The following is a 115343-nucleotide window of genomic DNA, read 5'->3' as shown; positions in this document are numbered from 1 at the left end:
GCGGCGCGAAGGTCTCCGTGGTGGTAGGGGCGGCGGCGAGTCTGCATGGGGCCATCGTACAAGCGTGTTGTCAGTGACTACATTGTAGACGTTGACGACAATGTAGATGACGTCTACTTTGGCAATCATGATTACTGCATCCAGCGCGTGGAGCATCACTGACATACCCGACCAAACTGGCCGCATCGTCGTCGTGACCGGTGCCAACAGCGGGATCGGCCTGGCCACCGTCGAAGCGTTGGCCGGCGCCGGCGCCCATGTGGTCCTCGCCGTCCGGGACTTGAAGCGCGGCGAGGCCGCAGCCGCCGGCGTGCGGGGGAGCGTGGAGGTGCGCCGACTCGATCTGGCCGACCTCGCCTCTGTACGCGAGTTCGCAGCCGGCTGGCACGGTGATGTGGACGTGCTGATCAACAACGCCGGCGTCATGAACGTCCCGGTGTCGTCCACGAAGGACGGCTTCGAGATGCAGTTCGGCACCAATCACCTGGGCCACTTCGCCTTGACGAACCTGTTGCTGCCCCACATCACCGACCGCGTGGTGACCGTGTCCTCCGGTGCCCACAAGGCGCCGGGCCGCCCGCGTATCCACTTCGACAACCTCAACCTGATCGGCGAGTACGTCCCTCAGAAGGCGTACGGCCAGTCCAAGCTGGCCAACCTGCTGTTCACCCTGGAACTCCAGCGCAGGCTCGCCGAAGCGGGCTCGGCGGTGCGTGCCCTGGCCGCGCATCCCGGCGCGGCCAAGAGCAACCTCAGCAAGCGAGACCGCCGCCTCATCATTCGCGTCCTCGAACCGCTGGTGGTCTTCCTGCTCGCACAGGAGACCGACGCCGGCGCGCTGCCCAGCCTGTATGCCGCCGTCCAGGACTTGCCCGGTGCAAGCTATGTCGGCCCCGACGGCTTCGGCGAGTTGAAAGGAGCTCCAACCCTTGTCGGTCGCTCGCCAGCAGCCAGCGACCCGGCCTCGGCCCGACGCCTGTGGACCATCTCCGAGGATCTGACTGGCACTGTCTTCCCCGAACAGGCCCTGACGCGGCCCTGAATTCCTGCACCGGGATCACTGCTCCGGTGTGGCGCATGCGGGGGTGTCCGGGCCCCAGGATCGCGATTCCCGCTCGGCCCTCTCCATGCGGGGAGAGGGATGACGTTCGACCGTGAGCTTCAGGAGTTTCGTGTGGTGCCCTGGCGGGTTGAGTGGCGGTACCGCCCCGGAGCCTGGCCGCGAGCACGCCGGAAGGCCCGGCTGAACGCGTAGACCGAGGTGTAGCCGACCGTGCGGGCGATGGTGTCCACCGTGTCCTCGGTGTCGCGGAGACGGATGGCGGCAAGGTCCATTCGCCACTGGGTGAGGTAGTCGCCGGGGGTTCGGCCGGTGCTCTCGCGGAAGCGTCGGGTGAGCGTACTGCGGGAGGTCGCCAACTCGCTCGCGAGCAGGTCGGTTGTCCACGGTCTCGCCGGGTCCTGGTGGAGTTTGGTGAGAGCCGCATTGACCAGCGGGTCGCCGAGGACGCCGAGCCAGGTTCCTCGTGCTTCGGCCGGTTTCTCGGTCAGCCACACGCGGAGCAGCTGGACGAGAAAGACGTCCACGAGTCGGTTGAGGACGAACGCGGAGGCGATCTGCGGGCGCGTCAGTTCCCTGGACACCGCCGGGTCGTAGTCGTAGGAGGCGCCCAGGATATTGGTGTGCATCTCTCCCGAGCCGACGCGGAACACGCCTCCGCAGGCCTGGGTTTTCTGTGCTTCTGTGCACTGCTGGAGGACGACCGCGGCGTCCGGGGCGCTGCGCAAGGTGTGCGCCGGGCCGTTCGGCATGAGGACGACATCGCCGGCCATGAGTTGTCGCGGTGAGCGGCCGGGCATCCTTAGGGTCGCTGCCATGGAAGACACGATTGACCTGAATCGGCCGGGGGCCTTCCTCCCGAGCGAGTGGAACCGCGCCGTGATCACCGAGTTCCGGGCGAGCGGCGGGAAGGTCGGCGGCGTGTACGAGGGCCTGTCGTTGGTCCTGGTGCACCACATCGGCGTGAGGTCCGGCACCGAACGTGTAACTCCGCTGGTACCGCTGCGCCTGGGCGACCGGCTCTTCGTCTTCGCCAGCAAACCCGGAGCCGACGAGCACCCGTCCTGGTACCGCAACCTGATGGCCCACCCGGAGACCACCGTCGAGTTCGGTACCGAGACCTACCCGGTGGTCGCGCGGGTGCTCACAGGTGCCGAGCGGGACGAGATCTACGCCAAGCAGTGCGCCCTGCAGCCGGCGTACGCCGAGTTCCAGCGCCAGACCAGCCGGGTCATCCCGGCGATCGAGCTGCAGCGCACCCGATCCGTAAAGTAACACTTGTATATTTAGTAACAGGCGCGCATCATCTGATCTGTGGAATTCGATCTGCCGAGCAGCCCAGAGGTACGGGATCGCCGGGTGCAGCGATCACGGTCGGCGTTGTTGTCGGCGGCGGTTCGCGTGGTCAGCGAGCGGGGCACCACCGCCGTCACGGCGACGGACTTGGCAGAGGCTGCGGACGTGAGCCGTCGAGTGCTGTACCTGCATTTCGGAGACCGTGACGGAGTGCTGCTGGCGGCTGCGGCCGACCTGGTGACACAGGAACTGCTGCCGCAGCTGCCGCAGGATCTCGACGACATGCCCACCTTGCTCACGCTGGCCCGTCATTTCGCCGAGTACAGCGAGTTCTATCGCCCACTGCTGACCGGCTCGTGCGCATACGACGCGATCAGAACAGTGAACAGCCTGTTCCACCCTTACAGCCTCGTCGGCGTCCGGCGGCATTTCGGTGACCTCAGCGAACAGATCGCAGGTGAGGTGGCGTATTTCCTCACCGGCGCCGCGGCGATGGCGCTGACCGAGTGGCTGGTCAACGGGCCCGTCCCGCTGGATCCGGACGACTTCGCCGAGCGCCTCCTGCGTATCCAGTCCGTCCTCACCGACGCGAACCGCGACCGGCCCGCTGCCCCACGCCCCACGGAGGAGCCCCGTGAGAAGACCACCTGTGACCAGCCTGCTCCTCGAGAGGACGATGGGTCTGCCGAAGCCGATGACCCGGGACCTCGTGATCCAGCGTGATCTCGAGGTCCCGGTGCGGGACGGCACCGTGCTGCTGGCCGACCGGTGGGCGCCACGCACCGGAGGCGAGGGCCTGCCCACTGTGCTGATGCGCACTCCCTACGGGCGTGGCGGGTTCGCTGCTCTGCAGCTGGCCCGGCCACTGGCCGAACGTGGGTTCCAGGTGGTACTGCAGAGCAGTCGCGGCACGGCCGGCTCCGGTGGGCACTTCGACCCGCTACGTGACGAACGGCTCGACGGAATCGACGCGGTCGACTGGGTGTGCAAGCAGCCATGGTTCGGCGGATCCATGGTGCTGTGCGGGCCCAGCTACCTCGGATACACCCAGTGGGCGATGGCCGACCAGCTGCCCGCCCAGGTCAAGGCGATGATCCCCGCAGTGGCCGAGTCGGAGTTGGGCCTGGCCTTCCTGCGAAGGGAAGCGTTCGGCCTGGAATCGCTGTTCGGTTGGGGCCTGCTCGTCGAAGGGCAGGAACGACGCTGGGCGATGCCCCGATTCCTGTTGGGTGCTCGCCGACGCCGCCGCGCCGAGGCCGTATTGCCGCTCTCCGGCGCCGATCAGGTCGCGCTCGGTCGCCGGTCCGACATCATCCAGGACTTCCTGGCCCATGAGGCCGACTCCCCGTTCTGGTCTTTCAACGACGCCAGCGACCGAGTTCCGGACGTGACCGTCCCCACCAGCCTGGTGGGCGGCTGGTTCGACGTGTTCCTGATCGGCCAACTCCGTGACTACACGCGTCTGCAGGCTGCCGGCCGTCGTCCCCGTCTCACCGTCGGCCCCTGGTCGCACACTTCGGTCCCCGTCTTGACCACCATGCTGGAGGAGACCCTTGAGTTCGGAATGGCGCACGCCCGAGGCATCGCGCCCGCCGAACGGGCACCGGTGCGCGTGTTCGTCATGGGTGCGGAGGAGTGGCGCGACCTGGCGGCCTGGCCACCGCCCGGATACGCGCCTCAGCGCTTCCACCTGCATCCCGCCGGCCGCCTGGCCCTAGACCCGCCGCCCGCCTCGACACCGGACTCCTACCGTTACGATCCGGCCGACCCCACCCCGGCCGTCGGCGGCGTACGCATGCTGCCCGGCGTCAAGGCCGGCCGCGTCGACAACACCGCACTGGAAGCCCGCCCCGATGTCCTCACTTACACCAGCGACGCCCTTACCGACGACATGGAGATGATCGGCGATGTCGGCGCCGACATCTGGTTCCGCTCCAACCTGCCGCATGCCGACGTGTTCGTCCGCGTCTGCGACGTCGACCCCGCGGGCCGTTCCACCAACGTCTGTGACGGCCTCACCGGCGTCACACAGGCCGACGAACTCTCATGCGTCACCGTCACCCTGTCGCCCACCGCCTATCTGTTCCGGGTCGGCCACCGTATCCGCATCCAGATATCCAGCGGCGCGTTTCCCCAGTACAACCGCAACCCCGGGACCGGCGAACCCCGGCACACGGCCGCCCACTTGAAAGCCGCCCTGCAGACGGTGGTTCACGACCCTGACCATCCCTCCGCCGTCAGCCTGCCGATGCGAGCCCGCTGAGAGATCGACTGCTGACTCGGCCGCGGCATCCGTGCTCGGCAGGCGTACACCAGCGGACGCTAGACCCACCCCCTACGGGACATCGTCGCTGACACGGTCGCCCTCACACGAGCCGCTACCGCGACCCACGCACGCGTGCGTGCAGCCCCGGTACGGGTTCACGGTCCATTCGCACGGCATCCGGGAGGCGCCCGGCACCCGGTTCACGATCGTCTTCGCCCGGACCGTGGCGGAGTTCTCGGTCTGGTTTTCTAACATCGTGTGGAGGTCTCGTCGGGAGGCTGTCGCGGGGCTCTCCTGAGGGCTGTCGCGGGGCTGCCGGGGGTCCTCCGGGCGGGCCGTCGCGGGCCTCAGGGGCACCCCGATTTGGGCCCTCCGGCCGGGGGGTGGTTGGCTTTCCGCACATCCCCGAGTTACCAAGTGCTGGAGGAAGTGCAATGGCGCAGGTCGAGGCCACGACCGAACGGGTCGTCGCGGCGGACGCGGAGACGGTGTTCGACACCCTCGCCGAGTACAACGGCGCGCGCGAGAAGCTGATGCCGCAGCACTTCAGCGAGTACGAGGTGCGCGAGGGCGGCGACGGCGAGGGCACCCTCGTCCACTGGAAGCTGCAGGCCACCAAGAAGCGCGTCCGTGACTGCCTCCTGGAGGTCACCGAGCCCTCCGACGGCGAGCTCGTCGAGAAGGACCGCAACTCCTCCATGGTCACCGTCTGGCGGGTCACCCCGGCCGGCGAGGGTGGCTCCCGTGTCGTCGTCACCAGCACCTGGCAGGGCGCCGGCGGCATCGGCGGCTTCTTCGAGAAGACCTTCGCCCCCAAGGGCCTCGCCCGGATCTACGACGCCCTGCTCGCCAACCTGGCCGCCGAACTGGAGAAGTAGCACCGGGAACACCGAGGATGCCCGGCCCAACCGGCCGTCATCCGGGGTTCGTTGCCCCCCTCACCGGTTCGAGTGGATCTCCGTGACGCTCCCCGGAATGCCGTAACTCGCCGCACTTACCGACAGTTGCCGCTTAACGCGGGAATTGTGCGGTAAGTGCGACGAGGGGAGCGGTACGCATGGGCGCGACCACACTGGTGAAGGACGAACCGGCCACCACACCCGCTCCACCGCCGGCGGCGGACGGACCTCCCGGACTCGGCCCGCACCGCGTCCGGTTGGTCTTCGCCGCCCTGCTGCTCGTCCTGCTCCTCGCCGCGCTGGAGCAGATGGTCGTCGCCACCGCCCTCCCCGAGATCGTCGGCGAGCTGCACGGCGTGGACCGGATGTCCTGGGCGATCACCGCCTATCTGCTCACCGCCACCGTCACCCTGCCCGTCTACGGCCGGCTCGCCGAACTCCGGGGCCGCAAGGGCGCCTTCCAGTGCGCGCTCGTGGTCTTCGTGGCCGGTTCCGCGCTCGCCGGCTTCTCCCGGAGCATGGACCAGCTCATCGCGTTCCGCGCGCTCCAGGGCGTCGGCGCGGGCGGCCTCATGATCGGTGTGCAGACGATCATGGCCGACATCCTGCCCACCCGGCACCGGGGCCGTTATCTGGGCCTGGTGGGCGCGGTGTTCGGCCTCGCCTCCGTCGCCGGACCGCTGCTCGGGGGATGGCTCACCGACCACCTGTCCTGGCGCTGGTGCTTCCACCTCAACGTGCCCCTCGGCCTCGTCGCCCTGGCCGTCGTCACCTTCGCGGCGCGCCTGCCGAGGTCCGCGGCCAAGGGCCGTCTCGACGTCCTGGGGACCCTGCTGCTCGCCGCCGCCTCGACCTGCGTGGTCCTGCTGGCCGGATGGGGCGGCACCACGTACGCCTGGACCTCGCGGCCCGTCCTCGGTCTCGCCGCCGGCGCGGTCGCCGCGACCGCCCTCTTCCTCGTCGCCGAGCGGTTCGCCGTCCACCCCCTGGTCCCGCTGCGGCTGTTCAGGGACCCGGCCTTCGTCGTGACCGGCCTCGTGGGGGCCGCCGTCGGCGTCGCCCTGTTCACCACCGCCGGGTATCTGCCGACCCAGCTGCGGATGGCCGGCGGGATCTCCGCCACCGAGGCCGGACTGCTCATGCTGCCGATGATGACCGGCATCGTCGGCGCGTCCGTCGTCTCCGGCCGGCTCATCGCCCGCACCGGGCACTACCGGACGTACCCCGTCCTCGGCACCGCCCTGACCGCGCTGGGCGTCTGGCTGCTGTCCCGGCTGGAGACGGACACGCCCCGGCTCCAGTTCGGCATCTGGACGGCCGTCCTCGGTGCCGGCATCGGCATGGTCATGCCGGTCCTGATCCTCGCCGTGCAGAACTCCGTACGCCCCGAGGACATCGGGCCCGCCACCGCCGCGGGGAACTACCTCCGGCAGATCGGCGGCAGCGTGGGCGTGGCCGCGTTCGGCGCGCTCCTGACGGCCCGGCTCGCCGACCGCCCCCCGGAGCGCACGGGCGCCGTCCTCCCCGACCCCGGCTCCCTCACCCCCGGCCTCGTCCACACCCTGCCCGCGCCGCTGCGCGGCACCTACGTCGCGGCCTACGCGGAGGCCATGCCGAGGATCTTCCTGTACCTCACACCGGTGCTCGTCCTCGGGCTCCTCATCGCCTGCTTCCTCAAGGAGAAAACACCGGTGGCCTTCGACGAGGTTTCCGCCGAGGCCGAGGCCGAGGTGGAGGTGGAGGTGGAGGCCGAGGCCGAGGCCGAGCCCGGGTTCAGGGCCGAGTTCACGTCCGAGTCCGAGTCCGACTTCGGGTACGGGGCCGGGGCCGGGCCCGCGTCCTCCGTGCAGATCCCGCAGATCCCGCACGCGCGTTCGCCGTACGTCCCCGGGGTGCCCGTCCGCGGGACCGTCCAGCATTCCGACGGCACCGTGGTGCCCCGGGCCGCGCTCACCCTCATCGACGGCACCGGCCGGCAGACCGGGCGGGGCGGCAGCGGCGAGGACGGGCGGTACGCGCTGTCCACCCCCGGGCCGGGCGCGTACGTGCTGATCGCCGCCGCCGGGGGCCATCAGCCGCAGGCCGTGAGCGTCACCGTCGGGGAGCGGCCCGTCGAGGTCGACATCGTGCTCGGCGGCGCCGGGCGCCTGGCCGGGACGGTGCGCACGGCGGACGGCCGGGCGGTCGGCGACGCGACCGTCACGCTCACCGATGTGCACGGCGAGGTCGTCGTCACCACCCGCAGCGGGGAGGAGGGCGAGTACCTCGTCACCGAGCTGGTCGCCGGGGAGTACACCCTCGCGGCGAGCGCCCACGCCTACCGTCCCGCCGCGCTCCCTGTCACCGTCCGGGCCGCCCGCGAGACCCGCCAGGACATCGAACTCGCCGGGGGCGCCGTCCTGCGGGGCACCGTCCGCGCCGGGGGCGGCCGACCGGTGGAGGACGCGCGCGTGACGCTGCTCGACGCCGCCGGGAACGTGGTCGACACCCTCACCACCGGTATCGACGGAACGTTCCGGTTCGTCGACCTCTCCTTCGGCGAGTACACGGTCATCGCCACCGGCTATCCGCCCGTCGCGACGGTCCTCCAGATCGCCGCCGGGGGCAGGGCGGAACGGGATCTCCAGCTGGGGTACGCGGACTGAGCGGACCCGGCGGACCGAGCGGACCGAGCGGACCGGGGGCGTCGGCGGCACCGCGTGCGCCGGTGGTGGGGCGGGGGCGTGCGAGTGGTCGTGCGCCGTCCGTACGACCTGCGCGTGCGCCGGAGCCTCCCGCGGAGCAATTCGCGTATTGCCACACATCGCGACGCTACGCGGTCGTACGGTAGTGAAGGCGGCGCAGATCTTGCGAACCGTGGGGAGAAAGGGCCTTGGCCATGGACCGTGGCACCGACACGGGTGCGACCACCAACCACGGAGCCGGTGCCGGCTCGGCGGAGCACACCGAGGTCGGCCGTATCCCCCTGGCCGTGGTCGTCGTCGACCGCGGCGGCCTCGTGTCGCACTGGAGCACCGGCGCACGCCGGCTCTTCGGCACCACCAAGGACGACGCGGTGGGCCGCCCGGCCCTCGACCTGCTGCCCGTCTCCGGCGCCCTCCCCGACGAGGACGAGACCCCTTTCCGCGGGGCGTACGGTGCGTACGACGCCCTCGGCCACGACCTGGAGACCTCTCTCGACGGCCAGCTGTCCTACCCGGCGGCAGGGCGCGCCCGGCTCACCGTGCCGGGCCGCGACCGGATCGACGTCCTGTGGTGGGCGTACCCCCTGGTCGGCCCCGGCCGGGAGCGGCTCCTCGTGCTGGCCGCCGACGCCGAGACCCTGCGCGGACGGGACGACGAGACGGCCGTGACCGCCGTGGCCGTCGAACGCATCGCGCCCGGCTTCGCCCTGCACACCGACTTCCCCGGCGCCGAGGAACTGGCCCGCAGGCTCCCCGAGATCCTGCCCAGCATGAGCGTCGGCGAGAGCGCCCGCATCGTCGCCCAGGTCCTCGAACTGGGCTATCCGGTCCTGGAGTTCAGCCAGAACGACCGGGTGCCCGTCACCCCCGACTGGGGCGTGCCCCGGCGCGCGGAGCGGCGGGCGCGCCGTGAAAGGGCCGCGCGCGCCGTCGCGGACGGGCTCCCGGTACCGGAGGACGCGCGGGACGAGGGCGAGGACCTCGAATACGCGGCCGTACGCGAACGCCTGGAGTTCCTCAACGAGGTCAGCGGACGTATCGGCACCTCCCTGGACCTGTCCCGGACCATCGTCGAGGTCAGCAGGGCGGTCGTGCCCCGCTTCACCGACGTCGCCGGTACCTATCTGCGTGAACAGGTCGTCGCCGGCGAGGGCTTTCCCGACGGTGTGCCGGACACCACCACCATGTGGCACCGGGTGGCCATCGAGCACACGGACGAGCCGGGCCGCTGGGACGACGTGGTGCCCGTCGGTGAGGCCATGCCCTTCCCGGCGCACACCCCGTTCTTCCAGTGCATGACCAGCGGTGAGCCCGTCCTCGTGCCGCGTATCAGCGAGCAGATGGGGCACGCGATCGCCGCGCAGTTCGAGAAGCGCGACATCCGGCCGCTGATCACGGGCCGCTCCATGCTGGTCGTCCCGCTGAAGGCCCGCAACGTCGTCCTCGGCTTCATGATCCTGCTGCGCCACCCGGAGCGCGAGGTCTTCGACGACATGGACCGCGTCACCGGCGCCGAACTCGCCGCCCGCGCGGGCCTCGTCCTCGACAACGCCCGCATGTACACCTACCAGGAGAACGTCGCCGAGACGCTCCAGGACAGCATGCTCCCGCAGATCGAGGCCCACATGGCGGGCTGCGACATCGCCACCCGCTATCTCCCGGGCACCCTGCTCGGGCGCGTCGGCGGCGACTGGTTCGACTCGGTGAAACTGCCCGGCGCCCGCACCGCCCTGGTCGTCGGCGACGTCATGGGGCACGGCCTCAACTCCGCCGCGATGATGGGCCAGTTGCGCACCGCCGTACAGACCATGGCCGCCCTGGACCTGCCGCCCGCGCAGCTGCTGCGCAACCTCGACGACCTCGCCCAGCGCCTCGGCGAGCACTATCTCGCCACCTGTCTCTACGCCGTCTACGACCCCATCGCGGGCGAACTGCACCTCGCCAACGCCGGGCACATCCCGCCCGTCCTGGTCCGCGCGGTGGACGGCCGCAGCGAACTCCTCGACCTGCCCACGGGCGCGCCCATCGGTGTCGGTGGGGTGCCGTTCGAGGCGGTACGCGTGCGCGTGGAGCCCGGTGACCGGCTGGTGATGTGCACCGACGGACTGGTCGAGGTACGCGGCGAGGACATCGGCGTGGGCCTCGCCACGCTCTGCGAGTCCGCCGCCCACCCGGCCGCCTCCATGGACGACGCCTGCGACACCATCATCCGGGCCCTCAACACACGCGGCGGCCGCAAGGACGACGTGGCCCTGCTGATGGCCCGGCTCAACGGCATCGAACCCGAGGACGTCGCCGAGTGGCGCCTCGCCCCCGACCCGGCCGAGGTCGCACGCGCGCGTGCCGTCGTCCGCGAACAGCTCCACGTCTGGGGCCTCGACACCCTCGTGGACACCACCGTCCTCCTCGTCGGCGAACTCGTCACCAACGCTGTACGGCACGCGCGCGGACGCCGTGTCGAACTCCGCCTGGTCCGCGGCGACACCCTGCAGTGCGAGGTCTACGACGACGACCCCACCCTGCCGACCCTGCTCAGCGCGGCGCCCACCGACGAGCACGGCCGCGGGCTGCGCGTCCTGACCACCCTGGCCCGCGAGTGGGGGACCAGCCGGACGGGCGCGGGCAAGACCGTGTGGTTCGAACTGACGCGGCCGAGGCGGCGCTGAACCCACGCGGTCGTGCACGGTGGGACCAGGGGGCGTGCGGGGCGTGCGGGGGCGCACGGGTTCTGGACGAGAGGTGAAGGTACGCGCACGGTGCTTGTCTGCGCTTTCCCGGCGCGGTACACCGATCTGGGCCGCCGGCGCGGCGGGCCGGCATCGCGATTCCGGGGGGTTGGGCATGAGCGTGACGAGTCGGTACCGGGAGGCCTGGGAGGCGTTCTGGCGGGAGGCCCCCGACGAACCGGGCGCGGTCTTCTGGGACGCCGGACCCGAACGGACCGCAGCCGTCCACCTCGCCCTGTTCGAGCCGTATCTGACCGCCTCCGACCTGCCCCTCGTCGACCTCGGCTGCGGCAACGGCACCCAGACCCGTTTCCTGGCCGACCGCTTCCGCCGGGTGATCGGCGCCGACCTCTCCGCCGCCGCCCTCGACCTGGCCCGCCGCGCCGACCCCGGCGGCCGGGCCGAGTACCGCCCGCTCGACGCGGCCGACAAGGCCGACGCCGAGACCCTCCACGCCGACCTCGGCGACGCCAACGTCTATGTGCGCGGCGTCCTCCACCAGTGCGAGCCCGACGACCGGCAGCGACTGATCGACACCGTCGCCACGCTGGTGGGCGAGCGCGGCCGGGCCTGTCTCGTCGAACTCTCCGAGGCCGCCAAACCCGTCCTCATGGGCCTCGCGGCCGGTCCGGGCGGGCCTCCCGCGAAGCTCGCCCCGATCTTCCGCCACGGCATCGCCCCCGGCGAGGTCTCCGACGCCGCGATCCCCCGCTACCTGAGCGCCTCCGGCCTCACCCTCGTAGCCGACGGCGAACTCCCCCTGATCACCACCGAACACACGACCGACGGCACCCGCATCGAACTGCCGTCGCGGTGGTACGTGGTGGGGCGTACGGCGTAGGGGGCCGCGTCGGTGGGCCGCGGTGGTGAGAGTTATCCACAGGCCTGCCACGGATCGGGCGGAAACGCGTACGGTTCGAGCCATGAAGATCCTCATCAGCGCCGACATGGAGGGCGCCACCGGTGTCACCTGGCCGGCCGACGTGCTGCCGGGGACACCGCAGTGGGAGCGGTGCCGCTCGATGTTCACCTCGGACGTGAACGCCGCCGTGCTCGGCTTCCTCGACGGTGGCGCCGACGAGGTGCTGATCAACGAGGCGCACTGGACGATGCGCAATCTGCTGCTGGAGGAGCTGGACGAGCGCGCCCAGATGCTCACCGGACGGCACAAGGCGCTCTCCATGGTGGAGGGCGTGCAGCACGGCGACGTGGACGGCATCGCGTTCGTCGGCTACCACGCGGGCGCCGGCATGGAGGGCGTCCTCGCCCACACCTACCTGGCGAACTCGATCACCGGGGTGTGGGTGAACGACGAGCGGGCCAGCGAGGGACTGCTCAACTCGCATGTGGTGGCCGAGTACGGGGTACCGGTGGTGCTGGTGACCGGTGACGACGTGGCGTGCGAGGACGCCCTCGGGTATGCGCCCGAGGCGCTCAAAGTGGCGGTCAAGGACCATGTCTCGCGGTACGCGGCGGTGTGCCGCACCCCGGCGAGAACGGCCGCCGACATCCGCGCGGCGGCGAAGGAGGCCGCCTCGCTCGCCGTCCGCCGTCAGCCGGTCAGGGGCGGTCCGTTCACCGTGGCGCTGGAGTTCGACGCCGAACACCTGGCGATGGCCGCGACCGTCGTCCCGGGCGTGATCCGTACCGGTGAACGCAAAGTGGCGTACACCAGCCCGACCATGTACGAGGGAATCCGCACCTTCAAGGCGGTCACCACGATCGTCTCGGCCGCGGTGGAGGAGACATATGGCTGAGCAGCCGGCCGGGGAGGCGGCACCCGTGGACCAGCGGGCGCTGGACGAGGTCGTCCGGTTCACCTCCGACCTCATCCGTATCGACACCACCAACCGCGGCGGCGGGGACTGCCGGGAGCGGCCCGCCGCCGAGTACGCCGCCGCGCTGCTGGCCGAGGCCGGCATCGAGCCCACCCTGCTGGAGCGCGTCGAGGGCCGGACGAACGTGGTCGCGCGGATCGAGGGCACCGACCCGTCCGCGGACGCGCTGCTCGTCCACGGTCATCTGGACGTCGTGCCCGCCCAGGCGGCCGACTGGACCGTGCACCCGTTCTCCGGGGAGATCCGCGACGGTGTGGTCTGGGGCCGGGGCGCGGTCGACATGAAGAACATGGACGCGATGATCCTGGCCGTCGTACGGCAGTGGGCGCGCACCGGTGTACGCCCCCGCCGGGACCTCGTGATCGCGTTCACCGCCGACGAGGAGGCGAGCGCCGAGGACGGCTCCGGGTTCCTCGCCGACCGGCACGCCGGGCTCTTCGAGGGCTGTACCGAGGGGATCAGCGAGTCGGGGGCGTTCACCTTCCACGACGGCTCCGGACGGCAGATCTACCCGATCGCGGCGGGGGAGCGCGGCACCGGCTGGCTGAAGCTCACCGCACGCGGCCGGGCCGGCCACGGCTCCAAGGTCAACCGGGCCAACGCGGTGACCCGGCTGGCCGGGGCGATCGCCCGGATCGGCGCGCACGAGTGGCCGCTGCGGCTCACCCCGACCGTCCGCGCGGCCCTGACCGAACTCGCCGCGCTGTACGGCGTCGAGGCCGATCTCGACCGCCCCGACGGCGTCGACCGGCTGCTCGACAAACTCGGCCCGGCCGCCGCCCTGGTCGAGGCGACCGTGCGCAACAGCGCCAACCCGACCATGCTGGACGCCGGTTACAAGATCAATGTCATCCCTGGGGAGGCCGTCGCCCGCGTGGACGGCCGGTATCTGCCCGGCGGCGAGGACGAGTTCCGGGAGACCCTCGACCTGCTCACCGGACCCGATGTGGACTGGGAGTTCGAGCACCGGGAGGTGGCCCTCCAGGCCCCCGTGGACTCGGTGACCTACGCGCGGATGCGGGCCGCCGTCGAGGAGTTCGCGCCCGAGGGCCATGTGGTGCCGTACTGCATGCCGGGCGGCACGGACGCCAAGCAGTTCTCGCGGCTCGGCATCACCGGCTACGGCTTCTCGCCGCTGAGGCTCCCCGAGGGCTTCGACTACGCGGCGATGTTCCACGGGGTCGACGAACGCGTCCCCGTGGAGGCGCTCCACTTCGGCGTCCACGTCCTCGACCGCTTCCTGCGGACGGCCTGAGTGACCGCATACGGGGGACCACACGGGGGACCAAGGAAAATGGGGGACAAGGTGCAGACCCTGGCGTACGGTTCGTGGCCCTCGCCGATCGACGCGGCGCTCGCCGCCGCGCACGACGGGCATCCCGAGTCCGTCGGCTTCGTCGGCGAGGAGGCGTGGTGGACCGAACCACGGCCCACCGAGGGCGGCCGGCGCACCCTGGTGCGGCGCACGGCCGACGGCACGGAGGAGTCGGTCCTGCCGGCCCCGTGGAACGTGCGCAGCCGGGTCATGGAGTACGGCGGCCAGGCCTGGGCCGGCCTCATGCGGGACACCGGCCCCCTCGTCGTCTTCGTGAACTTCGCCGACCAGCGCCTCTACCGGTACGAACCCGGCGGCGAGCCCCGCCCGCTCACCCCCGTGTCACCGGTGGGCGGCGGACTGCGCTGGGTGGACCCGAGGCCGCACCCGGAGCGGGACGAGGTGTGGTGCGTCCTGGAGGAGTTCACCGGGGAGGGACCCACCGACGTCCGCCGGGTCGTCGCCGCCGTGCCGCTGGACGGCTCGGCAGCCGAGGACCGGGGCGCCGTCCGGGAACTCACCGACGACGGCCGGCGCTTCGTCACCGGCCCCCGGCTCTCACCGGACGGCCGCCGCGCCGCCTGGCTGGCCTGGGACCATCCGCGGATGCCCTGGGACGGCACGGAGCTGCTGGTCGCCGAGGTGACCGGGGACGGTCTGCTGGGCGAGCCCCGGACCGTCGCGGGCGGCCCGGAGGAGTCCGTCGCCCAGGTCGAGTGGGCCGCCGACGGCACCCTCGTCCACTCCAGCGACACCACCGGCTACTGGAACCTCTACCGCCTCGATCCCGACAGCGGCGAGCGCACGGCGCTGTGCGCCCGGGAGGAGGAGTTCGGCGGGCCGCTGTGGAAGGTCGGCTCCCGCTGGTTCGCGCTGCTCGACGACGGGCTCGCCGCCGTGGTGCACGGGCGAGGCGCCACCGCGCTCGGCATCCTCGACCTGGACACCGGCCAGGTCGTCGACGCGGCCGGACCCTGGACCGAGTTCGCCCCCACGCTCGCCGCGCGGGGCAGCCGGGTCATCGGTATCGGGGCCAGCCCCCGCAGCGCGTACGAGGTGGTCGAGCTGGACGCCGCCACCGGCGAGGCCCGGGTGATCGGCGCCGCGCACGACGACCCGGTGGACCCCTCCTACTACCCCGAACCCCAGATCCGCAGCTTCCTCGGCCCCGCCGGACGCGAGATCCACGCCCACGTCTACCCGCCGCACCACCCCGGCTGCGTCGCCTTCAGCACCGAGCTGCCGCCGTACGTCGTCTGGGCGCACGGCGGACCCACCGGCCGCGCGCCCCTCGTCCTCGACCTGGCGATCGCCTACTTCACCTCCCGCGGCATCGGGGTCGCCGAGGTCAACTACGGGGGGTCCACCGGATACGGGCGGGAGTACCGCAACCGGCTGCGCGAGCAGTGGGGCGTGGTCGACGTCGAGGACTGCGCGGCGGTCGCGCACGCCCTCGCCGACGAGGGCACCGCCGACCGGACCAGGCTCGCCATCAGGGGCGGCAGCGCGGGCGGCTGGACCGCCGCCGTGTCCCTCACGACGACCGACGTCTACGCCTGCGGAACGATCCTGTACCCCATCCTCGACCTCACGAACTGGGGGTCGGGGGACACCCACGACTTCGAGTCCCAGTACCTGGAGAGCCTGGTCGGGCCTCTGGCCGAGGAACCGATGCGGTACGTGGAGCGGTCGCCCACCGAGCACGCCGACCGGATCACCGCGCCGTTCCTGCTGCTCCAGGGCCTCGACGACGTGATCTGCCCGCCCGCGCAGTGCGAGCGGTTCCTGGCCCGGCTGGAGGAGCGGCGGGTGCCGCACGCGTACATCGCCTTCGAGGGGGAGGGGCACGGCTTCCGGCGGGCGGAGACGATGGTGCGGGTCCTGGAGGCGGAGCTGTCGCTGTACGCGCAGGTCTTCGGGTTGAATCCTCCGGGAACCCCGACATTGGAGCTCGCCAAGTGACACCCGTGACACCCGTGCCATCAGTGCCGCATGTGCCGCCAACGCCGCCAGTGGCGTCGGTGACGCCGTTGACCAGACCGTCCCGGCTCGCTCCCGGTGACCGGGTGGCCGTCGTCGCGCCCAGCGGGCCCGTGGTCGAGGAGCGGCTCAGCGCCGGGCTGGACATCCTGCGCGGCTGGGACCTGGACCCCGTCGTCGCACCGCACACACTGGACCGGCACCCGGAGTTCCCCTACCTCGCGGGGACGGACGCCGACCGGGCCGCCGACTTCCAGGCCGCCTGGTGCGACCCGGCCGTGTCCGCCGTGCTGTGCGCCCGCGGCGGGTACGGCGTCCAGCGCATGGTCGACCTGCTCGACTGGGACGCCATCCGGGCGGCGGGCCCCAAGGCGCTCGTCGGGTTCAGCGACATCACGGCGCTGCACGAGGCGTTCGCCACCCGGGCCGGACTGGTCACGCTGCACGGCCCCATGGCCGCGGGCCTCGACTTCATCAAGAACGCCAGGGCCCAGGACCAGCTGCGGGCCACCCTGTTCGCGCCCGAGACGGTCCGTACGATCCGGGCCGTGGAGGGAAGCAGGACCCTGATACCCGGCCGCGCCCGGGGAGTCCTCCTCGGCGGCTGTCTCTGTCTGCTCGCCGCCGAGCTGGGCAACCCCCATGCCCGGCCTTCCGCCCGGGGCGCCCTGCTGTGCCTGGAGGACGTGGGCGAGGAGACGTACCGCCTCGACCGCTATCTGACCCAGTTGCTGCGCGCGGGCTGGTTCGACGGCGTCGCCGGTGTCGTCCTCGGCTCCTGGGCGGAGTGCGACCCGTACGAGAAGGTGCGGGCGCTGCTGGTGGACCGGATCGGCGGGGCCGGGGTGCCGGTGGTGGAGGAGTTCGGGTTCGGGCACGGGGAGGGGGCGCTGACGATCCCGTTCGGGGTGACGGCGGAGCTGGACACCGACGCGGGCACGCTGACGCTGGACGAACCGGCCCTGGTCTGACGGCTCCGCCGGGCGGGTCCGGGTGGCTCGCGTCATCCTGGAGGTATGAGCCCGAAGACACAGGAACGGGTGGGGACGCACGGACGGAAGCGATGGGGCGACCTGCTGACCCCCGGCAGGGTCGTCGTGGGGCTGCTCGCGATCCTCGCGCTCGTCTTCGTCTTCCAGAACACCCAGAGCACCGATATCCAGCTGCTGGTCTCCGAGGTCACCATGCCCCTGTGGCTGGCCCTGCTGGGGACGGGCCTGGTCGGAGCGGTGTGCGGGGCGTACGTGATGAGACGCCGCAGGTGACGTCCGCGCCGATGTGAGGTCCGCGCCGCAGGTGACGCCTGCCGCGAGGTGAACGTCCGCGCCGACCCGGGTCGGCGACGTACCGTGGCGGGGTGTCCGAGAACGTGCGTCATCTCGTCGAAGGCCCCCGCGTCGGTATCCGGCACTTCACCGCCGCCGACGCGGCCGAGTTCACCGCGCGGGCGCGGGAGAGCAAGGCCCTGCACCAGCCGTGGCTGTTTCCGCCGACCACCGCCACCGCGTACAGCGCCTACGCGGGGCGGCTGATCGAGGATCCGACGAAGGCCGGGTTCCTGGTGTGCGAGAGGGACGGCGGAGGGATCGCCGGGTTCATCAACATCAACAACATCGTGGAGGGCGGCTTCCAGAGCGCGGCCCTCGGCTACGGGGCCTTCGCGCACGCCGCCGGGCGCGGGCTGATGGCGGAGGGGCTCGGGCTGGTCGTCGAGTACGCGTTCACCTTCATGGGACTGCACCGGCTGGAGATCAACGTGCAGCCCGGGAACGCCGCGTCCATCGCCCTCGCCCAGCGCTGCGGGTTCCGGCTGGAGGGGTTCTCGCCGGACTTCCTGTTCATCGACGGGGCGTGGCGGGACCACCAGCGGTGGGCGATCACCACGGAGATGGAACGCCCCGACCCGGGCACGGGCCGCGACCCGGGCGCGGGCCGTGCCCCGGGGCCGGCCGCACGGCCGGAATGATCCGTTCCCGTCCCGGTGGCGGGCGGGGTCCCGCAGGATGGGGCCATGCGCAGCATCGTCGTCGTGGACGCCCCCTCCAACCTCGGCCTCCGGCCGCCCGCCCCCGGTACCGTGCCCGGCTGCCACAAGCTCGCCGGTGCCCTGCGGGAACAGGGCATCGTGCGGCGGCTTCGCGCGCTGGAGGGCGGGGTGGTGGTGCCGCCGCGCTACGACCGAGGGGACTGGCAGGAGGGCGACGGCGTCTTCAACGCCGCCGCGATCGCCTCGTACACGCGCCGGCTCGCCGACCGGATCGAGCGGCATGTCCGGGCCGGTGAGCTGCCCGTCGTCCTCGGCGGGGACTGCTCGATCCAGCTCGGCGCGTCGCTCGCGCTGCGGCGGACCGGGCGCTACGGGCTGGTCGCGATCGACGCCTCGGCCGACTTCCGGCACCCGGGGAACTCCGACGCGGTCGGCGCGGCCGGCGGCGAGGAACTGGCGCTCGCCACCGGACGCGGACAGCCGGACCTCACCGATCTGGAGGGCCTGCGCCCCTACCTGCGCGACGAGGACGTACGGCTCTTCGGCATCCGGGACGCGTTCGAGGAGGACCGCGGTGAGCTGGCCGCGCTGAAGATCCCGGTCGTGACGGTCGGCGACCTGCGCACCTGGGGCGCGGACGATCTCGCCCGGGTCACCGCGCAGAGCTTCGAGACGCCCGAACTCGGCGGTTTCTGGGTGCACCTGGACGCCGACGTCCTCGATCCGTCCGTCATGCCCGCCGTCGACAGCCCCGACCCGGACGGGCTCCTGCCCGACGAACTGGCCGCGCTGCTCGGCCCGTTGGTCCGCTCACCGCACTGCGTCGGACTCAACATCACGATCTACGACCCCGATCTGGACCCGGACGGCACGGCGGGCGCGCTGCTCACGGACCTCGTCGTGGCGGCCTTCGGCCGGTGACGCTCACCCCGCCGACCGGCGGTCCGCGTACTCGTAGACCGAGCCGTCGGGGTGCACCGCGATGAGATTGCGGCCCACGGGGGTGGGGATCGGACCGGCCAGGACCCGGGCGCCGGAGGCGGTGAGGACCTGGCCCGCCTCGTCGACGTCCTCGACCGCGAGGGTGGCGGCGACCTTCCGCAGGACCTCCAGCTCCGACTCCGGGCCGCTCATCAGCAGGAAACAGCCGACGGCGGCGACCTGGACGCCACCGCGTTCGAAACGCATCGCCGGTCCGCCCGAGAGTCTCTCGTAGAACGGGACCGCGGCTTCCAGGTCGTCGACGCAGATGCGGAGCGTGGTACCGAGAATCTCCATGGGGGAAAGCCTAGTTGGGACCGGCCGGTCAGGGAGATCGTTCCGCGGCGGTTTCCCGCACCTCTCGCGGCGAGCGAGCGGACGGGCGAGCGAGAGGGCAGGCGGGCGCCGCGTCACGCCGCGTTACGCGGAAACCGGCACGGGTACTCGGCCGCCATGGACCGCTTGGATCATCTGGAACATCTGGACAAGCACCTGGCCGACGAACTGGCGCAGGTGGCGCGCGAGACCATCCGCGACGAACTGCGGCAGCAGACCCGTAAGCAGCGCCGCAAGGCCGCGCTGTACGCCGCGTCCGGGGCGCTCGCCCTGTACGCGGGCGCCGCGCTGGCGCTCGCCCTCGGTCTGGCGCTCGCGTTGGGTCTGCCCGACTGGGCCGCAGCGCTGATCACGGCCGTCGTGCTCGGCGCGGCGGCGTACCTGCTGAGGGGCGCGGCGCGGCCCTCGGCGTCCCGGCCCACGGCCGAGCGCGCGGGAGATCACGCGGCGGCCGGTCACCGGGCCCCCGGCGGCACGGCACCGGGAACGCCCCCGGGCGGGACGGGACCGGCCGGCTATCCGCCGGTGCCGCCCGTGGCCCCCGGCGGCGCGGCCGGCGCGCCCCCGCCGGCCGGCGTCGACCCCCACCAGCCGCCCCCGGCCCGGTGAGCGGCGGGCGGCCGGTTTGGGCGCCCCGACCAGGGGGACGCGGAAGGCCCGTACGTCACAGGACTCCTATGCCTGAGGACGCTCAGGACCTCGCACCCGAGGACGCTGAGGTACCCCATGCGTGACCCCGCCGGAGGCGAACCGTGAGTCGACCCCGCATCGTGATCGTCGGTGCCGGCTTCGCCGGCTACCGGACGGCCCGCATCCTCGCGCGGCTGACCCGGAACAAGGCCGACATCACCCTGCTCAACCCGACCGACTACTTTCTGTATCTGCCCCTGCTGCCCCAGGTCGCCGCCGGCATCCTGGAGCCACGCCGGGTCACCGTCTCCCTCACCGGCACCCTGCGCCATGTACGGCTGGTGCTCGGCGAGGCCGACGACATCGACCTGGACGCGCGGACCGTGCGCTACGTCGACCCCGAGGGCGATGTCGGCACACTGACCTACGACCGGCTGGTGCTCGCCGCCGGGAGCGTCAACAAACTGCTGCCCATCCCGGGGGTCGCCGAGCACGCCCACGGCTTCCGGGGGCTGCCGGAGGCGCTGTACCTCAGGGACCATGTGACGCGGCAGGTGGAGCTGGCCGCCGCCGCCGACGATCCCAAGAGCGCAGACGCGCGCCGCACCTTCGTGGTGGTGGGCGCCGGGTACACCGGCACCGAGGTCGCCGCCCAGGGCCAGATGCTCACCGACGCGCTGGTCCGGAAGCAGCCGCTGCGGCAGGGGGTACGGCCCCGCTGGATGCTGCTCGACATCGCGGACCGGGTGCTGCCCGAGATGGACGAGAAACTGTCGCGGACCGCGGACAAGGTGCTGCGGCAGCGCGGCGTCGACGTACGGATGGGGACCTCCGTGAAGGAGGCGACCCCGGGCGGAGTGCTGCTGAGCGACGGGGAGTTCGTCGACACGCGCACGCTGGTGTGGTGCGTGGGCGTACGGCCCGATCCGCTCGCCGAGTCGCTGGGACTGCCCCTGGAACGCGGCCGGTTGCTCGTCGAGCCCACGCTGCAGGTGCCGGGGCGGCCCGAGGTGTTCGCCTGCGGGGACGCGGCGGCCGTACCCGATCTGACCAAGCCCGGCCAGTACACCCCGATGACCGCGCAGCACGCCTGGCGGCAGGGCAGGGTGGCCGCGCTCAACGTCGCCGCCTCCCTCGGCCGCGGTGAGGCCAGGCCCTACCGGCACAGCGACCTCGGTTTCGTCGTGGACCTCGGCGGGGTCAAGGCCGCCGCCAACCCCCTCGGCATCCCGCTGTCCGGCCTCGCCGCCGGCGCGGTCACCTGCGGCTACCACCTGGCCGCCATGCCGGGCAACCGCGTCCGCGTCGCCGCCGACTGGCTCCTCGACGCCGTACTGCCCCGCCAGGGCGTCCAGCTGGGCCTGGTCCGCTCCTGGGCCGTCCCCCTGGACACGGCCTCCCCCGAACTGGCCAAGCGGCCGGGCTCGCCGGAGACGGCGGGGAGGACGAAGTCGGCGGACGCCCACCCCCACAAGCCCGCCAAGGGTTCGGAAGGAGAGTCATGAACAGCCGTCAACTCACCGAGCTGGCACAGCAGTTGCGGGTGGACAGTGTGCGCGCGTCGGACGCCGCGGGTTCGGGGCATCCGACGTCGTCCATGTCGGCCGCCGAGCTGATGGCGGTCCTGCTCGCGGGACATCTGCGGTACGACTTCGAGCGCCCCCAGCACCCCGGCAACGACCGTTTCGTCCTGTCGAAGGGCCATGCCTCGCCCCTGCTGTACTCCGCGTACAAGGCGGCCGGCGCGATCAGCGAGACCGAGCTGATGACGTTCCGGAAGCTGGGCAGCAGGCTCGAAGGGCACCCCACGCCCCGCAGGCTGCCGTGGGTGGAGACGGCCACCGGCTCGCTCGGTCAGGGGCTGCCCGTCGGCGTCGGCATCGCGCTGGCCGGGAAGCGGCTGGACCGCACCGGCTACCGGGTGTGGGTGCTGTGCGGCGACAGCGAACTCGCCGAGGGCTCGGTGTGGGAGGCCGCCGAACACGCCGCGTACGAGCATCTGGACAATCTGACGGCGATCGTGGACGTCAACCGGCTCGGACAGCGCGGCCCCACCCGGCACGGGCACGACCTGGACGCCTACGCCCGCCGCTTCGCCGCCTTCGGCTGGCACACCATCGAGATCGACGGCCATGACGTGGACGCCGTCGACCGCGCGTACGGCGAGGCCGAGTCCACCAAGGGCCAGCCGACCGTGATCCTCGCCCGCACCCTCAAGGGCAAGGGCGTCGAGGCCGTCCAGGACCGCGAGGGGATGCACGGCAAGCCGCTCAAGGACGCCGACGAGGCGATCGCGGAACTCGGCGGCGTACGCGACCTCCGCATCGAGGTCCACGAGCCGCCCGCCGCCCGGATGCTGCACGCCGTACGCACCGGGCACCTGGAGCTGCCGCGCTACGAGACCGGTGACGAGGTCGCCACCCGGAACGCCTTCGGACAGGCCCTCGCCGCGCTCGGCACCGCGCGCGGCGACGTGGTCGCCCTGGACGGCGAGGTCGGCGACTCCACCCGCGCCGAGTTCTTCGCCAAGGAACACCCCGACCGGTACTTCGAGTGCTACATCGCCGAACAGCAGCTGGTGGCCGCCGCCGTGGGCCTCGCGGCGCGCGGTTGGGTGCCGTACCTCTCCACGTTCGCGGCGTTCCTCACCCGCGCCCACGACTTCATCCGCATGGCGTCGGTCAGCGGGGCCGGCATCAATCTCGTCGGCTCGCACGCGGGCTGCGCCATCGGCGAGGACGGGCCCTCGCAGATGGGGCTGGAGGACCTGGCGATGATGCGCTCGGTGCACGACTCGACCGTGCTGTACCCGTGCGACGCCAACCAGACCGCCAAGCTGGTCGCCGCGATGGCCGGCCTCGAAGGCGTCCGCTATCTGCGCACGTCCCGGGGCGAGTCGCCCGTCCTCTACAGCCCGACCGAGGAGTTCCCGGTCGGCGGCAGCAAGGTGCTGCGCGCCTCCGACACCGACCGGCTGACCGTCGTCGCGGCCGGGGTCACCGTGCACGAGGCCCTCAAGGCCGCCGAGGCACTGGACGCCGAGGGCATCCAGGTCCGGGTGATCGACCTCTACTCGGTCAAGCCCGTCGACCGCCGCACCCTGCGCGAGGCCGCCGAACGCACCGGCTGCATCCTCACCGTCGAGGACCACCACGAGGAGGGCGGACTCGGTGACGCGGTCCTCGACGCCTTCCTCGACGGCCGCCCGGTGCCCCGCCTGGTCCGCCTCGCCGTCCGGACGATGCCGGGCTCGGCCTCCCCCGAGGAGCAGCTGCGCGCGGCGGGCATCGACGCGGAGGCGATCGCGGTGGCCGGACGGCTGCTGGTGGAGCACGCGATCACACCCTGAACGGCCCGCGCACGGAAGGGAGTTCGGCCATGGGGAACGACACCGGGTCACTGCGGGTCGGCCGCCGCGCGATCGAGATCCACCGCCCGGACAAAGTGCTGTTCCCCAGCGGCGGCGGCAAGGAGTACACCAAGGGTGATCTCGTCGCCTACTACCGGGCCGTCGCCCCCTACATGCTGCCCCAGCTGCGCGGGCGCCCGCTGATGCTGGAGCGGCACCCCGACGGGCTCGACGGGCCCATGTTCATGCAGAAGAACACCCCCGAGCACTATCCGGAGTGGATCGAACGCGTCGAGGTGCCCAAGGAGGGCGGCACGGTCCTCCACCCGGTCTGTGCCGACACCGCCACCCTCGTCTACCTCGCCGACCAGGCCTGTCTCACCCTGCACCGCTGGCTCTCCCGGACCGGCGGCATCGACCGCCCCGACCGGCTGGTCATCGACCTCGACCCGGCGGTGGACGACTTCGACCGGGTCCGGGAAGCGGCCCGGGACGTACGGGAGTTGCTCGACGAGCTGCGGCTGCCGTCCGTCCCGATGACCACCGGATCCCGGGGCGTCCACGTCGTCGTACCGCTCGACGGGCGCGCCGACTTCGACGCGGTGCGCGACTTCGCCGGGCAGCTCGCCGGGGAACTCGTCCGCGCCCGCCCCGAGCGGCTCACCACCGAGCCCCGCAAGAAGGACCGGGGCGACCGGCTCTACCTCGACATCCAGCGCAACGCCTACGCCCAGACCGCCGTAGCCCCCTGGTCCGTGCGCGCCCGCCCCGGCGCGCCCGTCGCCACGCCCCTGACCTGGGAACAGCTCGACGACCCGGCCGTCGACGCCCGCCGCTGGACCCTGGCGGACGCCGTCGAACAGGCCCGTACCGACCCCTGGGGAGGGGCGCTGAGCAGGGGCCGGGCGCTGGGCCCGGCCCGGCGGCGGCTCGCGGCGCTGCGCGGCTGAGACGAAAAGGTTTGGCCAACGGACGCGGGGCCACTCGGTGTTCGAGGTGGCCATGTCGAACACATCCAACACATCAAAAGCCCAGAATTCACGTAAAGCACAAGAATCCGATGAAACGGACGAGGCCCGGGAGTCCACGGACGACCGGCCCAGCCCCATGGAGGTGCTGCGCCATGCGCGGGGACAGCTCGCGGAGCTGACCGGTATGGCGCCCGAGTCCGTGTCGTCGTTCGAACAGACCGAGAGCGGCTGGACGTTGGAGGTCGAGGTCCTGGAGATCGCCAGGGTCCCCGACACCATGAGCCTGCTCGCGAGCTATCGGGTGGAACTCGACTCCGCGGGCGAGCTGACCGGCTATCGGCGCGTCCGCCGCTACGAGCGCGGCAGGGCGGACCCGCATCGCCGTTAGACCGCCGTCCCGTTCCAGCATCCCCGGTCAACACCCGACAACAACAAGGAGGACCGGCCGGCATGACCGTAGTACCTGCACAGCAGTCCGGTGGCGGAGGCGGCAGCAGCGGCCTGTACGACGTCCTGGAACTCATTCTCGACAGGGGGCTCGTCATCGACGCCTTCGTACGGGTCTCCCTGGTCGGCATCGAGATCCTGAAGATCGACGTCCGCGTCGTCGTGGCCAGTGTCGACACCTATCTGCGCTTCGCCGAGGCGTGCAACCGCCTCGACCTGGAGGCCGGGCCGCGCAAGAGCCCCGGCCTGCCGGACCTCGTCGGTGAGATCACCGAGTCCGGCGCCCGCGGCAAGTCCAAGGGGGCGCTGTCCGGCGCCGCCGAGACGATCTCCGACGCCTTCAAGCAGGCCCGCGACGAGGAGCAGACCGAGTCGCGGCCCCGCGCCCGTAGGAGCACGAGCTCGCGCAAGAGGGAGGAACAGGAGTGAGCACGTACGTCTACGGCATCACCGCCGGCTCGCACCCCGCCCTCCCCGAGGGCATGGGCGGGGTGGGCGATCCCGCGCGCCCGGTGCGGATCCTCAGGGAGGGCGAGCTGGCGGCCCTCGTCAGTGAGGCCCCCGAGGGGCTGCGCCCGAAGCGCAAGGATCTGCTCGCCCACCAGAACGTGCTCAGCGAGGCGGGCGCGGGCGGTCCGCTGCTGCCCATGCGGTTCGGCAGCGTCGCCCCCGACGACGCCTCGGTCACCGGGGTGCTCGCCGAGCGCGCGGAGCACTACCGGGAGCGGCTCGGCGCCCTCGACGGCAAGGTCGAGTACAACGTCAAGGCCAGCCATGACGAAGAGGCCGTGCTGCATCGCGTGATGGGGGAGAACCCCGAGCTGCGCGCCATGACCGAGGCCAACCGGCAGGCGGGCGGCGGCACCTACGAGGACCGGCTGCGGCTCGGCGAGATGGTCGTCGCCGCGGTGCAGGCCCGTGAGGCCGACGACGCGACGGAGCTGCGGCGGGTCCTGGAGCCGGCCGCCGACGCGGTCAGCGCGGGCCCCGACTCCACCGGCTGGCTGGCCAATCTGTCGTTCCTCGTGGAGCGGGAGTCGGCCGCGGTGTTCCTCGACGCCGTGGAGGAGGTCCGCAAGAGCCATCCGCACATCGAGATACGGGTCAACGGACCGCTGCCGCCGTACAGCTTCGTCGAACCGGGGCCCGCGCAGCCCGCGGAGACGCCCCACTGACGACGCGCCGAGGCCGAGGAGGAGAGCACATGGGACTGATCACAGAGGTACTGCTGCTGCCGTTCGCACCGGTCCGCGGCAGCCTCTGGACGGTGAGACAGGTGCTCACCGAGGCCGAGCGCCAGTACTACGACCCGGCGGCCGTCCGCGCCGATCTCGCCCGCCTCGAGCAGCGGCTCGAAGCGGGCGAGATCGATGAGGAGGAGTTCGACCGCCTGGAGGACGAGCTTCTCGACCGGCTGGAGATCAGCGCGCGCAGGAGCACAGGAACCGGCAACGGGACGACACAATGAATCGAATCGGACTGGGCCTCGCCGTAGGGGCCGGATACGTCCTCGGACGTACCAAGAAGATGAAACTCGCGTTCGCCGTCGGCACCATGGTGGCCGGCAAGCGGATGCACCTCGGCCCCCGGGCCCTCGCGGAGCTGGTCTCCCAGCAGCTGCAGAACAACCCGCAGTTCAAGGAGCTGGGGGACCAGCTCCGCGGGGACCTGCGCGGTGTCGGCAAGGCGGCCACCGGCGCGCTGGTCGAGCGGCAGATCGAAGGGCTCGCCGACCGGCTGCACGGCCGTACCTCCCAGGTCCGCGACCAGCTCGACGGAGTGACGCCGGACCTGTCCGACGAGTCCGAGCGGGACGAGGAGGAGCCTGACGAGTCAGGCCCTCCGGCGAAGAAGGCCGCCGCGCGCAGGACCGGCCGGGACAAGCCGCCGGCGAAGAAGACGGCCGCGAACAAGCCCCCCGCGAAGAAGACGGCAGCCAAGAAGACCGCGGCCAAGAAGCCGGCCGCCAAGAAGACCGCCTCCGGCCGGGCACCGGCCAAGAAGGCGGCGCGCCCGGCCACCGGATCGCGGGCCACGAAGGGAGGCGGCGGCGATGACTGAGACCCTCGGCGCGGCGGCCGGCCGCGCGACCGGCGGAGCGTCCGGAGCGACGGACCGGGCGAAGGACGCGACAAAGGATGCGACGAAGAGCAATCCGCTCACCGACCTCGCCCACAGCGAGGCCGTCGACCATCTCAAGGAGGAGGCCCAGGCGTATCTGGCCGCCCAGGCCCAGCGGCTCCTGGTCGGCGCCGGCCGCAAGCTCGGCGAGACGACCGGAAAGCTCAACGACATCGCCGAGGGCAACAGCCCCGGCTTCGCCAAGCTCGCCCTCGACGGCGGCCGCAAGCTCGCCGAGGGCAAGGGCCCGCTGCGCACCGCGCTGGAGGTGGGCGCCGGCCGGGCCAAGGACAACGTGCTCGGCGCGCTCAAGAACCTCGGCGGCGGCAAGGGCAAACGCAAGGGCGGCTCGGGCAACAAGCCCACGGTGATCATCGAGTCCGTCGACGTCGGCGTGCCGGTGCGCACCGCGTACGACCAGTGGACCCAGTTCCAGACCTTCAGCACCTTCGCCAAGGGCGTGAAGAGCGCCAACCAGGCCGACGACACCCACTCGGACTGGCAGATGAAGGTCTTCTGGTCCAACCGCAGCTGGAAGGCGCACACCACCGAACAGGTGCCCGACCAGCGGATCACCTGGACGTCCGAGGGCGCCAAGGGCACCACGAAGGGCGCCGTCACCTTCCACTCCCTCGCGGACGACCTCACCCGGGTCCTGCTCGTCATCGAGTACTACCCGAAGGGCCTCTTCGAGAAGACCGGCAACCTCTGGCGCGCCCAGGGCCGCCGGGCCCGGCTCGACCTCAAGAACTTCGTCCGCTTCATCACCCTCAGGGGCGAGGCCGAGGACGGCTGGCGCGGCGAGATCCGCGACGGCGAGGTCGTCGTCAGCCACGAGGACGCCCTCGCCGAAGAGGAGCAGGAAGAGCAGCAGGAGCGGGACGACGAGGCCCCGGAGGACGAGGGGGCCGAGGAGGCCGAGGCCGGGTACGAGGACGAGCCGGAGCCCGACGACGAGGCCGAAGAGTACGCCGACGAGGACGAGGACGGCGAGCTGGAGGACCCGGAAGAGGTACCGGAGGACGAGTACGACGACGTTCCCGAGGCCGAGGACGACGCCGGGGAGGACATCGACGAGGAACCGTACGAGGATGAGGACGAGGAACGGGCGGCCGGCGTCGGCGGGAGCCGACGATGACCTTCCCGAGCCGAGTCCCCGAGCCGTACGGGCAGAACGGGAGTGCCAATCTGGCCGACATTCTGGAGCGGGTGCTCGACAAGGGGCTGGTGATCGCGGGCGACATCCGCATCAACCTGCTCGACATCGAACTGCTCACCATCAAGCTGCGCCTGATCGTCGCCTCCGTCGACAAGGCCAAGGAGATGGGGATCGACTGGTGGGAGACCGACCCGGCACTGTCCTCGCACGCCCGCCGCGACGAACTCTCCCGTGAGAACGCCGAGTTGCGCGCCCGGCTCGCGGAGCTGGACGACGGCGGGTACCGGCGCGAGCCGGAGCCGGCCATCGAGCGTGGCCGCGCCAGAGAGGAGCCCTCATGACCGGACTGCGTTACGTGTACGCCGTCTGCCGCCCCTTCGACGCGGCGCTCCAGTCCCAGCTGACCGGGGTCGCGGGCGCACCGCCCCGGCAGCTGCGCCACCACGACCTGATCGCCGTGGTCAGCGAGGTGCCGGAGCGCGACTTCGCGGAGGAGCCGCTGCGCGCCCATCTGGAGGACCTGGACTGGCTGACCGAGACCGCCCGCGCCCACCAGAGCGTGATCGACGCCCTCACCGTCGTCACCACGCCCCTGCCGCTCCGGCTCGCCACCGTCTTCCGCGACGACAGCGGTGTGCGGGTGATGCTGGAGGCCCGCGAGGAGGGCTTCCGGCGGACCCTGGAGCGGCTGTCGGGCCGGGTGGAGTGGGGCGTCAAGGTGTACGCCGAGCCCGCGGACTCCGCGGAGCAGGAGCAGCCCCAGGCGCCCGCGAAGGTCTCCAGCGGGCGCGACTATCTGCGCCAGCGGCGGCGGAGCCACCGGGCCCACGAGGAGATGTGGGAGAACGCGGACCGGTTCGCGCGCGAGCTGCACGACACCCTCACGGCGTTCGCCGAGGACACCCGGCTGCACGCCCCGCAGAACTCCGCGCTCTCCGGCGTTCCCGGCCGCAATGTGCTGAACGCGGCCTATCTGGTGCCGCGCGCCCATTCCGAGGAGTTCGTGGAACTGGTGGACCGCACGAAGGGCGATGAGCCGGGTTTGCGGGTGGAACTCACCGGGCCGTGGGCGGCCTATTCCTTCAGCGGCGAGTCCGGAGAGTCCGGAGAGACCGGGGAGGACGGCCTGTGACCGTGATCGAACGGCGGGAGGTGGCCCTCGTCGACCTGCTCGACCGGCTGCTCGCCGGCGGGGTCGTCATCACCGGTGACCTCACGCTGCGCATCGCGGACGTCGACCTCGTCCGCATCGACCTGAACGCGCTGATCAGCTCCGTGAACGAACAGGTCCCGTCACCCTGGGGAGGCATCGAGTGACCGGCCGCAACCGCGTCGAACTGGAGCCCGACACGGTGGAGAGGGACCTGGTCAAGCTGGTCCTCACCGTCGTCGAGCTGCTCCGTCAGCTCATGGAACGGCAGGCGCTGCGCCGCTTCGACACCGGGGAGCTCTCGGAGGACCAGGAGGAGCGCATCGGGCTCACCCTGATGCTGCTGGACGACCGGATGACCGAGCTGCGCGAGCGCTACGGACTGCGGCCCGAGGACCTGAACCTGGACCTCGGGCCGCTCGGACCGCTGCTGCCGCGGGAGTGAACGCGGGGACGGGTGGAGGGGTGGGCGGAGGGGTGGGCGGGGCTTTCAGGCCGCCTTGCGGCAGAGGATCTCGCCGTGCAGTACGGCGAACCAGCCGTCCTCCCGCCGCCCCCACTCCCGCCAGGCCGCCTCGATCGCCCGCAGCCGCTCGACCGTGGCGTGACCGCCCGCCGTCGCCCGTTCGGCGTACGCGGAGGCGACCGTCCGGTCCGCCCACAGCCCGCTCCACCAGGCCCGCTCCTCGGCCGTGGCGTAGGTCCAGGTGGCGGAGGTCGCCGTGATGTCGGTGAGCCCGGCGCGCAGGGCCCAGGACTTCAGCCGGCGCCCCGCGTCGGGCTCACCGCCGTTGGCGCGGGCCACCCGGCGGTACAGGTCCAGCCAGTCGTCCATGCCCTCGGACTCGGGGAACCAGGTCATCGCCGCGTAGTCGGAGTCCCGGACGGCGATGATCCCGCCCGGCCTCGTCACCCGGCGCATCTCGCGCAGCGCCTGCACCGGGTCGCCGACGTGCTGGAGCACCTGGTGCGCGTGGACCACGCAGAAGGTGTCGTCCGGGTACTCCAGCGCGTGGACGTCCGCGACGGCGAAGTCCACGTTCTCCAGGCCGCGTTCGGCGGCCGCGGCGCGGGCCTGGTCCAGGATGCCGGGCGCGTGGTCGACACCGGTGACGTGCCCGTCCGGGACCAGGGCGGCCAGGTCCGCGGTGATGGTCCCCGGACCGCAGCCGATGTCCAGGATCTTCATGTGGGGCTTCAGTGAACTGAGGAGGTAGGCCGCCGAGTTGGCGGCCGTCCGCCAGGTGTGCGAGCGCAGCACCGACTCATGGTGTCCGTGCGTGTAGACGGCGGTCTCCCGCGCCTTCGATGCCTTCGACATGGCCGTTCCCCTTCCACGAGGACCGCGAGGACCGCGAGTTCGTACTCGAACCGTAGGCGACCGCGCCGAATAATGAGACCGCCGTCTTGAATACTGGACCGCCGATGGGGTGCGGCGAGGGGTCGGTGGAAGGGCTCAGTGGAAGGGCACGGGCCGGTAGACCGTCAGCGCCTCCGGGATCTTCCGGAGCGTCAGATCGCCCTGCGCCTCGGTGACTTCACCGTCGTACGCGAGGAGGGTGCCCGGTGCGATCCCGTCCACTCGGAGCCGTCGTACGCGGACCGCGGCGTGGGCCGGGGTGCGGGTCAGCGGGCCGGCGGCGGCCGCGGCCAGCAGTCGCAGGGCCGGGCGGCGGCCGCCGTGCACGACGCGGACGTCCAGCAGTCCGTCGGCCAGGTCGTAGCGCCGGACCGGGGCGAGGCCCAGCCGGTGGTACGTGCCGTTGCCCGCGAAGAGCAGCCAGATCGGGCGCGGCCGGCCCTCGAAGGTGGCCTGCAGCGGATGCCGGTCGGAGCGCAGGACCCGCAGGGCCGCGAGCACGCCCGCCGGCCAGCCGCCGACCATCCGCTCCCAGCGCTCGCGCTCCCGCACCAGCTCGGGGTAGACGCCCAGGCTGAACGTGTTGACGAAATGGCCCTCGGTGTCGCCGGTCGTGAAGTGCCCCAGGTCCACCCGGACGGCCTCGCCCTGGCGCACGGCACGGGCCAGGTCGCGTACGTCCTCCACGCCGAGGTCGTACGCGAAGTGGTTGAGGGTGCCGCCGGGGAGGACGGCGAGGGGGAGGCCATGGCGCAGGGCGACCTCGGCGGCGGCGTTCACCGTGCCGTCGCCGCCGCACACGCCGAGCACCCGGGCGTGGGCGGCGGCCTTCTCCAACTCGGCCCGCACGTCCTCCGGTTCGCACTCCACGGTCTCGGCGGCGGGCAGCACGTCGCGCAGGGCGCGCACCCGGTCCGACGTCCCCGAGCCGCGGTTGGCGACCACCACCAGGCCGTGCCCGTCCGGCAGCGCGGGCGCGTCCACGTACGGGCGGCCGGGCGGCGGGAGCTGGTCCCGGGTCGGCACGATGCCCCGTACGGCGTAGGCGGCGCCGACGCCGAGGGCGGCGCCCACCAGGACGTCGCTCGGGAAGTGCACGCCCGTGTACACGCGGGACAGCGCGACGGCGGTGGCCAGCGGGGCGACCGCGGCGCCCCAGCCGCGTGACTCCAGGGCGACGCCGGCGGCGAAGGCGGCGGCCGAGGCGGAGTGGCCCGAGGGGAAGGAGGTGGTGATCGGCTGCCGCTTCAGCTGCCGGGTCAGCGGCACGTTGTCCAGGATCGGGCGGGGGCGGCGGATCGAGCGCTTGCCCAGGGTGTTGATCGTCGCCGAGGCGAGGGCGAGGGAGGCGACGCCCCGCACGGCCGCCCTGCGGGCCCTCGGGCTCCGGGTCGCGGCGATCGCCGCGGCTGTGGCGAACCACAGGACGCCGTGGTTCGCGGCGCGGCTCAGCTTGGGGAGGAAGGGGTGCGCGCCGGGCCAGTCTCGGGTCGCCACCGCGTTGAAGAGGCGGCTGTCCGCGGCGAGGAATCGGTCGCGGAGGATGTGGTGGCCCGGGGGGCGGACGGTGAGGTCGACGTCTGGGGTCATGAGACCACGGGTACCCCATGGCGAGGGAACCGTGTCGGGCGGGGTGGGGGTGGGTGGGGTTTCGTTGCCGGGTGCGGGTCCGGTGGGGCTTCTCGCGCCCACGCGGCGGAGCCGCATATCGATACAGCCCCGCGCCCCTGAAAAGCGGGCCCGCACCCGAAATGGATTTGCCCGGGTGACGGGGTGGCTCGGAGAATGCGCCGCATGGGACATCTCGAAGCCGCTCATCTGGAGTACTACCTGCCGGACGGGAGGGCGCTGCTCGGGGATGTGTCCTTTCGGGTGGGGGAAGGGGCCGTCGTCGCCCTGGTCGGGCCCAACGGGGCCGGGAAGACGACCTTGCTGCGGCTGATCTCCGGGGAGCTGAAGCCGCACGGCGGGTCCGTGACCGTCAGCGGCGGGCTCGGGGTGATGCGCCAGTTCGTGGGGTCCGTCCGGGACGAGACGACCGTGCGCGACCTGCTGGTGTCCGTGGCCCAGCCGAGGATCAGGGACGCCGCGAAGGCCGTCGACGCCGCCGAGCACGGGATCCTGACCGTGGACGACGAGGCGGCCCAGCTGACCTACGCGCAGGCCCTCTCCGACTGGGCCGAGGTGCGCGGCTACGAGGCCGAGACCCTCTGGGACATCTGCACCATGGCCGCGCTCGGCGTGCCGTACGAGAAGGCCCAGTGGCGGCAGGTGCGGACACTCTCCGGCGGTGAGCAGAAGCGGCTCGTGCTGGAGGCGCTGCTGCGCGGCACCGAGCAGGTCCTCCTCCTCGACGAGCCCGACAACTACCTCGACGTCCCCGGCAAGCGCTGGCTGGAGGAGCGGCTCAAGGAGACCCGCAAGACCGTGCTCTTCGTCTCCCACGACCGGGAACTGCTCTCCCGCGCCGCCGAGAAGATCGTGAGCGTGGAACCGGGCCCGGCGGGCGCGGACGCCTGGGTGCACGGCGGCGGGTTCGTCACCTACCACGAGGCACGGGCGCGACGCTTCGAGCGCTTCGAGGAACTGCGCCGGCGCTGGGACGAGAAGCACGAGCAGCTGAAGAAGCTCGTCCTGAACCTCCGGCAGGCGGCCGAGAACAGCGTCGCGATGGCCTCCCGCTACGCCGCCGCCCAGACCCGGCTGCGCAAGTTCGAGGAGGCCGGACCACCGCCCGAGCCGCCGCGCGAGCAGGACATCACCATGCGGCTCAAGGGCGGCCGTACGGGCGTCAGGGCCGTCACCTGCGAGGCACTTGAGCTGACCGGCCTGATGAAACCCTTCGACCTGGAGGTCTTCTACGGCGAACGGGTCGCCGTCCTCGGCTCCAACGGCTCGGGCAAGTCCCACTTCCTGCGGCTGCTCGCCGGCGACGAGGTGGCCCACACGGGCGAGTGGAAGCTCGGCGCCAGGGTCCTGCCGGGGCACTTCGCGCAGACGCACGCCCACCCGGAGCTGGAGGGGCGCCCGCTGCTCGACATCCTGTGGAAGGAGCACGCCCAGGACCGGGGCGCCGCCATGTCCCGGCTGCGCCGCTACGAGCTGACCAAGCAGGCCGAGCAGCCGTTCGACCGGCTCTCCGGTGGCCAGCAGGCCCGCTTCCAGATCCTGCTGCTGGAGTTGCAGGGCGTCACCGCCCTGCTCCTCGACGAGCCCACCGACAACCTCGACCTGGAGTCGGCGGAGGCCCTGCAGGAGGGCCTGGAGGCCTTCGACGGCACGGTCCTCGCCGTCACCCACGACCGCTGGTTCGCTCGTTCGTTCGATCGCTATCTGGTCTTCGGCTCCGACGGCCGGGTACGGGAGACCCCGGAACCGGTGTGGGACGAGCGCCGCGTGGAGCGTGCCCGCTAGCCCGCCCGCACAGGGGCCCGGGGCCCCGGATGTTCGTACAGTGGATGGAGGACCACGACGATCGGGGTACCACCATGACCGGAGTGCACCCGGACCAGCTGGACGACCAGCAGTTGATGAAGGAACTGGAGTCGATCCACCGCACACGGCACGACACCCTGCTGCACGGATCGACCGAGGCGCTGCGCACCCACAACGAACGGATGGCGCAGCTGGAGGGCGAGTATCTGCGCCGCCATCCGCGCCGGCCGGTCGTTTCCGGCCGGACACGGGAGGGCGCGCGGGAACGAGGGCCGGAATGACAGCCGGTATGACATCGGAGTCGCGGGCGAGCGCGCTGCTCACCCGGCATACCGAGGCCCAGGACGTCTTCGGCACACGGGTCCACGCCGTCCGCGACGACCAGTGGGGGGCGGGTACCCCGTGCGCCGAGTGGTCGGTACGTGACCTCGTCAACCATCTCGTCTCCGAGCAGCTGTGGGTGCCGTCGCTGGTACGGGACGGCTGCATGATCGAGGAGGTCGGCGACACGTTCGAGGGTGATCTGCTGGGGCCGGACCCCGCGGCGTCCTGGGACACCGCCGCGCACTCCGCGCGGGAGGCGTTCGGGGCGGCCGGTGCGCTCGAACGCACGGTTCATCTGTCCTACGGGGACACTCCGGCGACCGCGTACTGCGCGCAGATGGTCGCCGATCTCGTGGTGCACGCGTGGGATCTGTCGCGGGCGATCGGGTACGAGGAGCGGTTGCCGGGGGAGCTGGTGGCGTTCGCGGCGGAGGAGATCGCGCCGTACGCCGCGGAGCTGGAGAAGAGCGGGTTGTTCGGGGCGGCGGTGGAGCCGCCGGTGGGGGCCGACGCCCAGACCAGGTTGTTGTGTCTGCTCGGGCGTCGGCCCTAGACCCGGTGACCCGGTCTGATCTCGGGGCCTGGGGTGCGTTGCGGGGTGCGGGTGCGGGTGCGTCGTGGTCGCTCGCGCAGTTTCCCGCGCCCCTGAAGGGCTGGGCCGACCCCTTCGGGGTGGCCCAGCCCTTCTCCGTCGTCAGCAGCGTGTCGGTGGGCGGTTCCAGTGGCGGTGGGCGGCTATCGCCGCGACGAACTCCCTGGTGAAGTCCTCGCTCGCAGTGCCCTGGGCCGTGTCCGTGACCACGCCGCGGTCGGCGACCACGTGGTGGAACTCCGAGGAGAGGCGGACCCCCTCGGGCTGAAGCGCGGCGAGGATGCCGACGCCGGAGCCCAGGGCGCCGATCGGCTTGCCGTGGCGGTAGGCGTCGCGGACGAAGCGCATGGCGTCGGGGTCGGTCGACGGGGACGGCGTGGCGACGGGACCGCCGGGCAGCAGGACCGCGTCGTACAGGACGGACGCGACCGTCGGCAGGGCCCGGTCCACGGTGTACTCCGCGCCGTCCGCCCCGCGCACGGTGCCGTCCTGGGCCGCCAGCGCCTCCACGATCGCGCCCTCGGCCGCCAGCGCCTCCCGCACGCTCGTCACCTGCTCGGCGTCCACACCGTCGGCGACCAGCACCGCGATCTGCCGGGTGCGGATCGAACCGGGGCCGCGCTGCGACTCCAGACTGAGGGCGGGCGAGGTGAGCTTGTACGCCACCGGCTCGGCGTCCGACGGAACGGGTACGCCGATGCCCTTGGCCACCTCGGCCGCCAACTCCGGGTCCACCTTGGCCAGTTCCCCGACCGTACGGGCGCGGACGGTGAGCGCGCCGACCTTGCCGAGTTCGAAGCGGAAGGCGGCCACGATGTGCTCCCGCTCCCACGGGGCCATGCTGTTCCAGAACAGGGCGGGCTGGCTGTGGTGGTCCTTGAAACTCTCGCTGCGGCGGCGGATCTTGGCTCCGTCGACGCGCTCGGCGAGATGCGTGTAGGCGTGCGGGTCGACGCCCGCGTGGGCCGGGCAGCCGCCGCCGAGGGAGTTCGGGGAGTAGTTCGTGCCGCCGTGGATCGCCGACTGGTGGTAGCCGTCACGCTGGTTGGTGCGCACCGGGGCGACCGGGCGGTTCACCGGCAGTTGACTGAAGTTGGGGCCACCCAGGCGGATCAACTGGGTGTCCAGGTAAGAGAAGTTGCGGGCCTGGAGCAGCGGGTCGTTGGTGAAGTCGATGCCGGGGACGACGTTCGCGGTGTGGAAGGCGACCTGTTCCGTCTCGGCGAAGAAGTTCTCCGGGTTGCGGTCCAGCACCATACGGCCGATCGGCCGTACCGGCACCTGCTCCTCGGGGATGATCTTCGTGGCGTCGAGCAGATCGAAGTCGAAGGCGAACTCGTCCTCCTCCGGCACCAGTTGGACGCCCAGCTCCCATTCCGGGTACTCGCCGGCCTCGATCGCGTCCCACAGGTCCCGCCGGTTGAAGTCCGGGTCCCGGCCCTGGCACTCCTGCGCCTCGTCCCACACCAGCGAGTGCGTGCCCAGCTTCGGCTTCCGGTGGAACTTCACGAACGTGCCCCGCCCGTCGGCGGTCACGAACCGGAAGGTGTGCACGCCGAAGCCCTGCATCATGCGGTAGCTGCGCGGGATCGCCCGGTCCGACATCAGCCACATGATCGCGTGCAGGGTCTCCGGCTGGAGCGACACGAAGTCCCAGAGCGTGTCGTGCGCGGACGCGCCCGTCGGGATGTCGTTGTGCGGCTCCGGCTTCACCGCGTGCACGAAGTCGGGGAACTTGATGCCGTCCTGGATGAAGAAGACGGGGAAGTTGTTCCCGACCAGATCGTAATTGCCGTCCGACGTATAGAACTTGGTGGCGAAGCCGCGTACGTCCCGCACGGTGTCCGCCGAGCCGCGTGGCCCCTGCACGGTGGAGAACCGGACGAAGACCGGGGTGCGGACCGAGGGGTCCTGGAGGAACGCGGCACGGGTGAACTCCGCGCAGGACTCGTACGGTTCGAAGTAGCCGTAGGCGCCCGCGCCCCGCGCGTGGACCACCCGCTCCGGGATCCGCTCGTGGTCGAAGTGGGTGAGCTTCTCCCGGAAATGGAAGTCCTCCATCAGCGTCGGCCCGCGCTCGCCGACGGTCAGGGAGTCGTCGGTGTGGTCGACGGCCACGCCCTGGTCGGTGGTGAGGGGACCCGACGCCGGGTCGGCGGGACGGGCGGCCTCCCGCTGCTCCCGCTTGCGGTCCATGGGGTCCAGGGGGCCCATGGGGTTCGAGCTGTTCGAGGGGGAACTCATCGGACGGCCTCCCGCTCCTGGGCGACTTCGGCGAACACGTCGAGGAACGCCTCGCAGAACGCCTTGAGGTCGTCCGGTTTGCGGCTGGTGACCAGCTTGGCCGGGCCGTGGTCGCAGATCCGGACCTGCTCGTCGACCCAGGTGCCGCCCGCGTTGCGGATGTCCGTGCGCAGACTCGGCCACGAGGTCAGGACCCGGCCGCGGACCACGTCCGCCTCGACCAGCGTCCACGGCGCGTGACAGATCGCGGCGACCGGACGGCCCCGCTCGAAGAACTCCCGGACGAACGCCACGGCCCGCTCGTCCATGCGCAGGAAGTCCGGGTTGGCCACCCCGCCGGGCAGCACCAGCGCGTCGAACGACTCGGCCGGGGCCTCGCCCACCACGGCGTCCACGGGGAACGTGTCCGCCTTGTCGAGATGGTCGAAGGCCTGGATCCGGCCTGCTTCCGTCGACACCAGCACGGGTTCGTGGCCGGCGTTCTCCGCCGCCCGCCAGGGTTCGGTCAGCTCGATCTGTTCGACACCCTCGGGTGCGGTCAGGAATGCGATACGCATCGTGTTCGGTCCCTTCGTCGCTGATGTCAGGTGTCCGGAGCCGCCCGGCTGATGTGGGCGAGTGCCGAACCCGGGTCCTGCGAGACGGCCAGGTCGCCGAGGCTGACCACGCCCACCGGCCGCCCGTCCTCCAGGACGGGCAGCCGGCGTATCGCGTGGTCGCGCATCAGTCCGACCGCGGCGGACACCGCGTCGTCCGGGCCGACCACGACCGGGTTCGGGGTGCAGACGGCCTCGGCGCTCACGGTCAGCGGGTCCGCGCCCTGGGCGACCGCCCGCAACGTGATGTCACGGTCGGTCAGGACGCCGATGAGCCGCCCGTCCGTCGCGACGAGGACATCACCGATGTCCTGGGCCCGCATCAGCTGCGCCGCCTCGACGAGCGAGGCGTCCGGCCGGACCGTCACCACACCCGCCGTCATGACGTCCCTCACGAACTCGGCCATGGCTCTCCGGGTCCTTCCCTCGCTCCGCCCCGGCTGCGGGGTCACGCCCACCTCGGCGTGACCTTGCCCGCAGTACCCGGGAGGAGGCCTATGTGTCCCCGTCGCGTGTGGATTCCGTACCGTCCGCCGAGTGCCGCGCCGCATCGCCCCCACTGTCGTCCTGGGCGTCGACCACGGCCTCCGCGAGCAGGTGCACCGAGTCGTAGCGGGCCTTGCGCGGCAGCCGCTCCAGGGGCTCCACCAGCGCGTCCGGGGCGTGCCGCCCCCGCAGGACCCGGATCAGTTCCGCCGGGCCCGCGGGGAAGGACGTACGGCCCAGGACCCGGGCCAGCTCCAGCCGCAGGGCCTCCACCCGGGCGGGCGCCCGGCTGGGTGTCACCGGCCCGTACGCGACCTCCGGGTCGTCCTCGGCGTACGGCTCCGGGTCGTGCCACTCCTCCGTCCGGGTGGGATGCCCCGAACGGAGCAGTCCCTGCAGTTCGTGCTTCATCTCGTCGTCGCGGTGGGCGCTCAGCCGGTCACTGCCTCGCTGCATGACTCCCCTCCAGATGGGTTTTCGTGGCCCCCGCGTACCCGAACACCCGACGCCGACACGGAGCGGTTCCGCTTCGCTGCCCCCGGGTTTGCCCGTCCGCGCGGGGGAGACCCGGCGGGACACCCCCCACCGCGTATTCCCTGGGGAAGGACCGGGCTCATGGCGGCTGTCGCTGTGATCATTCCGCTGCTGATGCTCGGCGTCGTACTGGCGCTGGGCCGCTACGAGGAGATGGTGCTGCCACCCGTCGACCAGGCCGACCTGCAGGACCAGGCCGTGTCGATCCGCTGAACGGGTGACGACGAGAGCGACGGGAGCGGCGCCCGGTGTCCAGGGCCACCGAGCGCCGCTCCGTCTGCCGCGCGCCCCTACTTCCCGCCCTTCTCCTTCTCCCGGTTGCCCGGCAGGAACTCCTGCAGCTTCGCCTTGAACCCCTGCTTGACCATCGAGCCCCGGTCGGCGTCGCCCTTGAGGATCGAGGCGGCCGTGGACTCCATCTGCTCCCAGGTGGCGTGCGGCGGGATCGGCGGCACGGCCGGATCGGTGAGGAACTCCACGACCGCCGGACCGTCCGCCGCGAGGGCCGCCCGCCAGCCCGCCTCCACGTCCTCCGGCTTCTCCACCCGGATACCGGTCAGCCCCAGCGAGCGCGCGAAGGCGGCGTACTGCACGTCCGGCAGCTCCTGCGAGGGCAGGAAGGACGGCTCCCCGCCCATGGCCCGCAGCTCCCAGGTCACCTGGTTCAGGTCGTGGTTGTTCCACACGGCCACCACCAGCCGCGGATCCTCCCAGCGGTCCTGGTACTTGGCCGCCGTGATCAGCTCCGCCATGCCGTTCATCTGCATCGCCCCGTCCCCGACCAGGGCGATCGCCGGACGGTCCGGATGCGCGAACTTCGCGCCGATCGCGTACGGCACCCCGCAGCCCATCGTCGCCAGCGTGCCCGACAGCGAGCCGCGCATGGTGCCCCGCATGGTGAGGTGCCGGGCGTACCAGTTCGCCGCCGAACCGGAGTCCGAGGAGATGATCGCGTCGTCCGGGACCAGCCCGTCCAGGACGTGGGTCACGTACTCCGGATTGATCGGGTCGGCCGACAGCTCCGCCCGGCGCGCCGTCACCTCGCGCCAGCGCGCCACGCCCGCGCACACCTCGTCGAACCACTCACGGCCCCGCTCCGGATCGATCAGCGGGATCAGCCGCTCCAGCGTCGCCTTCGCGTCCCCGATCAGATTCACCTCGTACGGGTAGCGCATCCCGACCATGTGCGGGTCGATGTCGATTTGCACGGCCCGCGCCTTGCCGAAGTCCGGCAGGAACTGCGAGTACGGGAAGGACGAGCCGATGGTCAGCAGCGTGTCGCAGTCGCGCATCAGCTCGTACGAGGGGCGGGTGCCCAGCAGCCCGATCGAGCCGGTGACATACGGCAGTTCGTCGCTCAGCGCGTCCTTGCCGAGGAGCGCCTTGGCGACGCCCGCGCCCAGCAGTTCGGCGAGGTGGGCCACCTCGGTGCGGGCCCCGGCGGCGCCCTGTCCGACGAGGATCGCGACCTTGTCCCCGGCGTTCAGGATCTCGGCCGCCCGCTCGACCGACTCGGTGGAGGGGACGGTCGTCCAGTCACCGCGGTCGAGGCTGGAGGGGACCATCTTGAACTCGTGGGTCGGCGCCGCGTACTCCAGTTCCTGTACGTCACCGGGGATGATCACGGCGGTCGGCGCCCGGCGGGCGTAGGCGGTGCGGATCGCCCGGTCGAGGACGTTCGGCAGCTGCTCGGGCACGGTCACCGTCTCGACGAAGTCCGAGGCCACGTCCTTGAACAGGGTGTGCAGGTCGACCTCCTGCTGGTACGAGCCGCCCATCGCGCTGCGGTGCGTCTGGCCGACGATCGCGAGCACCGGCACATGGTCCAGCTTGGCGTCGTACAGGCCGTTGAGCAGATGGATCGCGCCGGGGCCCGAGGTCGCCGCGCACACGCCGAGCCGGCCGGAGAACTTGGCGTAGCCGACCGCCTGGAACGCGGACATCTCCTCGTGCCGCGACTGGATGAACCGCGGCCGGTCCTCGGCCCGGCCCCAGGCCGCGAGCAGCCCGTTGATGCCGTCCCCTGGGTAGCCGAATACCTGTTCGACTCCCCAGTCGCGCAGCCTCCGCAAGATGTGATCGGCGACGGTGGTGCTCATACTGGACCTCCCGGGGTGTGATCTCCCGAGCGAGTCACCCGCGGGCGGAACGAGAAACTTCGAATGTGTTTGCCGTGCATGATCCGGGGCAGGCGCATAACAGTGCTTCGGACAGGAGGCACGTCCGTGGAAGTGGCGATTTCTCCCTCACGGGTGTGTCCGTTCCTGTTCGCGCCCGCGCCCCCACGGTGACCGTCCATCCCAGAGGCACCATCCAGGGAGTTGCGACGCATCATGCGTACCCAGGCGAAGCACCACCCGCACGACGACGCCCCCGACACGGCGGAGGCCTTCCGCAAGCTGGCCGCGCTTCCCCCGGGCCAGCAGCGGGACACTCTGCGTGACCAGATCATCGAAGCGTGGCTCCCCATGGCCGAGCGGCTCGCGGGCCGGTTCCGCAACCGCGGCGAGAGCTACGACGACCTCCGTCAGGTGGCCTCGCTCGGCCTCGTCAAGGCCGTCGACCGCTACGACCCCGAGCTGGGCAACGCCTTCGAGAGCTATGCCGTGCCCACCGTCACCGGTGAGATCAAGCGGCACTTCCGGGACCACATGTGGACCCTGCACGTGCCCCGCCGGGTCCAGGACCTGCGCAATCGTGTGCGGTTCGCCAGTCAGGACCTGTCCCAGACGATCTCCGGGCGACGGCCGACCGTCGCGGAGATCGCCCAGCACGCGAACATGAGCGAGGAGGACGTCCAGGTCGGGCTGGAGGCCCTGGAGAGCTTCACGGCGCTGTCGCTGGACGCGGAGCTGCCGGGGAGCGAGGACGGGTACTCGCTGAGCGACGCGCTGGGGGCCGCGGATCCGGCGCTGGACACGGTGGTGGACCGGGAGGCCGTGAAGCCGCGGCTGGCGGCGTTGCCGGAGCGGGAGCGGGCGATCCTGTACATGCGGTTCTTCGGGGACATGACGCAGAGCCGGATCGCGGAGCAGCTGGGGATCTCGCAGATGCATGTGTCGCGGTTGATCAGCCGGTGCTGTGACCGGTTGCGGGATCAGGTCATGAAGGACGCGGTGTAGCTCCGCTGGTTGGCCTGGGGCGCCGTGGGTTGGCTGGTGCGTCGTCGGGTGCGGGTGCGTGGGGCTTCTCGCGCCCACGCGGCGGAGCCGCATATGGACACAGCCCCGCGCCCCTTACGGGGCCCGGGGACCGATTACGTGCGCCGGGATTCCATGGCCAGGGCGATGTGGCGGGACATGGTGTCCATCGCCTGGGCCTCGGCCATGGAGAAGGCCAGGCGGGGGCCCGCGCGGAAGAGGGTCAGGACGGCTGTGACGGGGCCGGTGGGGGAGGGGAGGGGGACGGTCAGCAGGGAGGTGACGTTCGCTCTGACCAGGACCGGGGCGCCGGTGCGGTCGTGGCCGAAGGCGGCGGGGTCGGGCGGGCGGATCTGGAGGGTGGGGGAGCCGGTGCGGGCGGCGGCCGTGACGAGGGGGCAGGTGGCGGGGTCCTGGGGCATCAGGAGCTTCGCCTCGGCCTCCGAAGGGGCCAGGACCGTGGTCCGGGTCAGACCGGGGCCCGCCGTGTCGGCGATCACCCAGTCCGCGAAACGGCCGTGCAGGACATGGGCCGCCCGGTCGAGGGCCGCGCCGGCCGGAGCCGCCAGCAGGGCCGTGGTCATGGCGTCGACGAGATCCATGAGCGCCGCGTGCCGGGTGGTCTCGGTGAGGTTGGGCAGCGGGCGGAGGGGTTCGACGGCGGGCATCCGGTCCCCCGCGGGCTGCAGGACGACCAGCACGGTGCTGCGCGGCTCCCCGCCGGGGCGCAGCGCGGTCAGCGTGGCGCGTACCGGGAGCGAGGGGCGCTGCTGCAGATGCACGGTGAGGCTGCGGTCGCCCTCGCCACGGGCCACGGCCGCCGCCTGGGAACGGAACGCCCCCCGGTCGGCATGGGCGAGGAACCCGCTCAGCGGACGCCCCGTCGCATAGCCGGACCGTACGCCGGTGAAAGCGGTCGCGGCCTGGTTGAGGCGCCGCACCACGGTCTCGCGGTCCACCAACAGCACGGGCAGCGGCAGGCTTTGGAAGACGGCCTTCAGCACCTGGTGTTCCTGCGCGGCCGACGGGGCACCGCCGACCGGGCCCGACGTGGTCAGCCGCTCGTACCCGGGCCACAACCGGTCGGCGACATGGTCGAGTTCGAAGATCGCCGCGTCCAGGACCGTCGGCAGATCACCGGTCGGCACCGAGCGGGCGGCCTTGAGCTCCGCGACCCGGCGCACGAAATCCGCGAGTTCCTCACCGAACTCGTCCGTCTGAGTCATGCGACGAACGTAATGCCTGAGCGGCGTCGACGGGCCCGGTGGGATCGAAAGCGGGAGATTCGTTTTCCCCGCAGGTGACCGGGAAGGCGACCCGGAGAGGAGGCGTGCATCATGCCGGAAAGCGAACAACTCGGCCGCGTGGGCCGGGAATCGGCGGAATCCGCACATCCGGGAAGAAGGCTCTCCGAACTCGTCGAACAGGCCGCCCGCTGCACCAGCGACTGCTGCGGCGCCAGCTCCATGGTGACCGACAGCGGCACCGAACGGCCCGCCGCCGTCACCCACCCCGACCTCGCCGGACTCGTCTCGGTCCAACTGCGTTCGGGCGACGGACCGATCCCGTCCGCGCTGGAACGCGGTGAGCCCGTCGACTCCGCCGATCTGCTGCGCGAGGAGCGCTGGCCGGCGTACCGGGCCGTGGCCCTCGACGCGGGCGTACGGTCCAGTGTCACGCTCCCCTTCCGGCGGGCCGGTCTCACCGTGACCCTCAGCCTCTACAGCTTCCGACCCCACACCCTGCAGGACGCCCCGCACGGTCCCGCGCGCGCTCTCGGCGACCTCGCCGCGACCTGTATCGTCCGCGACCGCTCCTATCGGGCCGCCCTCACCGAACTGGACCAGCTCGGCGCCGCCCTGCGCACCCGCCCGGTCGTCGACCAGGCCTGCGGCATGGTCATGCACGTCCTCGGCTGCGACGCCGACAGCGCGTTCGCCGTCCTCCGCCGCATCTCCCAGGGCACCAACCGCAAACTGTCGGACGTCGCGTCGGCGGTGGTGGAGAAGAGGGGGAGGGGCTTGGAACGGGAACTGGTGTCCCTTTCCGGCTGAGTCCCGCCTTGCAGGGGTGCGGGGCTGTACGCATGCGCGGCTCCGTCGCGTGGGCAGGGTCACCCACTCGGCGGCCCCGCGTCCCGCGAATGGTGTCCGGCCGCGCGCGTCCCGCCGGGCTCGGGGCTGTGATGGACGCGGGGCACGGCCGTCGTGCCCCGCCCGCCGGAGCCGCCCGAAGGAGCCCCGCCCATGCCCCCGCCCATGCCCCCGCCCACGCGCCCGACCGTGCGCCGCGTCCGTGTCCTGTCCGCAGCCGCCCTGATCGGCGCCGTCCTCGGTGCCGCCTCGCCCGCGTACGCGGACCCCGCGGCCGAGGTGAACCCGCACTCCGTCGCACCGGGCGGCACGCTCACCTTCTCCGTCTCCTGCGACCCGACCGGCGGCCCCGCCCCCGAGACCATCGACGCCAGCTCCCAGGCGTTCGAACAGGGCACCGTCACCCTGCAGCGGCTCCCCGGCAACGACGACTCCGCCGGCGGCCCCTCCTACCAGGGCACGGCGAAGATCGCGCCCGCCGCGGACTTCGAGACCGGCACCGCGGCGGCGGGCTCCCCCTCCGAGTGGGGTGTGGACGGCATCTGCCCGGCGGCACCCGGCGGCGAGGGCAAACAGTGGAGCGCCGCCTTCGACGTGGCCGTCGGCGGCGACGACCCGTACCACTCCACCCACCAGCCGACGCATCAACCGCCCCACCAGCCGACGCACGAGCCCACCCACGAGCCCACCCATCACGCCAGCCATCCCGTCGCCCCGGTCCAGCGCGGCGTCCACGCGGGCGGCGGCGGGGCCTTCACCGACTCCGTCCCGGCCATGGTCGCCGGTGGTCTCCTCATCGCGGGCGCACTCGGCGCGGCCGTCCACCGTCTGCGCCGCCGGGACCGGGGGACGCCGTGACGCCGCCCGCCGGGACCGGGGGCACCGTGCGGCGCCAACACCGTCGACTCCCCGCCGAACTCCCCCCGGACACGGGGGACATGAGGCCGCTGTGACCGGCGCGACTCGCACGGGGGCCCATGGGGCGCGTGAGCCTGGGTACTGACAGGCCGAGGGTGCGGACGACGCCTGTCACGGCGTGAGGCCGCCCCGGACGACGCACACGACAGCGTGCGCACTCGACGAGCGTGGAGGCACACATGGCGCGGACGGATCCGGAAGGGCACGGTCCGGTCCGTTACGGCCCGCCCCTCCCCGCCCAGGGACTGCCCGTCCTGCCCGAACTGGCCGCCGTGCTCTCCGCCGCCGCGGGCCGCCCCCACCCCGTACCGCCCGGTGGCGATCCCGCCCTCCTGGACGCCGCCAGCGGCTACTGGGACCGGCGTGGCCTCGCCACCACGCGGGACAGGGCCGTCGCCGCCCCCGGTGCCCCCGCCCTGCTCCTCGCGCTGACCGCCGCGATCGGCGGCGACGTCCTGCTGCCCCGGCCGTGCGCCGCCTGGTGGGAGCCGCAGGCGCGGGCGTTGGGGCGCTCGGTGTTCCATGTGGCCACGCCCGCCGAGTGCGGGGGAGTGCCGGACCCGTACGCGCTGCTGGAGACCGTGCGCAGGATCAGAGCCGAGGGCGGCGACCCCCGGCTGCTCGTGCTCTGCGTCGCCGACGACCCCACCGCCACCGTGGCCCCGCCCGAACTGGTGCACGAGGCCATGGAGGCGGCCCTGGGGGAGGGCCTGCACCTGGTCAGCGACGAGACCTGGCGCGACACCGTGCACGACCCGCACGACACCGTGCTGCTCAGCCCCGCCGAGATGTTGCCCGACCGGGTCACCGTCGTCACCGACCTGGCCGGCGCCTTCCTGCCGACGGGCTGGCCGGCCGCCGTGGCCCGCTTTCCGGCCGACGCGGACGGCTCGGGACTGCGCGACCGGGTCCTCGATGTGCTCACCGCGCTGGGCGCGCGCGTCGCCACCCCGGTCGCCGCGGCCGCCGCGTACGCCCTCGACGAGCCCGCCCCCGTCACCGAACGCCTCGCCGCCTCCGTACGGCTGCACGCGCGCCTCGCCGCCGCCGCGCACCGGGCCGTGGTGGCCGCCGGGGCGCTCGCCCTGCCCCCGGGCGCCGGACGGCATCTGTACGCCGACCTCGCCCCGCTGCGTTCGGCGCTCGCCGCGCACGGGGTCGGTGACGCGCAGGAGGCGGAGGACTTCCTCACCGGCCGGCTCGGCATGCCGGCGCCCGGCGGCCACCGGTTCGGGGACGACCTCGGCGCGCTGCGCGTCCGGCTGTCCACCGCGCCGTTTCTCGGCACCACCGACGCGGAGCGCGCCCAGGTCCTGGAGGCACCGGATCCGCTGGAACTCCCGCATGTGGAACGCGCGTTGACACTCTTCGGAGCGGCCTTCGAGGGCCTTCGATGACGGCCCCTCGGGAGCGACGCGAAGTGACCACCGACCCCCGGCACCCCGCCCCCCAAAGGGGCGCGGGGAACTGCGCGATCAGCCCCCACGCACCCCCACTCGGCCACGCACCTCACCCGCCAGACGCGAATCCGCCGACGACACCCACGACCACCGGCACCGCCACGACCACCGGCACCGCCACGACCGCCGGCACCGCCACGACCGCCGGCACCGCCACGACCCCCGGCACCGCTACAACCACCGCTGCCCCGGCGGCCACCGGCGCCCAGGCAGCCGGGGCGTTTCTGGTGCCGCCCCTCGCCGAGCCCCGCCCGCTCGGGGAGCGGCGGCGCTGGCCGCGCTCCTTCGCCGACCGGCTCACCACCCCCCTCCCCGGCCTGAAGGCCTTCGCCCGGTTCGCCCGCGAGGGCTCGGTCCGGCCGGGGGCCGAGGGGCTCGTCGACATCCCGCGACTGCCGTACGCGCCCGCCCCGTTGCCCCGCGTGGACACCCGTACCGTCGCCGTCTCCTGGGCGGGGCACGCCAGTTGGGTGGTGCGGATCGGCGGGCTCACCGTCCTCACCGACCCGGTCTGGTCGCGCCGGATCCTCGGCACGCCCGCCCGGATCACCCCCGTCGGCATCGGCTGGGACGCGCTGCCCCACGTGGACGCGGTGGTCATCTCCCACAACCACTACGACCACCTGGACGCCCCCACCCTGGCGAGACTCCCGCGCGACACCCCGGTGTTCGTGCCCGCCGGACTGGGCCGCTGGTTCCGCCGGCGCCGGTTCCACCGGGTCACCGAGCTGGACTGGTGGGAGGGGGCCGAACTCGGCGGTGTCCGCTTCGACTTCGTACCGGCCCACCACTGGTCCAAGCGCACCCTCACCGACACCTGCCGCTCCCTGTGGGGCGGCTGGGTCCTCACGGCACCCGACGGCAGGCGCCTCTACTTCGCCGGCGACACCGGCTACGGCCACTGGTTCTCCCTCATCGGCCGCCGCTACCCCGGCATCGACCTGGCCCTGCTCCCGATCGGCGCCTACGACCCCCGCTGGTGGCTCAGCGACGTCCACTGCGACCCGGAGGACGCGGTCCGCGCCTTCCAGGACCTCGGCGCCCACCGCATGGCCCCCATGCACTGGGCCACCTTCGTCCTCTCGGCGGAACCGGTCCTGGAACCCCTGACACGGGTGAGGACGGCGTGGCAGACGGCGGGCCTGCCACGAGAGCACCTGTGGGACCTGCCGGTGGGCGGCTCCCGGGTGCTGGACTGACGGACAGGGGCGTAGCCCTGTCCGTCAGGGGCGCGGGGAACTGCGCGACAAGCCCCCCGCGCACCCGCGGCCCGCAACGCACACCAGGTCCCGAGCTCTCAGCGGACCACCCGGCGCCAAACGCTCGGCACCACACTGATCAGCAACGTCAACACGACCGCCGCCAACACCCCTTCCCACGGCTCCTTGAACAGCGACCCGCCCAGAATCCCGATCAACTGATACGTCACGGCCCACGCGAGGCACGCCGGCAGATTCCCCCGCGCGAACCGCCGCAACGGCATCTTCGCCATCAGACAGGCCAGCATCACTGGAATCCGCCCGGCCGGCATCAGCCGGGACAGCACCAGCACGGCCACCCCGTGGTCCTCCAGCTTCGCCTGCGCCTGCTCCAGCCGGTCCTCCGGCGCCCGGCGGCGGATCGCCTCCAGCCACCGCGAACCGTTCTTGGAGCCCATCCCGCGACGCCCCAGCCAGTACAGCGCGATGTCCCCGAGGAACGCGGCGACCGACGCCACCACGAACACCAGCAACAGCGCGAGGGGCGCCGCCTGATGGAAGGCCACCACGGCCGCCGAACTGACCAGCGCCCCGGTCGGCACCACCGGCACCAGCGCCCCGACCAGCACCAGCAGGAACAGCGTCGGATAGCCGATCGCCTGCTGGGTGGACGCGTACGGCAGCGGAGCGCTCGCGGCGCTCAGGACGATCACCGGGCCGCCCCCGGCCGGACGCTCTCCCCGTGTCCCAGCCGGTGCACGGTCACCTCGGGGGCACGGGCGGCGGCGAGGCGCACGAACTCCTCACCGGGGGCGTGGAATTCATGGGGGCGCACAGCGTCCATCCCGATCGGCCAGTACGTGCCGTAGTGCACCGGAACCGCGCTCCGGGGCGCAAGCAGCGCAAGCGCCTCCGCCGCGCGCCCCGCGTCCAGATGACCCTCGCCGAGATACGGCCCCCAGCCGCCGACCGGCAGCAGCGCCACATCGACCGGCCCGACCTCCTTGGCCATCTCCGGGAACAGCCCGGTGTCCCCGGCGAAGTAGGTGCGCGCCTCACCCTCGACCACGAAGCCGAGCGCGGGCGAACGGTGCGGCCCGACCGGCAGCCGCCGTCCGTCGTGCCGGGCCGGAACGGCACGAACGGCCAGGTCACCGACGCTGAGTTCGTCCCCGGCCGCCATCTCGGAGAGCCGGAGATGTGCCAGTCTGCGCAGCCCCGGCACCTGGCGTGCCGCGCCCTTCGGCACCACCAGCCGCGTCCCCGGCGCGAGCCGGGCCAGCGAGGGGACGTGCAGATGGTCGGCGTGCAGATGCGACACCAGCGCGACGTCCGCGACCGCCGCCTCCGGCGGGGGAGGCGCACCCCGGCGCCTTCGCAGATGCGCGAGCCGGCGCGCGAACAGGGGGTCGGTGAGCACCCTCGTACCCGAATCCTCCACGGTGCAGGTCGCATGACCCCACCAGGTGATCTCCACCGGCACTCCGTTCGCCTCCTTCGCGCTACTCCCCCGAGCCTACGGGCTGGAGTAGGGTCTGCGGCCTGGGCCTGTCCGGCGGATCATGCCGTGGACAGGCGTGCCGGGCCCGGTGCCCGTGGCCTGCTCAACGGACGGGGCCCGGACCCGGAGGGGGAGGGGGACACCATGGGAGACAAGGGAGACGGGAGCGGCGCCTCCGGCGTGGCGTACCAGGACGCGGCGCGCGGGTGTGGTGGCGCGGCGGGGCGCGGGGCGGTGGTGCGGGTCGCGGCCATAGCGAGCCTGACCCCGCTGGAGGAACTGGAGGCGGACCCTTTCCTGGTCGACTCCCGCAGCCAGCACGCCATGTGCGCCGGCTGGGCCGCCGAGCGCGGCTATGTGATCACCCGCGAGCTGCTCGTACGCGGTCTGCGCTCCGACCACTGCGCGCTGTGGGCCGACGTCGACGCCGGCCTCGTCGACCTCTTCGTCGCCCCCAGCCACCGCGTCCTCGAACGCGCCCTCGCCTCCGTCGACGACTTCACCGCCGAGTGCGCCCGGCGCGGCATCCGCGTCGAGACCGTCGGCCACGCCGAACCCGCCTACGACGCCCAGATGAAGGCCCACGTCCACCGCCGCCTCTCCATGCCGACAGCGGGCTACGACGGCCGCTGAGCGGGGGACGGGGCGCTGAGCGGGGGACGGGCCGCTGAGCAGCTGACGAGGGCGCCCTTTCGAGCGCCGGGCACCTTGAAGGGGCGCGGGGAACTGCGCGAGAAGCCCCACGCACCCGCAGCCCGCGACGCACAGCAACCCCCACCCCCTCCCCGGACCGTGCCCCCATGCCACCCCGAAACGCCACCCCGGCGCCCCCACCCCGTATGACAGTCTGAGCCCAGGAAACGGGACGTAAGGATGGCCGAACGTGGGCGGTGGCCGCTGGCGGAGGGTACTGAGCGGGATCTGGCGGATGCTCGCCGTATGGGCGGTGTCCACCCTGACGATGCTCGTGCTCGCGGGCGCCCTGCCCGACTTCCGGCTGCAGTCCGAGTCCGGTGAGAGCGCCACCCAGATCGCCGTGACCGCGGCCTTCGGCGCCGGCGCCTTCGGTCTGCTCTCCTCACTGGTGTGGCCCCTGCTGGTGCGGGCCCTGCTGCTGGTCCCGGCGCTCGTCCTCGGCCTGCTCGTCTTCTTCCTCAACGGCTCCCTGCTCCTGCTCGCCCTGCGCCTGAACCCCTCCGGCCAGGGCGCGGTGGCGCCCGAGACCGCCGTGGTGGTCGCCGCCGTGATGTCCGCCGTCGCCTCCGCCACCGGCGGCGCCCTCGCCGTACGGGACGACGACGCCTACCGCCGCCGGCTGTACCGGCTGGCCGACCGCCGCCGCAGGCACGCCGAAGGCCGTCCGGGGCCCGCCGGACCCGGCACCGTCTTCCTCCAGCTCGACGGCGTGGGCCACGATGTCCTGGAGGCGGCGACGGAGAAGGGCCTGATGCCCACGGTGGCCGCCTGGCTCGGCCGGTCACCGGACGGCACCCCGCACCCCGGACCCGCCGCCGGACCCGCCCCCGGACCCACGCCCCGGCCCACCCACCGGCTCACCCCCTGGCGCACCGACTGGTCCAGCCAGACCGGCGCCAGCCAGCTCGGCATCCTGCACGGCACCAACCACGACGTGCCCGCCTTCCGCTGGTACGAGAAGGACACCCGGGAGGTGATGGTCTGCAACCGGCCCTCCAGCGCCGCCGAACTCCAGCGCCGGGCCATCGACCGCACCGGCGACGGCGGTCTGCTCACCGTCGACGGCGCCAGCCGCGGCAACCTGTTCAGCGGCGGCGCCGAGCAGCTCGCGCTCGTCCTGTCGATCGCGGCCCGCCGGGGCCGCCGGAACCGTTCCCGCGCCGGGTACTTCGCCTACTTCTCCGACCCGGCCAACGCCGTCCGTACCGCCATGTCCTTCGTCGCCGACGTCATCCGCGAGACCGGCCAGTCCACCCGCGCCCGGTTCGCCCAGCAGCGGCCCCGCGTCAAACGCGGCGGGCTCTACCCGTTCATCCGCGCCTTCGCGACCGTCGTCGAGCGCGATGTGGTGGTCTCCGCGGTGATCGGCGACATGTTCGCGGGCCGCGCGGCGATCTACGCGGACCTGGTGGCGTACGACGAGGTCGCCCACCACTCCGGCCCGCACAGCCGGGACGCCGCGAAGGTCCTCGAACGCCTCGACCGCTCCCTCGCACTGATCGCCCAGGTCGCCGAACACGCCCCGCGCGCCTACCGGATCGTGCTCCTCTCCGACCACGGCCAGAGTCCCGGCGAGACCTTCCTCGGCCGCTACGGCCTCACCCTCGGCAACCTGGTCCGGGCCGGTTGCGGGCTGCCCGTGCCGCGCCGGGCCCGGCGCACCCACAGCGGTGCCGAGGCCCGTGCATCGGTCCGGGCCGCGCTGCGGATCCCCGTCGAGGAGGGCGTCGAGGAGCACCGGCCGACCCGCCGCTCCGAGCCGATCGTCCTCGCCTCCGGCAACCTCGGCCTGGTCTCCTTCCCGGACGTCTCCCACCGGCTGAGCCGCGAGGAGATCGACGCCCGCCACCCGGCCCTGCTCTCCACCCTCGCCAACCACCCCGGCATCGGCTTCGTCCTGGTCCGCAGCGAGGAACACGGCGGCCTCGTCCTCGGCGCGCACGGCGCGGAGATCCCGGTCGACGAGCTGAGCGACGAACACCCAGGCCCCCTCGCCGACTTCGGCCCCGGCGCCGCCGACGCCGTACGCCGTACCCACGGCTTCCCGCACACCGCCGACATCATGGTCAACTCCTGGTACGACCCCACCGACGGCGAAGTCCTCGCCTTCGAGGAACAGATCGGCTCCCACGGCGGCCTCGGCGGCTGCCAGTCCCGCCCCTTCCTCATGTCCCCCCTGGCCCTCTCCGCCCCGGTGGAGCACGACGAGCCCTTGGTGGGCGCGGAACAGATCCACGGGGTCCTGCGGCGCTGGTTGAGAGAATCGAACGGTCCCCAAGTCCCCGTGGCCGAGCCGGAGCGCCCCGAAGGGGCGCGGGGAACTGCGCGACCAGCCACGAACCGACCCGCACCCGCCAAAGAACAGAACCCGGCAGACGCATAGGCACCCGATCCACAAATAATCGGCTGCGCTCCCGCGAACAGCTCGCCCACACTGTTCGCACCGTTCGAAGAACAAACCCCTGGAGCCCACGCCTTGCAGGCAGCCGTCACCGTCACGCCCTCTCGTCTCCCCGAGCTTCTGCTCAACCTCGCCACCGTCCGCCCCGTCTTCGTCTGGGGCGTCCCCGGCATCGGCAAGTCCTCCCTCGTACGGGACTTCGCCGAGTCCCTGGGCCTGGAATGCGTCAGCCTCCTCGGCACCCAGCTCGCGCCGGAGGACCTGATGGGCGTCCCGCAGATCCGTGACGGCCGCTCGGTGTTCTGCCCGCCGGAGGCGATCGCCCGCGACGAGCCGTACTGCCTGTTCCTGGACGAGCTGAACGCGGCCGGCCCGGATGTGCAGAAGGCCTTCTACTCGCTGATCCTGGACCGCCGTATCGGCAACTACGAGCTGCCGAAGGGGTCGATCGTCATAGGCGCCGGCAACCGCGCCACCGACAACGCCCTCGCCCGCCCGATGGCCTCCGCCCTGGTCAACCGGCTCACCCACGTCCATCTGGAGGCCTCGCCGAAGGACTGGCTGGTGTGGGCGCGGGGCGGCGGTATCCACCCCTGGGTCGTGGACCACCTCACCGACCGCCCGGACCATCTGTGGTCGAAGCCGCCGAAGAGCGAGGAGCCGTTCTCGACGCCCCGCTCCTGGCACATGCTCTCCGACGCGCTGCACTCCTTCGGCCGCGACCTCGACGAGGAGACCCTGGCGGTCCTGGCGCACGGGACGCTCACCCCGGCGCACGCGGTCGCGTTCCGCGGCTACGTCAAGATCGTGCGCAGCCGCTTCGGCATCGAGGCGATCCTCAAGGGCGAGGCCGGCTGGCCCCACCGCGTGGAGGACCGCGACCTGCTCTACTACCTCGCCGACTCCTTCCGTGGCCGACTGATCAAGGAACTGCCGGTCAGCAGGCAGCACATGTCGGCGAACGGGCGGCAGACCGCCTACCGCGCCAAGTCGCTGCTGGTGCGGCTCGCCGAGATCTCCGTCGAGGTCGCCCAGACCGTCATCGCCGACGACCCCGACGGCAACCCCGTCCTGCCCGCCTGGTTCCTCGTCGAGGCGGCCCGCGACATGCCCCGGCTGGTCGAGGCCCGCAGGTGAGCGGCGCGGGCGGCAAGGGGAAGGCCCAGCGGAAGACGAAGCGGGACCTCGCCGGTGAGGCGTTCGAGGCGGGACTGGCGACGGTGCGCTGCAACTCCGCGCTGCGCGCGGTCGGGTTCACCGTCTGCCGCAACGAGAAGTGTGCCGTCGCGCCCCGCCAGGGCCTGGTCCGCGTCGACTCCGAGGGGGTGCTGCATGCGGACCCCGACCGGCTCGCCACCCCCGACGCCTGGGCCTGGGCCATCGCCCACGCCGCCCTCCACCTCGGCTTCGGACACGTCCCGTCGGCCCCGGACGTGCGCGACCAGCCCGACCGGTTCGACCTCGCCGCCCGCTGTGTCGCCGTCAACCGGTTCCTGCTCACCTTCCCCGTCGGCCTGACCCCCGAGCATCTGCCCACCCGCTACCCGGACGGCGACGAGGAACGGCTCGCCGCCCACTGGCGCCGCGACGGCCTCCCGGCGGTGTTCGAGAACTGCGGCACGGCCGGCAGCGAGCCCGACCAGCTGCTGCTGCCCCGGCCCAAGTGGCGGGGACAGCCCACGGACTGGCAGCTGGCCTTCGCGCACGCCCTCACCCGCACGATGTCCGCCGCGATGGACATGGCGGGCGGCCGCCGCGCGACCCTGGACGACGAACCGGTCCGCAGACGGCCCTGGGAGAAGGCCCTGAGCTGGTTCATCTCCTCCTACCCGCTGCTCGGCGGGATCGCGGCCGGCATCCGGATCGTCGCCGACGTCGAACTCGCCCACGCCCACGGCATCTCCATCGCCGCCGTCGACGCGGAGGCCGGGGAGATCTACATCAACCCGCTGCGCCGGTTCGACGACGAGGAATGGCGGTTCATCCTCGCCCACGAGATGCTGCACGCCGCCCTGCGCCACGGCGACCGCCGCGGCACCCGCGACCCGTATCTCTTCAACGTCGCCGCCGACTACGTCATCAACGGCTGGCTGCGGGAGATGCGCGTCGGCACCATGCCCGACGGGCTGCTGTACGACGCCGGGCTGGCCGGGCTGTCGGCCGAGGAGGTCTACGACCGGATCGCCGGCGATCTGCGCCGGATGCGCCGGCTCGCCACCCTCCGCGGCAAGGGCGCCGGTGACATCCTCGGCGGCCCGCTCGGCTCACCCCGTGACTACGTGGACCTCGACGAGTTCTACCGCAGGGGCCTCGCCCGGGGCTTCGAGCTGCACGAGCGGCAGGAACGCGGGCTGCTGCCCGCGGGCCTGGTCGAGGAGATCCGCGCCCTCAGCCATCCGCCGCTGCCCTGGGACGCGCAACTCGCCCGCTGGTTCGACGAGTTCGTGCCCCGCCCGCAGCCCGTACGGACCTACGCGCGCCCCTCGCGCCGGCAGTCGGCGACCCCCGACATCCCGCGCGCGGGACGGTACTTCCCGCCCGAGGAGATCGCCCGCTGCACCTTCGGTGTCGTCCTCGACACCTCCGCCTCCATGGACCGCACGCTGCTCGGCAAGGCGCTGGGCGCGATCGCCTCGTACGCCGAGGCCCGTGACGTACCGGCCGCCCGTGTCGTCTTCTGCGACGCCGCCCCGCACGACGCGGGCTTCGTCCCGGTCACCGAGATCGCCGGGCGGGTCCGGGTCCGCGGGCGCGGCGGTACGGAACTGCAGCCGGGCGTCGATCTGCTGCTCCGGGCCGAGGACTTCCCGCGGGGCGCGCCGGTGCTCGTCATCACCGACGGGTGGTGCGATGTGCTGCGGGTGCGCCGTGAGCACGCCTATCTGATTCCACAGGGCGCTCGTCTGCCGTTCACCGCGCGGGGGCCGGTGTTCAGAGTGAGATGAGCGTCGCACGCGCCGGAGTGTGATCGGATGGGGCACGGAACCCGGCAACGGGACCCCGGCAAGGGGGTTCTGGCAGCCGGACCGGCATCGTGACCCACAGAAAGGACTCATCGTGGCCACCACGCGCACCGCACACACCGTCTGGGAAGGCGAGCTGCTCAAGGGCACCGGCACCGTCACCTTCGACTCCTCCGGCATCGGTTCGCAGCCGGTGTCGTGGCCGTCGCGCGCGGAGCAGGCGAACGGCAAGACCAGCCCCGAGGAGCTGATCGCGGCCGCCCACTCCAGCTGCTTCTCCATGGCGCTCTCGCACGGCCTCACCGGCGCGGGCACCCCGCCCACCCGTCTGGAGACCAAGGCCGACGTGACCTTCCAGCCCGGCGAGGGCATCACCGGTATCCACCTCACCGTCCGCGGCGAGGTCCCCGGTCTGGACGCGGCCGGCTTCCAGGAGGCGGCCGAGGGCGCAAAGAAGAACTGCCCGGTCAGCCAGGCCCTGACCGGCACGACGATCACGCTGACCGCCGAACTCGCCTGACGGTCTGCTTCGCGCGCCCCGTCGCCGCCCCGTTGACAAGTGCCCACTCAAGTTTTGTGCTGGTGGTGGGGACACTTGGCGGAACCTCGCGGATCCTTGCGGATCTCCGCTGGAAGGGGACGGCGATGGGGCGTGCGGTCGGGGTCGATCTCGGTACGACGAACTCGGTGGTGGCTGTGCTGGAGGGCGGCGAGCCGACGGTCGTCGTCAACGCGGAGGGGCAGCGGACCACACCCTCGGTGGTGGCGTTCGCCAAGAACGGCGAGGTGCTGGTCGGCGAGGTCGCCAAGCGGCAGGCCGTGACGAACGTGGAGCGCACCGCGCGCTCTGTCAAACGCCATATGGGCGACGGGGGTTGGCGGTTCCCCGAGCAGGGTGCGATGCAGGGTTCGGCGCAGGGCACCGTGGACGGCACCCGCTACCGGGCCCAGGAACTCTCCGCGCGCGTCCTGCAGAAGCTGAAGCGGGACGCCGAGTCGTATCTCGGGGAGGACGTCACCGACGCCGTCATCACCGTGCCCGCGTACTTCGACGACGCGCAGCGGCAGGCGACCAAGGAGGCCGGCGAGATCGCGGGCCTGAACGTCCTGCGGATCATCAACGAGCCGACGGCCGCGGCCCTCGCGTACGGGCTGGACCGGGGCGAGGAGCAGACCGTCCTCGTCTTCGACCTCGGCGGCGGCACCTTCGACGTCTCCCTGCTGGAGATCGGTGACGGGGTCATCGAGGTGAAGGCCACCAACGGGGACACGCGGCTCGGGGGCGACGACTGGGACCAGCGGGTCGTGGAGTACCTGGTCAAGAGCTTCCGGGGGAAGTACGGCGTCGACCTCGGCACCGACAAGATGGCGCTGCAACGGCTGCGTGAGGGCGCGGAGAAGGCCAAGATCGAGCTGTCCAGTTCCTCCGAGACCTCCATCAACCTCCCCTACATCACGGCCTCCTCCGAGGGTCCGCTCCATCTGGAGGAGAAACTGACGCGGGCTCAGTTCCAGGAGCTGACCGCCGACCTGCTCGACCGCTGCCGGGCGCCGTTCCAGCAGGCCGTGAAGGACGCGAAGGTGAAGGTGGCCGCGATCGACCGGGTCGTCCTCGTCGGCGGGTCGACGCGGATGCCCGCCGTCACCGATCTCGTGCGGGAACTCACCGGCAAGGACCCGCACAAGGGGGTGAACCCCGACGAGGTGGTGGCCGTGGGCGCCGCGCTCCAGGCGGGCGTCATCCGCGGCGACGTCAAGGACGTCCTCCTGCTGGACGTCACCCCGCTGTCCCTGGGCATCGAGACCAAGGGCGGCATCATGACCAAGCTCATCGAGCGCAACACCACGATTCCCACCCGCCGTTCGGAGATCTTCACGACGGCAGCCGACAACCAGCCCTCGGTCGGCATCCAGGTCTACCAGGGGGAGCGGGAGATCGCCGCGTACAACAAGAAGCTCGGCGTCTTCGACCTCACGGGTCTGCCGCCGGCCCCGCGCGGGGTGCCGCAGATCGAGGTGGCCTTCGACATCGACGCCAACGGCATCATGCACGTCTCGGCGAAGGACCTCGCCACCGGCCGCGAACAGAAGATGACCGTGACGGGCGGCTCCGCGCTCCCCAAGGACGACATCGACCGGATGATGCGGGAGGCCGAGCAGTACGCCGACGACGACCGCCGGCGCCGGGAGGCCGCCGAGACCCGCAACCACGCCGAGCAACTCGTGTACCAGACGGAGAAGTTCCTCCGCGAGAACGAGGAACGGGTCCCGGCCGACAGCCGCGCCGAGGTCGAGACCGCGGTGGCCGAGGTCAAACGCCTCCTGGACCACCCCGAGGACACGGCCCCCCTCCGCACCGCCACCGACCACCTCTCCACCACCAGCCAACGCATGGGCCAGGCCATGTACGCCGCCGCGGCCACGCCCACCGCCCCACCACCACCGGGCCCGTCCGAGGACGACACAGTGGTGGACGCGGAGATCGTGGACGAGGAGAAGGGGCCGAAGGGGGGAGCGGCGTAGACCGTCGGACACGGTGACGGCGGGTTCGGCACCACCGGGCCGCTCATGGGCGGGTACTGGTCGCCGTCGCGGCGGAGGGAGCGTGGCGTGCGGCGCCGGAGGAAGGCGTGCGGCCCTGGCCCCGCAGTTGTACCGGCCGCGAAGCTTCCCGGATCGTTCATGCTTCTATGCGCAGCCAGGTATCACCCGCGCGGAGCCAAAGGGAACCGTCGCGGCCTTGGCCGCAGCGCATGACGACTCGACCGGGCACCCGTAGCCGGCGGCGGCTGGTCACTGTCCAGGTGGTGCCGTCGAGCTGAGCACGTATGAGGTCAACGGACCGCTTGTTGTGGTGACGGCGGGTAAGTACTGCCCTGTTGTCGCGGACGGCGAATCCGTCCGGGTGGGGAACGGGGCTGGGGTAGCTGACGACATCGCCGGTCGACGGAGTGATCCGTGTCAGGAAGGTGTCGCCACTGCTGCTGCCGGAGTACCAGACGAGCCATACCTGTTCGTTCTCGGTCGCGGCGGTGCAGCCCCCCAGCGGGTGGTCGGGCAGTCGGTCCTGGGGAGTCCAGGAGGTCCGGCCCTGGGTGTCCCAGCCTGCGAGGCCCGCTCCTGACTCGGGGTGACCGCCGTAGATGCCCTCGTCCCCATGAGCCGTCCAGATGCCTCCCTGGGCGTCGGTGACCAAGGCCGGAATGTCGTCACCGACGCAGAACTCGACCTCAGGTGTTCCGGACGGGGAGAACACCACCGCGTTGGAAGCCCAGGACCCCTCGGGCTCGTTGCGGAACGTACGCCCGCTCACCAGCAGGAATCGGCAATCCGGGAGCAGGGCCAAGTGACTGGGCCGTATCCGAATGTCCTTCACCGGGACGCGCCGCTCCTCCTGTCCCGTGACGGTGACCAGCTCGCCCGTGAACGGGAGTTCCGGCCCCCATCCGATCCACCCCTTGATGTGGCGGGTGTGACGCAGATGTCGCCGATGGACCAGGAAGACCGCAAGCTCACCGACGGGTCCAACGCTCCACCAAAGGGCTCGGTAGCCCCGCATCGCGTCAAGAGCGGGAAGCCGCCACACGCCGTGTATCGCGTCCTCGGAACCAGCAGTCAGGGGGCGGAGATTCATCTCATCCCGCTCAGTACCTGTCGCGGTACCGCAGCAGGATGTCCCGGGTCTCCTCGGCGGAGGCCCCGTGTGCGGCCATGTGGTCGAGGACTTCGAGGTGGAGGGCGACCTCGGTGCGGGAGTCGAGGTAGAGGGCGCCGGTGAGGTACTCCGTGTAGACCATGTCGGGGAGTTCGGGTTCGGCGAAGCGGAAGAGGGAGAAGGGGGCGTAGGTGCCGGGGTGGGGGCCGCTGGCGAACTCGCAGACCTGGAGGATCACATGGTCCTTCTCGGTGATCTCCAGGAGTCGGTCGATCTGGTCGCGCATGACCTGGGAGTGCATGCTCACCGGCCGCATGAGGGCCGTCTCGTCCATGATCACCCAGAGGTGCGGTGGTCTCTCCTGGGTGAGGAGCTTCTGTCTGGCCATCCGCAGCGAGACATGGCGTTCGATGGTCTCGGGCCCGGTCCGGCCGACCGTCCCGGCCTCCATCACGGCCCGCGCGTACTCCTCGGTCTGCAGCATCCCCGGTACGAAGTGCGGCTCGTACTGCCGGATCAGATGCGCCGCGCCCTCCAGGCTGACGTACACGCTGAACCAGTCGGGCAGCACATCGTGGAACCGCTGCCACCACCCCGGCTTGTTCGCCTCCTCCGCCAGTTTCACGAAGGCGACGACCTCGGGTTCGGTGACGCCGTACGTCGTCAGCAGGACCTGTACGTACGGGATCTTCAGCGCGACGTCGGCGGTCTCCATGCGCCGTACGGTCGCCGGGGCGACCCGGAGGACGCGTGCCGCCTCCTCGCGTCTGAGCCCGGCGGCCTCCCGCAGTTCCTGGAGCCGTCTTCCGAGCACCACCTGACCCACGGTGGGCGCGGCCCGCCGCTCACTCACGCCACGCCTCCCCACGCGCCGAGATACACCAACAGTCTGTCATGCCCCGGTGGACATCTCACAGGGCCGACCGGAACGCGACGCTCCCGGCGAGCCCCCGGTCACAACGACCCCACAGGGTACGGGGCGTCATGACCTCGGAGGTAATCGACCGCCGTACGCCCCGCGAGGCAGGGTGAGGTCACCGATTCCGACAGTCACCTCGACGGAGGGTGAGATTCGCCATGTCCATGAACACCGTGCCCGCTGCCCGGCTCGCCGTACTCGCCCGCACCACCGACCCCCGGACCATGCTGCGCCGCTTCCTGGCCGCCGACGCCGCCGTGACCGGCGCGAACGGGCTCGCCTACCTCCTCGCGGCGGGCCCCCTCGGCCGCCTCCTCGGGGTCGCCTCCGGACTGCTCCTCGCACTCGGCGCGTTCCTCACCGTGTACGCGGCGGCCGTCGCCCTGCTGGCCTCGCGCGAGCGCCCGCCGGTGCCGCCCGTCCGGGCCGTGATCGAGGCCAACCTGGCCTGGTCCGTCCTCAGCCTCCTCGCCCTGGTGCTGTGGCTCACGCCGAGCACGGCGGGCGCGGTGTGGACGCTGCTGCAGGCGGTCACCGTGGCCGGTTTCGCGGCGGCCCAGTACGTCGCCCTCGGTGCGGCCGGTGACCGACAGAAGAGCTGACTCGACGTCAGGACAGCATGCCGTGCAGGTACTTGACCGTCGCCGGGTCGGCCGGGAGGAACGTCTCGATGGCCAGCTCGGCCACGGTCACGTCCATCGGGGTGTTGAACGTGGAGACCGAGGAGATGAAGGACAGCACCCGGCCCTCGTGCTCGATCCGCATCGGCAGCGCGAAGTAGGCGGCCGCCTCCGCCCCCGCCCCCTCATTGCCGTCCTCGGGCGTGCCCGGCGGCAGCGGATACGCCGCCACCTCCTCGTACAGCGCGCGCAACGGCTCCGAGCGGCGCAGCGCGACCTGGCGTTCCATCTGCTCCAGGAGATGCCCACGCCAGGCGCGCAGGTTCCGGATGCGCGGTGCCATGCCCTCGGGGTGCAGGGTCAGCCGCATCGCGTTGAGCGGCGGCGCGAGCAGCGACTCGGGGACACCGCCGAGCAGCATGAGGATGCCCCGGTTGGCGGCCATGACGTCGTACGTCGCGTTCATCACCAGCGCCGGATACGGCTCGTAGCCCTGGATCAGCCGCTCCATGCCCTCCCGCAGCGCGGCCATCGACGGATCGTCGAGCGGGGTCTCCGGGTAGTGCGGGGCGTAACCGGCCGCGAGAAGCAGCGCGTTGCGCTCCCGCACGGGGACGTCCAGGTGCTCGGCGAGCCGGAGCACCATCTCCTCGCTGGGGCGGGAGCGGCCCGTCTCGACGAAGCTGATGTGCCGCGCCGAGGAACCGGCCCGCAGCGCCAACTCCAGCTGGCTGACCCGCCGTTGCTCCCGCCAGGCCCGCAGCAGCGGGCCCACGCCCTGGTCGGCAGGGGCGGTGGGGCGGCCCGGGGAACCGGTCGGGACAATGGTCATGCGGAAAACGTAACCGAGGCGATCGAGGAGTGGCGCGTGTACAACCCGTGGAACCCGTCCTGGGAGGCGACGGCCGTCTACCGGGCACGGGTACGAGGGTGCCTGCTGGGCGGCGCGGTCGGGGACGCCCTCGGCTACCCGGTCGAGTTCGCCTCGCTGGCGCACATCCGCGCCACGTACGGCGACCGGGGTGTCACCGGGCTCGTACCGGACGGCGACGGCGTCGTGGGCCGGGTCAGCGACGACACCCAGATGACCCTCTTCACCGTCGAGGGACTCCACCAGGCCCATGAGCACGAGCGGCTCAAGGGCGCCGACGCCGTCTGGGCCGAGCTGCTCCGGAGCGCCTACGGCCGCTGGCTCGACACCCAGCGGCAGCCCGGCCCCGACCCGCGCGCCGTCTCCGGCCTCGCCTCCCGCCCCTGGCTGTACGCCCGCCGCGCCCCCGGCAACGCCTGCCTCTCCGGCCTCGCCCAGCCGTTCCGGCCCGAACCGGCCGTCCCGCCGGGGCGCCCCGGACCGGTCAACCCGGACTCCAAGGGCTGCGGCACGGTCATGCGCTCGGCCCCCTTCGGACTGGCCCGCGTTCCGGCCGAGACCGCGTTCGAGCGGGCCGTCCAGGGCGCCCGGATGACCCATGGCCACCCCACCGGCTACTACGCCGCCGGTGCCCTCGCCGCGATCGTCGCCCACCTCGTCGCCGACGAGTCCCTGGAGGGCGCCGTGCTGCGCACCCTGCGGCTGCTGGCCCGGCACCCCGGCCACGAGGAGACCACCACGGCCCTGACCCGCGCCCTCGACCTGGCCGCCGAGGGCGCCCCGACCGCCGAGAAGGTCGAGTCCCTCGGCGCCGGCTGGGTCGCCGAGGAGGCCCTCGCCATGGGCCTGTACTGCGCGCTGGCCACCCACAGCGTCACAGAAGCGCTGCTCCTCGCCGTCAACCACTCCGGCGACAGCGACTCCACCGGTTCGATCTGCGGCAACCTCCTCGGCGCCCACTACGGCGACCACGGGCTGCCCCAGGAGTGGGTGGCGGCGACGGAGGGCCGCGCCGAGATCACCGTCCTCGCGGACGACTTCGCGACGGAGTGCGTACGGATCTGACGGATCCGACGCGGATCCGATGGCGGAGAGGTGCCGGAAGTGTCTGACCAGGGACTCGGCGGCCCCGCTGTGGCACGCTGAAAGGGACCGCACGTCACGGAGGGGACGTCTCGGAAGGAGTGGGCCATGCCCGTCGCACCCTTGTCGCAGAAGGAGATCGAGGACCGGCTGACGGAGCTGCCCGGCTGGTCGCTGGACGGGGGCAGGATCGCCCGCTCCTACCGGCTGGGCTCACACTTCGCGGCCACCGCGCTGGTCGTGCACATCGCCCAGACCCAGGAGGAGCTGGGCCACCACTCCGACCTCACCCTCGGCTACGACACGGTGTCGCTCACCATCAGCACGCACAGCGCGGGCGGCGCCGTCACCGAGAAGGACTTCGAGCTGGCCCGCAGGGTGGAGGCGCTCGCGCCCGGCCACGGGGCGAGCTGAGGCGGGTGCTGGACTACGACAAGGAGGCCGGCGACTACGACGCCCTGCGCGGCGGCGAGCCCCGCGCCGAGGCCGCTGCCCGCGCCGTCCTGGGCCTGCTCCCCGAGGGCCCCCGCCGGCTGCTCGACATCGCCTGCGGCACCGGCATCGTGACCCGGCGGCTCGCGGCCGCGCTGCCCGGGACATGGGTCACGGGGGTCGATCTCACGTACGCGATGGCGAGCCGGGCCGCCACCCGGCTGCCCGGCTCCGTCGTGATCGGCGACGGCCGTCGACTCCCGTTCCGGGACGGGGAGTTCGACGCCGTCGCCAGTGTGTGGCTGCTGCATCTGCTGGACGGCCCCGAGGACGTACGGGCCGTGGTCGGCGAGTGCGCCCGGGTGCTCCGGCCCGGCGGTGTCTATGTCACGACCGTCGACAAGGGCGCCTCCCACAACGTGGGCAGCGACATCGACGCCGTGCTCGCCGCCCGCCCCCGCCGCCCGGCGACCGACACGCCGGCCGACATCGAGTCGTACGCCGCCGGACAGGGTCTCGAACCGGCCGGCCGGGCGACGTTCGCGGGCCGGGGGCAGGGCCGCAGCCCCCGGCGCGCGCTCACCGATCTGCGGCGCGGCTGGTTCGTCACGCTCCCGCCGGGCGATCCGCTGGCCGAGCGGTTCGCCGTCCGTCTGGCGGCCCTGCCCGACCAGGACCGGGACCGCCCGGAGCCGACGTTCAGCCTGCGGGCGTTCCGGAAGCCGCCGGGGCCTGCGGCCGGGTGAACTCCATGACCCAGTTGGTCAGCCAGCCCGCCCCGTCGTCCGTCGAGAACGCCTGCTCCCAGCGGGCCGATGTCGCGGTGATGTCCGACCACACGAACTGCACCCTTACGTCCTTGCCGTCGTAGGTGTCGTCACCGTGGAACTCGCCCCGGCCGCCGGTGAATCGGCCCACGACGGGCGGGAACAACGTGCCGCTGCGGCTGGAGGACCAGTTCAGCGACCAGGTCCGGGTCTCCGTGTCGAACAGCCGCAGGGTGAGCCCCTTCGAGCCGAGGTGCGGCATGTCGATCTCGTCGATGTTCGCGGCGCCGTCGAACAGGGACCAGCACCGGCTGGTGGACGGGAACTCCTCCCAGCCGCTGTCCGGGTCGAGGAAGTCGGTGCGGCGGCGGTGGTGGACCTCCCACTCGCCGTGGAAGAAGTCGAAGTCGTGCGGGCTGCTCATCAACGGTCTCCGGTCGTTCCGGCGGGCAGGGAGTCGGCCAAGTAGGCGTCGAGGTCGGGGAGTTCGGGCGCGAGGATGTGCCGTATCCAGGCGTCGCGCTCGTGCTGGATCGGCGGGAGTTCCCACACGCAGCCGATCCACGGCCGGTCGGTGGGGACGAAGTGCGTGGGGTCGGTGTCCGGGCAGCCGAGCACCGGCTGTCCCGCCGCAGCGCCGGCGAAGTGGAGGACGTTGTCCCACACCCAGCTGTAGACGTTGAGGTAGGCGCCGGTGTCGCCGCCCCGGTGCAGGACGACGAAGGTCGCGGGCGGGGTCGTCGCGTCCGGCTCCGGCAGCAGTTTCGGCAGCAGCGCGTAAGCCGCCTCCGCGACCTCGGGCGCGATACCGGCCGGGTCGGCGGTGACGTGATAGCGCTTGACGCGCCGACCGGCCGCCTCGACGGGCGGCGGCACGGTCAGCAGCTTCTCGGTGAAGGGCATGGCGGCACGTTAGAGCCGCTTCACTGACACCATATGTCAGTGAAGTCCAGCCGACTCGTCTCGATCCTCCTGCTACTCCAGACCCGGGGACGGATGACCGCCGCCCAGCTCGCCGAGGAGCTGGAGGTCTCCGTCCGCACGGTCTACCGGGACGTGGAGGCGCTGGGCGCGGCCGGGGTCCCGCTGTACGGCGACGCGGGCCATGCCGGGGGCTACCGCCTCCTCGACGGCTACCGCACCCGCCTCACCGGGCTGACCAGGGACGAGGCCGAGGCCCTGTTCCTCGCGGGCGTCCCCGGCCCGGCCGCCGAGCTGGGCCTCGGCGCGGTCCTGGCCGCCGCCCAGCTGAAGGTCCGCGCGGCCCTCCCCGTCGAGCTGCGGGCGCACGCCGACCGGGTCGCCGGCCGCTTCCACCTGGACGCGCCCGGCTGGTACGCGGAGGCCGACGACACCCCGTTCCTGCCCGCCGTGGCCGACGCGGTCTGGAGCGGCCGGGTTCTGCACGTGCTCTACCGCCGCTGGGCCGAGCCGACGGATGTGCGGCGCCGCCTGGAACCGTACGGGCTGGTCCTGAAGGCCGGCCGCTGGTACGTCGTCGCGGGCCCGGGGCCCCGTACCTTCCGGGTGGACCAGATCCTCGACCTGCTGGAACCGGACGCCCCCGCCGAGGAGTTCACCCGCCCCGACGACTTCGACCTGGCCGCGTACTGGACGGCGTACCAGCGCGACTTCCACGCCCGGCTGCACCGGGACGAGGCACTGGTCCGGCTGGCGCCGGGCACGACCCTGCCCAAGGCGGTGCCGGTCGAGGGGAGCGGCACGGGTGACGACGGCTGGACCACGGTACGGGTGCCCATCGAGTCGGTCGAGCACGCGCACGGGGAGTTCCTGCGGCTGGGCGCGGACATCGAGGTGCTGCAACCGGCCGAGCTGCGGGGCCGGATCGCCCGGACCGTGGCCGAACTGGCCGAAAGATACGGGAACGTGGCCGGGAACAGCGGCAACCGATAGGCGGAAGGCGGCAACCGTCAGTGCGGAACCCGTCCGTCCTTTCTGGAGGTTCGTCCCGTGCAGCACCCGCCCAGGCACCCCAGGCATCACAGACGCCGAGCCCTGCGCTCGGTCGTGACAGCGGCCCTCGTCGCCGCCGGACTCACCACGTTCACCGGCACGCCCGCCGAGGCAGCCACCGCCCGCCAGGTCGAGCGCCTCGATCGGGGCGTGGTCAGCGTGCACGTCGACAGCGGCAATCTGGTCAGCTGGCGCTGGCTGGGCACCGACCCCAACGATGTGTCGTTCAACGTCTACCGGGCCGGTACGAAGGTCAACTCGGCCCCGATCACCGGCTCCACGAACTACTTCCACTCCGGCGCGCCCGCCCAGGCCGACTACACCGTCCGCGCGATCGTGGGCGGCGTGGAGCAGGGCGACTCGGTGCACGCGGTCCAGCTCCGCACCGGCTACAAGGACGTACCGATCAGCGCGCCCGCCGGCGGCACCACCCCGGACGGCGTGGCGTACACCTACGAGGCCAACGACGCCTCCGTGGGCGACCTGGACGGCGACGGCGCCCTGGAGTTCGTCCTGAAGTGGCAGCCGACCAACGCCAAGGACAACTCCCAGTCCGGCTACACCGGCAACACCATCGTCGACGGCATCAAGCTCGACGGCACCCGGCTGTGGCGCATCGACCTGGGCCGCAACATCCGCTCCGGCGCGCACTACACGCAGTTCCAGGTGTACGACTACGACGGCGACGGCAAGGCGGAGATCGCCGCGAAGACGGCGGACGGCACGGTCGACGGGGCGGGGACGGTCATCGGCAGTTCGTCGGCCGACCATCGCAACTCCTCCGGCTACATCCTGTCCGGGCCCGAGTACCTGACCATGTTCAACGGCCAGACCGGGCGCGCGATGCAGACCGTCGACTACGTCCCGGCCCGGGGCACGGTCTCGTCCTGGGGCGACTCGTACGGCAACCGCGTCGACCGCTTCCTCGCCGGGACGGCCTATCTGGACGGCGCCCGGCCCTCGCTGATCATGGCCCGCGGCTACTACACCCGTTCGGTGATCGCCGCCTGGGACTGGCGGAACGGCTCCTTCACCCGCCGCTGGACCTTCGACACCAACTCCTCCACCAACTCCGGCCGGGGCTACGACGGGCAGGGCTCGCACAGTCTCTCCGTCGGGGACGTCGACAACGACGGCCGGGACGAGATCGTGTACGGCGCGATGGCCGTGGACGACAACGGGAACGCCCTCTGGACGACCAGGACGGGCCACGGCGACGCCCAGCACCTGGGCGACCTCGACGCGTCCACCTCGGGCCTGGAGTACTTCAAGGTCTCGGAGTCGACCTCCCAGCCCGCCGAGCTGTACATCAACCCGGCCAACGGGGCGGTCCGCTGGCAGCTCGCCGCCTGCTGCGACAACGGCCGGGGCGTGGCCGGTGACATCTACGCGGGCAACGACGGGCCCGAGATGTGGTCGGCGTCCGACTCCTCCGTCCGGGACGAGGGCGGCGCGACGAAGGGCCGTGAGCCCTCCTCCGTCAACTTCCTCTCCTGGTGGGACGGCGACCCGGTCCGCGAACTCCTCGACGGCACCCGGATCGACAAGTACGGCACCTCCGCCGAGACCCGGCTGCTGACCGGCTCCGGGGTGTCGTCCAACAACGGCACCAAGGCGACGCCCGCCCTGTCCGGCGACATCCTCGGCGACTGGCGCGAGGAGGTCGTCTGGCGCACCAGCGGCAACACGGCCCTGCGGATCTACTCGACGCCGATCGAGACCAGCACGAGAATCACGACCCTGCTGCACGACCCGATGTACCGCACGGGTCTGGCCTGGCAGAACACCGCCTACAACCAGCCCCCGCACACCAGCTTCTTCATCGGGAACAACATGCCGACGGCGCCCCGGCCGACGGTGTACACCCCGTAGCACCGGCCCGTGGGCGGGCCCGGCCCGCCCACGGACTCCGGTTCGAGGTCGTCAGCCCAGCGTCAGCGACGCCTGCACGGGCAGATGGTCGCTGGGGAACTGGCCGTTGGACGCGAAGGTGTTGATGGCCGCCCGGTGCGCGGTGACGCCCGGCGTGGTCAGGATCCAGTCGATGCGGTCGCCGCCCGGGGTCAGCGGGCGGTAGCCGTGGAACGTCGCGTACAGGGCGGTGCGCTCGGCCGCCGTGTCCCAGGTGTCGACGAGCCCGGCGCCCAGCATGGTGTCGTAGACCGTGTTCCGGTGGGCGGCCACGTTGAAGTCGCCGGTGACGACGAGGGGGAGCGACCGGTCGAACCCGGCGATGCGCTGGGCGATCAGGGCGGCGGCGCGGTCGCGGGCGTACTGGCTGAGGTTGTCGAGGTGGGTGTTGAGGAAGTAGAACTCCCGGTCGCCGTCCTGCAGATCGCGGAACCGCACCCAGGTGACCATCCGGATGGAGCCGCCGCCCCAGGTGTTCGAGCCGGGCACCTCCGGGGTGTCGGAGAGCCAGAAGTGCCGGTACTCGACGGGCGCGAGCCGCCGGGTGTCGTAGAAGACCGCCATGAACTCGTCGCGGTTGCCGCCCGCGCGTCCGGTGCCGATCCAGCGGTAGTTCCCGCCGAGGTCGGTCTCGATATCGAGCAGCTGCTGGTAGAGGCCCTCCTGGGTGCCGATGACCTGGGGTGCCTCCTGCCGCAGCAGGGCCCGCATCACGGGTCTGCGTACGGCCCAGCTGTTGGGCTGGACGGTGCTCGCGTAGCGCAGGTTGAAGGACATGGTGGAGAGCGGGGGCACGGCGGCCTCCTCTTCCGCCGTCGCGGCGGCCGGTGCACTGGTCAGTCCGGTGGTGCGGGACAACGGCAACAGTACCGCCGCCGCGAGGGCGGTCTTCAGGCCCAGTCGGCGCGTGACGCGGCTGTGGTTCGGCACAGGGGCTCCTTCTGTGAAGGTCTCCGGGCGAGCCGTGCGTACACACTCTGGGATGCCCCTCTGGGCCCGTCATGAACATGTCGTTAGGGCGGGGTGCACAGGGATCGAAGAGGGCGCGCGCCCGACCCAGACGCGCGCCCTCACCTGGCCCTGCAAGGGTGTCAGGTCACCGTGCAGGACTGGTCACCGAGCTTGAACGCGGTCGGTTTCCCATTGGTCCCCGACCGGCTTCCGGTGAACCCGAAGGCCACCGACGCGCCCGCCGCCACATTGCCGTTCCAGCCGACGTTCTTGGCCGTGACCGCCGCCCCGGACTGGGTGTGGGCCGCGTTCCAGACCTGGGAGACGGTCTGCCCGTTGGGGAAGGTCCAGCCGAGCGACCAGCCGGTCCACGCGCCGGTGCCCGTGTTGGACAGCTGTACGTCCGCCTGGAAGCCGCCCGACCACTCGTTGGTGACCTTGTACGTCACCGCGCAGGGCCCCGCCGGCTCCGGCTCGGGGTCCGGATCCGTACCGCCGCCCCCGCCCCCGCCACCGGAGTCGGAGGAGTCGCCGTAGACGACCCCGCGCCCGTTCGTCGCGATGTAGACCCGCCCGTACACCCTCGGGTCACCCGTGATCGCGGCGCCCGTCCAGCCCCATTGGTGGGCGTCGTCGTTGATCCGGGTCCAGGTCGCGCCCTTGTCCGTCGAGCGGAAGATGCCGCGTACGCCGCCGATCTTGGCGCTGGTGTAGAGGGTCTGGTACGAGGCGCCGGCCGCGGCCTTGCCGAAGCCGATGGTGTCGGCCTGCTCGACACCGGACAGCTTGGTCCAGGTGGCTCCACTGTCCGTCGAGTGCCACAGACCGTACGCCCCGTCCGTCGCACCGCCCGCCAGCCACACATCGCCCTTCACTCCGGGCAGCGCCTTGAAGCGGACGCTGTCGCCGCTCGGCAGCCCGGTCGCGCTCGACGCGGTGAAGGTCGCGCCGCCGTCCGAACTGACATAGAACTTCCCGGACTTGAAGCCGTAGAAGGTGCGCGGGTCCACCCGGTCGGACTCCACGATCGCGCCGGCCGGGATGCCGCTGGACGCCGACCAGGAGTTACCGAAGCCGGTCGCGTACTGCACCCCGGCGCCCGCCGGGCTCCACACGAACCGGTTGCCGTCCGAGGCCGCCGCGACCGTACCGCCGCCGCTCACCCCCGAAGGGTCGGTGCCCGCGAACCAGTTGGCGCCGTTGTCCGTGGAGAACGCGATGTGCGGACCGGAGTCCAGATTGCCCACGCGCACCACGGTGTTGGGGTTGGACTCGGCGTAGTCCAGGCTGGTCGTCGTCGTGAAGTTCGGCTGGGTGAACATCATCGACGGGACCTTCGTCAGATCCGTGTGGCGGAAGCCGCCGATGTCACCGAGGGCGCTGAGCAGCGGGGCACCGGACGGGGGAGAGGCCAGGTCGTTGACGGCCGTCTCCTCCAGCCCCTGCACCATCGGCTTGATGGCGAACTGGTCGCCGCTGTCCCAGTTGCCGAGGTTCTCCGTGCCGTAGATCGTTGCGCCCGTCCCGTACATCATCCGGTTGGAGTTGAACGGGTCGATCTCCAACGCCTCGGTCATCCAGCCGAGTTTGGGTGTCTGCTCCGGCGGCGACGGATTCGCGCCCCAGGTCAGCCAGGGGGAGGACGACACATCCATGGTGAAGCGGTTCGAGCGGTTCGGGTACGACGTGTAGTCCCATGCCTTGGTCCAGGTCGCCCCGCTGTCCGTCGAGCGGAAGATCTGGGTGTCCGGCCACCAGGAGCTGTACGCCGTCGCCATGACCGTCCCCGGGTCCTGCCGGTCGACCGTCAGCCCGCTGAACCCGTAGTAGGTGTCGGCCTCCGCCACCGGGCTGACGTTCGTCCAGGTGCCCGTCCCGGTCGCGTACCGCCACACCTGGCCCTTGCCGCCGTCGTACGGCCCGCCCTTGTCGCTGTACGACAGATACAGATGGCCGTTCGCCGAGTCGAGCACGCCCTTGTGGGCCAGATATCCGGTCGGCTGCCCGGCCACCCGCGACCAGGTCGCCCCGGCGTCGGTCGACCGGTAGACCGCGTTGTCCTTGTCGGCGACCCCGACGTAGATCGTCCGCGTCGTGTTCCCCGCCGTCCCCGTGGTCTCGTCGAAGGTGACCCAGACGATGCCCTGGTTGTCGCTGGAGTAGCCGCTCGTGTCGGACGGATCGGCCACGTAGTTGCCGACGTTCGGGAAGTTCGTCACCTGCGACCAGGTGACCCCCGAGTCGGTCGACCGCCACAGCCCCTTGCCGCTCGGTGCCCCCAGATACAGCACGCTGTTCCTGTTCGGGTCCACGGCCAGCCGCTCGCCCATGCCCCGCCCCGGCATGTTCCCGCCCAGCTTGAACGGCAGGTTGGCCTTCTGCCAGCTCGCGCCCCGGTCCGACGACCGCAGGATCGCCCCGTTCCCCGGGTCCCAGCTGTTGGTGTACGTCCCGGCCGCCACGTACACCTTGTTCGGATCGACGGAGTCGGAGGCGAGGCTCACGACCCCGGTGTGCCCCCAGTTGTCCCACCCGACGGAGTCGAGCAGCGGGGTCCACGTCTTCGACGACTCCACCCAGCGATAGGCCCCGCCGATGTCGGTACGGGCGTACGCGAGGTTCCTCTCCTTGCGGTTGAACACGATGCCCGGGACGAAGCCACCGCCGTCGATCCGGGCGTTCTTCCACGTATAGGTGTCGGCGGCGATGGACACCGGCTTCTCGGTCTTGTCGGCGGCCAGCGCGGGTGGGGATCCGGCGAGAAGGCCGGCCGCGAGGGCCAGGACGGTGGTGAGGATGCGCGTTCTTCGCACAGTGGGGGTCCTCTCCGGACAGGTGGGGGGAAAGATCCCCGCGCCCCGAAGGGGGCGCGGGGAACTGCGCGACCAGCCACGGACCACCCGCGGCCGACAGACGACCCGGAGCTACTCCAACAGCTCCGCGTACGAACCCATGGCCAGGGCGATGTCCGCCTGGGCCCAGAACCGGTGGTACGTGAACGAGGGCGCGGCCCCACCGGCCAGATACGCCTCGATCTTCGACCACGCGGGATCGTCCTCGTAGAAGGACCGAATCGAGTCGAACGTCGACGACGAGTTGATCGCGTCCCCGTTCGGCATCGTCCCGGTCCAGCCGCTCGGCACATACACCCGGTCGTCGAACCGGTTGTAGTCGGCCCGCGTCTCGGGAACGGCGATCCCGAGCCCGTCCTGGTGGTGGTCCCACATCCCGTCGAGCAGCGCCTTGGCCACCCGCGCCGCGTCCGCGTCACCGGAGCGGTCCGCGTAGTACGTCAGCGTCTTGGCGTACGCGGCGGCCACTCCCACGTCGTCGGTGTAGTCGGCGACGGTGACGTGAAGTCCCGCGTTGGCGCCGGGACTCGACGCGTTCCAGGTGTCGGGCGCACCCGACCACTGGAGGGTCGACGGAATCCGGTACGTGCCGTCCGGGTTGATCGTGGTCTTGGACAGCGCCCAGTCGACCCACTTGTCCAGCACGGTCTTCGCCGCGGCGTTGCCCGTCTGCTGGTAGTACTCGGCGACCCGCTCCATGGACCAGGCCTGGAAGCCGAACCACTGGTTGGACGGCGGGTCGTGGTACACCGGCTTCTCGTCGTAGAACATGCCGTAGAAGGTCGGCGTCCCGGACGGCGGCGTCGCGTACCGCCCCGCCCAGCTGTTGGTGGCGCCGCCCGCGATACCGCCCTCGTCGGCCTGGAGCCAGCGGTAGAACTCGATCTGCCGGTCCAGGGACTTGGCCCAGTCCGCCTGCCCGGTCGCCGACTTCGGCTTCAGCGGGGCGTAGTTGGCGAGCGCGTACGCGGCCAGCGGGTTCTGGTAGCCGCCGTGCGTGTGGCTGGAGCCGATGCGCCAGGCCCAGCCGGCGGCCGTGTCGGTGGCGCCGCCCCACGCGTAGTACCAGGACATCAGATAGTGCGAGGCGTCCTTGCCGGTACCGGCCGGGCAGGACGTGGCCCCCACACAGTTCCCGATCTTCTTGAAGTACTTGTCGTACATCGCGTAGCGCAGATAGTCGCCCATCTTCGCGGCCTTGCCGATGGTCGCGGAGACATCGGCGCCCTTGCCCTGCTCCTTGGCCCAGATGTCCGCCCAGTACGCGGCCTGCACGGCCCGCGCGTCGGCGTCCGGGGCGTTGGTGAACTTCCACTGCTTTGCGTAGGAGGCGTCACCGGTGAACAGGTCCAGATAGCCGTTCCTGCCGCCGTACTTGAACTGGTCGCAGGTGGGCTGCGGAACCGTCTCCCACACCGACTCCTGCGGCCCGCGCTGGAAGGTGTTGATGTACGACGGGCCGGTGTCCGTCGGCCCCGCCTCGCACTTGCCGGGCGAGTTGCCGTAGCCGTAGACGTTGTCGACGTCCTGCAGCCAGTGCATGCCGTACACGTCGTCCGTGCCGTACGCGCTCTTCAGCTCGGCGGCGATGGGATCCGGGCCGACCGAGACACCGGTGTTGAGCTGCGCCGGATACTCGTTGGGGGTGTCGTGCTCCGGGGCGTACGTCGCCGGCTTGCTCGCCGTGTAGAAGGAGTTGGTCGGCTGGTCGGCGTGGGTCGGGATCATGAACTTCTCCATGATGTCCCAGGCCCCGTTGAACTTGGACCAGTCGCCCGTCACCTTGCCGTACATGGCCTGGAGCCACAGGAGGTAGCTGTACGCCTCCGAGGTGGTCTCATGGCCGTGGTCCGGCGCCTCGACGATCAGTGTCTCCACCGAGTGGTACGGAATGCCCTCGGGGGAGAAGTAGCCGTTCGCCGGGTTGGTGATCTTGCCGTACAGCTCCAGGAACCGTTCGTCGTACGTGCTCGACGCGGCCAGCTGGGTCACGGTCACCGAGGCTTTGGCGTGGCCGGTGGCCGTCGAGTCGAAGACCGCCGAACCGGTACCGGAGGCGTTCGCGCCGATGGTCACCTTCTGCGCGGTGTTCCAGTTCGACGACGTGAAGGTCAGCGACCCGCCGCCCGTCACGGAGAGCCCGGTGTTCCCGGACGCCCGCGCGGTCGTCACCGTCACACTGCCCGACGGCTGGGTCGAAAGTTTCACGTCGTAGGTGCCCGACTGGCCCTGGCGGACGCCCAGTTGGGTCGGCGAGACCACCACGGCGGGACCCGAGGCGACCGTGATGCCGACCGGCGTGGAGTTCGCCGACGCGCCCAGGCTGTCGTACGCCTTGGCCACCAGCGAATGACTGCCCACGGACAGACCGGTGGCCGAGAACGTGTACGGCGACGTGGTGTCCGTGCCCAGCAGCGTGGTGTCGTCGTAGAACTCGACCTTGGTGACCGTCGCGTTGTCCGCCGCGGCGGCGGTGGCCGCCATCGGCACCGCGGTGCCCTGTGAGTACACCGCGCCCGGTGCCGGGCTGGTCAGCACCGTGATCGGCGGCTGATGCGCGCCCACGCACGGGGTGCCGTTGATCGCGAAGGCGGTCGGCGCGGTGTTCGTGCCGCTGTACGTGAACTGGGCGCCGGTGGTCACCGCGGCCCCGACGGCGATCGCGCCGTTCCAGGACGCGTTGCGTGCCGTGACCGTCTTCCCGGACTGCGACCAGGTGCCGCTCCAGCCGTTGCTGAGCGTCTGGTTGCCCGCGTAGTCGTACGTCAGGGTCCAGCCGCTGATGGCCTCGGTACCGCGGTTGCTGATGGTCAGCTCGGCGGTGAAACCGGAGCCCCAGTCATTGGTCTTGTAGTCGACGTTGCACGCGACCGCCGCCGCGCTGGCGGGAGTCGAGCCCGTGCCGAGCATCGTCAGGGGGAGGGTGAGGGCCGCGACCACGGCGGTCCACAGACGCCGCGAGGCATGACGTCTCCGTCTGGGGTGCATGCTCTGGTTCCTTCCGTGCGGCTCTTGCGAAGGTGGGGGCGGAGCAGCAACAACAAGCCTTGAACCAGTGGGAGCGCTCCCATATTGAGGAGGGGGGCGCAAGCGGTCAAGCCATTTGAAGAGTCGAAAAGATTCGATCAGGGGAAAAGATTCGTGAAGCGCAATAACGCAACACCTCTGTCTTTTACCGTCACTTGGCGCTACCTTCACCAGCACCAGTGGGAGCGGTTCCATCAGTCGACGCGTTCGTCCCGGGCGTGTCCGAGCTGCGAGGGCCGCTCAGCGAACACCCCAGTGTTCAGGTCTTTTACTCGCCTCGGCGACAGCGCGACGACTCCTCCTCGTACACCCCACTACGGAAGAGGAACCCGCACTCATGAGCCGTACCAGAACAGCACTTCTGGCCGCGTTGGCGCTGGTCGCCGGCGCCGCCGGGACCGCGCTGGCCGCCGTCCCGGACGACGTCGGCGTCCAGGCGATCCCCTGCACGGTCGACTACAAGGTGCAGAACCAGTGGTCCACCGGCTTCACCACCGCCGTCACGATCACCAACAACAGCGCCGCGAAGTCCTCCTGGGCCGTGAAGTGGTCGTACGCGGGCAACCAGCAGGTCACCAACGGCTGGAACTCCCGCATCACCCAGAGCGGCAGCACGGTCACCGCCGCCAACGAGACGTACAACGGCACACTGGCGACTGGCGGTTCGGTCAGCTTCGGCTTCCAGGCCTCCTACAGCGGCACCAACGCGCTGCCGACGACCTTCACCCTCGACGGCGTGACCTGCAACGTCGACGACGGCGGCGGTGGCCCCACCGACCCGCCCGGCCCGGGTACACCGGGCACGAAGGTCGACAACCCGTACGCCGGCGCCAAGGTGTACGTGAACCCCGAGTGGTCCGCGAAGGCCGCCGCCGAACCGGGCGGCAGCCGGATCTCCAACCAGCCCACGGGTGTCTGGCTGGACCGGATCGCCGCCATCGAGGGCGTGGGCAGCGGCATGGGCCTGCGCGACCACCTCGACGCGGCGCTGACCCAGAAGGGCTCCGGCGAACTCGCCATCCAGCTGGTGATCTACAACCTGCCCGGCCGTGACTGCGCGGCCCTCGCCTCCAACGGCGAACTGGGCCCGACGGAGCTGGGCCGCTACAAGACCGAGTACATCGACCCGATCGCGGCCATCCTCGCCGACCCGAAGTACGCGGCGCTGCGGATCGTCACCACGGTCGAGATCGACTCGCTGCCGAACCTGGTCACCAACACCGGCAGCCGCCCGACGGCCACCCCCCAGTGCGATGTCATGAAGGCCAACGGCAACTACGTCAAGGGCGTCGGCTACGCGCTCAACAAGCTCGGTGACGTGGGCAACGTCTACAACTACGTCGACGCCGGCCACCACGGCTGGATCGGCTGGGACGACAACTTCGGTGCCTCCGCCACCACCTTCAAGGAGGCGGCGACCGCCGAGGGCGCCACGGTCAACGACGTCCACGGCTTCATCACCAACACGGCGAACTACAGCGCCCTGAAGGAGAACAACTTCACCATCAACTCGACGGTCGGCGGCACCTCCGTCCGTGAGTCCAAGTGGGTCGACTGGAACCGCTATGTCGACGAGCTGTCCTTCGCCCAGGCCTTCCGCAACCAGCTGGTCTCGGTGGGCTTCAACTCCAGCATCGGCATGCTGATCGACACCTCCAGGAACGGCTGGGGCGGCAGCGCCCGTCCCACCGGTCCGGGTGCCACGACCAGTGTGGACACCTATGTCAACGGTGGCCGTTACGACCGCCGGATCCACATCGGCAACTGGTGCAACCAGTCCGGGGCCGGGCTCGGTGAGCGTCCGAAGGCCGCCCCCGAGGCCGGGATCGACGCCTATGTGTGGATGAAGCCGCCGGGTGAGTCCGACGGGTCCAGCTCCGCCATCCCGAACGACGAGGGCAAGGGCTTCGACCGCATGTGCGACCCGACGTACACGGGCAACCCGCGCAACGGCAACAACATGTCCGGCGCCCTGCCGAACTCGCCGCTCTCCGGGCACTGGTTCTCCGCCCAGTTCCAGCAGCTGATGCAGAACGCGTACCCCGCGCTCTGAGTCCGCTCCCATGAACGGTCCGCCAGGGGTCGGTCACCCGTCCCCCACCCCCTGGCGGACCGGTGGCAGTTCCGTGTGAGCCACGTCACGATGGCGGGAGGTGGGTGGGTGCGATGAGTTCCGGGCGGCTCGGCGGTCTTCATCGCCGTAAGCCCGTGCCGGGACGAGGAACAGAACGAGGAAAGAGAACCCCATGCGCATCGTGATCTGCGAGTTCATGAGCCTGGACGGTGTCGTGCAGGCGCCCGGCGGTGCCGACGAGGACACCGACGGCGGGTTCTCCCACGGCGGCTGGACCCACCCGTTCTTCGACCCGGAGGTCGTGGGCGGTGCCTGGGACGCCGCGCTGGCCAAGGCGGACGCGCTGCTGTACGGCCGCCGCACCTGGAAGGGCATGGCGGGCGCGTGGCCGGACCGGGAGGGCGATCCCTTCGCCGACCGGATGAACTCCATCCGTAAGTACGTCGTCTCCGCGACCCTCTCCGACTCCGAGCTGACCTGGGAGAACAGCACGCGCATCCCGGGTGAGGAGGCCGTCGCCGAGATCCGCAAGCTCCGCGAGAGCGAGGGCGGCGACCTGCTGGTCATGGGCAGCACGACCCTCGCCCGCACGCTGATAGGTGAGGGCCTCGCCGACGAGCTGATCCTCATCGTCATGCCGGTCCTCCTCGGCGGCGGAAAGACGATCTTCCCCGGCGACGGTGCGAAGCACACCCTGGAGCTGGTCTCCACGGCCACCAGCGGCACGGGTGTGAACGTGTGCGTCTACCGCCGGGCGGCCGAGAAGGAGTGAGGGGGCGGGGGAGGGGGCTGAATCGGCACAGTGGATTTGCCGATGCGGCAAGAAGGGTGGCCGTTCTCCGGTGGGTCGGAGCAAGCTGACGGCACCCGGAAGAGAGGCTCACCGTCATGGGACAGCACCACCACGGCCAGTGTCGGCACGCGCAAGGCCACGATCACGGTCATGGGCACGACCACGGCCCGCACGACCACACCGACCTCGACTGGGCCGGGCAGGCCGAGCATCTGGAGGGGCAGGCGGAGCTGTTCACGCCGCTGAACCGGCGGGCCGCGGCCTGGGTCGCCGCACGACAGCCCGAACCGGGGCTGGTCGTCGACGTCGGCAGCGGCCCCGGGGTCGTGAGCTGTCTGCTGGCCGATCAGTTCCCCGGCGCCCGGGTCGTCGCCCTGGACGGTTCCGGACCCCTGCTGGAACGGGCCCGCGCCCGTGCCGAACGCCAGGGCCTCGCCGACCGGTTCGACACCCTGGAGGCCGAACTCCCGGACGGCCTGGGTGACTTGGACTACCCGGCCGATCTGCTGTGGGCCAGCCGCACCCTGCACCACCTAGGCGACCAGCGCGCCGCCCTCGCCGCCTTCGCCGAACGCCTCGCCCCCGGCGGCATCCTGGCCCTCGTCGAAGGCGGGCTGCCCAGCCGCTTCCTGCCGCGAGACATCGGCATCGGGCGCCCCGGGCTCCAGTCCCGGCTCGACGCGGCGGAGGACCGGTGGTTCTCCGAGATGCGGGCCGCGCAGCCCGGCAGTGTCCCCGAGGCCGAGGACTGGCCGGGGCTGCTCACCGCCGTGGGCCTGCGCGACGCCACCTCCCGCACGTTTCTGCTGGACCTCCCGGCCCCGGTCCCGGAGGCCGCCCGCGCCTACGCCATCGACCAGTTCCGGCGCGGCCGAGGCATGCTCGCGGACTTCCTCGACCCCGCCGACCTCGCCACCGTCGACCGGCTCCTCGACCCCGACGACAAGGCGAGCCTGCACCACCGCACCGACCTCTTCGTCCTCGCGGCCCACACGGTGACTGTGGCGCGGCGGTGATCCCGGCCCGGCCGGCCCGGACGCACGAGACCGCCCACCGGAACTCGTCCGGCGGGCGGTCTCGCCACGCTCCGCGCGCGGCCGTCGGTCGTCGACGGGCGTCGGCCGTGGAGCTGCGCTCAGGCCTGGTTGAACGTCGCCGGGTCCGGACCGATGCGGCGGTCCTCGTTCAGCGCGCTGATCGCGGCGATGTCCTCGGTGTCCAGGGAGAAGTCGAAGACCTCGATGTTCTCCTTGATGCGGGACGGGGTCACGGACTTGGGGATGACCACGTTGCCCAGCTGGAGGTGCCAGCGCAGGACCACCTGGGCCGGAGTGCGGCCGTGCTTCTGCGCGATCGCGATGATCGCCGGGACCTCCAGGAGCCCCTTGCCCTGGCCGAGCGGCGACCAGGCCTCGGTGGCGATGCCCTGCTCCGCGTGGTACTCACGGGCCGCGAGCTGCTGGAGGTGCGGGTGCAGCTCGATCTGGTTGACGGCCGGGATGACGTTCGTGGCCTCGACCAGCGTCTCCAGGTGCTCCGGAAGGAAGTTGGAGACACCGATCGCCTTGGCGCGGCCGTCGGCGTAGAGCTTCTCGAACGCCTTGAAGGTGTCGACGAACGTGCCCCGCGCGGGCATCGGCCAGTGGATCAGATACAGGTCCACGTACTCCAGGCCGAGCTTGTCCAGGGACTCGTCGAAGGCGCGGAGGGTGGAGTCGTAGCCCTGGTCGCTGTTCCAGAGCTTGGTGGTGACGAAGAGGTCCTTGCGGGCGACGCCCGCCTTGGCGAGGGCCTTGCCGGTGCCCTCCTCGTTGCCGTAGATCGCGGCCGTGTCGATGCTGCGGTAGCCGGCCTCCAGCGCGGTGGTGACCGCCTGCTCGGCCTCGTCGTCCGGCACCTGCCACACGCCGAAGCCCAGCTGGGGCATCTCGACGCCGTTGTTCAGGATGATCGGGGGGACCTTGCTGCTCACGAGCTCTCGATCCTTAAGTCGTCGGTTGGTGCTTTGTTGGTGCTTCCCATCGTCAACGATCACGGCCCGTGATGCATTCCTGAGCGGGCCGCCCGCGACCCGAATCACAGCCCGGACCGCAGATTGGCCGGAATTGGATCCGGTCGCTCAAGAGTATCGGTCTGGACCATTGACCGAACACGGTCACGCGGGGAGTCTGTCCTCTGCCATACCGCACATCGGTGAATTCTGGTCACATACGTGAATGGATGGCTGATGACCCCCACACGAAGGAACGTCCTCGGCGCCGCGCTCGGCGGCGCCGCAGCGGCCGCCGTCGGGCTGCCGACCCCCGCCGCGCACGCCGCCTCCTGGCAGTTGAAGTGGTCCCCGACGCCGGGCGCCGACGGGCTGCGCGCCTTCGAGACCCTGGAGGACGACCGCGCCGACTCGCACACCTCCGCCGCGCCGCACATCAAGGCCACCGGCGACACCTGGCGGTTCGACATGCACACCGTCGACCGCGACACCTCCACCGACCGCCAGCGCCACGAGGTCACCGGCCTGCGCACGAGCGCCGGGTTCCTGCGCTGGACCGCGGGCCAGACTTGGCGCGTCACCTACCAGATGTACATCCCGACCTCGCTCAAGGCGACCACCAGCTTCACGCACATCATGCAGATGAAGCAGCCCGGTGCCGGTACCTCGCCCCTGGTCGTGCAGTCCCTGCGCCGGGTGAACGGCGCGCAGACCATCGAACTGAAGCTGCCGATCGACAACATCCTGATCGGCCGCACGGATCTCGCTCCGCTGCACAACTCCTGGGTCGACGTCGACTTCCAGATCAAGGTCGGCAACGGCTCGGCCGGTTCGGTGCGCTGGATCCTCAAGAAGGGCTCGACCACCCTGATCGACGTCTCCCGCACCGGCGTCGACACCTTCCTCGCCGACCGGCTGCGCCCCAAGTGGGGCATCTACCGCTCGCTGGGCGACACTTCGGGCTCCCTGCAGAACTGCCATCTGCTGCTGCGGAACATGAAGGGCTATCAACTGGTGTGAGGGGGACAGGGGGTTCGGCCTGCCCGAGCGGCTCACGCCCGGTACAGCGCGTCCACCTCGGTTTCGTACGCCTTCTCGATCGCCTTGCGCTTCAGCTTCAGCGAGGGCGTCAGCAGACCGTGCTCCTCGGTGAACTGGTGCGCGAGGATCCGGAACGTACGGATCGACTCGGCCTGTGAGACCAGGGTGTTGGCGGCGACCACCGCCCGCCGCACCTCGGTCTCCAGCTCCGGATCGCGCACCAGCTCCGCCGGGGACAGCTTCGCCTTGTGGTGCATCTGGAGCCAGTGCTCGACGGCCTCCCCGTCCAGGGTGACCAGGGCGGCGATGTACGGGCGGTCGTTGCCGACGACGATGCACTGGGCGACCAGCGGATGGTCGCGCACCCGCTCCTCCAGGATCGCGGGCGAGACGCTCTTGCCGCCCGAGGTCACCAGGATCTCCTTCTTGCGCCCGGTGATGGTGAGATAGCCGTCCTCGTCGAGGGCGCCCAGGTCACCGGTGGCGAGCCAGCCGTCGTGCAGGGTCTCGTCGGTGGCCTTGGGGTTGTTCAGATACCCCTGGAAGACATTGGGGCCGCGCAGCCAGATCTCCCCGTCGTCCGCGATGTGCACGGTCATGCCCGGGATGGCCTGGCCGACCGTGCCGTACCGGGTGCGCTCCGGCGGGTTGGCGGTCGCGGCGGCCGTGCACTCCGTCAGGCCGTACCCCTCGAAGATATGGACGCCCGCGCCCGCGAAGAACAGCCCGAGCCGCCGGTCCATCGCCGAGCCACCGGACATCGCGTACTTGATCCGGCCGCCCATCGCCTCCCGGATCTTGCCGTAGACGACCTTGTCGAAGAACTGGTGCTGCATCCGCAGCGCCGCCGACGGGCCGGGCCCGGTGCCCCAGGCCCGTGCCTCCATCGCGTCCGCGTACTTCACGGCGACCTCGACGGCCTTCTCGAACGGCCCGGACTTGCCCTCGCGCTCGGCCTTGCGCCGGCTCGCGTTGAAGACCTTCTCGAAGATGTAGGGCACCGCGAGGAAGAACGTCGGCTTGAAGGCGGCCAGGTCGGGCAGCAGCACGGCCGCGTTGAGCTGCGGCTGATGACCGAACTTCACCTTCCCCCGGATACCCGCGACCTGCACCATCCGCCCGAAGACATGGGCGAGCGGCAGGAACAGCAGCGTCGCCGCCTCGTCGCCCCGGCGGGACCTGAACAGCGGCGCCCAGCGCTCGATGACCGTGTCCGCCTCGACCATGAAGTTGGCGTGCGAGATCACACAACCCTTGGGGCGGCCCGTGGTGCCGGAGGTGTAGATGATCGTCGCGATCGACTCGGGGGTCACCGCGCGGCGGTGCCGGTGCACCACCTCGTCGTCGAGATGCGCCCCCGACTCGTACAGCTCCTGCACCGCGCCCACGTCCAGCTGCCAGAGCCGGCGCAGCTGCGGCAGCCGGTCGATCACCGTGGCCACGGTCATCGCGTGGTCCTCGTGTTCGACCATGGCGGCCGTGCACTGGGAGTCGTACAGCATCCAGAAGACCTGCTCGGCGGAGGAGGTCGGATAGACGGGGACGACCTGGGCGCCGACGGTCCACAGTGCGTAGTCGAACAGGGTCCACTCGTAGCGCGTACGGCACATGATGGCGACCCGGTCGCCGAACCGGATGCCCTGTGCGAGCAGCCCCTTCGCCAGCGCGAGGACCTCGTCACGGAACTCGGCGGAGGTCACATCACGCCATGCGCCCTGCTCGTCCTTGCGGCCGAGGGCGATATGGGCCGGGTCCTCCTGGGCGTACTCGAAGACGACGTCGGCCAGGCCGCCCACCGGCGGCGCCGACGCCGACGGAGGGTTGGTGAACTCGCGCAATCCCGCTCCTCGTGGCGCTCCCCACAGCGCGTGAAAGCTACCTCACCGCGAGAACGGGCGGGAGGGTTGTGGAGGGGGCGCATTGGGAGGGGTGGCGCGGGTGAGCGCCGGAAAACACCCGCAGATGGGGAGGTCTCCGGCATGATTCCTGACGCCTCAGTGAGTTCCGGCAGGGCAATCTCCACCGAACCCGCACGCCGCGGTCACCGTGCGCGCCCCCGCGGACACGCTCTGGCCTGGGGAAACGCGAGGACCGCTCACGTCTGACGCGGCGGTGCTCCGGGGCGCGCGGTCTCTCATATGCCGGGCGCGCGGTCCGTCCCACGCCGGGCGCGCGGTCCGTCATGCGCGGGGCGCGCGGTCCGTCATGCGCGGGGCGCGCGGTCCGTCATGCGCGGGGCGCGTTGTTCGTCAGACGCCCGGCGCCCGGCCGTGGAGCCGGTCGCCGCCGGAGAGGATGGCCGCCGCGAGGGCGTCCGCCGCGCCCGCCGCGGCTCCCGGGCGGCGGCCGTGGACGAGGACGAAGTCGACCTCGCCGAGTTCCGGCAGCCCCGCCCGCTCCGGGATCCGGACCAGACCGGGGGGCACCAGGCGACGGGAATGCGCCATCACGCCGAGGCCCGCGCGGGCGGCGGCGATCAGACCGTTGAGGCTGCCGCTGGTGCAGGCGATCCGCCAGGAGCGGCCCTCGCGTTCCAGCGCCTCCAGGGCCAGTGCGCGGGTGATGCCCGGCGGCGGATAGACGATCAGCGGCACCGGGCGGTCGGGGTCGAGGCGCAGCCGCTCCCCGCCGATCCAGACGAGTCGGTCCGTCCAGACCGGTTCGCCGCGCGGGTCCTCCGGGCGACGCTTGGCCAGCACCAGGTCGAGCTTGCCCGCCGTGAGCTGCTCGTGCAGCGTGCCCGAGAGCTCCACGGTCAGCTCCAGATCCACCTCGGGATGGTCGTACCGGAACGCCTCCAGGATCTCCGGGAGCCGGGTCAGCACGAAGTCCTCCGACGCGCCGAACCGCAGCCGCCCGCGCAGCCGGGTCCCGGTGAAGAACGCCGTCGCCTGCTCATGCACCTCCAGCAGCCGCCGGGCGAAGCCGAGCATCGCCTCGCCGTCCTCCGTCAGCTCCACCGAGTGCGTGTCCCGGGAGAACAGCTGCCGCCCGGCCGCGTCCTCCAGCCGGCGCACATGCTGGCTGACGGTGGACTGCCGCAGCCCCAGCCGCCGGGCGGCCTGCGTGAAGCTCAGGGTCTGGGCCACGGCGAGGAAGGTACGCAAGTGGGAGGGGTCGTACACGATCGCCACCCTATCCGCTTATCGCGGAACGCGATGACAGTCAGAGCGGTATGACGGATTCCCGATCAAGGGTCCGAGGAGGACGATGGAGCGGGGCCTTCCGGCCTGAAACACACACCCTCATAGCCTTCGTCGAAAGCACGTGGAGCACAGTGAAACGCCTGAAGTGGCCGACTTGGATGCCGATCGACCCGTACATCCTGCTGTTGCTCGGGACGGTGGGCGTCGCGGCGCTCCTCCCGGCGCGGGGTACGGCCGCCGAGGTCGCGTCGGGCGCGTCCACGGCCGCGATCGCCTTCCTCTTCTTCCTCTACGGCGCCCGGCTCTCCACCCGCGAGGCCCTCGACGGCCTCAAACACTGGCGACTCCACGTCACCGTCCTGGCCTGCACGTTCGTCGTCTTCCCGCTGCTGGGCCTCGCGGCCCGCGGCCTCGAACCGGTGTTCCTCAACCACTCCCTCTACACCGGGCTGCTCTTCCTCACCCTCGTCCCGTCGACCATCCAGTCGTCCATCGCCTTCACCTCGATGGCCCGGGGCAACGTCCCCGCCGCGATCTGCGCGGGCTCCTTCTCCTCCCTCGCCGGCATCGTCCTCACCCCGCTGCTCGCCGCCGCCCTGCTCGGCGGCAGCGCCGGCGGGTTCTCGGCCGACTCGCTGCTGAAGATCGTGCTCCAGCTGCTGGTGCCGTTCGTCGCCGGGCAGCTCGCCCGCCGCTGGATCGGCGCCTTCATCACCCGGCACAAGCGGATCCTCGGCCTCGTCGACCGGAGCTCGATCCTCCTCGTCGTCTATGTCGCGTTCAGCGAGGGCATGGTGCGCGGGATCTGGAGCCAGGTCAGCCCGCTCAGGCTCGCCGGACTCCTCGCCGTCGAGGCGGTGCTGCTCGCGGTGATGCTGCTGCTCACCTGGTACGGCGCCAAGGCCCTGCGCTTCGGCCGGGCGGACCGCATCGCCATCCAGTTCGCCGGCTCCAAGAAGTCCCTCGCCTCCGGACTGCCCATGGCGAGCGTCCTCTTCGGCCCCGAGGCCTCCCTCGCCGTCCTGCCGCTGATGCTGTTCCACCAGATGCAGCTGATGGTCTGCGCGGTCATCGCCAAACGCCGCGCCAAGGACCCGGTGGAGGACTCCGCGGACCAGCCGGCGGACCAGGACCAGTCTGCGGATGAATCGGCGGTCACGGAGCAGCGAGACGAAGCGATACGAACCGCGGTCGGTACAGGGACACGTTCCGCGTGATGTTCAGCTGCGCCGCCGCCGCGTCGGCGTCCAGCCAGTTGACGTCGTAGCTGAGGACCAGCCGCCCGTCGTCGTCGACCGCACGGTGCGCCTGCGGGTTGTACGCCGCGACCCCGCTGTGCGGCAGCGGCGGACTGAACCCCTGGGTGGGCCCGTGCCAGGGGCCGGTGGGGGAGCAGGCCCAGTACGCGGTCACGGTCGTCAGCCCGGCCGTCCCGGCGGCCATCGTCAGCAGCACATACGTACGACCTTCGCGTACGACGGTGAAGGCGCTCCCCACCCCCTTCTCCTCCCCGTTCCCGAGCACAGCCGCCGGCCGTCCCCGGACCGCCCAGCGCCCGCCGTCCCAGTACTCCCACGCCCCCGGCTCCCCGAGCCTGCCGCGCGGCACCCGGGCGACATAAGCGTGCGAGGTGGGCCGGGAGGCGGCCTGGGCGTCGGTGCCGCCGAAGACGTACGTCCACTCGCCCGCGTCCACGGCGGTCGTCCCGAACAGCACCCGCCGGGCCGGATCGGCGACCGACGCCTGGTCCAGCACCGTCGTGACCCCCTCCGGCCGCAGATCGGGCAGCGACAGGGTGGCCACCTCGGTCGCGGTCGGCACCCCGTAGATCCACGGCGACCGCCCCGCCGTACGCGTCCACAGCAGCACCCGTACGACCTTTTCGGCCGAGCCGGGGGAGCGGGGCTCGACCCGGGCGGCCACCGGCCAGCGCCATTGCTGCGGGCCCGGATCGGGGAAGACCGGCGCGGGGAGGGTGGCTTCGAGACGGCCCGAGGAGGACATCACCACGGCCGAGTTGCGCACCAGGGGAGTGGAGACGTCCCGCCAGGTGACGGACTCACCGGCCGGGTTGGGCGGGGGGAACACCTGGCCCAGATAGGTGTCCGAGAACAGCCACAGGACGCGGCCGTCCGGGAGCCGCACCGAGTGGGTGCCGTCGCCGCCGGTCCAGTCGTCGGTGCGGGTCGCGTCGTCGCCGTAGCGGGTGAACTCGCCGGTCAGGGAGGCGTCCGGGTCCCAGTCCCGGACGGTACGGGCCGTGCAGGCGGTACCGCCCTCCCGGTCGTCGTCCGGGAGGGCGGTGAGCAGCACGGCCGCCAGGGCCAGGACCAGGGCCAGGATCAGGACCGGTCCGGCCCCCGTCCGCTGTCGTGCTCCCGCGTCGTCGGACACGGAAGGGACGTTAGTTGCCTCCGTCCACCCGGTCCATGGGCAGGCGCAGGATCTCGCCCCGCGTCGTGGCGTCCTGCGTGGCGAGCCCGGACACCTCCGCGTCGCTCAACGCCCGGTCGTACAGCCGTACTTCGTCGATCGAGCCGGTGAAGTGGGCCCGGCTGTCGACCCGTTGCCCGATGTGCACCCCGAACGGCGAGTTCCGGCTGACCGATCCGGGAAGGTCGGGGGTGCCGAACGCCGAGCCGTCGACGAAGAGCGTCAGCGCCCCGCCACCGCGCCGCAGCACCAGCCGGTGCCACTCCCCGTCGTTGAACGCGCCCGAGGACCGCACCGATGCCGTCCGGGGCGGTGAGGCCCCGTCCCGCACGGTGATCAGCCCGGTCAGCCGCCCGGACGCCGGCTCCCCGCGCACCCACACCTGCGGCTGGGTCGTCCCGACCCCGCCCATCCACAGCATCGGCTGCTCCCCGGTCGTCGCCGAGTACCTGAACCAGAGCGAGGCGGTGAAGTCCTTGGTGCCGAGCGGGAGTTGGGACCGGTACGGCAGTCGTACGGCGTCGTCGGCGCCGTCGAAGGCGACCGCGCCGCCGAACACCCCGTCCGTGGGCCGGGCACCGCCGAGCACGGCCGCGGGTCTGCCGCCGGGGGCCCGGTCGGGTGTCGTCGGGTCCGGGCCCCGGCGCGGCGTCAGCCAGTCCTCCGTGAACCGGGCGAAGCGGATCTCGTCCCGGGCGTCGACCGCGCCGCCCTCGTACAGCAGGCCGACGACATCGTTGCCGCCCTCGCCCGTGTCGATCCGGACCAGGTCCGAGTAGCCGGACCAGTCCGTGGTGACGACCGTGCCCCGGTCCACGCTCTCCCAGGTGCGTCCGCCGTCGTACGAGGAGCGGACCGCCATCGTCCGGCGGCGGTCGGGATCGGCCGGGGCGGCCAGCAGCATCCGGTTGCCCAGCCGCAGCAGGGACCCCTGGACCTGGGGCGTGTAGAGGTCGGGGATCGCCCGGAAGGGCTCGGCGAAGGTGGTGCCGCCGTCCCGGCTGATCGTCTGGCTGCGATGCCCCAGGTCGGTGCCGTCCTGCTCACGGCCGCTGACGAGCACCGTGCCGTGTGCGCGTTCGGTGAGGGTCAGCTCCGAGGGCTTCTGGCGGAAGGTGCCGTCGGCCGCGACCGGCCAGCTGTCCGTGGCGCCGACCTTCCAGGTGTCCCCGCCGTCGTCGCTGGTCACGAGCGCCGCGTGGTTGGCGGTGACCCGGCCGTCCGCCCAGCTCTCGGCGTTCACCCCGAGGACGAGCCGGCCCGCGTGCCGGCCCTGGGTGAGCTGGATGCCGTGCACGGGGCCGGTGGCGTACCAGGAGTTCCACCCGGCCGGGCGGATCTGGTCGCTCAGGCTGCGCGGCTCGGACCAGGTCAGCCCGTCGTCGTCGCTGTACTGCAGATGGGGGGCACGGTCACAGGGGACGTCGCAGCTCGCGCTGTCCAGGCGGCCCGTGTTGTACGTCTCCGCCAGCACGATGCGGCCGGTCTCGCGGTCGACGACCGGGGCGGGGTTCCCGTGGGTGTCGCCGCCGCCCTCGTTGACCACCTGCAGCGGGCCCCAGGTGCGGCCGCCGTCCGTGGACCGCTTGACCACGAGGTCTATGTCCGCCGCGTCCCCGCAGTTCAGCACGCGGCCCTCGGCGAAGGCGAGGAGTGTGCCGGTGGTGCTCCGCACGATCGCCGGGATGCGGAAGCAGGCGTAGCCGGGGTCCTGCGAGGCCTTGAAGAGGACCTGCTGCTCGAACTCGGCCGTGGCGGAGGCCTTTCGGGGCTCGGCTTCTGCCGGGTGGGCGAGGGTGAGGAGGGCGGTGGTGGTGAGTACCGCGGTGAGGGGGGCGAGGGGAGTGGTGAGGCGGGATCTGAGACGTGCGCGAAGACTCGACGGCACGGTGCGGCCAGCCCTTCATCCGTCCGGGTGATGGGACATCGGACGTCCCACGTCCGATGTGCGGCCACAGACGGTACGCGGGGGTTCAGGGGCCCCACAAGAACCGTGCGTCGGTCGTGACTGGGCGTGTCGTACGACAAGGTGACGATCGGTCAGTGGGGCGCCTAGTGGGATGGGGGTGCGGGTCCGTCTGGCGAGTGCGCCTCCGGTGGGGCTGCTCGCGCAGTTCCCCGCGCCCCTAAAAGACCAGGCCCCTGCGGGCCTGAAAGACCAGCCCTCCGCGGCCTGAAAGGCGCGCCCTCCGCGGCCTGAAAGGCCAGCCCTCCGCGGCCTGAAAGGTGTCCGGCGGCGGGGCTGAAAAGCACGGGGCGCAGCCCCTGCTTTTCAGGGGCGCGGGGAACTGCGCGAGAAGCCCCACCGGGCCCGCACCCGGCGACACACCGGTGGGCCAACGGCGCGTACCCGGCGGTGCGAAGAGGCGGGGCCCCCAGGGCGCAGGGGGCGCTCCCCGCCACCAGGGGCCCCGCCGCCGTGTCGCGGGCTCAGCCCTGGTCGACCCCGGCCGCGGCCCGCAGGGCCAGTCGGTGCTCGCCCGCGTACACGTTCATGGACGCCCCCCGCAGAAACCCCACCAGCGTCAACCCGCTCTCCGCCGCCAGATCCACCGCCAGCGACGACGGCGCCGACACGGCCGCCAGCACCGGTATCCCCGCCATCACCGCCTTCTGCGCCAGCTCGAACGACGCCCGCCCCGACACCAACAGCACCGCCCTCGACAGCGGCAGCGCACCACTCTGCAGCGCCCGCCCCACCAGCTTGTCGACCGCGTTGTGCCGGCCCACGTCCTCCCGTACGTCGAGCAGCTCGCCGTCCTCGCTGAACAGGGCCGCCGCGTGCAGCCCCCCGGTCCGGTCGAAGACCCGCTGGGCCGCGCGGAGCCGGTCGGGGAGGCCCGCGAGGAGGTCGGGGTCGAGCCGGACCGGGGGAGTCTCGCCGCCCCGTGTGTCGTCGACGGGCCAGCGCGCGGTCGTCCGGACGGCGTCCAGCGACGCCTTCCCGCACAGCCCGCAGGACGAGGTCGTGTAGACGTTGCGTTCGAGGGTGATGTCAGGGACGACGACGCCGGGCGCGGTCCGCACGTCCACCACGTTGTACGTGTTCGAGCCGTCCGCCGTCGCGCCCGCGCAGTAGACGATGTTCTGCAGATCCGACCGCTCGGCGAGCACCCCCTCGCTGACCAGGAACCCCGCCGCCAGCGCGAAGTCGTCGCCCGGGGTGCGCATGGTGATCGCGAGCGGCTTGCCGTTCAGCCGGATCTCCATCGGTTCCTCGGCGACGAGCGTGTCCGGGCGGGTGGAGACCGCGCCGTCCCGGATGCGGATCACCTTGCGTCGTTCCGTGACTCGTCCCATGTCGTGCCTCAGTCCCGGTTCTGTACGTGCTGGTAGCCGAAGCGGCCCTTGATGCAGAGGTTTCCGTGGGTCACCGGGTTGTCGTGCGGCGAGGTGACCTTCACGATCTCATTGTCCTGCACATGGAGGGTGAGGTTGCAGCCCACACCGCAGTACGCGCACACCGTGGTCGTCTCCGTCTGCGCCGACTCGTCCCAGGTGCCCGCCGCCCGCATGTCGAACTCCGACTTGAAGGACAGCGCGCCCGTCGGGCACACCTCGATGCAGTTCCCGCAGTACACACAGGCGGAGTCGGTCAGCGGGGCGCCCTGCTCCACGGAGATCCGGGCGTCGAAACCCCGGCCCGCGACGGAGATCGCGAACGTGTTCTGCCACTGCTCCCCACAGGCGTCCACGCACTTGTAACACAGGATGCACTTGTCGTAGTCCCGGACGTACAGCTCGTTGTCGACCTTGGGTTCCTCGTTCAGCCGGGCCGCGTCCGGGCCGAAGCGGTCCGGTTTCGCCTCGTACTCCTTGAGCCACCCCGCGACCTTCGGGGTGGTGGACAGGTCGACCGAGGAGGCGAGGAGTTCGAGGACGATCTTGCGGCTGTGCCGGGCGCGCTCGGTGTCCGTCCGTACCTCCATCCCGGGCTCGGCCTTGCGGGAGCAGGCCGGGACGAGGGTCCTGGCCCCCTCGACCTCGACGACACAGACCCGGCAGGCGTTCTTCGGGGCGAGCGTGTCGCCCTCGCACAGCGTGGGCACGTCCTTCCCGGCGGCCCGGCAGGCGTCCAGGATCGTCGAGCCCTCCGGCGCCCGCACCGGTTCCCCGTCAAGGGTGAACTCCAGCAGACGACGCGGCACTCCCAGCGGGATCACGGTCATACGGCGGCTCCGGCGGCTCCGGCGGGACGGGTGCGGAGGTTTCGGCGATGCGCGGTCATTCGTACGCCCCCAAGCGGTCGATCGCGGATTCCACGGCGTTCCACGCGGTCTGCCCCAGACCGCAGATCGAGGCGTCCCGCATGGCGCGGCCGACCTCCCTGAGCAGCGCGATGTCACCGGCCGCCGCCGCCCCGGTCCGCTCGGCGATCCGGTGCAGCGCCTCCTCCTGCCGTACGGTCCCGACCCGGCAGGGCACACACTGCCCGCAGGACTCGTCCCGGAAGAACTCCGCGATCCGCAGCAGCAGCCGGGGCAGCGGGACCGTGTCGTCGAAGGCCATCACGACCCCCGAGCCCAGCGTGGTGCCCGCCTCCCGCGTCCCCTCGAAGGTGAGCGGGATGTCCAGCTCGTCCGGGCGGACGAAACCCCCGGCCGCGCCGCCGAGCAGGACGGCGCGCAGACCGTCGCGAACGCCGGAGAGCGTGAGCAGCTCGCCCAGCGTTGCCCCGAAGGGCAGCTCGTAGATGCCGGGCCGGTCCACACTGCCCGACACACAGAACAGCTTGGGTCCGGTGGAGCGGGCGGTGCCGATCGCCGCGTACGCCGGGGCGCCCATGGTGAGGATCGGCAGGACGTTGACCAGCGTCTCGACGTTGTTCTCCACCGTCGGCTTGCCGAACAGGCCCTTCTCCACCGGGAACGGCGGCTTGGAGCGCGGCTCGCCCCGGTAGCCCTCGATGGAGTTGAAGAGGGCCGTCTCCTCGCCGCAGATATAGGCGCCGGCGCCCCGGCGGATCTCGATGTCGAAGGCGTACCCCTGCCCGAGCACGTCGTCGCCGAGCAGTCCCCGGGCCCGGCACTGCGCGATGGCGTGCTCCAGCCGGCGCAGGGCCCGGGGGTACTCGCCGCGCAGATACAGGTACCCCTGGTGCGCGCCGGTCGCATACGCCGCGATCGTCATCGCCTCGACCAGCGAGAAGGGGTCGCCCTCCATGAGCACGCGGTCCTTGAAGGTGCCCGGCTCGGATTCGTCCGCGTTGCAGACGAGGTAGTGGGGGTGGTCGGGCTGGGACGCCGTGGCCTGCCATTTCCGGCCGGTGGGGAAGGCGGCGCCGCCCCGCCCGACCAGGCCCGAGTCGGTGACCTCCCGGATCACTCCGGCGGGGCCGAGCGCGAAGGCCCGGCGCAGGGCCGTGTAGCCGCCGTGGGCGCGGTAGTCGTCGAGGGAGGACGGATCGACGACACCGACCCGGCCCAGCAGGGTCAGCGACGGGTCCCCGGCCTGGGGGACCGCCAGGGCTGCCGGGGGTTCCTCGTCCGCCGAGTCGGGGGCGCTCGCCGCGAGCACGGCCGCCTCGACGGTCGCGGGCGCCGCGACCGCCGTACGCACCGGGTCCCCGGCCTTGATCGCGAGGGCGGCCGGTGCCCGCTCGCACAGCCCGAGGCACGGGCTGCGCTCCACGCCCACCCCGCTGCCGAGGCCGAGGCGGGCCTCGACCCCGGCGCACAGCTCCGTCGCCCCGGCCGCCGCGCACGCCAGGTCCGTGCACACGTGCAGCACGGTCGCGGGACGCGGCTTCACCGAGAACATCGCGTAGAACGTGGCCACGCCGTACGCCTCCGCCGGCGGCACGGTCAGCCGTCGGCAGAGGTAGTCCAGCGCGCCCTCGCTGATCCAGCCGATCCGGTCGTTGACCGCGTGCAGCCCCGGCAACAGCAGGTCACGGCGTTCCCGGGCCTCCCGGCCGCCCCGCGCCCACCGCAGATCGGCGTCGGAGCGGTCCGCGCCCTCCCAGGAGGACTCCGGCGGCCCGAGGAGCGCGTCGACCGCCGCCCGCTCCTCGTCCGTCGGCTTGCTGTCACCGAAGTGCAGGTCCACTTGACGTCACCTCACGATGGTCGCGACGGGCAGCTTCTCGATCCGGATCGCCGACGCCTTGAACTCCGCCGTCCCCGCGATCGGGCAATTGGCCTCGATCGTCAGCTGGTTGGTGTCCACCTCGTCGGGAAAATGCATGGTCATGAAGGCCAGACCCGGCCGCAGCCCGAGGTCGATCCACACCGGCGCCGTCACCGACCCGCGCCGCGAGGACACCTGGACCTCCTCACCCACGGCGACCCCGTACCGCTCGGCGTCCTCCGGGCACAGCTCGATGTACTCCCCGCGCCGCAGCGGCGAGGCGTAACCCCCGCTCTGCACACCGGTGTTGTACGAGTCGAGCCGCCGCCCGGTGGTCAGCCGGATCGGGAACTCCTCGTCCGTCAGGTCGACGGGCGGATCGTGTCGCACGATCCCGAAGGGCGCGAGCCGGCCGCGCCGCGCCGGGTCCGGATCCCACAACCGGCTGTGCAGATAGGTCGGTTCGAGCCGGTCGGTGTCCGGACAGGGCCACTGGATGCCCTGCTCCCGCTCCAGGCGCTCGTACGTCATCCCGTAGTGGTCCGGCGACACCGCCCGCAGCTCGTTCCAGACGGCCTCGGCGTCGGCGTACTTCCACTCGTGCCCGAGCCGGGAGGCCAGGTCGCAGATGATGTCGATGTCCTCGCGGGCCTCCCCGGGCGGGGCGACGGCCTTGCGCACCCGCTGCACCCGGCGCTCGCTGTTGGTCGTCGTGCCGTCGGTCTCCGCCCACCCGGCGGTCGCGGGCAGCACGACATCGGCCAGCTCGGCCGTCTTGGTGAGGAAGATGTCCTGGACGACGAGGAAGTCCAGTTCCCGCAGCCGCCGTACGGCCTGCTCGCTGTCGGCCTCGGACTGCGCCGGGTTCTCCCCGATGCAGTACACGGCCTTCAGCGAGCCCTCCTCCATGGCCTCGAACATCTCCGTGAGGTTCAGCCCGTAGTGCGGCTGGATGACGGTGTCCCACGCCGACTCGAACTTCAGCCGGGAGTCGGGGTCGAGGATGTCCTGGAAGCCGGGCAGCCGGTTGGGGATGGCGCCCATGTCGCCGCCGCCCTGCACGTTGTTCTGGCCGCGCAGGGGCTGCAACCCCGAGGCGTAGCGCCCCACATGGCCGGTGAGCAGGGAGAGGTTGATCAGCGCGCGGACGTTGTCGGTGCCGTTGTGGTGCTCGGTGATGCCGAGGGTCCAGCACAGCTGGGCGCGCTCGGCACGGGCGTACGCGTGCGCCAACTCCCTGATGGCGGCGGCCGGTACGCCCGTCACCTTCTCGGCGAGGGACAGCGTCCAGGGCTCGACGAGGGCCTTGTACTCCTCGAAGCCGGTGGTGGCCCGCCGGATGAACGCCTCGTTGGCGAGGCCCGCGTGGATGATCTCGCGGCCGATCGCGTGCGCCATCGGGATGTCGGTGCCGACGTTCAGCCCCATCCAACTCTCCGCCCACTCGGCGGTGGAGGTGCGGCGCGGATCGACGGCGTACATCCGGGCGCCGTTCCGTATCCCCTTCAGCACGTGCTGGAAGAAGATCGGGTGCGCGAAGCGGGCGTTGGAGCCCCACATCACGATGACGTCGGTGTGCTCGATCTCCTCGTAGGAAGAGGTGCCGCCGCCGGAGCCGAAGGCGGCGGACAGTCCGGCGACGCTGGGCGCGTGGCAGGTCCGGTTGCAGGAGTCGACGTTGTTGGTGCCCATGACCACGCGGGCGAACTTCTGCGCCACGTAGTTCATCTCGTTGGTGGCGCGGGCGCAGGAGAACATGCCGAACGCGCCGCGGTTGCGGGCGATGCCGCGCGCGGCCCGGTCGAGCGCCTCCTCCCAACTCGCCCGCCGGAAGGGCTCGTCGCGGGAGTCGCGGACAAGGGGATGGGTGAGCCGCGTGTAGGTCTTCGGTTGCCGTGTCTGCCGTGTCTGCCGTGTCTGCCGTGTCTGTCGGTTCTTCACGCGGCGCTCCTCAGCGCGAGCAGGTCCGAGATGGCGTGGACGGTGCGGAGGGTGGGCACCTCGACGCCGGTGATGTCCGCCAGTTCGACGACGGCGGCGAGCAGGACGTCGAGTTCCAGCGGTCTGCCGCGCTCCAGGTCCTGGAGCGTGGAGGTGCGGTGGTCGCCGACGCGTTCGGCGCCGGCCATCCGACGTTCGACGGAGACGCCGACCTCGCAGCCCAGGGCCTCGGCGACGGCCAGCGTCTCGGTCATCATCGTCTCGATGACCTTGCGGGTGCCGCCGTGCAGGCACATCTGCCGCATGGTCGCGCGGGCCAGGGCGCTGATCGGGTTGAAGGAGATGTTGCCGAGCAGCTTGATCCAGATGTCGCCCCGGAGGTCGGGCTCCACCGGGCATTTCAGGCCACCGGCGACCATGGCCTCACTGAACGCCCGGCAGCGCGCCGAGACCGTACGGTCCGGTTCGCCGACAGAGAACCGGGTGCCTTCCAAGTGCCGTACGACACCCGGCCCTTCAAGTTCGGTGGCCGCGTACACGACGCATCCGATGGCCCGTTCGGGCGCGAGCACCGCACTGACCGCGCCGGCCGGGTCCACACTCTCCACCCGGTGGCCGTCGTGCGGGCCGCCGTGCCGGTGGAAGTACCACCAGGGGATGCCGTTCTGGGCGGCGATCACCGCCGTGTTGCCGTGCAGCAAGGGCTCGATCAGCGGCCCGCACGCCGCGTACGAGTGGGCCTTGAGGCCGAGGAAGACGAAGTCGACCGGGCCGATCTCGGCCGGGTCGTCGGTGGCGTGGGCGCGCGCGGTGAAGTCCCCGCGCGGGCTGAGCACCCGCACCCCGTCCCGCCTCATGGCCGCGAGATGCGGTCCACGGGCGACGAGATGCGTGTCCGCGCCGGCGCGGTGGAGCGCGGCGCCGACATAGGCGCCGATCGCACCGGCGCCGAGAACTGCGACTTTCATGGTCAGGGAGCTCCGTTCGGTCGAGGGATACCGCGGAGATGGCGCACTGCCGGGCTCGGGTGAACTCCGGCGAACTGTGTCGACGAAATATTGTCTACAGTATGGAAGTTGGGTCGACAAGGGTTCGCGCAACGGCCGGGCAGGGCGAGGTGACCCCGAGCGACAGCCGGTTCCTCAGCGGAACAGGTGGGCGTTCTCCTCGGCCCACTGCCGGAACGGTCGTCCGGGGGAGCCGGTGACCCGTGAGACCGTGTCGCGCACGGCCAGCAGCTCGTCGTTGACATCTCCGCCCGTGACGTCGAGCACCGCGTCGGCGGCCTCCTCCCCGAAGACCGCGGCCATCCGGGCACGGGTCTCCCGCCGGCTGATCTCGGTGAAGGGCACATCCCGTCCGAGCGCCGCCGCGATGGCCTCGGCCTGCTGCCGGGCCGTCACCGGTTCCGGGCCGGTCAGGGCGTACGTCCGGCCCCGGTGGCCGAACTCGGTGAGCGCGACCCTCGCCACGGACGCGATGTCCGCGGGGTGGATCGGCGTCACGGGTGAAACCTCTCAGCGGCCCCGCGCCGCAGAGGCGCAACTCCCTCACCAGTGCGCTGCCGATGTTTCCGGTGGCCCCGGTCACGAGGATCATGAGCGTGTGCTCCCGTCGTCGGATGATCAACTTGAGGACACGCCAGGAACTCAATCGCACTTCAGGTCAAGGCGACCGGCTTGACCCGGAGATGAAGGTGGCCGGTACCCGAACGCGAGGTTGGCCGGGGAACGACCGTTCGGCGCGCGGTGGATACCGCTCATCGCATACGGTCGACGCGCCGCCTTTTCAACTACCCCGCCACTCCCTACCGTCCGGGATCATGAGTCCCCCCGTCGCACCCCCGGGCTGGAGCCGCTGGCTCGTCCCCCCGGCCGCGCTCTCCGTTCATCTCTCCATCGGACAGGCCTACGCCTGGAGCGTCTTCAAGCCGCCGCTCGAATCCGCGCTCGGCCTCAGCGGCACCCAGAGCGCCCTGCCCTTCCAACTGGGCATCGTCATGCTGGGCCTGTCCGCCGCGTTCGGCGGCACCCTCGTCGAGCGCAACGGACCGCGCTGGGCGATGACCGTCGCGCTGATCTGCTTCTCCTCCGGCTTCCTGATCGCCTCGCTCGGCGCGGCCACCGAGCAGTACTGGCTGATCGTCTTCGGCTACGGCTTCGTCGGCGGCATAGGCCTCGGCATCGGCTACATCTCGCCCGTCTCCACCCTGATCAAGTGGTTCCCGGACCGGCCCGGCATGGCCACCGGCATCGCGATCATGGGCTTCGGCGGCGGCGCGCTCATCGCCTCGCCGTGGTCCGCCCAGATGCTGGAGTCCTTCGGCTCCGACTCCTCCGGCATCGCCCTCGCCTTCCTGGTGCACGGACTGTCGTACGCCGTCTTCATGCTGCTCGGCGTGCTGCTGGTCAGGGTGCCGCGCACCGAGAAGCCGGTCGACAGCGGGCCGAGCGTCCTGGAGGGCCCGCAGGTCTCGGCCCGCAACGCCATCCGCACCCCGCAGTTCTGGTGCCTGTGGGTCATCCTCTGTATGAACGTCTCCGCGGGCATCGGCATCCTGGAGAAGGCCGCCCCGATGATCACGGACTTCTTCGCCGACTCCTCCACCCCGGTCACCGTCACCGCCGCGGCGGGCTTCGTGGCGCTGCTCTCCGCGGCCAACATGACCGGCCGTATCGTCTGGTCGTCCACGTCCGACCTGATCGGACGCAAGAACATCTACCGCGTCTACCTCGGCGTCGGCGCGCTGATGTATCTGCTGATCGCGCAGTTCGGCGACTCCTCCAAGCCGCTGTTCATCGTCTGCGCCCTGGTGATCCTGTCCTTCTACGGCGGCGGGTTCGCCACGATCCCCGCCTACCTCAAGGACCTCTTCGGTACCTACCAGGTCGGCGCCATCCACGGCCGGCTGCTCACCGCCTGGTCCACCGCCGGTGTCCTCGGACCGCTGATCGTCAACTGGATCGCGGACCGGCAGGAGGAGGCGGGCAAGTCCGGCGCCGACCTCTACGGCACGTCCTTCTTCATCATGATCGGGCTGCTCGTCGTCGGCTTCGTCGCCAACGAGCTGGTCCGCCCCGTCCACCCCCGCTTCCACATCCCCGCCCCGAGGGAGGCCGCCGATGTCGTCCAGCGACAGCAGTCCGAATCCGCCTGACCGGCGCCCCTTGATCATCTTTGCCTGGATCTGGGTGGGCGTCCCGCTCGCCTACGGACTGTACGAACTCGTACGGAAGGCCACGCAACTCTTCACCGGGTGAGTGCCGGGACCGCGCTGTCCGATGCCGATGCCGATGCCGGGACCCCGGCTTCGGCATCGGCATCCTCGCATCGGCACCCTCACCTCGGGGACTGCTCCTCGGAGGCCGTCGGCCGATGCGCCGCCGTCACCGCGGTGGGGAGGGTGACGGCGGCGCTGTCGTGCCGGACGCCGGAGCCGGCCGTGGTCCGGTCGGGGGTGGCGCGGTCCAGCCAGAGCAGCAGGAGACCGAACGCGCAGGCGAGCGCCGGCCAGTAGACGTAGCGGTAGTTCGTCGCCGGCACGATGGGCAGATAGCCGAGCACATAGGCCAACGAGCTGATGCCCAGCGCCCGGATCGGCAGGGCGAACCTCCCCCTGCCCGGACGGACGGCCAGCACCAGCGCGACGGCGAGCCAGAACCAGCCACGGAAGAGCGGCCGCAGATCGGTGGCCACGCCGTTGACGTACGAGGCGAGGGTGGCCTCCAGCCGGGGGCGGGCCACTTCGACACCGAGGTCGTTGCCGAAGACTCCGTACTGGTACACGTAGCCCGTCTCGAAGAGCAGGGCGGTGAAGACCCGCAGCCGGTACTGGAGATAGCCGGAGACGTGCCCGCGCATCTCGCGCAGCCACAGGGAGGTGAGCTGGTCCGCGTCCCGGGCCAGTCCGTCCGGTGAGCGCTGGTAGCAGGCCCAGTAGGCGTCCGACAGGGCGTCGACACGGTCGCACTTCTCGGCGGCGGCCACCAGACGGTCCCGCAGCTCCGGCCGGACGTCGGCCGACCGCAGTTCCTCCACGGTCAGCACGTGGACGAGGTCGTCGAGCACGATCTGCGCGCCCTGGTCCGTCTGTACGGGCCGCGCGATCAAGGAGATCGCGGCGGCGGGCAGCACGACTCCGGCCACCAGCGCCGCCGTGCACGCGGCCCATGTACGGCGCCCGGGAGACCGCCACAGCGCGAGGACGAGCAGGACGAACATCGGAATCGCGGCGAGGAAGGCGTTCTTGCGCACGAGCACGGCGTAGGCGAGGAAGAGCACGCCCAGCCAGAGCAGAGCCCAGCGCATCCCGCGGGACAGACCGCGGTCCCGCAGCCGCAGCCCGACGAACGCCACCGCGCAGGCCGCCAACAGCGCGTAGGCCGCGTGCACGTCCTTCCACACCACGCCGACGAACGTCAGTACGGGGGGAGTCAGCCCGAGAGCGAGGACGGCGAGCGAACCGGCACGGCTCGCGGTCATCTCCCAGACGCACCGGGCGAGCACCCACAACGCGCCCCAGAGGACGACGGACTGGAGGACGGCCATGGACGCGGGCGTACCGGTGACGGCGATCAGCGCGCGCCACACCAAACTCAGCACGGGCGGATGCCAGTCGGTCAGCGGCGTCCTGCCCATGGCCTGCCGGAGCTGGTCGATGCTGTCGGGACTCATGAACCCGGGAATGAAGACGACGGTCGTGGCCAGGCAACACGCCACGGCGACAGCGGTCAGCCACCAGGTCCAGCGCTTTTCGCCCCGAATGCGCACCTTTTGTCCCATGCGGCGGATGCTAACAGCGTCGGCGGGGACGTCCGGGGCGGGCGCGAAGCGGATCGGGCATGCGGCGGATATGGCATGCGGCGGATCGGGGCGCGACGCGGTTCAGGGTGCGACACGGTTCAGGGTGCGACGAAGACGTAGCGCCGGTAGGTGAAGAAGCGGAACAGGGTGGCGAGGGCCCAGCCGAAGACGCGGGCGGCGTTGTCGCTGCCCATCGATTCCAGCCCGAGCAGATGCCGTGAGGCGAAGACCGTGCCCGCGGTGATGGCGACACCGACCACGTTCACGAACAGGAAGAGGGCCAGTTCCTGCGTCATGTTCTCGCGATGCCGGTGGCGGTAGGTCCAGTACCGGTTCCCCGCCCAGCTGAAGAGCGCCGCGGCGGCCGTCGCGACGACGGACGCCCGTACCGGGGCGGACCGCATCACCCCGCCCTCCGCGCCGCCGGGAAGACCGAACACCAGCAGGTTGTAGCCGCCGTTGTCCACCACGAAGGCCAGCGCCCCGACGGCCCCGAACTTGGCGGCCTCGCGCCAGACGCCCCGGACGGCATCACGCACACGCAGCGCCATGGATACGAGGACCAGCACACGGCGAGAGTAACGACCCGGCGCGTCCCGACCGTCCGGGCGCGCCCATAACGCATTATTTCTCATCATCATCCGAAATTGCGTCGTCATCCGTAGTGCTGTCGCCATCCGACGGCGGGTCAGGTAAGGAGCGGCTGTGCAACCGACGATCGCGTGTGTCGTGCCGTGCCACAACGAGGAGGCCGCCGTCGGCAAGGTGGTGCGCGACCTGAGGATGGCGCTCCCCGAGGCGGAGATCTACGTGTACGACAACGCCTCGACCGACCGCACGGTGGAGGTCGCCCGTGAGGCGGGAGCCATCGTCCGCGAGGAACCGCGCAAGGGGAAGGGCAACGTCATCCGCCGGGCCTTCGCCGATGTCGACGCCGACGCCCTGCTGCTCATCGACGGCGACGACACCTACGACGCGTCCCGGGCGCGCGACCTGGTCGACCTGCTCTTCGACGGGCCGTACGACCAGGTGGTCGGCGCCCGCCGGGAGACCGTCAGCGCCGCCTACCGGGCGGGGCACGCGACCGGCAACAGGCTGCTCACCGGTGCGGTGCGGTCCCTGTTCGGCAACGACGTGACCGACATGCTGAGCGGCTACCGCGTCTTCTCGCGCCGCTTCGTCAAGTCCTTCCCGGCGCTGGCCCGCCAGTTCGAGACCGAGACCGAGATGACCATCCACGCGCTCCACCTCCGGCTGCCCACGGCCGAGGTGGAGGTGGACTACCGGGTCAGGCCCGCGGGGAGCGAGAGCAAACTGCGCACCTTCCGGGACGGCTGGCGCATCCTGCGGGTCATCCTCGACCTCGCCCGGCGCGAGCGGCCTTCGCTCGTCCACACCGTGGTCGCGGGAGTCCTGGCCTTCGTCTCGGTCGTCCTCGGCATCCCCGTCATCGCCGATTTCGTCCGCACGGGCACCGTGCCGCGCATCCCCACGGCGATCCTCGCCGCCGCGATCATGACGATCGCGGTGCTCGTCCTGCTCGTCGGATACATCCTGGAGTCCCTGATGCACATGCGGCAGGAACACTCCCGCCTCGTACACCTCGCCTACGCGGCGCCCGGCCGCCGACCGCGCTACACCGGACACCGGCCCGGCACCGGCCCCGTGCCCGCCAGGAACATCTCGGGCCGTCGTTAGCGCCGGGGCGTGAGCGCGGTCACCGCAACACACGCGCCACGTGGCCGGAACTCGTCGCGGCTCTGACAGAAGCCCACAACTCGGGCCGCCCTTTACTGTCGCCTCACCCGCCCTCGTACCCGTGAGTCACTGATCAGACTGGTGGATCCCGCTGACCACAGGAACGAGGGGAACCACCCATGAACGGCTCGCGGATCGCCGCCGTCGGCCACTACCAGCCCGCCAAAATCCTCACCAACGAGGATCTGGCGAGCATGGTCGACACCAGTGACGAGTGGATCACGAGCCGTGTGGGCATTCACACCCGGCACATCGCGGGACCCGACGAGCCGGTCGACGAACTCGCCGGGCACGCCGCCGCCAAGGCGCTCGCCGCGGCCGGCCTCGGCCCGGAGGCCATCGACCTGGTCGTGGTCGCCACCTCCACCGCCGTCGACCGCTCCCCGAACATGGCGGCCCGGGTCGCCAACCGGCTCTCCATCCCGAACCCGGCCGCCATGGACGTCAACGTCGTCTGCGCCGGGTTCACCCACGCCCTCGCCACCGCCGACCACGCCGTGCGCGCGGGCGCCGCCACCCGGGCGCTCGTCGTCGGCGCCGACAAGATGTCCGAGGTCGCCGACTGGACCGACCGCACCACCTGCGTCCTCGTCGGGGACGGGGCGGGCGCGGCCGTCGTCGAGGCCGCCGAAGAGCCCGGCATCGGGCCCGTGCTGTGGGGATCGGTGCCCGAGATGGGCAACGCCGTACGGATCGAGGGCACCCCCGCGCGCTTCGCGCAGGAGGGGCAGAGCGTCTACCGCTGGGCCACCACCAAGCTGCCGCCCCTCGCCCGCGCGGCCTGCGAGAAGGCCGGGCTCACCCCCGCCGACCTCGCCGCGGTCGTCCTCCACCAGGCCAACCTGCGGATCATCGAGCCCCTCGCCGAGAAGATCGGCGCGGTGAACGCCGTCGTCGCCCGCGATGTCGTCGAGTCCGGCAACACCTCGGCCGCGAGCATCCCCCTCGCCTTCTCCAAGCTCGTCGAACGCGGCGAGATCACCAGCGGCGACCCCGTGCTGCTCTTCGGCTTCGGCGGCAACCTGTCGTACGCGGGTCAGGTCGTCCGCTGCCCGTGAGCAGGGCGTTCGGGGCGCGGTGACGGCGGTGTGACGAGGCATACGCGTCGGTTCCCTGGCCATGGCGGGTCGTAGACTGTAGACGAAAGACAATTCATACTGGCCTTTGCCTTTGACTGGCCTTTACCGACTTTCCGTTTGCAGTGCCCGGTGGCGCTCGAAGGGGGACCGCGATGTTGTCGGCAGGACTTCCGCAAGGAGCCGTGCCCAGGCTCGAACGCCCCGGCCCACTGCGCGACCGTGTCTACGAGGCCCTGCTCGAACTCATCACCACGCGCGCGCTGCGCCCCGGCCAGCACCTCGTCGAGAGCGAACTCGCCGGGCACCTCGGGGTCTCCCGGCAGCCCGTGCGCGAGGCCCTGCAGCGCCTCAACACCGAGGGGTGGGTCGACCTCCGGCCCGCCCAGGGCGCCTTCGTGCACGAGCCGACGGAGGCCGAGGCCGACCAACTCCTCACCGTCCGCACCTTGTTGGAGGCCGAGGCCGCCCGCCTCGCCGCGGCGAACGCCGGCACGGCGGGCATCACGGCCCTGGAGGAGCTCTGCGCGGAGGGCGAACGGGCCGTCGAGGCCGACGACGTCGACGCGGCCGTCGCCCTCAACGCCCGCTTCCACGCCAAGGTGATGGAACTGGCCGGCAACACGGTCCTCGCCGAACTCGCCGCCCAGGTCGACCGCCGTGTCCGCTGGTACTACACCCCCGTCGCCCGCCAACGCGGCCACCAGTCCTGGATCGAACACCGCGACCTGATCGCCGCCATCGCCGCCCGCGACGAGTCCCGCGCGACGGAGGTCATGCGCGCCCACACGGAACACACGCGGAAGACGTATCACGAGCGGGAGAAGTAGCCGGGCCGCACGCGTACGGCTCTCTTTGTCCTCTCAGTGGAGAAAGTCTGCGGTAATTCCTGCGAGACTTCTTCCCGGGTCGGGCATCCGCTGCTACGTTCCCCTCGAAAGGCACGCACGGCGGAGCCAAGAGGCGGGGAGGGGCTTGTGAGACGGATGACGGCTCGGCCCGCGAACGCGCATCAGGCACGGCTGTTGCGGCTGTTGCGGGACGGGGGGCCCAACTCGCGGGCGCAGCTGGGGGATCGGGTGGATCTCTCGCGGTCGAAGCTGGCCGTGGAGGTGGACCGGCTCCTGGAGACGGGACTGGTCGTGGCCGACGGGCTCGCCGCCTCGCGCGGTGGCCGCCGGTCGCACAACATCCGGCTCAACCCCCAACTCCGTTTTCTCGGCGTCGACATCGGCGCCACCTCGATCGATGTGGCCGTCACCAACGCCGAGTTGGAGATCCTCGGGCACATCAACCAGCCGATGGACGTACGGGACGGCCCCGTCGCCGTCTTCGAGCAAGTGCTGGCCATGGCGGCCAAGTTGAGGGCCTCGGGGCTCGCGGAGGGGTTCGACGGCGCCGGTATCGGCGTCCCCGGACCGGTCCGCTTTCCCGAGGGCGTCCCCGTCGCCCCGCCGATCATGCCGGGCTGGGACGGGTTCCCGGTGCGCGAGGCGCTCAGCCAGGAACTCGGCTGTCCCGTCATGGTCGACAACGACGTGAACCTGATGGCCATGGGGGAGCAGCACGCGGGCGTGGCCCGTTCCGTGGGCGACTTCCTCTGCGTCAAGATCGGCACCGGCATAGGCTGCGGCATCGTCGTCGGCGGCGAGGTCCACCGCGGTACGACGGGCAGCGCCGGCGACATCGGGCACATCCTCGCCGTACCGGACGGCCGCCCCTGCGCCTGCGGCAACCGGGGCTGCCTGGAGGCCCACTTCAGCGGGGCCGCGCTCGCCCGGGACGCCAAGGACGCCGCCCAGCAGGGACTTTCGGCGGAACTCGCCACCCGTCTGGAGACGGGCGGCACCCTCACCGCCGTCGACGTGGCCGCCGCGGCCGCCGCCGGTGACGCCACCGCCCTCGACCTGATACGCGAGGGCGGCAACCGCACCGGCCAGGTCATCGCCGGACTCGTCAGCTTCTTCAACCCCGGCCTGGTGGTCATCGGCGGCGGGGTGACCGGCCTCGGCCACACCCTGCTCGCCGCCATCCGCACCCAGGTCTACCGCCAGTCACTGCCCCTCGCGACCGGCAATCTGCCCATCGTGCTGGGGGAGTTGGGGCCCACCGCCGGAGTCATCGGCGCGGCCCGCCTCATCAGCGACCATCTGTTCTCACCCGCGTGAGCCCGTACCACTCCGTGTAGGTCCGCGTCAGCGACAGCATCGACAGCGATCACCAGCACCACACTGCACTCTGCCCTGCTCTGCTCTGCCCGAACACGCCTGCCCAGCAAGCGGATTCGCCCTGCAACCGGCCCGCACGCCCGCCAAGGGGAACTCATGGCACCAGAACCACCGCTGCTCACCATGTCCGGCATCACCAAGTCGTTCCCCGGAGTCCGGGCCCTGGACGGCGTCGACCTCGACGTCCAGGCCGGCGAGGTGCACTGTCTGCTCGGCCAGAACGGCGCCGGGAAGTCCACCCTGATCAAGATCCTGGCCGGCGCCCACCAGCCCGACGACGGCACCATCACCTGGCAGGGCGAACCCGTCACCCTGAAGTCCCCCATCGCCGCCATGCGCCTCGGCATCGCCACCATCTACCAGGAACTCGACCTGGTGGAGGGCCTGTCGGTGGCCGAGAACGTCCACCTCGGGCACGAGCCCACGGCCGCCGGATTCGTCGTACGGGGAAAGGCGGCCCGTACGTCGACCGCCGCGCTCCTCAAGCGACTTGGGCACCCGGAGGTCGATCCGGCGCGGCTGGTCGGGGAGTTGTCAGCCGCCCAGCAGCAGATCGTGTCCATGGCGCGGGCGCTCTCCCACGACGTACGGCTGATCGTGATGGACGAGCCGTCCGCCGCGCTCGACCCGGACGAGGTCGACAACCTGTTCAGGATCGTGGGGGACCTGACCGCGGCCGGGGTGGCCGTCGTCTACATCTCGCACCGCCTGGAGGAGATCCGGCGGATCGGCGACCGGGTGACCGTACTGAAGGACGGGCGGGCCGTGGCGGGCGGGCTGCCCGCGAAGTCCACCCCGACGCGCGAGGTCGTGGCACTGATGACCGGGCGAAACGTCGAATACGTCTTCCCCGACCGGCCACCCGCGCCGCCGGCCGACGCCACGCCCGTGCTGGAGGTACGGGGACTGGCACGCGCCGGTGAGTTCGAGCCGCTCGACCTGGACGTACGGCCCGGCGAGATCGTGGGCCTCGCCGGACTGGTCGGCTCGGGACGGTCGGAGATCCTGGAGACGATCTACGGGGCGCGTAGGCCTACCGCCGGTCAAGTGAGCGTCAACGGGCGGCAGTTGAGGCTGGGCAGCGTACGCGCCGCCGTACGGGCCGGGCTCGGGCTCGCCCCTGAGGAGCGCAAGGCACAGGGGCTGCTGATGCTGGAGTCAGTCACCAGAAACGTTTCCGTGTCCTCGGTGTCCCGCTTCGCCCGCGTCGGCTGGATCGACCGCGGCGCCGAACACCGCGCCGCACGGGCCGCGACCCGCGAGCTGTCGCTGCGCCCCGACAACCCGGACGTCCCCGTACGCACCCTCTCCGGAGGCAACCAGCAGAAGGCCGTGCTCGCCCGCTGGCTGCTGCGCGGCTGCCGGGTGCTGCTGCTCGACGAACCCACCCGGGGCGTCGACGTGGGCGCCCGCGCCGAGCTGTACGCGGTGGTGCGCCGGCTCGCCGACGAAGGGCTCGCCGTGCTGCTGGTCTCCAGCGAGGTGCCCGAAGTCCTCGGCCTCGCCGACCGGGTGCTCGTCCTGCGCGAGGGCCGGGTCGTCCACACCGCGCCCGCCCGTGAACTCGACGAACACCGTGTCCTCGACCTCGTGATGGAAGGAAGCCCGGTGGCCAGTGATGGAAGCCCGGTGGCCGGAGCGGGGAGCCCCGTGCCCGGTGCCGGGAGGCCCGTGACGGACGCGGGCAGCCCCGTGACCGGTGAAGGGAGCCCGGCGTCATGACCCAGCCCGTGTCCCCGCCCCGGGACAGCATCGACAAGGCCCCCGCGGCGAGCGGGCCCCCGGCCTGGCGGACCATGCTGTTCCGGGCCGACGTCCGCACCCTCTCCCTCCTCGGCGTCCTCGCCGCGCTGATCCTCATCGGCGGTATCACCAAGCCCGACGAGTTCCTCGACACCCGCAACCTCCAACTCGTCCTCACCCAGGCCTCGGTGATCGGTGTCGTCACCGTCGGCATGACCTTCGTCATCACCTCCGGCGGCATCGACCTGTCCGTGGGCGCGATCGTCGCCCTGGCCTCCGTATGGGCGACGACCGTGGCCACGCAGGAGTACGGCTTCGCCGGCATCCTCTTCACTGCGGTGATCGTCGGCGTCGGCTGCGGCCTGGTGAACGGGCTGCTCATCGCCTACGGCGGGATGGTCCCCTTCATCGCCACCCTCGCCATGCTCGCCTCGGCCCGCGGTCTCGCCCTGCAGATCACCGACGGCAGCACCCAGGTCGTCAGCGTCGACGCCATCCTGGACCTCGGCGAACGCGACGCGTACATCCTCGGCATCCCGCCGCTCGTCCTGGTCTTCGCGTTCGTGACGATCATCGGGTGGCTCGTGTTGAACCGCACCACCTTCGGCCGCCGCACGGTCGCCGTCGGCGGCAACGCGGAGGCGGCCCGGCTCGCGGGCATCGACGTCCGCCGCCAGCGGCTCTACCTCTATCTGCTCTCCGGACTGTGCTGTGGCATCGCCGCGTTCCTGCTGATCGTGCTCTCCGGCTCGGGCCAGAACACCAACGGCAACCTCTACGAACTCGACGCCATCGCCGCCGCGATCATCGGCGGCACCCTGCTCACCGGCGGCCGGGGCACCATCACCGGCTCCGTCCTCGGCGTCCTGATCTTCACCACGATCACCAACATCTTCGCGCTCAACAACCTGCAGAGCGACGTCCAGCAGATCGCCAAGGGCGCGATCATCGTCGCCGCGGTCCTGGTCCAGCGACGCACGGCCAGCACGACCTGACCCAGCAGATCCGCCACCCGGAAGATCCGCCACCCGAGCGATCCGTCACCCGGGCGATCCGCCACCCCGAAGACCTGCCACCCCGAAGAGCCGACGGGAAGAGCCGCAACCGGAAAGGTCCACCGCCATGTCACAGTTCACCAGCCGTAGAGGACTGCTCTTCGGGACCGCCGCCGTCTCGGCCGGCGCCCTCCTCACCGGTTGCACCAGCAATGAGACCAAGGGCGACCCGGCCGCGAACGAGCAGCCCGCCTCCGACGACAAGCCCGGCAAGGCGGTCACCATCGGCTTCGCCGGACCGCAGGCCGACCACGGCTGGCTCAACGCGATCAACCAGAACGCCAAGAGCCGCGCCGAGCGGTACGAGGACGTCACCCTGGAGATCACCGAGGGCTCCAACGACACCGCCCAGCAGATCGGCCAGATCGAGACCCTCATCAACAAGAAGGTCGACGTCCTGGTGGTGCTGCCGGCCGACGGCAAGGCGCTCACCCAGGTCGGCCTCAAGGCGATGCGGGCCGGCATTCCCGTCGTCAACCTCGACCGGATCTTCAACTCCCCGCAGGCGTACCGCTGCTGGATCGGCGGCGACAACTACGGCATGGGCCTCAACGCCGGGCACTACATCGGCGAACAGCTCAAGGACAAGAGCGACGCCCGGGTCATCGAACTGGCCGGACTCGACAACCTGGAGCTGACCAAGCAGCGCACCCAGGGCTTCGACGACGCGCTGAAGAACTACCCCAACATCAAGAAGGTGGCCCGGCAGGCCGCCGACTTCACGGTGGAGTCGGGGCAGGCCAAGATGGCCCAACTCCTCCAGGCGCAGTCGAACTTCGACGCGCTGTGGAACCACGACGACGACCAGGGCGTGGGCGCCCTGCGCGCCATCGAGCAGGCCGGGCGCGACGACTTCCTGATGGTCGGCGGCGCGGGCGCGCTCTCCGCGTTCCAGGCGATCAAGAAGGACGACGGGGTGCTGAAGGCCACCGTCCTCTACCCGCCGACCATGGCCGCCTCCGCGATCGACCTCGCCCGCGCCCTCGGCCAGGGCAAGGGCGTCGGCGGTCTCGCGGAGTTCGAGATCCCGGCCTCGCTCACGCTCTACTCGGCGGTCGTCGACAAGGACAACGTCGACCAGTACATGCCGACCGGCTTCAAGTGACGAGTCCCGCCGGACGGGCCCGACCGGGACCGGAACCCGGGCAGGACGCTGCCCCGGACCACCGGGCCGCGCCCCACCCCCCACCCCCCACCGCGCGACCACGAGGAGGACACACGCATGGGACAGCCGCAGCAGCCCGACCAGGCCGAGGCGGAAGGGTCGGGAGCCCCGGGGCCGGACGCCGGGGCGGACGGCAGCACCGGAGGCGGGAACACCGCGGGTGGCGGAGGAACGCCGACCGTGGCCGCGGCCCGGCCCGGGGCGGCGGCCGATACCGGCCACCAGGCCGGGACCGCGGCTGCTCCCGGCGCCCTCCGCGAGGCGGCACCTGGTATCGCTCCGGGCCCCGGGGCGGGCGCTGGTGTCGGTCCGGATTCCGGGGAGGCAGCCGGCCTCGGTCCGGGTTCGGGGGCGGCGGCCGGCCTCGGTTCGGGTTCGGGGGCGGTGGCTGGTGACGGTTCGGGTTCGGGGGCGGCGGCCGGCCTCGGTCCGGGTTCGGGGGCGGCGGCTGGCCTCGGTTCGGGTTCGGGGGAGGTACCTGGTATCGGTCCGGGTTCCGGGGCGGCAGTCGGCCTCGGTTCGGGTTCCGGGGCGGTGTCCGAGGTGGGCTCCCCTCCCGAGGCGGCGGTCACTGTCGTCTCCCGCGTCGGCGACGCGGCGGCCGGGTTCGGCCTCCCGAGGCGGCCTCCCGAGGCGGCGGCCACCGCCGGCCCGAGCGTCGGCACCTGGCCCGCCGGGATCGCCGGGGGGCCAGGGAAACCGGCGCTCCGGGTCGGGATGGTCGGCTACGCCTTCATGGGCGCCGCGCACTCCCAGGGGTGGCGCACGGCGGGGCGGGTCTTCGATCTCCCGTTCACCCCCGTGCTCGCCGCCGTGTGCGGCCGGGACGGCGACGCGGTCCGGGCCATGGCGGACCGGCACGGATGGGCGGACACGGAGACCGACTGGCGGGCGCTGGTCGCCCGGGACGACATCGACCTCGTGGACATCTGCACCCCCGGCGACAGCCACGCCGAGATCGCCCTCGCCGCGCTCGCCGCAGGCAAGCACGTGCTCTGCGAGAAGCCCCTCGCCAACACGGTCGCGGAGGCGGAGGCCATGGCGGCGGCTGCCGAAGAGGCGTACGCGCACGGCAAGTTGGCGATGGTCGGCTTCAACTACCGCCGGGTGCCCGCCACCGCACTCGCCCGCCGCATGATCGCCGAGGGGCGGCTGGGCGCCCTGCGGCATGTGCGGGTGACGTACCTCCAGGACTGGCTGGTGGACCCGGAGGCCCCCCTCACCTGGCGGCTGCGCAAGGAGTCGGCGGGGTCCGGTGCCCTCGGTGACCTGGGCGCCCACATCGTCGACCTCGCCCAGTACCTGGCGGGCGAGCCGGTGGTCGGGGTCTCCGCGCTGATGGAGACCTTCGTACGGGAACGGCCCCTGCCCGCCGGGGCGTCCAGCGGTCTCGCGTCCTCCGGCGGCACCGCCGGACGCGGCGCGGTCACCGTCGACGACACGGCCCTGTTCACCGGCCGCCTCGCCTCCGGCGCCGTCGCCTCCTTCGAGGCCACCCGCTTCGCCACCGGCCGCAAGAACGCCCTGCGCATCGAACTCAACGGTGAGCGCGGCTCGTTGGCCTTCGACCTGGAACGCCTCAACGAACTCGCCTACCACGACCACACCGAACCCGCCGCCCACGCCGGCTTCCGCCGCATCCTCGTCACCGAGCCCGACCACCCCTACCTGGACGCCTGGTGGCCGCCGGGCCACGGCCTCGGCTACGAGCACACCTTCGTCCACCAGGCCCGCGACCTGGTCCACGCCGTCGCGGAGGGCCGGCGGCCCGACCCGTCCTTCGCCGACGGGCTCCAGGTGCAGCGCGTACTCGCGGCGGTCGAGGAGAGCGCCGAGAAGAACTCCGTCTACACCCCGACCCACGCGCCCACCCACACCCCGTCCCCCACCCCCACAGCGGTCTGAGGAGGCACCAAGCCATGCCGCGCGACTTCACGCTCTTCACCGGCCAGTGGGCCGACCTCCCCCTCGAAGAGGTCTGCCGCCTCGCTCGCGACTTCGGCTACGACGGCCTCGAACTCGCCTGCTGGGGCGACCATTTCGAGGTCGACAAGGCCCTCGCCGACCCGTCGTACCTCGACTCCCGCCACCAACTCCTGGAGAAGTACGGCCTGAAGTGCTGGGCCGTCTCCAACCACCTGGTGGGCCAGGCCGTCTGCGACGCCATCATCGACGAGCGTCACCGGGCCATCCTGCCCGCCCGCATCTGGGGCGACGGCGAGGCGGAGGGCGTACGACAGCGGGCCGCCGCCGAGATGGCCGACACCGCGCGCGCCGCGGCCGCCTTCGGCGTGGACACCGTCATCGGCTTCACCGGCTCCGCCATCTGGCATCTGGTCGCCATGTTCCCGCCCGCCCCCGAGTCGATGATCGAGCGCGGCTACGACGACTTCGCGATGCGCTGGAACCCGATCCTCGACGTCTTCGACGCGCAGGGCGTGCGGTTCGCCCACGAGGTCCACCCGAGTGAGATCGCGTACGACTACTGGACGACCCAGCGCGCTCTGGAGGCCGTCGACCACCGTCCGGCGTTCGGCCTGAACTTCGACCCCTCGCACTTCGTGTGGCAGGACCTCGACCCGGTCGGCTTCCTCTGGGACTTCCGCGACCGGATCTACCACGTCGACTGCAAGGAGGCCCGCAAGCGCCTCGACGGCCGCAACGGCCGCCTCGGCTCGCATCTGCCGTGGGGGGACCCGCGCCGGGGCTGGGACTTCGTGTCGGCCGGTCACGGCGACGTGCCCTGGGAGGACGTCTTCCGGATGCTCCGCTCGATCGACTACAAGGGCCCGATCTCCGTCGAGTGGGAGGACGCCGGCATGGACCGGCTCCAGGGCGCCCCCGAGGCCCTGACCCACCTCAAGGCGTTCGACTTCGAACCGCCGACGGCCTCGTTCGACGCGGCGTTCGGCGGCAACGAGTAGCCGGCCACGAGTAGCACACGATGAGCCGACCACGAGTAGTCGGCCACGAGTGACGAACCTCTGTCTTCCGGGGTGACGGCGCACCCCGGCGTACCGCACACACCCGTACACCTCCGTACGACCAGCCCCTTACTGGAGGCATTTCGTGCACCCGTACGACGACACCAGACACCCCACCAGCGCCACCAGCCCCTTCAGACGCCGCCGCGTGCGCGGGCCGATCGCCCTGCTGAGCGGACTGCTGCTCGCGGGCGCCTCGCTGTCCCTCACCGCACCGGCGGCGGGCGCGGCCGACGCCGAACCGAAGGTCCCCGCCGCTGCCGCCGAGGACTTCCAGCAGGTCACGCTCGCCAAGGGCGAACCGGAGGTCGGCGAGCCCATGTCGCTCGCCGTCCTCCCCGACCGCTCGGTCCTGCACACCTCGCGCGACGGCGAACTCCGCCTGACCGACGCGGCGGGCAACACCCGGCTCGCGGGCAAGCTCGACGTGTACTCCCATGACGAGGAGGGCCTTCAGGGCATAGGCGTCGACCCGGCTTTCGCCGACAACCGCTTCATCTACCTGTACTACGCGCCCCCGTTGAACACCCCGGCCGGTGACGCCCCCGAGACCGGTACGGCAGCCGACTTCGCGCCCTTCGACGGTGTCAACCGGCTCTCCCGCTTCGTCCTGAAGACCGACGGCACCCTCGACGCCGCCAGCGAGACGAAGATCCTCGACGTCCCGGCCTCCCGGGGCATCTGCTGCCATGTCGGCGGCGACATCGACTTCGACGCGGCGGGCAACCTGTATCTGTCGACGGGCGACGACAGCAACCCGTTCCAGTCGGACGGCTTCACCCCCATCGACGAACGCGCGAACCGCAACCCGGCCTTCGACGCCCAGCGCACCTCCGGCAACACCAACGACCTGCGCGGCAAGATCCTGCGCGTCAAGGTCGCCGCCGACGGTTCGTACTCCGTCCCCGAAGGCAACCTCTTCGCGCCCGGCACGGACAAGACACGCCCCGAGATCTACGCGATGGGCTTCCGCAACCCGTTCCGCTTCAGCGTCGACAAGAAGACCGGCATCCTCTACGTCGGCGAGTACGGCCCCGACGCCGGCGCGGCCAACCCGTCGCGCGGCCCGGCCGGACAGGTCGAGTTCGCCCGGGTGACCAAGCCGGGCAACTTCGGCTGGCCGTACTGCACCGGCAAGAACGACGCCTACGTCGACTACGACTTCGCCACCGGCACCTCGGGCGCCGCCTTCGACTGCGCGGCCCCGAAGAACACCTCGCCCAACAACACCGGCCTCACCGACCTGCCGCCCGCCGAGCCCGCCTGGATCCCGTACAACGGGGCCTCCGTCCCGGAGTTCGGCGACGGCTCCGAGTCCCCCATGGGCGGCCCGGTCTACCACTACGACGCCGCGCTCGACTCCCTGGTGAAGTTCCCCGAGGCGTACGACGGCGACTTCTTCGCCGGTGAGTTCGGCCGCCGCTGGATCAAGCGGATCAGCAGCGACACCGACGGCACCGTCCAGTCGATCGACAACGTGCCCTGGACCGGCACCCAGATCATGGACATGGCCTTCGGCCCGGACGGCGCGCTGTACGTCCTCGACTACGGCATCTCCTGGTTCGGCGGCGACGAGCACTCCGCCCTCTACCGGATCGAGAACGCCACCGACGGCCACTCCCCGGTCGCCGCCGCCACGGCCGACCGCACCTCCGGCCAGGCGAAACTGAAGGTCCGCTTCTCCTCCGAGGGCACCAGCGACCAGGACGGCGACGCCCTCACCTACAGCTGGGACTTCGGCGACGGCTCCACGTCCACGGCCGCGAACCCGAGGCACACCTACAAGAAGAACGGCACCTACACGGCGACCGTGACCGCGAAGGACACCACGGGCCGCACCGGCAGCGCGAGCGTACGGATCGTCGTCGGCAACACCGCGCCCAAGGTAGAGCTGCAACTTCCCGCGGACGGACAGCTGTTCGCCTTCGGGGACGCCGTACCGTTCAAGGTGAAGGTCAGCGACCCGGAGGACGGCCGCCCGATCGACTGCGCCAAGGTCAAGGTCACCTTCATCCTCGGCCACGACAGCCACGGCCACCCGGTGACCTCCGCCAACGGCTGCACCGGCACCATCCAGACCAGCGCCGACGGCGGCCACGACGAGAACGCCAACATCTTCGGGGTCTTCGACGCCGAGTACACCGACGGCGGAGGCGGCGGCCAGGCCCCGCTCACCACCCACGACCAGAACGTGGTCCAGCCCACCCACCGCCAGGCCGAGCACTACGGCGACTCGTCCGGCATCGCGGTGCAGTCCAAGGACACGGCGCACGGCGGCAAGACGGTCGGGGACATCGACAACGGCGACTGGATCTCCTTCGAGCCGTACGTCCTCTCCAACGCCACGAAGGTCACCGCGCGTGTCTCCTCCGGGGGCGCCGGCGGCAAGCTGGAGATCAGGGCGGGCTCCCCGACCGGCCGGGTCCTCGGCAGCACGACCGTGCCGGTGACCGGCGGCTGGGACACCTTCCAGGACGTCACCGCCAACCTCTCCAAGGCCCCGCGCGGCACCACCACGCTCTACCTGGTGTTCAAGGGGACCGGCTCCGGCGGCCTGTTCGACGTGGACGACTTCACCTTCACGAAGCGGTGAGGGGGCGTCATGCCGACGAACCGACGACTGCTGACCGCGCTGGCCGGCGCCGCCCTGCTGATCGGCTGTGTGTCCGGGCCCGCCGTGTCGAATGAGGCGGCCGGCTCCGGGGGCCACGGCGGCCCCGGAGGTCCGGGAGGCTCCGGAGGCCATGAGGACGAACGCCGGGTGCTGGTGTTCTCCAAGACCGCCGGGTTCCGGCACGACTCCATCCCCGAGGGCGTCACGGCCGTGCGCGAACTGGGCGCCGCCCACGGCTTCGCGGTCGACGCCACGGAGGACGGGGGTTCCTTCACCGCCCGCAATCTGCGGCGTTACGACGCGGTCGTGTTTCTCTCGACCACCGGTGACGTCCTGAACGAGGCCCAACAGGGTGCGTTCGAGTGGTACATCAGACGCGGCGGCGCGTACGTCGGCATCCACGCCGCCGCCGACACCGAGTACGACTGGGCCTTCTACGGCGGGCTCGCGGGCGCGTACTTCCAGTCGCACCCCGCGATCCAGCCCGCGACGGTCGACATCGAGGACCACGCCCACCCGGCCACCGCCGGTCTGGGCGCGACCTGGAACCGTACGGACGAGTGGTACAACTACCGCTCCAACCCCCGTGAGCGGGCCCATGTCCTCGCCTCGCTCGACGAGTCGTCGTACAGCGGCGGCACCATGAACGGCGACCATCCGATCGCCTGGTGCCAGAACTACCAGGGCGGCCGCGCCTTCTACACCGGCGGCGGCCACACCAAGGAGTCCTTCGCCGAACCCGCCTTCCGGCAGCATCTGCTGGGCGGCATCCGGTGGGCGATCGGCGAGTCCCAGGCCGACTGCCGGCCGGAGAACGGCTACCGGCCGCTCTTCGACGGCACCGCCGACTCGCTCTCGGCGTGGCGGCAGGCAGGTCCGGGCTCCTTCACCCTGTCCGACGACGGCACGATCACGTCGTCCGGCGGGATGGGCATGCTCTGGTACGCCGGCCGGAGCTTCGGTTCGTACTCGCTGAAGCTCGACTGGCGGATGTCCGGTGCCGCCGGTGACGACAACTCCGGTGTGTTCGTGGGCTTCCCGCCCTCGGACGACCCCTGGTCGGCCGTGAACAACGGCTACGAGGTCCAGATCGACGCCACCGACGTGCCCGAGCGCACCACCGGGTCCGTCTACGGCTTCCGCTCCGCCGATCTCAGAAAGCGCGACCGCGCGCTGAACCCGCCGGGGGAGTGGAACACCTACGAGATCCGGGTGGAGGGCGAGCGTCTCCGCGTCTGGCTCAACGGCGTGAAGATCAACGACTTCACCAACACCGATCCGGTACGGAGCCTGCGCGACGGTCACTTCGGCATCCAGAACCACGGGGCCGACGACCAGGTGTCCTTCCGTGACATCCGGATCAGGGAACTGCCCGCGCGGGCCGCCGACCGGGCGGACTCGCCCCCGGGCGACTGAGCGACGGCGGGCGGGGGACGCCGGACCTCCGCCCGCCGTCTTGTCCCTTTCACCCCATCACTGGCTCGATTCACTGGCTCGGCTCACCGGCTTATCGGCTCACCGGCTCGACGAGGAGGCTGCCCATGTCCGTGTCCATGTCCGTGTCCATGTCCGCGTCCGTGCCCGTGCCCGATTCTCCGCCGGGCGTCGGCGTCTGGCTGATCGGAGCGCGCGGTTCCGTGGCCACCACCGTCGTCGCGGGCTGCGCGGCCGTCGCGGCGGGCCTGCACACCCCGACGGGCATGGTCACCGAGACCCCCCTCTTCACCGGCACCGGCCTCCCGCCGCTGGCCTCCCTCGTCTTCGGCGGCCACGACACGGTCGACTGCCCCCTGCCAAAACGCGCCGAGGCCCTGACCGCCGGGGGCGTCCTGCCGCACGGTCTCCCCGCCGCGATCGCCGCCGAACTGGCCGCCGCCGACCGGGAGATCAGGCCCGGCGGCCCCCTCCCGGGCGACACCCGCACCCCCGACGAACTGATCGCCGCCTTCGCCGCCGACATCGACGACTTCGTACGACGCCGGGGGCTGACCCGAGCCGTGGTGGTGAACGTGGCCTCCACGGAACCCGCCGCCACCGGCGCCGCCCTGCCGCCCAGCTCCCTCTACGCGGCGGCGGCTCTCCGCGCGGGCTGCCCCTACGTGAACTTCACCCCCTCGGCCGGTCTCCACCACCCGGCCCTCGCCTCCCTCGCCGCCGCCTCCGGGCTCCCTCACGCGGGCCGTGACGGCAAGACCGGGCAGACCCTGCTCCGGTCGGTCCTGGGCCCGATG

General features: G+C 71.6%; 102 protein-coding genes and 1 pseudogene (2 of these 103 running past the window's edge). 69 read left to right on the top strand and 34 right to left on the bottom strand.

Features of this window, described 5'->3' with window-relative positions:
• On the bottom strand, positions 1-47 hold the start of the coding sequence (locus ACZ7MG_RS24140; protein ID WP_471383303.1) for a TetR/AcrR family transcriptional regulator. 553 nt of this gene lie to the left of the window's left edge; 47 of the gene's 600 nt are visible here — the first part of the coding sequence; its start codon is at positions 45-47; its stop codon lies off the left edge, out of view.
• A gap of 80 nt (positions 48-127) precedes the next feature.
• Between ACZ7MG_RS24140 and ACZ7MG_RS24135 the strand changes: the two genes are divergently transcribed.
• Positions 128-1042 (top strand): oxidoreductase, encoded by a 915-nt coding sequence (locus ACZ7MG_RS24135; RefSeq protein WP_471383301.1) that lies wholly within the window; start codon positions 128-130, stop codon positions 1040-1042.
• Between the two features lie 119 nt (positions 1043-1161).
• Here ACZ7MG_RS24135 and ACZ7MG_RS24130 read toward each other — a convergent pair whose 3' ends face one another.
• Positions 1162-1878 (bottom strand): AraC family transcriptional regulator, encoded by a 717-nt coding sequence (locus ACZ7MG_RS24130; RefSeq protein ID WP_471383299.1) that lies wholly within the window; start codon positions 1876-1878, stop codon positions 1162-1164.
• Here ACZ7MG_RS24130 and ACZ7MG_RS24125 point away from each other — a divergent pair.
• The 14 genes from ACZ7MG_RS24125 to ACZ7MG_RS24060 all read left to right on the top strand — a co-directional run bounded on the left by ACZ7MG_RS24125 (position 1877) and on the right by ACZ7MG_RS24060 (position 18972).
• Positions 1877-2335, top strand: a complete 459-nt coding sequence (locus tag ACZ7MG_RS24125; RefSeq protein ID WP_471383298.1) for a nitroreductase/quinone reductase family protein — start codon at positions 1877-1879, stop codon at positions 2333-2335. The two genes, ACZ7MG_RS24130 and ACZ7MG_RS24125, sit on opposite strands and share 2 nt — an antisense overlap.
• A 39-nt stretch (positions 2336-2374) precedes the next feature.
• A complete protein-coding gene (locus tag ACZ7MG_RS24120; RefSeq protein WP_471383297.1) occupies positions 2375-3079 on the top strand; it encodes a TetR/AcrR family transcriptional regulator in 705 nt (234 codons plus the stop codon).
• The gene (locus tag ACZ7MG_RS24115) at positions 3006-4619 is read left to right on the top strand and encodes a CocE/NonD family hydrolase (protein WP_471383296.1); all 1614 of its coding nucleotides are present in this window, start codon (positions 3006-3008) and stop codon (positions 4617-4619) included. Before ACZ7MG_RS24120 ends, ACZ7MG_RS24115 begins: the two co-directional genes overlap by 74 nt.
• A 437-nt stretch (positions 4620-5056) precedes the next feature.
• Positions 5057-5500 (top strand): SRPBCC family protein, encoded by a 444-nt coding sequence (locus ACZ7MG_RS24110; RefSeq protein ID WP_471383294.1) that lies wholly within the window; start codon positions 5057-5059, stop codon positions 5498-5500.
• A 179-nt stretch (positions 5501-5679) separates the two neighbouring features.
• Positions 5680-8166, top strand: coding sequence for an MFS transporter (locus ACZ7MG_RS24105; protein WP_471383292.1), 2487 nt, complete (start codon positions 5680-5682; stop codon positions 8164-8166).
• A 233-nt stretch (positions 8167-8399) separates the two neighbouring features.
• The gene (locus ACZ7MG_RS24100) at positions 8400-10871 is read left to right on the top strand and encodes an ATP-binding SpoIIE family protein phosphatase (RefSeq protein ID WP_471383290.1); all 2472 of its coding nucleotides are present in this window, start codon (positions 8400-8402) and stop codon (positions 10869-10871) included.
• Between the two features lie 175 nt (positions 10872-11046).
• Positions 11047-11772 carry a class I SAM-dependent methyltransferase gene (locus ACZ7MG_RS24095; protein WP_471383288.1) on the top strand — a complete coding sequence of 242 codons (726 nt, stop codon included), beginning with the start codon at positions 11047-11049 and terminating at the stop codon, positions 11770-11772.
• 82 nt (positions 11773-11854) lie between these two features.
• A complete protein-coding gene (locus tag ACZ7MG_RS24090) occupies positions 11855-12688 on the top strand; it encodes a M55 family metallopeptidase (RefSeq protein WP_471383287.1) in 834 nt (277 codons plus the stop codon).
• On the top strand, positions 12681-14024 hold the full coding sequence (locus ACZ7MG_RS24085) for a M20/M25/M40 family metallo-hydrolase (RefSeq protein WP_471383286.1): 1344 nt from the start codon (positions 12681-12683) through the stop codon (positions 14022-14024). The genes ACZ7MG_RS24090 and ACZ7MG_RS24085 overlap by 8 nt, the downstream gene beginning before the upstream one ends.
• Positions 14025-14063: 39 nt before the next feature.
• Positions 14064-16046, top strand: a complete 1983-nt coding sequence (locus ACZ7MG_RS24080) for a dipeptidyl-peptidase 5 (protein WP_471383284.1) — start codon at positions 14064-14066, stop codon at positions 16044-16046.
• 59 nt (positions 16047-16105) lie between these two features.
• Positions 16106-17035 (top strand): S66 peptidase family protein, encoded by a 930-nt coding sequence (locus ACZ7MG_RS24075; RefSeq protein WP_471383283.1) that lies wholly within the window; start codon positions 16106-16108, stop codon positions 17033-17035.
• 45 nt (positions 17036-17080) lie between these two features.
• Complete coding sequence (locus ACZ7MG_RS24070) at positions 17081-17329, top strand: lipopolysaccharide assembly protein LapA domain-containing protein (RefSeq protein WP_086757744.1); 249 nt, start codon at positions 17081-17083, stop codon at positions 17327-17329.
• Between the two features lie 92 nt (positions 17330-17421).
• Positions 17422-18030: a GNAT family N-acetyltransferase gene (locus ACZ7MG_RS24065; RefSeq protein WP_471383282.1), complete on the top strand. Its 609-nt coding sequence runs from the start codon at positions 17422-17424 to the stop codon at positions 18028-18030.
• A gap of 45 nt (positions 18031-18075) precedes the next feature.
• On the top strand, positions 18076-18972 hold the full coding sequence (locus ACZ7MG_RS24060) for an arginase family protein (RefSeq protein ID WP_471383281.1): 897 nt from the start codon (positions 18076-18078) through the stop codon (positions 18970-18972).
• Positions 18973-18975: 3 nt separating this feature from the next.
• Here the strand turns inward: ACZ7MG_RS24060 and ACZ7MG_RS24055 are convergent, their stop codons facing one another.
• Positions 18976-19329: a VOC family protein gene (locus tag ACZ7MG_RS24055; RefSeq protein WP_471383279.1), complete on the bottom strand. Its 354-nt coding sequence runs from the start codon at positions 19327-19329 to the stop codon at positions 18976-18978.
• Positions 19330-19485: 156 nt separating this feature from the next.
• Here ACZ7MG_RS24055 and ACZ7MG_RS24050 point away from each other — a divergent pair, with 156 nt between their 5' ends.
• The 14 genes from ACZ7MG_RS24050 to ACZ7MG_RS23985 all read left to right on the top strand — a co-directional run bounded on the left by ACZ7MG_RS24050 (position 19486) and on the right by ACZ7MG_RS23985 (position 29640).
• The gene (locus tag ACZ7MG_RS24050; protein WP_471383278.1) at positions 19486-19977 is read left to right on the top strand and encodes a phage holin family protein; all 492 of its coding nucleotides are present in this window, start codon (positions 19486-19488) and stop codon (positions 19975-19977) included.
• Positions 19978-20120: 143 nt separating this feature from the next.
• Entirely contained in the window at positions 20121-21503 is a 1383-nt protein-coding gene (locus tag ACZ7MG_RS24045) for an NAD(P)/FAD-dependent oxidoreductase (protein WP_471383277.1), read from the top strand.
• On the top strand, positions 21500-23347 hold the full coding sequence (locus tag ACZ7MG_RS24040; RefSeq protein ID WP_471383276.1) for a transketolase: 1848 nt from the start codon (positions 21500-21502) through the stop codon (positions 23345-23347). Before ACZ7MG_RS24045 ends, ACZ7MG_RS24040 begins: the two co-directional genes overlap by 4 nt.
• A 29-nt stretch (positions 23348-23376) precedes the next feature.
• The gene (gene ligD / locus ACZ7MG_RS24035; RefSeq protein ID WP_471383275.1) at positions 23377-24297 is read left to right on the top strand and encodes a non-homologous end-joining DNA ligase; all 921 of its coding nucleotides are present in this window, start codon (positions 23377-23379) and stop codon (positions 24295-24297) included.
• 52 nt (positions 24298-24349) lie between these two features.
• On the top strand, positions 24350-24706 hold the full coding sequence (locus ACZ7MG_RS24030) for a gas vesicle protein GvpO (protein ID WP_471383274.1): 357 nt from the start codon (positions 24350-24352) through the stop codon (positions 24704-24706).
• 62 nt (positions 24707-24768) lie between these two features.
• Positions 24769-25194, top strand: coding sequence for a gas vesicle structural protein GvpA (locus ACZ7MG_RS24025; RefSeq protein ID WP_471383273.1), 426 nt, complete (start codon positions 24769-24771; stop codon positions 25192-25194).
• A complete protein-coding gene (locus tag ACZ7MG_RS24020; RefSeq protein WP_471383272.1) occupies positions 25191-25940 on the top strand; it encodes a GvpL/GvpF family gas vesicle protein in 750 nt (249 codons plus the stop codon). The genes ACZ7MG_RS24025 and ACZ7MG_RS24020 overlap by 4 nt, the downstream gene beginning before the upstream one ends.
• Positions 25941-25969: 29 nt before the next feature.
• Complete coding sequence (locus tag ACZ7MG_RS24015; protein ID WP_471383270.1) at positions 25970-26233, top strand: gas vesicle protein GvpG; 264 nt, start codon at positions 25970-25972, stop codon at positions 26231-26233.
• Positions 26230-26826, top strand: coding sequence for a DNA primase (locus ACZ7MG_RS24010; RefSeq protein WP_471383269.1), 597 nt, complete (start codon positions 26230-26232; stop codon positions 26824-26826). The genes ACZ7MG_RS24015 and ACZ7MG_RS24010 overlap by 4 nt, the downstream gene beginning before the upstream one ends.
• A complete protein-coding gene (locus tag ACZ7MG_RS24005) occupies positions 26819-28024 on the top strand; it encodes an SRPBCC family protein (RefSeq protein WP_471383268.1) in 1206 nt (401 codons plus the stop codon). Before ACZ7MG_RS24010 ends, ACZ7MG_RS24005 begins: the two co-directional genes overlap by 8 nt.
• Positions 28021-28386 carry a gas vesicle protein gene (locus tag ACZ7MG_RS24000; protein WP_326574836.1) on the top strand — a complete coding sequence of 122 codons (366 nt, stop codon included), beginning with the start codon at positions 28021-28023 and terminating at the stop codon, positions 28384-28386. Before ACZ7MG_RS24005 ends, ACZ7MG_RS24000 begins: the two co-directional genes overlap by 4 nt.
• Positions 28383-29177 carry a GvpL/GvpF family gas vesicle protein gene (locus ACZ7MG_RS23995; RefSeq protein ID WP_471383265.1) on the top strand — a complete coding sequence of 265 codons (795 nt, stop codon included), beginning with the start codon at positions 28383-28385 and terminating at the stop codon, positions 29175-29177. Before ACZ7MG_RS24000 ends, ACZ7MG_RS23995 begins: the two co-directional genes overlap by 4 nt.
• A complete protein-coding gene (locus tag ACZ7MG_RS23990) occupies positions 29174-29362 on the top strand; it encodes a gas vesicle protein (protein WP_005482370.1) in 189 nt (62 codons plus the stop codon). The genes ACZ7MG_RS23995 and ACZ7MG_RS23990 overlap by 4 nt, the downstream gene beginning before the upstream one ends.
• Positions 29359-29640 (top strand): gas vesicle protein K, encoded by a 282-nt coding sequence (locus ACZ7MG_RS23985; protein ID WP_005482371.1) that lies wholly within the window; start codon positions 29359-29361, stop codon positions 29638-29640. Before ACZ7MG_RS23990 ends, ACZ7MG_RS23985 begins: the two co-directional genes overlap by 4 nt.
• A 45-nt stretch (positions 29641-29685) precedes the next feature.
• Here ACZ7MG_RS23985 and ACZ7MG_RS23980 read toward each other — a convergent pair whose 3' ends face one another.
• A complete protein-coding gene (locus ACZ7MG_RS23980; RefSeq protein WP_471383263.1) occupies positions 29686-30516 on the bottom strand; it encodes a class I SAM-dependent methyltransferase in 831 nt (276 codons plus the stop codon).
• Positions 30517-30651: 135 nt separating this feature from the next.
• Positions 30652-32145, bottom strand: coding sequence for a phosphatase PAP2 family protein (locus ACZ7MG_RS23975; protein WP_471383262.1), 1494 nt, complete (start codon positions 32143-32145; stop codon positions 30652-30654).
• Between the two features lie 204 nt (positions 32146-32349).
• Between ACZ7MG_RS23975 and ACZ7MG_RS23970 the strand changes: the two genes are divergently transcribed.
• Genes ACZ7MG_RS23970 through ACZ7MG_RS23960 form a run of 3 tightly spaced genes read left to right on the top strand, consistent with a single transcriptional unit; the run spans position 32350 to position 34867 of the window.
• Positions 32350-33969, top strand: coding sequence for an ABC-F family ATP-binding cassette domain-containing protein (locus tag ACZ7MG_RS23970; protein ID WP_471383260.1), 1620 nt, complete (start codon positions 32350-32352; stop codon positions 33967-33969).
• Positions 33970-34013: 44 nt separating this feature from the next.
• Entirely contained in the window at positions 34014-34271 is a 258-nt protein-coding gene (locus ACZ7MG_RS23965; protein ID WP_471384000.1) for a DUF6158 family protein, read from the top strand.
• Positions 34272-34279: 8 nt separating this feature from the next.
• Entirely contained in the window at positions 34280-34867 is a 588-nt protein-coding gene (locus tag ACZ7MG_RS23960; protein ID WP_471383259.1) for a TIGR03086 family metal-binding protein, read from the top strand.
• A 141-nt stretch (positions 34868-35008) separates the two neighbouring features.
• On the opposite strand, the gene ACZ7MG_RS23955 is transcribed toward ACZ7MG_RS23960, so the two are convergent.
• The 4 genes from ACZ7MG_RS23955 to ACZ7MG_RS23940 all read right to left on the bottom strand — a co-directional run bounded on the left by ACZ7MG_RS23955 (position 35009) and on the right by ACZ7MG_RS23940 (position 38688).
• Positions 35009-37150: a catalase gene (locus tag ACZ7MG_RS23955; RefSeq protein ID WP_471383257.1), complete on the bottom strand. Its 2142-nt coding sequence runs from the start codon at positions 37148-37150 to the stop codon at positions 35009-35011.
• Entirely contained in the window at positions 37147-37707 is a 561-nt protein-coding gene (locus tag ACZ7MG_RS23950; protein ID WP_471383255.1) for a type 1 glutamine amidotransferase domain-containing protein, read from the bottom strand. Before ACZ7MG_RS23950 ends, ACZ7MG_RS23955 begins: the two co-directional genes overlap by 4 nt.
• Positions 37708-37733: 26 nt before the next feature.
• Complete coding sequence (locus ACZ7MG_RS23945; RefSeq protein ID WP_471383253.1) at positions 37734-38153, bottom strand: CBS domain-containing protein; 420 nt, start codon at positions 38151-38153, stop codon at positions 37734-37736.
• Between the two features lie 88 nt (positions 38154-38241).
• Entirely contained in the window at positions 38242-38688 is a 447-nt protein-coding gene (locus ACZ7MG_RS23940; protein WP_471383252.1) for a DUF2795 domain-containing protein, read from the bottom strand.
• 159 nt (positions 38689-38847) lie between these two features.
• On the opposite strand from ACZ7MG_RS23940, the gene ACZ7MG_RS23935 reads away from it, so the two are divergent.
• Complete coding sequence (locus ACZ7MG_RS23935; RefSeq protein WP_471383251.1) at positions 38848-38979, top strand: hypothetical protein; 132 nt, start codon at positions 38848-38850, stop codon at positions 38977-38979.
• A gap of 77 nt (positions 38980-39056) precedes the next feature.
• Here ACZ7MG_RS23935 and ACZ7MG_RS23930 read toward each other — a convergent pair whose 3' ends face one another.
• Complete coding sequence (locus ACZ7MG_RS23930) at positions 39057-40865, bottom strand: thiamine pyrophosphate-requiring protein (protein WP_471383249.1); 1809 nt, start codon at positions 40863-40865, stop codon at positions 39057-39059.
• A 234-nt stretch (positions 40866-41099) separates the two neighbouring features.
• Here ACZ7MG_RS23930 and ACZ7MG_RS23925 point away from each other — a divergent pair, with 234 nt between their 5' ends.
• The gene (locus ACZ7MG_RS23925; RefSeq protein WP_471383248.1) at positions 41100-41888 is read left to right on the top strand and encodes an RNA polymerase sigma factor SigF; all 789 of its coding nucleotides are present in this window, start codon (positions 41100-41102) and stop codon (positions 41886-41888) included.
• A gap of 134 nt (positions 41889-42022) precedes the next feature.
• Here the strand turns inward: ACZ7MG_RS23925 and ACZ7MG_RS23920 are convergent, their stop codons facing one another.
• Entirely contained in the window at positions 42023-43132 is a 1110-nt protein-coding gene (locus ACZ7MG_RS23920; RefSeq protein ID WP_471383246.1) for a PAS domain-containing protein, read from the bottom strand.
• A gap of 111 nt (positions 43133-43243) precedes the next feature.
• Here ACZ7MG_RS23920 and ACZ7MG_RS23915 point away from each other — a divergent pair, with 111 nt between their 5' ends.
• The 4 genes from ACZ7MG_RS23915 (at position 43244) to ACZ7MG_RS23900 (ending at position 47576) form a co-directional block, all read left to right on the top strand.
• Positions 43244-43960 carry an ANTAR domain-containing response regulator gene (locus ACZ7MG_RS23915; protein ID WP_471383244.1) on the top strand — a complete coding sequence of 239 codons (717 nt, stop codon included), beginning with the start codon at positions 43244-43246 and terminating at the stop codon, positions 43958-43960.
• A 192-nt stretch (positions 43961-44152) separates the two neighbouring features.
• Positions 44153-44857, top strand: a complete 705-nt coding sequence (locus ACZ7MG_RS23910; RefSeq protein ID WP_471383242.1) for a hypothetical protein — start codon at positions 44153-44155, stop codon at positions 44855-44857.
• A 239-nt stretch (positions 44858-45096) separates the two neighbouring features.
• Complete coding sequence (locus ACZ7MG_RS23905; RefSeq protein ID WP_471383241.1) at positions 45097-46314, top strand: aminotransferase class I/II-fold pyridoxal phosphate-dependent enzyme; 1218 nt, start codon at positions 45097-45099, stop codon at positions 46312-46314.
• 23 nt (positions 46315-46337) lie between these two features.
• The gene (locus tag ACZ7MG_RS23900) at positions 46338-47576 is read left to right on the top strand and encodes an MBL fold metallo-hydrolase (protein ID WP_471383239.1); all 1239 of its coding nucleotides are present in this window, start codon (positions 46338-46340) and stop codon (positions 47574-47576) included.
• A gap of 98 nt (positions 47577-47674) precedes the next feature.
• Here ACZ7MG_RS23900 and ACZ7MG_RS23895 read toward each other — a convergent pair whose 3' ends face one another.
• Both ACZ7MG_RS23895 and ACZ7MG_RS23890 read right to left on the bottom strand, forming a co-directional pair.
• Positions 47675-48289, bottom strand: coding sequence for a DedA family protein (locus ACZ7MG_RS23895; protein ID WP_471383237.1), 615 nt, complete (start codon positions 48287-48289; stop codon positions 47675-47677).
• Entirely contained in the window at positions 48286-49059 is a 774-nt protein-coding gene (locus tag ACZ7MG_RS23890; RefSeq protein ID WP_471383236.1) for an MBL fold metallo-hydrolase, read from the bottom strand. The genes ACZ7MG_RS23895 and ACZ7MG_RS23890 overlap by 4 nt, the downstream gene beginning before the upstream one ends.
• Before the next feature lie 162 nt (positions 49060-49221).
• Here ACZ7MG_RS23890 and ACZ7MG_RS23885 point away from each other — a divergent pair, with 162 nt between their 5' ends.
• The 6 genes from ACZ7MG_RS23885 (at position 49222) to dnaK (ending at position 57660) form a co-directional block, all read left to right on the top strand.
• Positions 49222-49710, top strand: a complete 489-nt coding sequence (locus ACZ7MG_RS23885) for a hypothetical protein (protein ID WP_471383234.1) — start codon at positions 49222-49224, stop codon at positions 49708-49710.
• 295 nt (positions 49711-50005) lie between these two features.
• Positions 50006-52156 carry a phage holin family protein gene (locus ACZ7MG_RS23880; protein WP_471383997.1) on the top strand — a complete coding sequence of 717 codons (2151 nt, stop codon included), beginning with the start codon at positions 50006-50008 and terminating at the stop codon, positions 52154-52156.
• Between the two features lie 93 nt (positions 52157-52249).
• Positions 52250-53311 carry an ATP-binding protein gene (locus tag ACZ7MG_RS23875; protein ID WP_471383233.1) on the top strand — a complete coding sequence of 354 codons (1062 nt, stop codon included), beginning with the start codon at positions 52250-52252 and terminating at the stop codon, positions 53309-53311.
• Positions 53308-55119, top strand: a complete 1812-nt coding sequence (locus ACZ7MG_RS23870; protein ID WP_471383231.1) for a vWA domain-containing protein — start codon at positions 53308-53310, stop codon at positions 55117-55119. The genes ACZ7MG_RS23875 and ACZ7MG_RS23870 overlap by 4 nt, the downstream gene beginning before the upstream one ends.
• A gap of 112 nt (positions 55120-55231) precedes the next feature.
• Positions 55232-55657, top strand: a complete 426-nt coding sequence (locus ACZ7MG_RS23865) for an OsmC family protein (protein ID WP_012999567.1) — start codon at positions 55232-55234, stop codon at positions 55655-55657.
• A gap of 125 nt (positions 55658-55782) precedes the next feature.
• Entirely contained in the window at positions 55783-57660 is a 1878-nt protein-coding gene (gene dnaK, locus ACZ7MG_RS23860) for a molecular chaperone DnaK (protein ID WP_471383230.1), read from the top strand.
• Between the two features lie 157 nt (positions 57661-57817).
• Here the strand turns inward: dnaK and ACZ7MG_RS23855 are convergent, their stop codons facing one another.
• Complete coding sequence (locus ACZ7MG_RS23855; protein ID WP_471383228.1) at positions 57818-58450, bottom strand: hypothetical protein; 633 nt, start codon at positions 58448-58450, stop codon at positions 57818-57820.
• A gap of 331 nt (positions 58451-58781) precedes the next feature.
• Entirely contained in the window at positions 58782-59645 is an 864-nt protein-coding gene (locus ACZ7MG_RS23850) for a helix-turn-helix domain-containing protein (protein WP_471383226.1), read from the bottom strand.
• Between the two features lie 224 nt (positions 59646-59869).
• On the opposite strand from ACZ7MG_RS23850, the gene ACZ7MG_RS23845 reads away from it, so the two are divergent.
• Positions 59870-60313, top strand: coding sequence for a hypothetical protein (locus ACZ7MG_RS23845; protein WP_471383225.1), 444 nt, complete (start codon positions 59870-59872; stop codon positions 60311-60313).
• A 7-nt stretch (positions 60314-60320) separates the two neighbouring features.
• On the opposite strand, the gene ACZ7MG_RS23840 is transcribed toward ACZ7MG_RS23845, so the two are convergent.
• A complete protein-coding gene (locus tag ACZ7MG_RS23840) occupies positions 60321-61163 on the bottom strand; it encodes a helix-turn-helix domain-containing protein (protein WP_471383224.1) in 843 nt (280 codons plus the stop codon).
• A 36-nt stretch (positions 61164-61199) separates the two neighbouring features.
• Between ACZ7MG_RS23840 and ACZ7MG_RS23835 the strand changes: the two genes are divergently transcribed.
• From ACZ7MG_RS23835 to ACZ7MG_RS23825, 3 genes are all read left to right on the top strand, one after another.
• The gene (locus ACZ7MG_RS23835; protein ID WP_471383222.1) at positions 61200-62267 is read left to right on the top strand and encodes an ADP-ribosylglycohydrolase family protein; all 1068 of its coding nucleotides are present in this window, start codon (positions 61200-61202) and stop codon (positions 62265-62267) included.
• Positions 62268-62393: 126 nt separating this feature from the next.
• The gene (locus ACZ7MG_RS23830) at positions 62394-62699 is read left to right on the top strand and encodes a 4a-hydroxytetrahydrobiopterin dehydratase (RefSeq protein ID WP_471383221.1); all 306 of its coding nucleotides are present in this window, start codon (positions 62394-62396) and stop codon (positions 62697-62699) included.
• Positions 62700-62704: 5 nt separating this feature from the next.
• Positions 62705-63463 carry a class I SAM-dependent methyltransferase gene (locus ACZ7MG_RS23825; protein WP_471383219.1) on the top strand — a complete coding sequence of 253 codons (759 nt, stop codon included), beginning with the start codon at positions 62705-62707 and terminating at the stop codon, positions 63461-63463.
• Here the strand turns inward: ACZ7MG_RS23825 and ACZ7MG_RS23820 are convergent.
• Together ACZ7MG_RS23820 and ACZ7MG_RS23815 are read right to left on the bottom strand one after the other, a co-directional pair.
• Positions 63417-63908: a hypothetical protein gene (locus ACZ7MG_RS23820; protein ID WP_471383217.1), complete on the bottom strand. Its 492-nt coding sequence runs from the start codon at positions 63906-63908 to the stop codon at positions 63417-63419. The two genes, ACZ7MG_RS23825 and ACZ7MG_RS23820, sit on opposite strands and share 47 nt — an antisense overlap.
• Positions 63908-64387 (bottom strand): hypothetical protein, encoded by a 480-nt coding sequence (locus tag ACZ7MG_RS23815; protein ID WP_471383215.1) that lies wholly within the window; start codon positions 64385-64387, stop codon positions 63908-63910. Before ACZ7MG_RS23815 ends, ACZ7MG_RS23820 begins: the two co-directional genes overlap by 1 nt.
• 39 nt (positions 64388-64426) lie before the next feature.
• Here ACZ7MG_RS23815 and ACZ7MG_RS23810 point away from each other — a divergent pair, with 39 nt between their 5' ends.
• Together ACZ7MG_RS23810 and ACZ7MG_RS23805 are read left to right on the top strand one after the other, a co-directional pair.
• A complete protein-coding gene (locus tag ACZ7MG_RS23810; RefSeq protein WP_471383213.1) occupies positions 64427-65398 on the top strand; it encodes a helix-turn-helix transcriptional regulator in 972 nt (323 codons plus the stop codon).
• A gap of 57 nt (positions 65399-65455) precedes the next feature.
• Positions 65456-67330, top strand: a complete 1875-nt coding sequence (locus ACZ7MG_RS23805; protein ID WP_471383212.1) for a rhamnogalacturonan lyase — start codon at positions 65456-65458, stop codon at positions 67328-67330.
• Positions 67331-67381: 51 nt separating this feature from the next.
• Here ACZ7MG_RS23805 and ACZ7MG_RS23800 read toward each other — a convergent pair whose 3' ends face one another.
• The 3 genes from ACZ7MG_RS23800 to ACZ7MG_RS23790 all read right to left on the bottom strand — a co-directional run bounded on the left by ACZ7MG_RS23800 (position 67382) and on the right by ACZ7MG_RS23790 (position 74160).
• Complete coding sequence (locus ACZ7MG_RS23800; RefSeq protein ID WP_471383210.1) at positions 67382-68299, bottom strand: endonuclease/exonuclease/phosphatase family protein; 918 nt, start codon at positions 68297-68299, stop codon at positions 67382-67384.
• A gap of 161 nt (positions 68300-68460) precedes the next feature.
• The gene (locus ACZ7MG_RS23795) at positions 68461-71133 is read right to left on the bottom strand and encodes a cellulose binding domain-containing protein (RefSeq protein ID WP_471383209.1); all 2673 of its coding nucleotides are present in this window, start codon (positions 71131-71133) and stop codon (positions 68461-68463) included.
• Between the two features lie 111 nt (positions 71134-71244).
• A complete protein-coding gene (locus tag ACZ7MG_RS23790; RefSeq protein WP_471383208.1) occupies positions 71245-74160 on the bottom strand; it encodes a glycoside hydrolase family 48 protein in 2916 nt (971 codons plus the stop codon).
• A 376-nt stretch (positions 74161-74536) separates the two neighbouring features.
• On the opposite strand from ACZ7MG_RS23790, the gene ACZ7MG_RS23785 reads away from it, so the two are divergent.
• The 3 genes from ACZ7MG_RS23785 (at position 74537) to ACZ7MG_RS23775 (ending at position 78082) form a co-directional block, all read left to right on the top strand.
• Positions 74537-76252: a glycoside hydrolase family 6 protein gene (locus ACZ7MG_RS23785; RefSeq protein WP_471383207.1), complete on the top strand. Its 1716-nt coding sequence runs from the start codon at positions 74537-74539 to the stop codon at positions 76250-76252.
• Positions 76253-76445: 193 nt separating this feature from the next.
• Positions 76446-77045, top strand: coding sequence for a dihydrofolate reductase family protein (locus ACZ7MG_RS23780; protein ID WP_471383205.1), 600 nt, complete (start codon positions 76446-76448; stop codon positions 77043-77045).
• A 116-nt stretch (positions 77046-77161) separates the two neighbouring features.
• Complete coding sequence (locus ACZ7MG_RS23775; protein WP_471383203.1) at positions 77162-78082, top strand: class I SAM-dependent methyltransferase; 921 nt, start codon at positions 77162-77164, stop codon at positions 78080-78082.
• A 119-nt stretch (positions 78083-78201) separates the two neighbouring features.
• Here ACZ7MG_RS23775 and ACZ7MG_RS23770 read toward each other — a convergent pair whose 3' ends face one another.
• Positions 78202-79038 carry an aldo/keto reductase gene (locus ACZ7MG_RS23770; protein WP_471383202.1) on the bottom strand — a complete coding sequence of 279 codons (837 nt, stop codon included), beginning with the start codon at positions 79036-79038 and terminating at the stop codon, positions 78202-78204.
• Between the two features lie 255 nt (positions 79039-79293).
• Here ACZ7MG_RS23770 and ACZ7MG_RS23765 point away from each other — a divergent pair, with 255 nt between their 5' ends.
• On the top strand, positions 79294-80076 hold the full coding sequence (locus ACZ7MG_RS23765) for a Tat pathway signal sequence domain protein (RefSeq protein ID WP_471383200.1): 783 nt from the start codon (positions 79294-79296) through the stop codon (positions 80074-80076).
• A 32-nt stretch (positions 80077-80108) separates the two neighbouring features.
• On the opposite strand, the gene ACZ7MG_RS23760 is transcribed toward ACZ7MG_RS23765, so the two are convergent.
• Both ACZ7MG_RS23760 and ACZ7MG_RS23755 read right to left on the bottom strand, forming a co-directional pair.
• Positions 80109-81935 (bottom strand): AMP-dependent synthetase/ligase, encoded by a 1827-nt coding sequence (locus ACZ7MG_RS23760; RefSeq protein WP_471383198.1) that lies wholly within the window; start codon positions 81933-81935, stop codon positions 80109-80111.
• Positions 81936-82346: 411 nt separating this feature from the next.
• The gene (locus tag ACZ7MG_RS23755; RefSeq protein WP_471383197.1) at positions 82347-83222 is read right to left on the bottom strand and encodes a LysR substrate-binding domain-containing protein; all 876 of its coding nucleotides are present in this window, start codon (positions 83220-83222) and stop codon (positions 82347-82349) included.
• Between the two features lie 152 nt (positions 83223-83374).
• Between ACZ7MG_RS23755 and ACZ7MG_RS23750 the strand changes: the two genes are divergently transcribed.
• Entirely contained in the window at positions 83375-84460 is a 1086-nt protein-coding gene (locus tag ACZ7MG_RS23750) for a bile acid:sodium symporter family protein (protein WP_471383196.1), read from the top strand.
• On the opposite strand, the gene ACZ7MG_RS23745 is transcribed toward ACZ7MG_RS23750, so the two are convergent.
• From ACZ7MG_RS23745 to ACZ7MG_RS23710, 8 genes and pseudogenes are all read right to left on the bottom strand, one after another.
• Entirely contained in the window at positions 84399-85637 is a 1239-nt protein-coding gene (locus ACZ7MG_RS23745) for a hypothetical protein (RefSeq protein WP_471383195.1), read from the bottom strand. The genes ACZ7MG_RS23750 and ACZ7MG_RS23745 overlap by 62 nt on opposite strands.
• 10 nt (positions 85638-85647) lie before the next feature.
• A complete protein-coding gene (locus tag ACZ7MG_RS23740; protein WP_471383193.1) occupies positions 85648-87564 on the bottom strand; it encodes an exo-alpha-sialidase in 1917 nt (638 codons plus the stop codon).
• A gap of 542 nt (positions 87565-88106) precedes the next feature.
• On the bottom strand, positions 88107-88976 hold the full coding sequence (gene fdhD / locus ACZ7MG_RS23735; protein WP_471383192.1) for a formate dehydrogenase accessory sulfurtransferase FdhD: 870 nt from the start codon (positions 88974-88976) through the stop codon (positions 88107-88109).
• A gap of 8 nt (positions 88977-88984) precedes the next feature.
• Positions 88985-89845, bottom strand: coding sequence for a 2Fe-2S iron-sulfur cluster-binding protein (locus tag ACZ7MG_RS23730; RefSeq protein ID WP_471383190.1), 861 nt, complete (start codon positions 89843-89845; stop codon positions 88985-88987).
• 55 nt (positions 89846-89900) lie between these two features.
• On the bottom strand, positions 89901-91724 hold the full coding sequence (locus tag ACZ7MG_RS23725; protein WP_471383188.1) for an NAD(P)H-dependent oxidoreductase subunit E: 1824 nt from the start codon (positions 91722-91724) through the stop codon (positions 89901-89903).
• Between the two features lie 6 nt (positions 91725-91730).
• Entirely contained in the window at positions 91731-93686 is a 1956-nt protein-coding gene (locus ACZ7MG_RS23720; RefSeq protein ID WP_471383186.1) for a molybdopterin oxidoreductase family protein, read from the bottom strand.
• A complete protein-coding gene (locus ACZ7MG_RS23715) occupies positions 93683-94654 on the bottom strand; it encodes a 2-dehydropantoate 2-reductase (RefSeq protein ID WP_471383184.1) in 972 nt (323 codons plus the stop codon). The genes ACZ7MG_RS23720 and ACZ7MG_RS23715 overlap by 4 nt, the downstream gene beginning before the upstream one ends.
• A 174-nt stretch (positions 94655-94828) precedes the next feature.
• Positions 94829-95182, bottom strand: a pseudogene (locus tag ACZ7MG_RS23710) (Rossmann-fold NAD(P)-binding domain-containing protein); the annotation flags it as partial.
• A 326-nt stretch (positions 95183-95508) separates the two neighbouring features.
• Here ACZ7MG_RS23710 and ACZ7MG_RS23705 point away from each other — a divergent pair.
• Positions 95509-96843, top strand: coding sequence for an OFA family MFS transporter (locus tag ACZ7MG_RS23705; RefSeq protein WP_471383183.1), 1335 nt, complete (start codon positions 95509-95511; stop codon positions 96841-96843).
• Positions 96809-96946, top strand: coding sequence for an MFS transporter small subunit (locus tag ACZ7MG_RS23700; RefSeq protein WP_471383181.1), 138 nt, complete (start codon positions 96809-96811; stop codon positions 96944-96946). The genes ACZ7MG_RS23705 and ACZ7MG_RS23700 overlap by 35 nt, the downstream gene beginning before the upstream one ends.
• 79 nt (positions 96947-97025) lie before the next feature.
• Here ACZ7MG_RS23700 and ACZ7MG_RS23695 read toward each other — a convergent pair whose 3' ends face one another.
• Both ACZ7MG_RS23695 and ACZ7MG_RS23690 read right to left on the bottom strand, forming a co-directional pair.
• Positions 97026-98468, bottom strand: coding sequence for a hypothetical protein (locus ACZ7MG_RS23695; protein ID WP_471383179.1), 1443 nt, complete (start codon positions 98466-98468; stop codon positions 97026-97028).
• A 119-nt stretch (positions 98469-98587) separates the two neighbouring features.
• Entirely contained in the window at positions 98588-99058 is a 471-nt protein-coding gene (locus ACZ7MG_RS23690; protein WP_471383177.1) for a GtrA family protein, read from the bottom strand.
• A gap of 136 nt (positions 99059-99194) precedes the next feature.
• On the opposite strand from ACZ7MG_RS23690, the gene ACZ7MG_RS23685 reads away from it, so the two are divergent.
• The 12 genes from ACZ7MG_RS23685 to ACZ7MG_RS23630 form a co-directional block, all read left to right on the top strand.
• Positions 99195-100187: a glycosyltransferase family 2 protein gene (locus tag ACZ7MG_RS23685; protein ID WP_471383175.1), complete on the top strand. Its 993-nt coding sequence runs from the start codon at positions 99195-99197 to the stop codon at positions 100185-100187.
• Positions 100188-100366: 179 nt separating this feature from the next.
• Positions 100367-101305: a beta-ketoacyl-ACP synthase III gene (locus tag ACZ7MG_RS23680; protein ID WP_471383173.1), complete on the top strand. Its 939-nt coding sequence runs from the start codon at positions 100367-100369 to the stop codon at positions 101303-101305.
• A 173-nt stretch (positions 101306-101478) separates the two neighbouring features.
• On the top strand, positions 101479-102153 hold the full coding sequence (locus ACZ7MG_RS23675) for a GntR family transcriptional regulator (protein ID WP_471383171.1): 675 nt from the start codon (positions 101479-101481) through the stop codon (positions 102151-102153).
• 156 nt (positions 102154-102309) lie between these two features.
• Positions 102310-103491 carry an ROK family transcriptional regulator gene (locus tag ACZ7MG_RS23670; protein WP_471383169.1) on the top strand — a complete coding sequence of 394 codons (1182 nt, stop codon included), beginning with the start codon at positions 102310-102312 and terminating at the stop codon, positions 103489-103491.
• 156 nt (positions 103492-103647) lie between these two features.
• Positions 103648-105273, top strand: coding sequence for a sugar ABC transporter ATP-binding protein (locus ACZ7MG_RS23665; RefSeq protein WP_471383167.1), 1626 nt, complete (start codon positions 103648-103650; stop codon positions 105271-105273).
• The gene (locus ACZ7MG_RS23660; protein ID WP_471383165.1) at positions 105270-106289 is read left to right on the top strand and encodes an ABC transporter permease; all 1020 of its coding nucleotides are present in this window, start codon (positions 105270-105272) and stop codon (positions 106287-106289) included. The genes ACZ7MG_RS23665 and ACZ7MG_RS23660 overlap by 4 nt, the downstream gene beginning before the upstream one ends.
• A 127-nt stretch (positions 106290-106416) precedes the next feature.
• A complete protein-coding gene (locus ACZ7MG_RS23655) occupies positions 106417-107454 on the top strand; it encodes a substrate-binding domain-containing protein (protein WP_471383163.1) in 1038 nt (345 codons plus the stop codon).
• Between the two features lie 777 nt (positions 107455-108231).
• Positions 108232-109419 (top strand): Gfo/Idh/MocA family protein, encoded by a 1188-nt coding sequence (locus ACZ7MG_RS23650; protein WP_471383994.1) that lies wholly within the window; start codon positions 108232-108234, stop codon positions 109417-109419.
• 14 nt (positions 109420-109433) lie between these two features.
• Positions 109434-110438, top strand: a complete 1005-nt coding sequence (locus ACZ7MG_RS23645; RefSeq protein ID WP_471383161.1) for a sugar phosphate isomerase/epimerase family protein — start codon at positions 109434-109436, stop codon at positions 110436-110438.
• Positions 110439-110583: 145 nt separating this feature from the next.
• The gene (locus tag ACZ7MG_RS23640; RefSeq protein WP_471383159.1) at positions 110584-113091 is read left to right on the top strand and encodes a PQQ-dependent sugar dehydrogenase; all 2508 of its coding nucleotides are present in this window, start codon (positions 110584-110586) and stop codon (positions 113089-113091) included.
• 9 nt (positions 113092-113100) lie between these two features.
• A complete protein-coding gene (locus tag ACZ7MG_RS23635) occupies positions 113101-114528 on the top strand; it encodes a ThuA domain-containing protein (RefSeq protein ID WP_471383158.1) in 1428 nt (475 codons plus the stop codon).
• Positions 114529-114677: 149 nt separating this feature from the next.
• Positions 114678-115343, top strand: partial view of an inositol-3-phosphate synthase gene (locus tag ACZ7MG_RS23630; RefSeq protein WP_471383991.1) — the 5' portion only. The gene runs 501 nt beyond the window's last position; 666 of the gene's 1167 nt are visible here — the first part of the coding sequence; it begins with the start codon at positions 114678-114680; the stop codon falls past the right edge of the window.

The sequence above is a fragment of the Streptomyces sp. NPDC107538 genome, from assembly GCF_055657445.1.
This window is presented reverse-complemented; position numbering and strand designations above follow the sequence as displayed.

Bases quoted from the DNA above. Each gene is read 5' to 3' on its own strand.
- ACZ7MG_RS23775 (WP_471383203.1), top strand. From the start codon at position 77,162: ATGGGACAGCACCACCACGGCCAGTGTCGGCACGCGCAAGGCCACGAT.
- ACZ7MG_RS23995 (WP_471383265.1), top strand. From the start codon at position 28,383: ATGACCGGACTGCGTTACGTGTACGCCGTCTGCCGCCCCTTCGACGCG.
- ACZ7MG_RS24000 (WP_326574836.1), top strand. From the start codon at position 28,021: ATGACCTTCCCGAGCCGAGTCCCCGAGCCGTACGGGCAGAACGGGAGT.
- ACZ7MG_RS23820 (WP_471383217.1), bottom strand. From the start codon at position 63,908: ATGAGCAGCCCGCACGACTTCGACTTCTTCCACGGCGAGTGGGAGGTC.
- ACZ7MG_RS24015 (WP_471383270.1), top strand. From the start codon at position 25,970: ATGGGACTGATCACAGAGGTACTGCTGCTGCCGTTCGCACCGGTCCGC.
- ACZ7MG_RS23845 (WP_471383225.1), top strand. From the start codon at position 59,870: ATGTCCATGAACACCGTGCCCGCTGCCCGGCTCGCCGTACTCGCCCGC.
- fdhD (WP_471383192.1), bottom strand. From the start codon at position 88,976: ATGGGACGAGTCACGGAACGACGCAAGGTGATCCGCATCCGGGACGGC.
- ACZ7MG_RS24030 (WP_471383274.1), top strand. From the start codon at position 24,350: ATGTCGAACACATCCAACACATCAAAAGCCCAGAATTCACGTAAAGCA.
- ACZ7MG_RS24025 (WP_471383273.1), top strand. From the start codon at position 24,769: ATGACCGTAGTACCTGCACAGCAGTCCGGTGGCGGAGGCGGCAGCAGC.
- ACZ7MG_RS24050 (WP_471383278.1), top strand. From the start codon at position 19,486: ATGGACCGCTTGGATCATCTGGAACATCTGGACAAGCACCTGGCCGAC.
- ACZ7MG_RS23960 (WP_471383259.1), top strand. From the start codon at position 34,280: ATGACATCGGAGTCGCGGGCGAGCGCGCTGCTCACCCGGCATACCGAG.
- ACZ7MG_RS24060 (WP_471383281.1), top strand. From the start codon at position 18,076: ATGCGCAGCATCGTCGTCGTGGACGCCCCCTCCAACCTCGGCCTCCGG.
- ACZ7MG_RS24130 (WP_471383299.1), bottom strand. From the start codon at position 1,878: ATGGCAGCGACCCTAAGGATGCCCGGCCGCTCACCGCGACAACTCATG.
- ACZ7MG_RS23675 (WP_471383171.1), top strand. From the start codon at position 101,479: ATGTTGTCGGCAGGACTTCCGCAAGGAGCCGTGCCCAGGCTCGAACGC.
- ACZ7MG_RS23925 (WP_471383248.1), top strand. From the start codon at position 41,100: ATGCGTACCCAGGCGAAGCACCACCCGCACGACGACGCCCCCGACACG.
- ACZ7MG_RS24125 (WP_471383298.1), top strand. From the start codon at position 1,877: ATGGAAGACACGATTGACCTGAATCGGCCGGGGGCCTTCCTCCCGAGC.
- ACZ7MG_RS23645 (WP_471383161.1), top strand. From the start codon at position 109,434: ATGCCGCGCGACTTCACGCTCTTCACCGGCCAGTGGGCCGACCTCCCC.
- ACZ7MG_RS23765 (WP_471383200.1), top strand. From the start codon at position 79,294: ATGACCCCCACACGAAGGAACGTCCTCGGCGCCGCGCTCGGCGGCGCC.
- ACZ7MG_RS23665 (WP_471383167.1), top strand. From the start codon at position 103,648: ATGGCACCAGAACCACCGCTGCTCACCATGTCCGGCATCACCAAGTCG.
- ACZ7MG_RS23660 (WP_471383165.1), top strand. From the start codon at position 105,270: ATGACCCAGCCCGTGTCCCCGCCCCGGGACAGCATCGACAAGGCCCCC.
- ACZ7MG_RS23650 (WP_471383994.1), top strand. From the start codon at position 108,232: ATGGTCGGCTACGCCTTCATGGGCGCCGCGCACTCCCAGGGGTGGCGC.
- ACZ7MG_RS23975 (WP_471383262.1), bottom strand. From the start codon at position 32,145: ATGACCCCAGACGTCGACCTCACCGTCCGCCCCCCGGGCCACCACATC.
- ACZ7MG_RS24135 (WP_471383301.1), top strand. From the start codon at position 128: ATGATTACTGCATCCAGCGCGTGGAGCATCACTGACATACCCGACCAA.
- ACZ7MG_RS23965 (WP_471384000.1), top strand. From the start codon at position 34,014: ATGGAGGACCACGACGATCGGGGTACCACCATGACCGGAGTGCACCCG.
- ACZ7MG_RS23780 (WP_471383205.1), top strand. From the start codon at position 76,446: ATGCGCATCGTGATCTGCGAGTTCATGAGCCTGGACGGTGTCGTGCAG.
- ACZ7MG_RS24070 (WP_086757744.1), top strand. From the start codon at position 17,081: ATGAGCCCGAAGACACAGGAACGGGTGGGGACGCACGGACGGAAGCGA.
- ACZ7MG_RS24085 (WP_471383286.1), top strand. From the start codon at position 12,681: ATGGCTGAGCAGCCGGCCGGGGAGGCGGCACCCGTGGACCAGCGGGCG.
- ACZ7MG_RS23830 (WP_471383221.1), top strand. From the start codon at position 62,394: ATGCCCGTCGCACCCTTGTCGCAGAAGGAGATCGAGGACCGGCTGACG.
- ACZ7MG_RS23950 (WP_471383255.1), bottom strand. From the start codon at position 37,707: ATGCGTATCGCATTCCTGACCGCACCCGAGGGTGTCGAACAGATCGAG.
- ACZ7MG_RS24005 (WP_471383268.1), top strand. From the start codon at position 26,819: ATGACTGAGACCCTCGGCGCGGCGGCCGGCCGCGCGACCGGCGGAGCG.
- ligD (WP_471383275.1), top strand. From the start codon at position 23,377: ATGGGGAACGACACCGGGTCACTGCGGGTCGGCCGCCGCGCGATCGAG.
- ACZ7MG_RS23940 (WP_471383252.1), bottom strand. From the start codon at position 38,688: ATGCAGCGAGGCAGTGACCGGCTGAGCGCCCACCGCGACGACGAGATG.
- ACZ7MG_RS23945 (WP_471383253.1), bottom strand. From the start codon at position 38,153: ATGGCCGAGTTCGTGAGGGACGTCATGACGGCGGGTGTGGTGACGGTC.
- ACZ7MG_RS23885 (WP_471383234.1), top strand. From the start codon at position 49,222: ATGGGAGACAAGGGAGACGGGAGCGGCGCCTCCGGCGTGGCGTACCAG.
- ACZ7MG_RS23700 (WP_471383181.1), top strand. From the start codon at position 96,809: ATGTCGTCCAGCGACAGCAGTCCGAATCCGCCTGACCGGCGCCCCTTG.
- ACZ7MG_RS24080 (WP_471383284.1), top strand. From the start codon at position 14,064: ATGGGGGACAAGGTGCAGACCCTGGCGTACGGTTCGTGGCCCTCGCCG.
- ACZ7MG_RS23920 (WP_471383246.1), bottom strand. From the start codon at position 43,132: ATGACTCAGACGGACGAGTTCGGTGAGGAACTCGCGGATTTCGTGCGC.
- ACZ7MG_RS23980 (WP_471383263.1), bottom strand. From the start codon at position 30,516: ATGTCGAAGGCATCGAAGGCGCGGGAGACCGCCGTCTACACGCACGGA.
- ACZ7MG_RS23730 (WP_471383190.1), bottom strand. From the start codon at position 89,845: ATGACCGTGATCCCGCTGGGAGTGCCGCGTCGTCTGCTGGAGTTCACC.
- ACZ7MG_RS23670 (WP_471383169.1), top strand. From the start codon at position 102,310: ATGACGGCTCGGCCCGCGAACGCGCATCAGGCACGGCTGTTGCGGCTG.
- ACZ7MG_RS24110 (WP_471383294.1), top strand. From the start codon at position 5,057: ATGGCGCAGGTCGAGGCCACGACCGAACGGGTCGTCGCGGCGGACGCG.
- ACZ7MG_RS23785 (WP_471383207.1), top strand. From the start codon at position 74,537: ATGAGCCGTACCAGAACAGCACTTCTGGCCGCGTTGGCGCTGGTCGCC.
- ACZ7MG_RS24100 (WP_471383290.1), top strand. From the start codon at position 8,400: ATGGACCGTGGCACCGACACGGGTGCGACCACCAACCACGGAGCCGGT.
- ACZ7MG_RS23705 (WP_471383183.1), top strand. From the start codon at position 95,509: ATGAGTCCCCCCGTCGCACCCCCGGGCTGGAGCCGCTGGCTCGTCCCC.
- ACZ7MG_RS24090 (WP_471383287.1), top strand. From the start codon at position 11,855: ATGAAGATCCTCATCAGCGCCGACATGGAGGGCGCCACCGGTGTCACC.
- ACZ7MG_RS23815 (WP_471383215.1), bottom strand. From the start codon at position 64,387: ATGCCCTTCACCGAGAAGCTGCTGACCGTGCCGCCGCCCGTCGAGGCG.
- ACZ7MG_RS23915 (WP_471383244.1), top strand. From the start codon at position 43,244: ATGCCGGAAAGCGAACAACTCGGCCGCGTGGGCCGGGAATCGGCGGAA.
- ACZ7MG_RS23695 (WP_471383179.1), bottom strand. From the start codon at position 98,468: ATGGGACAAAAGGTGCGCATTCGGGGCGAAAAGCGCTGGACCTGGTGG.
- dnaK (WP_471383230.1), top strand. From the start codon at position 55,783: ATGGGGCGTGCGGTCGGGGTCGATCTCGGTACGACGAACTCGGTGGTG.
- ACZ7MG_RS24055 (WP_471383279.1), bottom strand. From the start codon at position 19,329: ATGGAGATTCTCGGTACCACGCTCCGCATCTGCGTCGACGACCTGGAA.
- ACZ7MG_RS23840 (WP_471383224.1), bottom strand. From the start codon at position 61,163: ATGACCATTGTCCCGACCGGTTCCCCGGGCCGCCCCACCGCCCCTGCC.
- ACZ7MG_RS23880 (WP_471383997.1), top strand. From the start codon at position 50,006: ATGCTCGCCGTATGGGCGGTGTCCACCCTGACGATGCTCGTGCTCGCG.
- ACZ7MG_RS24095 (WP_471383288.1), top strand. From the start codon at position 11,047: ATGAGCGTGACGAGTCGGTACCGGGAGGCCTGGGAGGCGTTCTGGCGG.
- ACZ7MG_RS23655 (WP_471383163.1), top strand. From the start codon at position 106,417: ATGTCACAGTTCACCAGCCGTAGAGGACTGCTCTTCGGGACCGCCGCC.
- ACZ7MG_RS23970 (WP_471383260.1), top strand. From the start codon at position 32,350: ATGGGACATCTCGAAGCCGCTCATCTGGAGTACTACCTGCCGGACGGG.
- ACZ7MG_RS24010 (WP_471383269.1), top strand. From the start codon at position 26,230: ATGAATCGAATCGGACTGGGCCTCGCCGTAGGGGCCGGATACGTCCTC.
- ACZ7MG_RS23910 (WP_471383242.1), top strand. From the start codon at position 44,153: ATGCCCCCGCCCATGCCCCCGCCCACGCGCCCGACCGTGCGCCGCGTC.
- ACZ7MG_RS23635 (WP_471383158.1), top strand. From the start codon at position 113,101: ATGCCGACGAACCGACGACTGCTGACCGCGCTGGCCGGCGCCGCCCTG.
- ACZ7MG_RS23905 (WP_471383241.1), top strand. From the start codon at position 45,097: ATGGCGCGGACGGATCCGGAAGGGCACGGTCCGGTCCGTTACGGCCCG.
- ACZ7MG_RS23715 (WP_471383184.1), bottom strand. From the start codon at position 94,654: ATGAAAGTCGCAGTTCTCGGCGCCGGTGCGATCGGCGCCTATGTCGGC.
- ACZ7MG_RS24105 (WP_471383292.1), top strand. From the start codon at position 5,680: ATGGGCGCGACCACACTGGTGAAGGACGAACCGGCCACCACACCCGCT.
- ACZ7MG_RS23930 (WP_471383249.1), bottom strand. From the start codon at position 40,865: ATGAGCACCACCGTCGCCGATCACATCTTGCGGAGGCTGCGCGACTGG.
- ACZ7MG_RS23935 (WP_471383251.1), top strand. From the start codon at position 38,848: ATGGCGGCTGTCGCTGTGATCATTCCGCTGCTGATGCTCGGCGTCGTA.
- ACZ7MG_RS23955 (WP_471383257.1), bottom strand. From the start codon at position 37,150: ATGAGTTCCCCCTCGAACAGCTCGAACCCCATGGGCCCCCTGGACCCC.
- ACZ7MG_RS24040 (WP_471383276.1), top strand. From the start codon at position 21,500: ATGAACAGCCGTCAACTCACCGAGCTGGCACAGCAGTTGCGGGTGGAC.
- ACZ7MG_RS23680 (WP_471383173.1), top strand. From the start codon at position 100,367: ATGAACGGCTCGCGGATCGCCGCCGTCGGCCACTACCAGCCCGCCAAA.
- ACZ7MG_RS23790 (WP_471383208.1), bottom strand. From the start codon at position 74,160: ATGCACCCCAGACGGAGACGTCATGCCTCGCGGCGTCTGTGGACCGCC.